This is a genomic window from Tahibacter soli (assembly GCF_025717065.2).
Lineage (GTDB): Bacteria > Pseudomonadota > Gammaproteobacteria > Xanthomonadales > Rhodanobacteraceae > Tahibacter > Tahibacter soli.
Window position 1 is genome coordinate 1 of record NZ_JAOVZO020000015.1, and the last position, 115,343, is coordinate 115,343.

Annotated in this window: 104 protein-coding genes; 65 read left to right on the plus strand and 39 right to left on the minus strand. The window is 66.9% G+C overall.

Annotated features, from left to right (window positions below; all coding sequences use genetic code 11):
* Positions 1-26 precede the first annotated feature (26 nt).
* Positions 27-242, plus strand: a complete 216-nt coding sequence (locus OD750_RS10195; protein ID WP_272841919.1) for a hypothetical protein — start codon at positions 27-29, stop codon at positions 240-242.
* Positions 239-655 carry a Mor transcription activator family protein gene (locus OD750_RS10200; protein WP_272841920.1) on the plus strand — a complete coding sequence of 139 codons (417 nt, stop codon included), beginning with the start codon at positions 239-241 and terminating at the stop codon, positions 653-655. Before OD750_RS10195 ends, OD750_RS10200 begins: the two co-directional genes overlap by 4 nt.
* 26 nt (positions 656-681) lie before the next feature.
* On the opposite strand, the gene OD750_RS10205 is transcribed toward OD750_RS10200, so the two are convergent.
* Together OD750_RS10205 and OD750_RS10210 are read right to left on the minus strand one after the other, a co-directional pair.
* Positions 682-1,332 (minus strand): HNH endonuclease family protein, encoded by a 651-nt coding sequence (locus OD750_RS10205; RefSeq protein WP_272841922.1) that lies wholly within the window; start codon positions 1,330-1,332, stop codon positions 682-684.
* Entirely contained in the window at positions 1,325-2,209 is an 885-nt protein-coding gene (locus OD750_RS10210) for an AAA family ATPase (protein WP_272841923.1), read from the minus strand. The genes OD750_RS10205 and OD750_RS10210 overlap by 8 nt, the downstream gene beginning before the upstream one ends.
* 838 nt (positions 2,210-3,047) lie before the next feature.
* Here OD750_RS10210 and OD750_RS10215 point away from each other — a divergent pair.
* From OD750_RS10215 to OD750_RS10360, 30 genes are all read left to right on the plus strand, one after another.
* On the plus strand, positions 3,048-3,320 hold the full coding sequence (locus OD750_RS10215; protein ID WP_263544609.1) for a putative holin: 273 nt from the start codon (positions 3,048-3,050) through the stop codon (positions 3,318-3,320).
* Positions 3,317-3,931, plus strand: coding sequence for a transglycosylase SLT domain-containing protein (locus tag OD750_RS10220; RefSeq protein WP_263544610.1), 615 nt, complete (start codon positions 3,317-3,319; stop codon positions 3,929-3,931). Before OD750_RS10215 ends, OD750_RS10220 begins: the two co-directional genes overlap by 4 nt.
* Entirely contained in the window at positions 3,928-4,368 is a 441-nt protein-coding gene (locus tag OD750_RS10225) for a hypothetical protein (RefSeq protein ID WP_263544611.1), read from the plus strand. The genes OD750_RS10220 and OD750_RS10225 overlap by 4 nt, the downstream gene beginning before the upstream one ends.
* Positions 4,343-4,483, plus strand: coding sequence for a hypothetical protein (locus OD750_RS10230; RefSeq protein WP_263544612.1), 141 nt, complete (start codon positions 4,343-4,345; stop codon positions 4,481-4,483). The genes OD750_RS10225 and OD750_RS10230 overlap by 26 nt, the downstream gene beginning before the upstream one ends.
* Entirely contained in the window at positions 4,480-4,671 is a 192-nt protein-coding gene (locus tag OD750_RS10235) for a hypothetical protein (RefSeq protein WP_263544613.1), read from the plus strand. Before OD750_RS10230 ends, OD750_RS10235 begins: the two co-directional genes overlap by 4 nt.
* Positions 4,658-4,891 carry a TraR/DksA C4-type zinc finger protein gene (locus OD750_RS10240; RefSeq protein WP_263544614.1) on the plus strand — a complete coding sequence of 78 codons (234 nt, stop codon included), beginning with the start codon at positions 4,658-4,660 and terminating at the stop codon, positions 4,889-4,891. Before OD750_RS10235 ends, OD750_RS10240 begins: the two co-directional genes overlap by 14 nt.
* Complete coding sequence (locus tag OD750_RS10245) at positions 4,879-5,280, plus strand: DUF2730 domain-containing protein (RefSeq protein WP_263544615.1); 402 nt, start codon at positions 4,879-4,881, stop codon at positions 5,278-5,280. The genes OD750_RS10240 and OD750_RS10245 overlap by 13 nt, the downstream gene beginning before the upstream one ends.
* A complete protein-coding gene (locus OD750_RS10250; protein ID WP_263544616.1) occupies positions 5,277-5,576 on the plus strand; it encodes a VpaChn25_0724 family phage protein in 300 nt (99 codons plus the stop codon). Before OD750_RS10245 ends, OD750_RS10250 begins: the two co-directional genes overlap by 4 nt.
* A 1-nt stretch (position 5,577) precedes the next feature.
* The gene (locus OD750_RS10255; protein WP_263544617.1) at positions 5,578-6,123 is read left to right on the plus strand and encodes a DUF3486 family protein; all 546 of its coding nucleotides are present in this window, start codon (positions 5,578-5,580) and stop codon (positions 6,121-6,123) included.
* Entirely contained in the window at positions 6,123-7,778 is a 1,656-nt protein-coding gene (locus tag OD750_RS10260) for a hypothetical protein (RefSeq protein ID WP_263544618.1), read from the plus strand. The genes OD750_RS10255 and OD750_RS10260 overlap by 1 nt, the downstream gene beginning before the upstream one ends.
* A complete protein-coding gene (locus OD750_RS10265) occupies positions 7,772-9,346 on the plus strand; it encodes a DUF935 domain-containing protein (protein ID WP_263544619.1) in 1,575 nt (524 codons plus the stop codon). The genes OD750_RS10260 and OD750_RS10265 overlap by 7 nt, the downstream gene beginning before the upstream one ends.
* A 161-nt stretch (positions 9,347-9,507) precedes the next feature.
* Positions 9,508-10,644, plus strand: coding sequence for a PBECR2 nuclease fold domain-containing protein (locus OD750_RS10270; RefSeq protein WP_263544620.1), 1,137 nt, complete (start codon positions 9,508-9,510; stop codon positions 10,642-10,644).
* Complete coding sequence (locus OD750_RS10275; protein ID WP_263544621.1) at positions 10,641-11,096, plus strand: phage virion morphogenesis protein; 456 nt, start codon at positions 10,641-10,643, stop codon at positions 11,094-11,096. Before OD750_RS10270 ends, OD750_RS10275 begins: the two co-directional genes overlap by 4 nt.
* Before the next feature lie 19 nt (positions 11,097-11,115).
* On the plus strand, positions 11,116-11,688 hold the full coding sequence (locus OD750_RS10280; protein WP_263544622.1) for a hypothetical protein: 573 nt from the start codon (positions 11,116-11,118) through the stop codon (positions 11,686-11,688).
* 24 nt (positions 11,689-11,712) lie between these two features.
* Positions 11,713-12,147, plus strand: coding sequence for a hypothetical protein (locus tag OD750_RS10285; protein WP_263544623.1), 435 nt, complete (start codon positions 11,713-11,715; stop codon positions 12,145-12,147).
* A gap of 37 nt (positions 12,148-12,184) precedes the next feature.
* Complete coding sequence (locus OD750_RS10290; RefSeq protein ID WP_263544624.1) at positions 12,185-12,805, plus strand: hypothetical protein; 621 nt, start codon at positions 12,185-12,187, stop codon at positions 12,803-12,805.
* A 250-nt stretch (positions 12,806-13,055) separates the two neighbouring features.
* A complete protein-coding gene (locus OD750_RS10295; protein ID WP_263544625.1) occupies positions 13,056-14,138 on the plus strand; it encodes a phage protease in 1,083 nt (360 codons plus the stop codon).
* A gap of 25 nt (positions 14,139-14,163) precedes the next feature.
* Entirely contained in the window at positions 14,164-14,574 is a 411-nt protein-coding gene (locus OD750_RS10300; protein ID WP_263544626.1) for a hypothetical protein, read from the plus strand.
* 34 nt (positions 14,575-14,608) lie between these two features.
* Positions 14,609-15,502: a Mu-like prophage major head subunit gpT family protein gene (locus tag OD750_RS10305; protein ID WP_263544627.1), complete on the plus strand. Its 894-nt coding sequence runs from the start codon at positions 14,609-14,611 to the stop codon at positions 15,500-15,502.
* A gap of 56 nt (positions 15,503-15,558) precedes the next feature.
* Positions 15,559-15,780, plus strand: coding sequence for an HI1506-related protein (locus tag OD750_RS10310; RefSeq protein WP_263544628.1), 222 nt, complete (start codon positions 15,559-15,561; stop codon positions 15,778-15,780).
* A gap of 3 nt (positions 15,781-15,783) precedes the next feature.
* Positions 15,784-16,299 carry a gp436 family protein gene (locus OD750_RS10315; RefSeq protein ID WP_263544629.1) on the plus strand — a complete coding sequence of 172 codons (516 nt, stop codon included), beginning with the start codon at positions 15,784-15,786 and terminating at the stop codon, positions 16,297-16,299.
* The gene (locus tag OD750_RS10320; RefSeq protein ID WP_263544630.1) at positions 16,296-16,748 is read left to right on the plus strand and encodes a phage tail terminator protein; all 453 of its coding nucleotides are present in this window, start codon (positions 16,296-16,298) and stop codon (positions 16,746-16,748) included. Before OD750_RS10315 ends, OD750_RS10320 begins: the two co-directional genes overlap by 4 nt.
* Positions 16,745-16,981, plus strand: a complete 237-nt coding sequence (locus tag OD750_RS10325; protein ID WP_263544631.1) for a hypothetical protein — start codon at positions 16,745-16,747, stop codon at positions 16,979-16,981. Before OD750_RS10320 ends, OD750_RS10325 begins: the two co-directional genes overlap by 4 nt.
* A gap of 10 nt (positions 16,982-16,991) precedes the next feature.
* Entirely contained in the window at positions 16,992-17,951 is a 960-nt protein-coding gene (locus OD750_RS10330) for a hypothetical protein (protein WP_263544632.1), read from the plus strand.
* 38 nt (positions 17,952-17,989) lie between these two features.
* Entirely contained in the window at positions 17,990-18,352 is a 363-nt protein-coding gene (locus tag OD750_RS10335; RefSeq protein WP_263544633.1) for a hypothetical protein, read from the plus strand.
* Between the two features lie 68 nt (positions 18,353-18,420).
* Complete coding sequence (locus OD750_RS10340; RefSeq protein WP_263544634.1) at positions 18,421-18,696, plus strand: hypothetical protein; 276 nt, start codon at positions 18,421-18,423, stop codon at positions 18,694-18,696.
* The gene (locus tag OD750_RS10345) at positions 18,693-24,701 is read left to right on the plus strand and encodes a tape measure protein (protein WP_263544635.1); all 6,009 of its coding nucleotides are present in this window, start codon (positions 18,693-18,695) and stop codon (positions 24,699-24,701) included. Before OD750_RS10340 ends, OD750_RS10345 begins: the two co-directional genes overlap by 4 nt.
* Positions 24,701-27,127 (plus strand): SPRY domain-containing protein, encoded by a 2,427-nt coding sequence (locus tag OD750_RS10350; protein WP_263544636.1) that lies wholly within the window; start codon positions 24,701-24,703, stop codon positions 27,125-27,127. The genes OD750_RS10345 and OD750_RS10350 overlap by 1 nt, the downstream gene beginning before the upstream one ends.
* A 3-nt stretch (positions 27,128-27,130) precedes the next feature.
* On the plus strand, positions 27,131-28,030 hold the full coding sequence (locus OD750_RS10355) for a hypothetical protein (RefSeq protein ID WP_263544637.1): 900 nt from the start codon (positions 27,131-27,133) through the stop codon (positions 28,028-28,030).
* Between the two features lie 110 nt (positions 28,031-28,140).
* Positions 28,141-28,980 (plus strand): HEPN domain-containing protein, encoded by an 840-nt coding sequence (locus OD750_RS10360; protein ID WP_263544638.1) that lies wholly within the window; start codon positions 28,141-28,143, stop codon positions 28,978-28,980.
* Positions 28,981-29,480: 500 nt separating this feature from the next.
* On the opposite strand, the gene OD750_RS10365 is transcribed toward OD750_RS10360, so the two are convergent.
* Complete coding sequence (locus OD750_RS10365) at positions 29,481-31,880, minus strand: M14 family zinc carboxypeptidase (protein WP_263544639.1); 2,400 nt, start codon at positions 31,878-31,880, stop codon at positions 29,481-29,483.
* A gap of 568 nt (positions 31,881-32,448) precedes the next feature.
* Between OD750_RS10365 and OD750_RS10370 the strand changes: the two genes are divergently transcribed.
* From OD750_RS10370 to OD750_RS10380, 3 genes are all read left to right on the plus strand, one after another.
* The gene (locus OD750_RS10370) at positions 32,449-33,039 is read left to right on the plus strand and encodes a hypothetical protein (protein ID WP_263544640.1); all 591 of its coding nucleotides are present in this window, start codon (positions 32,449-32,451) and stop codon (positions 33,037-33,039) included.
* A gap of 158 nt (positions 33,040-33,197) precedes the next feature.
* Complete coding sequence (locus OD750_RS10375) at positions 33,198-34,061, plus strand: cupredoxin domain-containing protein (protein WP_263544641.1); 864 nt, start codon at positions 33,198-33,200, stop codon at positions 34,059-34,061.
* Positions 34,062-34,195: 134 nt separating this feature from the next.
* Positions 34,196-34,720: a hypothetical protein gene (locus OD750_RS10380; protein WP_263544642.1), complete on the plus strand. Its 525-nt coding sequence runs from the start codon at positions 34,196-34,198 to the stop codon at positions 34,718-34,720.
* A 212-nt stretch (positions 34,721-34,932) separates the two neighbouring features.
* Here the strand turns inward: OD750_RS10380 and OD750_RS10385 are convergent, their stop codons facing one another.
* Both OD750_RS10385 and OD750_RS10390 read right to left on the minus strand, forming a co-directional pair.
* Complete coding sequence (locus OD750_RS10385) at positions 34,933-36,363, minus strand: glycosyltransferase family 9 protein (protein ID WP_263544643.1); 1,431 nt, start codon at positions 36,361-36,363, stop codon at positions 34,933-34,935.
* Positions 36,364-36,623: 260 nt separating this feature from the next.
* Positions 36,624-37,256, minus strand: a complete 633-nt coding sequence (locus tag OD750_RS10390; RefSeq protein ID WP_263544644.1) for a hypothetical protein — start codon at positions 37,254-37,256, stop codon at positions 36,624-36,626.
* 836 nt (positions 37,257-38,092) lie between these two features.
* Between OD750_RS10390 and OD750_RS10395 the strand changes: the two genes are divergently transcribed.
* The 11 genes from OD750_RS10395 to OD750_RS10445 all read left to right on the plus strand — a co-directional run bounded on the left by OD750_RS10395 (position 38,093) and on the right by OD750_RS10445 (position 47,959).
* Positions 38,093-38,515 carry a YerC/YecD family TrpR-related protein gene (locus tag OD750_RS10395; RefSeq protein WP_425508225.1) on the plus strand — a complete coding sequence of 141 codons (423 nt, stop codon included), beginning with the start codon at positions 38,093-38,095 and terminating at the stop codon, positions 38,513-38,515.
* On the plus strand, positions 38,512-39,411 hold the full coding sequence (gene hisG / locus OD750_RS10400) for an ATP phosphoribosyltransferase (RefSeq protein ID WP_263544645.1): 900 nt from the start codon (positions 38,512-38,514) through the stop codon (positions 39,409-39,411). The genes OD750_RS10395 and hisG overlap by 4 nt, the downstream gene beginning before the upstream one ends.
* On the plus strand, positions 39,408-40,718 hold the full coding sequence (hisD, locus tag OD750_RS10405) for a histidinol dehydrogenase (RefSeq protein ID WP_263544646.1): 1,311 nt from the start codon (positions 39,408-39,410) through the stop codon (positions 40,716-40,718). Before hisG ends, hisD begins: the two co-directional genes overlap by 4 nt.
* Complete coding sequence (hisC, locus tag OD750_RS10410) at positions 40,715-41,776, plus strand: histidinol-phosphate transaminase (protein WP_263544647.1); 1,062 nt, start codon at positions 40,715-40,717, stop codon at positions 41,774-41,776. Before hisD ends, hisC begins: the two co-directional genes overlap by 4 nt.
* A complete protein-coding gene (hisB, locus tag OD750_RS10415; protein ID WP_263544648.1) occupies positions 41,773-42,879 on the plus strand; it encodes a bifunctional histidinol-phosphatase/imidazoleglycerol-phosphate dehydratase HisB in 1,107 nt (368 codons plus the stop codon). The genes hisC and hisB overlap by 4 nt, the downstream gene beginning before the upstream one ends.
* Positions 42,876-43,466 carry an imidazole glycerol phosphate synthase subunit HisH gene (gene hisH, locus OD750_RS10420; protein ID WP_263544649.1) on the plus strand — a complete coding sequence of 197 codons (591 nt, stop codon included), beginning with the start codon at positions 42,876-42,878 and terminating at the stop codon, positions 43,464-43,466. Before hisB ends, hisH begins: the two co-directional genes overlap by 4 nt.
* Positions 43,463-44,191: a 1-(5-phosphoribosyl)-5-[(5-phosphoribosylamino)methylideneamino]imidazole-4-carboxamide isomerase gene (hisA, locus tag OD750_RS10425; RefSeq protein ID WP_263544650.1), complete on the plus strand. Its 729-nt coding sequence runs from the start codon at positions 43,463-43,465 to the stop codon at positions 44,189-44,191. The genes hisH and hisA overlap by 4 nt, the downstream gene beginning before the upstream one ends.
* Positions 44,185-44,955, plus strand: a complete 771-nt coding sequence (hisF, locus tag OD750_RS10430; RefSeq protein WP_263544651.1) for an imidazole glycerol phosphate synthase subunit HisF — start codon at positions 44,185-44,187, stop codon at positions 44,953-44,955. The genes hisA and hisF overlap by 7 nt, the downstream gene beginning before the upstream one ends.
* A complete protein-coding gene (gene hisIE / locus OD750_RS10435; RefSeq protein ID WP_263544652.1) occupies positions 44,952-45,557 on the plus strand; it encodes a bifunctional phosphoribosyl-AMP cyclohydrolase/phosphoribosyl-ATP diphosphatase HisIE in 606 nt (201 codons plus the stop codon). Before hisF ends, hisIE begins: the two co-directional genes overlap by 4 nt.
* Before the next feature lie 112 nt (positions 45,558-45,669).
* A complete protein-coding gene (locus OD750_RS10440) occupies positions 45,670-47,283 on the plus strand; it encodes a sensor domain-containing diguanylate cyclase (protein WP_263544653.1) in 1,614 nt (537 codons plus the stop codon).
* A 25-nt stretch (positions 47,284-47,308) separates the two neighbouring features.
* Positions 47,309-47,959, plus strand: a complete 651-nt coding sequence (locus tag OD750_RS10445; protein WP_263544654.1) for a Dph6-related ATP pyrophosphatase — start codon at positions 47,309-47,311, stop codon at positions 47,957-47,959.
* Here OD750_RS10445 and OD750_RS10450 read toward each other — a convergent pair.
* The 4 genes from OD750_RS10450 to OD750_RS10465 form a co-directional block, all read right to left on the minus strand.
* Positions 47,929-48,987: a C13 family peptidase gene (locus tag OD750_RS10450; RefSeq protein WP_263544655.1), complete on the minus strand. Its 1,059-nt coding sequence runs from the start codon at positions 48,985-48,987 to the stop codon at positions 47,929-47,931. The two genes, OD750_RS10445 and OD750_RS10450, sit on opposite strands and share 31 nt — an antisense overlap.
* 4 nt (positions 48,988-48,991) lie before the next feature.
* Positions 48,992-49,672, minus strand: coding sequence for an acireductone synthase (gene mtnC, locus OD750_RS10455; protein ID WP_263544656.1), 681 nt, complete (start codon positions 49,670-49,672; stop codon positions 48,992-48,994).
* Between the two features lie 162 nt (positions 49,673-49,834).
* A complete protein-coding gene (locus OD750_RS10460) occupies positions 49,835-50,380 on the minus strand; it encodes a 1,2-dihydroxy-3-keto-5-methylthiopentene dioxygenase (RefSeq protein ID WP_263544657.1) in 546 nt (181 codons plus the stop codon).
* On the minus strand, positions 50,377-51,018 hold the full coding sequence (locus OD750_RS10465; protein ID WP_263544658.1) for a methylthioribulose 1-phosphate dehydratase: 642 nt from the start codon (positions 51,016-51,018) through the stop codon (positions 50,377-50,379). The genes OD750_RS10460 and OD750_RS10465 overlap by 4 nt, the downstream gene beginning before the upstream one ends.
* A 163-nt stretch (positions 51,019-51,181) precedes the next feature.
* Between OD750_RS10465 and OD750_RS10470 the strand changes: the two genes are divergently transcribed.
* The gene (locus OD750_RS10470) at positions 51,182-51,523 is read left to right on the plus strand and encodes a high-potential iron-sulfur protein (protein ID WP_263544659.1); all 342 of its coding nucleotides are present in this window, start codon (positions 51,182-51,184) and stop codon (positions 51,521-51,523) included.
* 495 nt (positions 51,524-52,018) lie between these two features.
* Here OD750_RS10470 and OD750_RS10475 read toward each other — a convergent pair whose 3' ends face one another.
* Complete coding sequence (locus OD750_RS10475; RefSeq protein ID WP_263544660.1) at positions 52,019-53,533, minus strand: amino acid permease; 1,515 nt, start codon at positions 53,531-53,533, stop codon at positions 52,019-52,021.
* Between the two features lie 193 nt (positions 53,534-53,726).
* On the opposite strand from OD750_RS10475, the gene OD750_RS10480 reads away from it, so the two are divergent.
* Positions 53,727-54,299, plus strand: coding sequence for an NUDIX hydrolase (locus tag OD750_RS10480; RefSeq protein WP_263544661.1), 573 nt, complete (start codon positions 53,727-53,729; stop codon positions 54,297-54,299).
* Positions 54,300-54,302: 3 nt separating this feature from the next.
* Here OD750_RS10480 and efpL read toward each other — a convergent pair whose 3' ends face one another.
* The 10 genes from efpL to OD750_RS10530 all read right to left on the minus strand — a co-directional run bounded on the left by efpL (position 54,303) and on the right by OD750_RS10530 (position 64,841).
* Positions 54,303-54,866, minus strand: a complete 564-nt coding sequence (gene efpL / locus OD750_RS10485) for an elongation factor P-like protein EfpL (RefSeq protein WP_263544662.1) — start codon at positions 54,864-54,866, stop codon at positions 54,303-54,305.
* 111 nt (positions 54,867-54,977) lie between these two features.
* On the minus strand, positions 54,978-55,745 hold the full coding sequence (locus OD750_RS10490; RefSeq protein WP_263544663.1) for an SDR family NAD(P)-dependent oxidoreductase: 768 nt from the start codon (positions 55,743-55,745) through the stop codon (positions 54,978-54,980).
* Positions 55,746-55,872: 127 nt separating this feature from the next.
* On the minus strand, positions 55,873-56,355 hold the full coding sequence (locus OD750_RS10495) for a GNAT family N-acetyltransferase (protein WP_263544807.1): 483 nt from the start codon (positions 56,353-56,355) through the stop codon (positions 55,873-55,875).
* A 5-nt stretch (positions 56,356-56,360) separates the two neighbouring features.
* Entirely contained in the window at positions 56,361-57,170 is an 810-nt protein-coding gene (locus tag OD750_RS10500) for a cyanophycinase (protein ID WP_263544664.1), read from the minus strand.
* Between the two features lie 58 nt (positions 57,171-57,228).
* Complete coding sequence (locus OD750_RS10505; protein WP_263544665.1) at positions 57,229-59,847, minus strand: sensor domain-containing protein; 2,619 nt, start codon at positions 59,845-59,847, stop codon at positions 57,229-57,231.
* Positions 59,848-59,987: 140 nt separating this feature from the next.
* Positions 59,988-60,884 carry a hydroxymethylglutaryl-CoA lyase gene (locus tag OD750_RS10510; protein ID WP_263544666.1) on the minus strand — a complete coding sequence of 299 codons (897 nt, stop codon included), beginning with the start codon at positions 60,882-60,884 and terminating at the stop codon, positions 59,988-59,990.
* Positions 60,881-61,549, minus strand: a complete 669-nt coding sequence (locus OD750_RS10515; RefSeq protein WP_263544667.1) for a hypothetical protein — start codon at positions 61,547-61,549, stop codon at positions 60,881-60,883. The genes OD750_RS10510 and OD750_RS10515 overlap by 4 nt, the downstream gene beginning before the upstream one ends.
* Complete coding sequence (locus tag OD750_RS10520) at positions 61,549-63,555, minus strand: acetyl-CoA carboxylase biotin carboxylase subunit (RefSeq protein ID WP_263544668.1); 2,007 nt, start codon at positions 63,553-63,555, stop codon at positions 61,549-61,551. The genes OD750_RS10515 and OD750_RS10520 overlap by 1 nt, the downstream gene beginning before the upstream one ends.
* A 97-nt stretch (positions 63,556-63,652) precedes the next feature.
* Positions 63,653-64,045, minus strand: a complete 393-nt coding sequence (locus OD750_RS10525; protein WP_263544669.1) for a VOC family protein — start codon at positions 64,043-64,045, stop codon at positions 63,653-63,655.
* Between the two features lies 1 nt (position 64,046).
* Positions 64,047-64,841, minus strand: coding sequence for an enoyl-CoA hydratase-related protein (locus tag OD750_RS10530; RefSeq protein ID WP_263544670.1), 795 nt, complete (start codon positions 64,839-64,841; stop codon positions 64,047-64,049).
* Positions 64,842-65,425: 584 nt separating this feature from the next.
* On the opposite strand from OD750_RS10530, the gene OD750_RS10535 reads away from it, so the two are divergent.
* Genes OD750_RS10535 through OD750_RS10545 form a run of 3 tightly spaced genes read left to right on the plus strand, consistent with a single transcriptional unit; the run spans position 65,426 to position 67,723 of the window.
* Positions 65,426-65,671, plus strand: coding sequence for a FeoA family protein (locus OD750_RS10535; protein WP_263544808.1), 246 nt, complete (start codon positions 65,426-65,428; stop codon positions 65,669-65,671).
* 7 nt (positions 65,672-65,678) lie between these two features.
* The gene (gene feoB, locus OD750_RS10540; RefSeq protein WP_263544671.1) at positions 65,679-67,508 is read left to right on the plus strand and encodes a ferrous iron transport protein B; all 1,830 of its coding nucleotides are present in this window, start codon (positions 65,679-65,681) and stop codon (positions 67,506-67,508) included.
* Positions 67,505-67,723, plus strand: coding sequence for a DUF6587 family protein (locus tag OD750_RS10545; RefSeq protein WP_263544672.1), 219 nt, complete (start codon positions 67,505-67,507; stop codon positions 67,721-67,723). The genes feoB and OD750_RS10545 overlap by 4 nt, the downstream gene beginning before the upstream one ends.
* A gap of 53 nt (positions 67,724-67,776) precedes the next feature.
* Here OD750_RS10545 and OD750_RS10550 read toward each other — a convergent pair whose 3' ends face one another.
* Complete coding sequence (locus OD750_RS10550; RefSeq protein ID WP_263544673.1) at positions 67,777-69,255, minus strand: DUF1501 domain-containing protein; 1,479 nt, start codon at positions 69,253-69,255, stop codon at positions 67,777-67,779.
* A 9-nt stretch (positions 69,256-69,264) separates the two neighbouring features.
* Positions 69,265-70,926, minus strand: coding sequence for a DUF1800 domain-containing protein (locus OD750_RS10555; RefSeq protein ID WP_263544674.1), 1,662 nt, complete (start codon positions 70,924-70,926; stop codon positions 69,265-69,267).
* 234 nt (positions 70,927-71,160) lie between these two features.
* Here OD750_RS10555 and OD750_RS10560 point away from each other — a divergent pair, with 234 nt between their 5' ends.
* The gene (locus OD750_RS10560) at positions 71,161-71,994 is read left to right on the plus strand and encodes a GIY-YIG nuclease family protein (protein ID WP_263544675.1); all 834 of its coding nucleotides are present in this window, start codon (positions 71,161-71,163) and stop codon (positions 71,992-71,994) included.
* A 346-nt stretch (positions 71,995-72,340) separates the two neighbouring features.
* Here the strand turns inward: OD750_RS10560 and OD750_RS10565 are convergent, their stop codons facing one another.
* From OD750_RS10565 to OD750_RS10595, 7 genes are all read right to left on the minus strand, one after another.
* Entirely contained in the window at positions 72,341-73,948 is a 1,608-nt protein-coding gene (locus OD750_RS10565) for a carboxyl transferase domain-containing protein (protein WP_263544676.1), read from the minus strand.
* A 106-nt stretch (positions 73,949-74,054) separates the two neighbouring features.
* Complete coding sequence (locus OD750_RS10570; RefSeq protein WP_263544677.1) at positions 74,055-75,725, minus strand: hypothetical protein; 1,671 nt, start codon at positions 75,723-75,725, stop codon at positions 74,055-74,057.
* 3 nt (positions 75,726-75,728) lie between these two features.
* The gene (locus OD750_RS10575; RefSeq protein WP_263544678.1) at positions 75,729-77,423 is read right to left on the minus strand and encodes a molecular chaperone HscC; all 1,695 of its coding nucleotides are present in this window, start codon (positions 77,421-77,423) and stop codon (positions 75,729-75,731) included.
* A 613-nt stretch (positions 77,424-78,036) separates the two neighbouring features.
* Positions 78,037-78,306: an alpha/beta fold hydrolase gene (locus OD750_RS10580; protein ID WP_263544679.1), complete on the minus strand. Its 270-nt coding sequence runs from the start codon at positions 78,304-78,306 to the stop codon at positions 78,037-78,039.
* Between the two features lie 201 nt (positions 78,307-78,507).
* Positions 78,508-79,392 (minus strand): alpha/beta fold hydrolase, encoded by an 885-nt coding sequence (locus OD750_RS10585; protein WP_263544680.1) that lies wholly within the window; start codon positions 79,390-79,392, stop codon positions 78,508-78,510.
* 70 nt (positions 79,393-79,462) lie between these two features.
* On the minus strand, positions 79,463-79,918 hold the full coding sequence (locus OD750_RS10590) for a hypothetical protein (protein ID WP_263544681.1): 456 nt from the start codon (positions 79,916-79,918) through the stop codon (positions 79,463-79,465).
* A gap of 87 nt (positions 79,919-80,005) precedes the next feature.
* Positions 80,006-81,184, minus strand: coding sequence for a thiolase family protein (locus OD750_RS10595; protein ID WP_263544682.1), 1,179 nt, complete (start codon positions 81,182-81,184; stop codon positions 80,006-80,008).
* A gap of 149 nt (positions 81,185-81,333) precedes the next feature.
* On the opposite strand from OD750_RS10595, the gene OD750_RS10600 reads away from it, so the two are divergent.
* The 4 genes from OD750_RS10600 (at position 81,334) to OD750_RS10615 (ending at position 91,767) form a co-directional block, all read left to right on the plus strand.
* The gene (locus tag OD750_RS10600) at positions 81,334-85,131 is read left to right on the plus strand and encodes a two-component regulator propeller domain-containing protein (RefSeq protein WP_263544683.1); all 3,798 of its coding nucleotides are present in this window, start codon (positions 81,334-81,336) and stop codon (positions 85,129-85,131) included.
* Entirely contained in the window at positions 85,128-88,472 is a 3,345-nt protein-coding gene (locus tag OD750_RS10605) for a sensor histidine kinase (RefSeq protein WP_263544684.1), read from the plus strand. The genes OD750_RS10600 and OD750_RS10605 overlap by 4 nt, the downstream gene beginning before the upstream one ends.
* 123 nt (positions 88,473-88,595) lie before the next feature.
* Positions 88,596-90,323: a DUF1800 domain-containing protein gene (locus tag OD750_RS10610; protein ID WP_263544685.1), complete on the plus strand. Its 1,728-nt coding sequence runs from the start codon at positions 88,596-88,598 to the stop codon at positions 90,321-90,323.
* A gap of 10 nt (positions 90,324-90,333) precedes the next feature.
* Complete coding sequence (locus OD750_RS10615; RefSeq protein WP_263544686.1) at positions 90,334-91,767, plus strand: DUF1501 domain-containing protein; 1,434 nt, start codon at positions 90,334-90,336, stop codon at positions 91,765-91,767.
* Here OD750_RS10615 and OD750_RS10620 read toward each other — a convergent pair.
* The gene (locus OD750_RS10620) at positions 91,754-92,704 is read right to left on the minus strand and encodes a LytR/AlgR family response regulator transcription factor (protein WP_263544687.1); all 951 of its coding nucleotides are present in this window, start codon (positions 92,702-92,704) and stop codon (positions 91,754-91,756) included. The two genes, OD750_RS10615 and OD750_RS10620, sit on opposite strands and share 14 nt — an antisense overlap.
* Before the next feature lie 117 nt (positions 92,705-92,821).
* On the opposite strand from OD750_RS10620, the gene OD750_RS10625 reads away from it, so the two are divergent.
* From OD750_RS10625 to OD750_RS10640, 4 genes are all read left to right on the plus strand, one after another.
* Positions 92,822-93,253, plus strand: a complete 432-nt coding sequence (locus tag OD750_RS10625) for a hypothetical protein (RefSeq protein WP_263544688.1) — start codon at positions 92,822-92,824, stop codon at positions 93,251-93,253.
* Positions 93,254-93,386: 133 nt separating this feature from the next.
* Entirely contained in the window at positions 93,387-94,499 is a 1,113-nt protein-coding gene (locus OD750_RS10630; RefSeq protein ID WP_263544689.1) for a transposase, read from the plus strand.
* Between the two features lie 447 nt (positions 94,500-94,946).
* The gene (locus OD750_RS10635) at positions 94,947-95,396 is read left to right on the plus strand and encodes a right-handed parallel beta-helix repeat-containing protein (RefSeq protein ID WP_263544690.1); all 450 of its coding nucleotides are present in this window, start codon (positions 94,947-94,949) and stop codon (positions 95,394-95,396) included.
* 152 nt (positions 95,397-95,548) lie between these two features.
* On the plus strand, positions 95,549-96,118 hold the full coding sequence (locus tag OD750_RS10640) for a hypothetical protein (RefSeq protein WP_263544691.1): 570 nt from the start codon (positions 95,549-95,551) through the stop codon (positions 96,116-96,118).
* A 472-nt stretch (positions 96,119-96,590) separates the two neighbouring features.
* On the opposite strand, the gene OD750_RS10645 is transcribed toward OD750_RS10640, so the two are convergent.
* The 5 genes from OD750_RS10645 to OD750_RS10665 all read right to left on the minus strand — a co-directional run bounded on the left by OD750_RS10645 (position 96,591) and on the right by OD750_RS10665 (position 103,399).
* Entirely contained in the window at positions 96,591-98,123 is a 1,533-nt protein-coding gene (locus OD750_RS10645) for a response regulator (protein WP_263544692.1), read from the minus strand.
* A 460-nt stretch (positions 98,124-98,583) separates the two neighbouring features.
* Positions 98,584-99,741, minus strand: coding sequence for an isovaleryl-CoA dehydrogenase (locus OD750_RS10650; protein WP_272841927.1), 1,158 nt, complete (start codon positions 99,739-99,741; stop codon positions 98,584-98,586).
* A 747-nt stretch (positions 99,742-100,488) separates the two neighbouring features.
* Entirely contained in the window at positions 100,489-101,205 is a 717-nt protein-coding gene (locus tag OD750_RS10655; RefSeq protein WP_263544693.1) for a carbonic anhydrase, read from the minus strand.
* Positions 101,206-101,323: 118 nt separating this feature from the next.
* Entirely contained in the window at positions 101,324-102,427 is a 1,104-nt protein-coding gene (locus tag OD750_RS10660; RefSeq protein WP_263544694.1) for a Glu/Leu/Phe/Val dehydrogenase dimerization domain-containing protein, read from the minus strand.
* A gap of 240 nt (positions 102,428-102,667) precedes the next feature.
* Entirely contained in the window at positions 102,668-103,399 is a 732-nt protein-coding gene (locus OD750_RS10665; RefSeq protein WP_263544695.1) for a hypothetical protein, read from the minus strand.
* A 159-nt stretch (positions 103,400-103,558) separates the two neighbouring features.
* Between OD750_RS10665 and OD750_RS10670 the strand changes: the two genes are divergently transcribed.
* Positions 103,559-107,029, plus strand: a complete 3,471-nt coding sequence (locus tag OD750_RS10670) for a methylmalonyl-CoA mutase family protein (protein ID WP_263544696.1) — start codon at positions 103,559-103,561, stop codon at positions 107,027-107,029.
* A 419-nt stretch (positions 107,030-107,448) separates the two neighbouring features.
* Positions 107,449-109,224 (plus strand): CocE/NonD family hydrolase, encoded by a 1,776-nt coding sequence (locus tag OD750_RS10675; protein WP_263544697.1) that lies wholly within the window; start codon positions 107,449-107,451, stop codon positions 109,222-109,224.
* A gap of 9 nt (positions 109,225-109,233) precedes the next feature.
* Here the strand turns inward: OD750_RS10675 and trxC are convergent, their stop codons facing one another.
* The gene (trxC, locus tag OD750_RS10680) at positions 109,234-109,680 is read right to left on the minus strand and encodes a thioredoxin TrxC (RefSeq protein WP_263544698.1); all 447 of its coding nucleotides are present in this window, start codon (positions 109,678-109,680) and stop codon (positions 109,234-109,236) included.
* Positions 109,681-109,805: 125 nt separating this feature from the next.
* Between trxC and OD750_RS10685 the strand changes: the two genes are divergently transcribed.
* Complete coding sequence (locus OD750_RS10685; protein WP_263544699.1) at positions 109,806-111,362, plus strand: hypothetical protein; 1,557 nt, start codon at positions 109,806-109,808, stop codon at positions 111,360-111,362.
* Positions 111,363-111,386: 24 nt separating this feature from the next.
* On the opposite strand, the gene OD750_RS10690 is transcribed toward OD750_RS10685, so the two are convergent.
* A complete protein-coding gene (locus tag OD750_RS10690) occupies positions 111,387-112,199 on the minus strand; it encodes an MmyB family transcriptional regulator (RefSeq protein WP_263544700.1) in 813 nt (270 codons plus the stop codon).
* A 108-nt stretch (positions 112,200-112,307) separates the two neighbouring features.
* Here OD750_RS10690 and OD750_RS10695 point away from each other — a divergent pair, with 108 nt between their 5' ends.
* The gene (locus OD750_RS10695; RefSeq protein WP_263544701.1) at positions 112,308-112,715 is read left to right on the plus strand and encodes a hypothetical protein; all 408 of its coding nucleotides are present in this window, start codon (positions 112,308-112,310) and stop codon (positions 112,713-112,715) included.
* On the opposite strand, the gene OD750_RS10700 is transcribed toward OD750_RS10695, so the two are convergent.
* Complete coding sequence (locus OD750_RS10700) at positions 112,706-113,239, minus strand: DUF4166 domain-containing protein (protein ID WP_263544702.1); 534 nt, start codon at positions 113,237-113,239, stop codon at positions 112,706-112,708. The genes OD750_RS10695 and OD750_RS10700 overlap by 10 nt on opposite strands.
* Entirely contained in the window at positions 113,236-114,423 is a 1,188-nt protein-coding gene (locus OD750_RS10705) for an MFS transporter (RefSeq protein ID WP_263544703.1), read from the minus strand. The genes OD750_RS10700 and OD750_RS10705 overlap by 4 nt, the downstream gene beginning before the upstream one ends.
* Before the next feature lie 156 nt (positions 114,424-114,579).
* On the opposite strand from OD750_RS10705, the gene OD750_RS10710 reads away from it, so the two are divergent.
* Positions 114,580-115,206, plus strand: coding sequence for a TetR/AcrR family transcriptional regulator (locus tag OD750_RS10710; RefSeq protein WP_263544704.1), 627 nt, complete (start codon positions 114,580-114,582; stop codon positions 115,204-115,206).
* The last annotated feature ends 137 nt before the right edge of the window (positions 115,207-115,343 follow it).

Sequence of the window (115,343 nt, forward strand, 5' to 3'; positions counted from 1 at the left end):
ACTGTTGCAACATTGTCGTGTTCGGGTTGGCCGAAAAGATCGATGCGAAGGCCGAACAGGTGCGCGAGACGGTCGCGCGTTCACGCGCGGCAGTCGGTCCGAGTCCGGCGCGGCTGGCCGAAAGCCCGACAGAGGCGCACCTGCGTTGGCTGCGGCAGTTGTTCGAACACGGGCGTTTGAGCGACGACGAGTATCAGAACGCCGTCGCCGAAGCGAAATCCAAGACGGGACAAAACGTATGAGCGGACAAGGCGAGATGTTCGACGCGTTGACGTGTGACCCTCTCGATTTGATCGAGCGTGGCGGCGAGGTGATCGCCGATAAGTCCCGCTGGCCGCAACGGCTAGTCGACTTGTACGACGTTTTGTTCGCGTACGCACGGAAAACTGGCGCCGACGCAGAAACCGCAGCACGCGACGCGAGCGCGCGTGCCGTGCTCATCGCGGACTATCTTGGCGGGGCCGTCGTCTACTTGCCGCGCGGCGATGCGATGCGCAAGGCTGTTCGCGATAGCGAAGCATACAGAAGGCATGATGGTCGGAACACCAACGTGCTAGCGCGCGAGTATGGAATGACGACAACAAAGTTCTATGAGCTGCTCGCCAGGGAACGGAAAAGACGTCTTCGGAAGATGCAGGGGCGGCTCTTCCAGTAGCAACGCAGTCATCGGGCTGCAATTACCTACAGCACGGCCAATTTCTTTCGAATTGCTCGCAAGGCTTTAGACCTGTCGTTTGGAGTTTTGGCGTCCATATACTCTGCGCACTCCGCAGCGATATCGGCATCATATGCCGCATCCCATCCAAACATACGCATTTTCCTGTTCAGCTTGCAGGCGCCAATGGTGAAGTGTCCTTTGTCAGATTTGTCAACGTAGAATTGGCCAAATATTTCAATATGATCGTCATAGGTGTCAAAATGCGGATGCACGATTAGAAATGCGCTTCCTGCCCGAGGGTATCTCTTGCGTTCTTTCTGGCCCGAGATCGTGTCGGGCTCTTGCTGATGCACTTCTTGTTCTCGTTTAATTGAATTGCAGTCAGCGCAAATAACACAAAGATTCTTTGGCTCAAACATAAACATCCGATATTTCGACTTCGGCGCGATATGCTCAACATGGCAGTTTGCTGCCGAGTGCAATGAAACATTGCACTTGCAATACGCGCACACCCCAAGTTGCACTGAGCGATAGTGGCATCGTATATAGTGTCGCAAACCCTCCAGCTCGTCCCCGCTCCAGTCGCGATAGCAAAAAGCAACGTCAACGAGTTTGGTTGCGATAAGCTGCTGCATTTCGGTCGAATACTTGACCGCGCTTTTGATATCAGCCATACGCTATTACCATCTCTTCGAGAGCGGCAATTAAATCACGGAGTGGATCAAGTCGATCCAAATTGGAGAGGGATTTTCTAAGCGCATTGATCTCCTGGCGGCTCTGATCGTCGAATCGCTTCGCTTTTGAAACCTTCGCAAATACATTCAAAGCAATTCTATTTAGGTACTCGTTCCTATAACCCGGAGCTTCAAACACTTCTGCCAGTTGAAAGTCAATAGATCGACGAGAATAGTCATGCGCATGCTTCGCAATCCCGTCCTCCATAGACATAACGTAGCAATTGCCGTCCGGAATCTGCGCAACGATTTGTGGCGAGTGCGTAGCGATCAAAAAGTGACAGCCGCGGCGCATGCTAAATGCATGAAAGAGAAGATCAATGTATCGCTCTTGCCAAGCAGGATGCAGGCATACCTCGGGCTCGTCAATGCAAACGAGTGCGTTCTCTGTTATCTGACTACTAATTCCAAGTAGGCCCAGAATAACTGCTTGCTCACCCGAACTAGTTTCACTGAGCTTCACCGGCACGAGATCCTTGTAGAGCAGCACATGCCTCAACCTCATCAGTCCGGAACAAGCAAGCAAAACTATATCCTTTTGTGCATCCAATGCACCGGACACGCCGGTAATCCCACCGGGGCCAATAGAAATCTCAGTGGGGCCGCGAGGCAAACGCAAGCGCATTCGATACAAAGCCTCGGTTACTTCTTCAAGCTTGTGCCTATCGGTGTCGAGCTGGCGAAGGCCGAAGAGATGGTCAGCGAAGAACATCATGGGTCTTGGCCGAATTAGGTAATCGGCGAGGAATCGATCCGGATGCGGCGACATCAAGCCGTGAAGAATTTCTTCGTTTGGAGCCGAGAATATGACACTCATGGAGCCATCGTACTGTAAAAATTGCAGTGTCCGTATTACGGCCTCCGCTTGTTCGGGGCTTTTGTCTATGGTTGCCAGTAGTGTCGAAACGATTCGCGACATATATGCGATGCCCAAATTTGCGCTGGGCAGTCCGCGCAAGCCTAGGTAGCTATAGTGCTCTAGGAAGGAATCTCGACGCAGGAGCGGAAATCGATCGAATGGGCTAGTTGAAACGCAAATAATGCGAGTAGGTGCGCGCTCGACATCCAAATACTCTTGGGAATCAGGCTTCAAGTGCGCACGATCTTCGCGCACGAACCATCCATCGTCTGTGATGTTGTGCAAAAGGCACGTGACCACGGATCGCAGCAGCCGACTTTTGCCTGTGCCATTTCGGCCGACAATTATCGTATATGTGTTAGCGCCTATTTGGCGCGCGTCGCCTGAATGCACGAATTCATAGGTCCGCAATCGAGAATTGTATGCTCGCAGCATTTTCGATCCTTTCATGCACAGACTAGGTAAAGGAGAATAAGCCCTCGAACAGCTAATACGCTCTACTGAGCGAATCCGAGCCGGTGGTGTACGAGGCTTATAATCGAATCCCGCTAAAATTTCGACTATCAAGCTTCATTTCCGCCTGTCCGGCCGCCGCATTCTTTTGATGGGCGAATAAGGGGCGCGCCATCATGATGGCACGACAGTGAAACTCCTCCCATAGTCCACACCGCGCACTCTAGCACTGCCGGGTAGCTCCCCCGTCCCGGCGTCGCGCGGGCGGCGGCCCTCCTCAAGACTCCTACGCCGCCCGCGCCTTTTTGGAGGCGCGATGAATCCCAAGACCCGGTTACCGGCGATGCTGCGCGACAAGCTGCGCGCAAGCCCGCTGCTCGTTCTGTTTGTCGTGACGTTCGCGATCACGGCGTTTCTCAACCCCGCGAAGGTCGGCCTGACTGTCTGGGGCATCGCCAAGCTCGGCATGGGCGGCTACGTCGGTTACTGGATTGACCGGCTGATCTTTCCTTACGCCCGTCCGCACGATCTGATTGGCGTGGAAGCCGGCACGTCGTGGAAGCGCCGCGCCGCGATCGTGTCGGCGACGATCCTCGCTGCGGCGTTCACGCCGTGAAGCGCCTGCTCGTCGCTATCACGCTCGTCGCAGCGAGCGCCCTTGCTGCCGCCGCGTCGCCGGTGCGCATCCCCGAAGCATCGGCACGCTACCGGTTCGCACTCGAACGCGAAGCCGTGGCGCGATTCGGCCTCGACGCCCCGATCGCGCGCATCGCCGCGCAGATTCACGCCGAAAGCACCTGGGAGCCGACCGCCGAAAGTGCCTACGCACAGGGCCTGTCGCAGTTCACGCCGCCCACGGCCGCATGGCTGCCGACGGTATGCCCCGAAGTCGGCCCGCCCGATCCGTGGGATGCCGGCTGGTCGCTGCGCGCGATCACCTGTTACGACGCATGGCTGTTGCAGCGCGTCGACGGCGCGACCGTCTGTGACGAATGGGCGTTCGCATTGTCCGGCTACAACGGCGGTTTGACGTGGGTTTATCGTGATCGTGCACGAGCATCGGCTAAGGGAGCCGACCCGGCTCGCTGGTTCGATCACGTCGAGAAGCAATCCGGGCGCGGCGCCGCGCACATGGTCGAGAACCGCTCCTACGTCGCTCGCATTCTGAGGCGGTTCGAACCGGCCTACATCGCCGCCGGCTGGCCCGGCGAGGCGGCGTGTCCATGAAGCTCCCGACGCTTTCACAACCTCTCGTTTCCTACGCGCTGGCGGCGGCGGTCGTCGCCGCCGGCTTCGCGGGCGGTTGGACCGCGCGCGGCTGGCGCGAAGCCAAGGCCGACTTGAAGGCCGTCCGCGCCGACGCCGCCGCGATCGAGAAGGAAACCGCTCGCCGCCAAATCATCGGAGCCCGCTATGAGCAAGAGCGCGAAGCCGTCGACCAGTTCTACCGCGCGCTGCCCTATTGGTGGCCTCGCGTCGTGGCTGATCGTCCTGACCTTGAGCACGTCGATATCGGCCCTGTCGGGTTGTGCGTCTGGAACCGCTGGAACGCGGGACCGGGCAGCGTTCACACCTGCGCTGCTGGTGAAGGCACCGACGACGTTGCCGGCGGCCAAGAGCGCGGCGCTGCCGGCCCTGATGGCGAACCACGCGGAGACCGCTGAGCAATACCACAAGGTCGCGCGGCGCCTGAACGCGCTGATCGACGAAGTCACCACGCCGGAAGAACCGGCCGCGCGCTGGTGGCAGGTTTGGCGCCGCGCGTGGTGGCGGCGATGAAGGCACACAAGCCCGCCGACCTGATCGACAAATGGAACAACGACGCGCGCGACCTCGAACGCGACGCGGGCCGTGCAACAACAACCCCTGATCAAAAACGCCTGCTCAACATGCACGCGCGCGTGAAGCGTGCCTGCGCCATCGAGCTGCGCGCACTGCTGGAAAGAGGAAAAGATGGACGAAGCTGACCGCGCGCAGGCGGCCGAAGAACGCGACCGCGCAATCGCATTGCAGATGACGCTCGCGCGCATGCCGCCGAAGTCGCCGCGCACCGCCGACGACGCCTGCACCGAATGCGGCGAGCCGATCGAAGCGGAGCGTTTGCGCGTGCTCGGCGCGACGGATTATTGCGCGAGCTGCGCACACGAGAGCGCACGGCGTACGCGAGGCTTCGCATGGTCTCGCTAGATTCGCTCGACAACGTATTGCGATCGGTGCAGATCGCGGTGTTGCTCGGCAGCGTCGGCGTGAACGTCTGGCTGTGGGTGCGCGGTCGCAACGACAAAGCGCTGGACGCGCTCAAGGCCAAGGACGCGGAGCTGAGTCGCCAGCTCGGCGACACGGCCAATACGACGACCACGCAGCTTGTCGCGCTGACGGCCAACGTCGCCGCGCTCGGCACTCGCGTCGCCGTGCTCGAAACGACCGTGCGCCACATGCCGACGCACAACGACCTGCAAGCAATCCAGCGCGAGCTGCGCGACATCAACGGCACAGTGTCGGCGGTATCCGAGCGCAGCGAAGCGACCTTGGAAATGGTGCGCACGATCCAAGCGCATCTGTTGGAGTCCAAATGAGCACAAAGACTTTCGAAGAACGTCTGACCGAAGATCGCCGGCTCGTGATCCTGCGCGTCCTGAACGAACAGATCGAGTACCGCGCGAACAGCAGCGTCATCACGGTCGCGTTGAATCACTTCGGTCATAGCATCAGCCGCGATCAGGTGAAGACAGAACTGCACTGGCTCGCCGAACAACGCCTGCTCACGATCGACGATATCGGCCCGGTGATCGTTGCGACGCTCGGCGAGCGCGGCCAGGACGTCGCGCGCGGCCGTGCAATCGTGCCGGGCGTATCGCGGCCGGGCAGCTGACGTGCCGCGCAAGTCCGCGATTTCGCGTCTCCCGGCCGAGGCACGCACCTACATCGAAAAGCTGCTCCGCAACGACCAACTGACGCTCGATGAAATGCTCGCGGACATCCGCGCGCGGTTCCCGGCGGCGGAGCCGAGTCGTAGCAGCCTGCACCGCTACCAAGTCAGCTTGAAAGAGCTGACCGGCCGCATGCGCGATATCGACACCGTCGCGCGCGCCGTCGTCGGCGAACTCGGCGAGAGTCCCGACGAGAAGGCCGGCGCGCTGTTGTGCCAGGCCATCACGACGTTGGCGACGCACGCCGCGCTGTCGGCGAGCGAGCGCGACGACGTATCGATCGACGAAGTGCGCAAGCTCGCGCGCGCCGCCAAGGACACGATCGCGGCGCGCACGCTGAGCCTCAAAGAACGACAGGCGATCGAACAGGCCGCGCGCGAGAAGTTGCAGCGCGAGCAAGCCGAGCGCCTGGACGAAACCGCACGCGCCCAAGGCATGGACGACGCGCAGGTGCGCTTCTGGCGCGAGAAGGTCTTGGGGATTCAGTGATGGTCGACGTAACCAAGCCCCTTGCCAGTACGGTACGCGTCGTCGAGTGGGACGAACTGCCGCCGCGTGCGCGCGAGATTCCGAACGGCTTCGATCCGCTCGCGGACGGCATTCTGATGCGGCATCAGGTGCAGTGCTTGGCGATCCGCGCCTCGATCCTCGTTGTCCCCAAGGGGCGACGCACCGGCATGACGTTCGCGTTTGCCTTGAACAAGACGATCACCGCCGCGTCGCGCAAGTCGGCCGGCGGCGATAACGTCTATTACATCGGCGACACCAAGGAGAAGGGTCTAGAGTTCGTCGGCTACTGCGCCAAGTTCGCGCGCGTGATCGCGCAGGCGCAGGGACAAGGCAATTCGCGGATCGAAGAATTCCTGTTCGAAGATCAGGACGACGACGGCCGCACCAAGTACATCACGGCCTATCGCATCCGCTTTGCGTCGGGTTTCCAGATCACCGCGTTGTCGTCGCGGCCGGCGAACATTCGCGGTCTGCAAGGTCACGTCATCATCGACGAAGCGGCGTTCCATCCGGACGTGCAAGGCGTGCTCGACGCTGCTACGGCGCTCCTGATCTGGGGCGGCGAAATCGTCATCATCAGTTCGCACAACGGCATTCGGAACCCGTTCAATCTGTTGATCAAGGACATCGAGAACGGATGCTACGGGGATGACGCCGTCGTCTTTCGGGTGACCTTCGACGATGCCGTCGGCAATGGTCTGTACGAGCGCGTTTGCCTCATCAAAGGCTGGACGCCGAGCGTCGACGGCAAGCGCGCGTGGTACGAGAGAAACCGCAACGGCTATGGCGCGCGCAAAGCGGCGATGCGCGAAGAGCTGGACGCGATTCCGCGCGATGGTGGTGGCCGGTGCATTCCGGGCATCTGGATCGAGAATGCGATGCCGGAGGTTCGCCCGGTGCTGCGCCTCGCGCTCGACAGCCCGTTCCAAGCCAAGCCGAATCACGAGCGTGAATCGCTGATCGGCGAATGGATCGAACGCGAGTTGAAGCCGCTGTTTCGGCTGTTCGATCCACGCTTCAAGACCGTGTTTGGCGAAGACTTCGCGCGGCATCGCGACTTCTCGGCGATCGTGCCGATGCAGATCACGCACACGCTGTCGCGCAATGTGCCGTTCGTGGTCGAGCTGCACAACGTGCCGACGCGGCAGCAGGAACAGATTCTGTGGGCGATCGTCGACGCGCTGCCGAATCGCTGCGGCGGCGCGATGGACGCGACCGGCGCCGGCCAGACCTTGGCCGAATACACGGGTGACAAGTTTGGCCGACCGCATATCGCGGAAGTCGTGCTGTCGCGCGCGTGGTACGGCGCCTGGATGCCCAAGCTCGTGCAGGCGTTCGAAGACGGCGTGATTTTTATGCCACGCGACGACGGCGTCGCCGACGACTTGCGCGCGATCGAAGACGTCGACGGCATTCCGATGGTGTCGGCGATCCGTCGCGAGGACATCAAAGACCCCGACCTCATGCGGCACGGCGATGTCGCCATCGCAACGGCGCTCGCGTACTTCGCGAGCCTGAATTTGTCGGCGCAAATCGCCTTCATTCCGGTGCCGGCGCGTTCGCGCGGCTTCGACAACGTCATCGGCAACGACGTCGACGACGACTTCTACATCGCGGAACCTTCCACATGGTAGCTATCGTCGACCGCTACGGCCGGCCGTTCGAACAACGCACGCTCGACGAACCGCAGACCGCGAGCATGGTGCATCTGCAACGCGAGTTCGCCGGACACCCGACGCGCGGCCTGACGCCGTCGAAGCTCGCGCGCATCCTTGACGACGCCGAGCAAGGCGACATCCGCGCGCAGTACGAAGCATTCGAAGACATGGAGGAGAAAGACGGCCACGTCGCCTCCGAGATGGGGAAGCGCCGCCGAGCCGTCGCGGGCCTTGAATGGTCGATCGAACCTCCGTTGAACCCGACGGCCGCCGAATCCACCGCCGCCGCGCGCGTGGCCGAACTGGTCGCCGGCATCGCCGGGTGGCAGACGATGCTGTTCGATGCGACCGACGCGATCGGCAAGGGTTTCGCCTGCCTGGAAATCGAGTGGCGCCGTACCGGCCGCAGCTGGCTGCCGCTCGCGATCGATCATCGGCCGCAGACCTGGTTCCAGCTCCACCGCGGCAGTCGGCAAGAGATACGCCTGCGCGACCACAGCGCGGACGGCGCGCCGTTGAACCCGTTCGGGTGGATCACGCACGTACATCGCGCCAAGTCCGGCTACATCGAGCGCGCGGCGCTGATGCGCGTGCTGATCTGGCCGTTCGTGTTCAAGAACTACTCGGTCGGCGATCTGGCGGAATTCCTCGAGATTTACGGTATCCCGATGCGCCTGGGTAAGTACCCGTCGGGGGCGACCGAGGCGGACAAGCGCACCTTGATGCGCGCGCTCGTGCACATCGGCCACAACGCCGCCGGCATCATCCCGGCCGGCATGGAAGTCGACTTCCACGACATCGCCAACGGCGACGCCAAGGCGTTCGAAGTCATGCTGGACTGGTGCGAGCGCACGCAGAGCAAGGCAATTCTGGGTGGCACGCTGACCAGTCAGGCCGACCGGGGATCGAACACCAACGCGCTCGGCAACGTACACAACGACGTGCGTATCGATCTGCGCGATTCCGACGCGTTGCAGGTGGCCGCGACGGTGACGCGTGATTTGATCTATCCGGTCGCGGTGCTGAACGGGCTCGCGCCCGACAGTCCCGAACGTTCGCCGCGCCTCGTCTTCAATACGCGGCAGCCGGAAGACTTGAAGCTGTATGCCGATGCGCTGCCGAAGCTCGTACAGATGGGAATGGACGTGCCTGTCGATTGGGCGCGGCAGCAGCTGCGCGTGCCGAAGCCCAAGGACGGCGAAGCCGTCCTGACGTTCGCAAAGGCGGCACCGGCGACGGCAACCGCAGCGGCGACGGCGCAGGTTCGCTTCACCGCGCAGCCGGAGCGCGCCGACGCGATCACCGACACGTTGTCCGAGCTGCTGCAGGACGCGGCCGATCCGATCGTTGCCGAATGGGTCGATCAGATCCGGGGCATGCTCGCGTCGGCATCGTCGCTGGAAGAATTTCGCGATGCGCTGCTCGCGCAGTTTGAAGAGCTGCCGACCGACCAGTTGCAGACGCTCATGCGTCAGGCGCTCATGGGTGCCGATCTGGCGGGTCGATCGGTCGTGAAGTCGCAATCGTCCGGCCGGGGTGTCTGATGGGGTCGCCGAGCCGACCCGGAACGACGTTTAAAACCGCTTCAAAACGACCGCTGCTGCGTTCGAACCCTCAAGGGGGTATCCGAGTCGCAGCCAGGGGGTTCCAGGCGGTTCTGGCGGGCGATTCGCCGACCCCGAAAATTCGGGGCAACTTCCGCACGATGCCCGAAGCCGTTCGATACTTCGGCGAGAAGGCGAACGTACCGTCGGCGACGTGGCGCGACCTGTGGCAAGGCCAGCATGCGCGCGCCTTTACGGTTGCCGGCGCGATGAAGGCCGATCTGCTGGCCGATCTGCGGCAGGCGGTCGACGGTGCGATCCGCGACGGCGAAAGTCTTGGCAAGTTCCGCCAGCGCTTCGACGACATTGTCGCGCGGCACGGCTGGGCGCACACCGGCTCGCGTAACTGGCGCACGAAGGTCATCTACGACACGAACGTCCGCACGTCGTTCATGGCCGGCAAATACGCGCAGCTCACCGACCCGGACATGCTCGCGCGACATCCGTATTGGGAGTATCGCCACTTCACGCGCGACAACCCGCGTCTGGAACACAAGGCTTGGAGCGGCCTGATCCTGCGACACGATGATCCGTGGTGGCAGGTGCATTTCCCGCCGAACGGCTGGGGGTGCCATTGCGACGTGCTGCCGGCGACGGCGCGACGTCTGCGCGAACTCGGCAAGGACGGGCCGGATACCGCGCCGGCCGGCGTGGGAGATGTTCGGCCCGAATGGCAGTACAACGTCGGCGAGGCGGCGTGGGGCCGTCCGATTGCGGATACCGCGCTGCGCGACTTGACCGATGGCGGCTGGTCGCCCCCCGGCACAGCCCCAGCTGGAGGCAATGCGTTGCCGGCGCTACCGGTCGACACCGCTGTCGCCTCGCCGCTGCCCGCGACTTCCGACCCGACATCTATAAGGAACGTTTGGCGCGACCTCTACGGCGAACAATCCGTACTGGCCGACGCCAACGGCGGCCGAGTCGTATTGAGCGATCGTGTGGTCGAGCATTGGCTAGACGCACCGGCCGAACGGCTCGGCGGGCGCGAACGGTTCCTGCCGCTGCTGCGCGAGCTGATCGAGCAGCCGGCGGAAATCTGGACGAACTGGATCGTCAACGCACGCGGCCGGTACGAGCTGCGGCGGCGCTTCGTGAAGGCGGTGACGCTCGACGACAACCAGCCGGTCGAGCTAGTCGCCGAGTCGACAGCCGGTGGCGTCTGGCTGCGCCTAGCCTTTGATGCCGACACCGTCGCGTTGGCGCGGCAAGGTCTGCTCGTATGGAAGCGCAGCGAATGAGCGGCGGTTTCGTCATGGAGTGGGAGGATGCCGCCGCTCGCGTCAGGTTGACCGAGTTGATCAAGCGTGGGACGAACACGCGACCGCTGATGCTGGAAATCGGCTACGAGCTTGTGCGGTCGACGTTGCAACGGTTTGACGATGAAGTCGATCCGGACGGCAACCCCTGGGTGGAGCTGAAGCCGGCGACGCTGGCGCGGAAGAAAGGCAGCAAGAAGCTCATAGAGGATGGGTTCTTGCGTGGCGGGATCGCAGTGCTTGAGGCGACTGATGGCTTTGTGGAAATCGGCGCAGACCGCGAGTACGCTGCAATTCATCAGTTTGGCGGAAGCTCGAATATGGCGCCAGGTGCCGCCGCAATTTTGCCTAGACCGTACTTGGGGATAAGCAGCGAGGACGCACGTCGGGTCAGCAGAATCATCGTTGAGAACCTTGTGCAAGCTTCACTTTAGTTTTGCTGGGAGCGAGAGCATGCAGCCTATCGAGCAATACAAGCGCAAAGTGGACGCGTCGGACCGAGTTGTGAACAGAATGCTGGTTCCGATGACCACGAGTCTTAGCAGGGCGGCGCTTGATTTCGCTGGCTGGCTCGTGGCAGGCGCTGGGGCGGCGATCGGCGTTATCGTGGCAAACATCGACAAGCTGGAAAAGTACGTTCTCGTGAGCGGGATAAAGACATCTGCATATATCTACCTCGGTGCCCTTGCACTTCACGGAATTCAACGATATCTGTCGATGTTTACTACGGTCGTCGCAGCGTTAGATGTCGACAAAGCGCTAGCCGAATCCGAAGTCGAGGGGGACGGCAGCCCATCGGATCTGTCGATGAGCTATCAGGCGCGTGTGATGCAGCGACTCGACAGCGCCTTGTTCTGGCCGGCTCGATGGTACTCGCGGAGGAAGCTTCGCAACCCTAATGCACAAAACGGGAATGCGCTAGCCGACAAGAGCTTTCGTCGGGCCCAGATAGAAGCTGCCTTGATGACAGCGCAAGTTCCTATTGTTCTACTTGCGCTCTTCTGGCTCGTTCAAGCGATAAAGTGAAAGGCGCATTTCTGAGGTAAGCACATGGCTAGAGTCGAACTGAGACGCAAATTGCTGGAGAGGATTGCTGCCGGTGAAAAGTTCTTCCAGCTGGATGGCCAGACCGAGGAAGAGCAGCAGCGGTTTGACGAAGAGGTCGAGTGCTTGAGCTATCTGAGTCGCAAGGGATATGTGAGTGGATTCAAGGCGCAAGGGCAGACTACCCGTGCGACTGGGGTCTACGAGCATGCTGTTGTGCGAGGACTGACCGAGGAAGGTCGTCAGGCCCTTAGCAATCCCCCGAACAGGTTTTCGACGGGAAAAATTGCGACACTTCTACTTTTGTTGGTAACGGCGGGCGTGGGCATTGTTTGGGGGGTTACCGGCGACGGCCGATGGGAACCCCTCTATGCGCTTCTCGGACTTGTACCTTTGCTGGGGGCGGCGATCTATGCTCTTCGTGACAGAAGGGACATCTAAATGAACGCTCCCTTCCAAACAATTGGGGGAACCTTTTGTGAAGATGACAAAGAGAATGTATTCGCGGTTCACATGGCGACAATCTGGCGACCGCATCGCTTTTCTGGTCGGATGGGGGCTCGCATTGCTTGTGGGCGGAGGGGCTGTCTTGTATGCGATGGTCACCCTTTCTGACAACATTGTGAAGCTAGCCGTGGCTGTACTCGCGGCTGCCGCGGGTATAGCTACAGCAATCGTTGCGCACTCGTTAAACCGAGTCCGCGAAATTGAGGCGGAACAACGTAGGCGCAAGGAAGAAAACTACAAGTCCATCCTTGCCCTTGTCGGTCAATATGTGCGCAACCCCAAAGGTCACCGCGATGCAATGGCCTCGGCAAACTTGGGTTCTTGGATCGTTGGATCGAAAGAGGTTGTCAGGCTGACGATCGAGTTTCTGGACCCATATTCGCAAATTTACTTCGTCTTCCGTGATGAGTTCCACCAATTTCCGCCCGAGCCCGTGTCACTGCGTGATCCAGCAGAAATCTTGCACGATCTTCTATTGCAAATGAGGCTAGAACTTGGCCTTGAGTGGTTCAGATCTGATGACCGGGCTGTTCGTGCGCTGTTTCCACCGCCGGAACCAGACTCCGCCGGTTCTTTTAAACCTCGCAATTGAATCACCGCTTTTCCACAAGTTGCTCGCCTGCACAAGCGCCACACTTGAACGTGGATTTCCTTGGTCATCCGGTTTGTACTGCGAGCGCCTCGGGTGCCGATTTCACAGCAGTGAAACTCTCTCCCTAATTCCAAAGTAGCACTCTACGCCGGCAATGACCGGCGCAGACCTCACTCCCCACGCAATCGAACGACCGACCCGCAGGATGGGGGTCGCGTCTTCCCTCCCGAGCATCGCCGTACTCACGGCCGTGACACCGGGTATCGCGATCGCCGCCTGTGCGTTCGCATTGCCCACGCTCGGCGATTCCCCGCTCGTCGCAATCCAGCTCACCCCCGCCGGATCGTTCCGGCCGCGCGACGGCCGCGAGATGTCCGTCGACGCGTGGCATATCGATGCCGCCAAGGCTGCGCGGGTCATTGCGGCTTTCCAGCAACTGGCGACACCGCCGGTACTCGACTACGAACACCAGACCTTGCTGGCCGAAGAAAACGGCCAGCCGGCGCCGGCCGCCGGCTGGTTTCGCAATCTCGTCTGGCGCGAAGGCGAAGGCTTGTTCGGTGACGTCGAGCTGACGGCGCGCGCTCGCCAGTACATCGCCGACGGCGAATACCGCTACTTCTCTCCCGTCATCCGCTACGACCCGAAGACGGGCGACGTGCTCGCGTTCGTGATGGGCGCGCTGACGAACAACCCGGCGATTGACGGCATGCAGGCCGTCGCGTTGCGCGCCGCCGCGAGCTTTCGCCTCCAACCCCCGAAGGAAACCCCCATGGATAAACTGCTCGCGGCGGTCATCGCCGCGCTGTCGCTGCACGCCAACGCGACGGAAGACGAAGCTGCGACGGCGCTCAAGGCCAAGCATGTGCCGGCCGACCGCGTGCGTACCGCGCTGGGCCTCGGCGCCGACGCCGACGGCGAAGCCGTCGTCGCCGCATGCACGTCGCTGCGCCAGAAGGCCAATGCGACCAAGCCCGACCCGGCCGAGTACGTGCCGCGCGCGGCCGTCGACGAGCTGCGCACGGAAATCGCCTCCCTCAAGTCCGAGAACACCGAACGCGATGTCGACGCGCTCGTCAAAGACGCGCTGACCGACGGCCGCCTGCTGCCCGCGCTCGAATCGTGGGCGCGCGACCTCGGCAAGTCCGACGTTGCGCAGCTTCGCGCCTACCTCAAGACGGCCCAGCCGATCGCGGCGCTTTCCGGCACGCAGACGCGCGGCATTGCGCCGAACGCCGATCCCAACGCGCACGGCCTCAACGCCGACGAGCTGGCGATCTGCCGCGCCGCCGGCATCGCGCCGGCCGACTTCGCCAAGAACCGCCGGGCCTGATCGGCCGCCACACGGAGAGTTACGCATGTCTGCCGCCACACAGGAACGCAACACCATTCGCCGCGCCGGCAATACCGAGTTCGTTTTCGGGGTCGGCGCGGGCAAGAAGATTTATGCCGGCACGATCGCCGTGCTCGCCGCGACCGGCTACGCCGAAGCCGGTACGACCGCCACCGGCAAACGTACGGTCGGCGTCGCTCAGGAAACCGTCGACAACACCGGCGGCGCAGCCGGCGACGTTTCGGTGCGCATCAAACGCGGCATTTTCCCGTTTTCCAACTCCGCCGCCGCCGACGCGATCACGAACGGCGACTACGGCACGAACTGCTACGTGGCCGACGACCAGACCGTCGCCAAGACTGACGCGGGCGGTACGCGCTCCATTGCTGGCGTCGTGCGCGGCGTCGACGCGGTCGGCGTCTGGGTCGAGTTCTGAGCCCAGTCCGCCTACCCAACACGAGGAACACGCATTGATCATCACCCGTCAAAATCTCGCCACGCTCAACACCGCCTATCGCACCGCGTATCAGATCGGTTTCGATGGCGCGCCGAGCGAGTGGGAGGAAATCGCGACTGAAGTGCCGTCGACGACCGGCTCGGAGGAATACGGCTGGCTCGGCCAGATTCCGGGCATGCGCGAGTGGATCGGCGAACGCCAGATCAACAATCTGCAGCAGCACGGCTACACGATCCGCAACAAGTCGTGGGAAGACACGGTCGCCGTGCCGGTGCCCGTGATCGAAGACGACCAGTACGGCACGTATACGCCGCTGATGACCGAACTCGGCCGCGCCGCGAAGACGCATCCGAACCAGCTCGTTTTCGGGCTGCTCAAGAACGGCTTCGCTACGCGCTGTTACGACCAGCAATACTTCTTCGACACCGATCACCCGGTCGTCGGCGAAGACGGCAGCGTGCAATCGGTGAGCAACTTCGGCGGCGGTTCGGGCCAGCCGTGGTTCGTGCTCGACACGACGCGCGCGCTGAAGCCGCTGATTCTGCAGATGCGCAAGCGCCCGGCGTTCGTCGCGAAGAATCAGCCCAACGACGATAACGTGTTCGAGAAGAACGAAGCCGTGTTCGGCGTCGATGGTCGCTGGAATGTGGGCCTCGGCTTCTGGCAGATGGCGTATGCGTCGAAACAGACACTCGACGAAGCCGCGCTGTCGGCGGCGATCGCCACGATCAAGAGCCAGAAAGGCGACGGCGGCCGACCGCTCGGCATCACGCCGAACATCCTCGTCGTGCCGCCGGTGCTCGAAACCGCCGCCGAAAAACTCGTCACCGCGATCTATGCGGCGAACGGCGCGTCGAACGTGATGGCCGGCAAGCTCAAGGTGCGCGCACCGGCCTGGATGGCCTGATCTCACCACCGCCGCTGATGCGCTCGCGGCGTCCGCCGCGAGCGCTGGAGACCCCCATGTATAAATTGCGCATCGCATCCAAGTGCGATCAGTTCCGCCGTGCCGGTTTCGTGTTCACGCGCGAAGGTCGCGACTTCCATGTCGGCGAGCTGACCGAGCCGCAGCTGCGTGCCATCGCCGAAGAATCGATGCTGGCGGTGACCGTGCTGTCGGCCGACGAGCCGGAGAACGATCCCGGCGCCGCGTCGAGCGACAAACCGGCGAAGAAGGTCCGCTAAGCGATGTCGTACGTCACGCCGCTGCAACTGGCGGAGAAGCCCGGCGCGCGCGAACTTGCACAGGTCGCCAGCACGGAGCATCGCGCCGTGGTCGACGCCGAGCTGATGGATCGCACGCTGCGCGGCGGCGATCGGTCGAGCTACGACGCCGATGACATGGCGAGCGCGGATGCGGCCCTCGCGCGTATCACGCAAGTGATCGTCGAGACCGACGAACTGATGGACGGCTACCTCGCCGCGCGCTTGTCGCTGCCGCTCGCCTCGGTGCCGCTGACGTTGACGCGCGTTGCGCGTGCGGTCGTGCGCTACGAGCTGCACAAGGACCGTGTGACGGACGCCAAGACCGATCCGATCGCGCGCGACTACTACGACGCGCTGCGGCTGCTCGACGCGATCCGCGACGGCAAGGTGACGCTGGGCGTTTCCGATCCGTCGAGCGCGGATTCGCCGGCCTTGGACGTGCGTATCGAAAGCGGTCGCAAGACGTTCGGCGGCGACGAGCTACGGGGGTTCCGGTGAGCTTCGTCGGCCCGTATCCGGTCGCCGATGCGATTGCCCGTTTGCGCGCCGTCGCGATGCTGCGCTTCGTCGGCAATTGCGCCGATCTGGAAACCGCGTTGAAGCAATCGCCGCGTGTTCTGCCAGCCGCCTACGTCGTCGCCCGCGAACAAGGCAGCGAGCCGAAAGGCGCGAGCGGCGGCGTGTTGATCCAGCAAGTCACCGTGTCGTTGTGCGTCGTCCTCTACGTCAACAACTACGCCGCGCAGGACACGGGCGCCGCCGCGCGCGACGAGATGGACGCGCTGATTCGCGCCGTGCGCGGCGCGCTGCTCAATCGGCGTCCCGCGAGCGCGCCGGCCGTTCACCCCCTGAGCTTCCACGCGAACCGCGACGAGATGTATTCGGGCGGCAGCTTGGTCACGCAGGAAATCTATCGCTCGTCCTACCGCATTGAGGTCCGCCCATGAGCAACACCCGACCGCGCTATCCGTCATCCGGCGGCAGCTACATCGACGACGGCAAGACGCTGACGCGCGTTACCGAGCCGACCGTCGCCGATCCCGGCAAGACCGCGCGCACCGCCGCATCGCCGCCGCCGGCCAAGGAACGCGCCGCGCGCACGAAGGCGCCGAAGGCTGCGCCGTCCACGCCGACCGTCGACGAAAACACCCACGGCCCGGCCGCGCCGGCCGACGCGTAAGGAGCCCGATTTGTCCCTGGAATCTTTCGAAAACCGAGCGATGCTGCTCAAGCTCGAAACGGTCGAGAACACCGATGCGGCGCCGACCGCTACGGCGAACGCGTTTCAGCTGATGAACGGTCGTTCGGGCCTGCAAGCCGATTCGATCAAACGCCAGCTCGACCGGCCGTTCTTCGGCGGCGATCCGTCCACGCCGGTGAACATTCGCGGCTTCATCGAAGGCGAAGTCGAGATGGTCGGCGCGCTGACGCCCGGCCAACCTTCGCCGCTGTCGCCGCTGTTGCAGGTCTGCGGCATGGCCGAAACGCTGGTCACGTCGCCGGCTCCGGCGCTCGCGCGCTACAACGTCATCTCGCGCGGCATCCCCTCGGCGTCGAGCTACTTCTTTCACGCCGGCACGCTCAAGAAGCTCCTGGGCGCACGCGGCAACCTGTCGGGCCTCGCCTACGAAATCGGCAAGACGTATACGGCGAAGCTGCGCCTGGAAGGCAACTGCATCGACGTCGAAGAAGACGACTTGCCGTCGGACCTCGACTATGACGCATTCGTCGAGCCGATGCCGTACACGACCGAGTACGGCGAATTGAAGGTCAACGGCTTCAACGTCGACGGCATTTCGCTGTCGGTCGACTTCGGCAACGAACTTGCCGTGAAGCAGCACACCGAGGCGCGCATCGCGCGCATCAGCGACCGCAAGCCGACCTTCACCGTGCGTTTCTACCGGCCCGCGCACGCGAACCTCAACGCGTGGGCGTTGTGGAAAAGTCGCACGATCCTGCCGATCGTCGCTTCGGTCGGCATCGGTGCCGGTGCCGGTCGCGGCGTTCGCACCTTGCTGCGCGCGCAGATCGTCGAGCCGCCGCAGGAAGTCGAGCACGAAAAGGACACGGCCGTCGAAATCAAAGGCGAGCTGGTCCCCAGCTCCAGCGGCAACGACGAACTGGTCTTCGAATTTCTCACGCTGCCGTAAGCGCGGCGCCCCCTCCGACCCCAGCAACAGGAAGCTGCATGAAACTCAAGAAATCGAACAACTTTACCGTTGACGTCAAGTACAGCGAGCCGGGCTCGGCGCCGGGCACGTGGCGGAACGTCGAGTTCAAGGCCGAGTTCAAGACCGTTCCCGGTGACGAACAGGACGCGCTGAAGCGCGACCAGGAAGAGCGCGGCGTCATCGTCGGCCTTCTCGATCGCGTGCTCGTCGACGTGTTCGGTGTCGAGACCGACGAGAGGAAGGACGACGGCACGCCGTACACGCCGGTCGAAATCGTGAAGGTCAATCAGCTCGCCTCGCAGGCCTGCGTCCTGACGTTCTGGGACAACGTCAATCGCGACGTCGAAGCAAAAAACTCGAAGCGGTCGCGCAAGCCCTGACGATCGGCAAACGATCGCGCGGTGTCGCTCGTGAGCACATCAACACGAGCGGCACCGCGGCAGAGTTCTTGCGCAGTTTCGAGCGGCAAGGAGCCGGACCGCTCGGCGACTCGACCGAAATTGACGTGCTCGAAAGCAACTGGAACACGGTGATCGTGTATCGCGATTGCCAATGGTCAACGGCGAGCGGCGTCAACGGGCTCGTCTTCCTCGGCATCTCTGCCGCCGAAATCCACACCGCCGCCGTGATGCATCGCGTGCCCGCCGACGAGTGGCCGCGCGTGCTGTTCGGCATCCAGCAAATCATGGTCCCGACGGCGCGCGCACTGCTCAACCGGAAATGACAGATCCCGTCGTCAAGCTTCGCCTCACTCTCGATTCGGGCCAGTTCGTCGGCGACGTGCGCGTGAGTCAACGCGCGCTCGCCGACCTTAGCGGATCGGCCGGTCAGACGGGCAACACGCTCCGCAGCAGCACGAACGATCTCGAACGTTTCGGCTCGGCGGCCGAGCGTGTTTCGCGTCAGAACATCAGCGGCTTGAACGCCGGTCTGACGACCGGCGCCGGCTTGGCGCGGCAGATGGGCGGCGCGCTTGCCGGCATCGGCGTGGCCGCCTTCGCCAACGAGCTGGCCTCGACCGCCGACGAATACACGAACCTGTCGAGCAAGGTTCGGCTGGTCACGAACAGCGAACAGAACCTGATCGACGTTCGTCGCAAGCTGTACGGCATCGCGCAGGACACGCGTGCGGATTTGTCCGCGACCTCCGATCTGTACACGCGCCTGACCCGCGCGACGACCACGCTGTTTATCGCCGAGCAAGACCGTTTGCGGATTTCCGAGACGGTCAATAAATCGTTCGCGGTGAGCGGCGCGAGCGCGACCGAAGCCGGCGCCGCGATCACGCAGTTCAGTCAGGGCTTGCAGTCCGGTGCGCTGCGCGGCGACGAGTTCAACTCGGTCGCCGAACAAGCGCCCATTCTGATGGAGCTGTTCGCCAAGAGCCTGGGCAAGACACGCGGCGAATTGCGCGCGATGGCCGAAGCCGGACAACTCACGGCCGGCATTTTGACGCGCGCCTTGCTCGACGGCAGCCGCGATATCGACAAGCAATTCGCGCAGATGTCGCTGACGATCGGCGGCGCGTCGACGCAACTGGCGAATGCGTGGACACGCTGGATCGGCGAATCGAACGAAGGCGTCGGCGCCTCGCGCCTGGCTGCGTCGGCCATCTCGCTGCTCGCGGACAATCTCGGCACCGTCGCCACACTCGTTTTGGGTATCGCAACGGTCTGGGGCGTGCGCTACGTCGCCGGTATCACCGCCGCCGCACTCGCGACGCGCGCACAGGCGGCCGCAGTTGCCGCTGCCGCTGCGACGAATACCACCGCGCAGCTCGCGGAGGCCCGCGCCGCTGAAACCGCTGCTGTGGCGCATCTGGCGCGCATGCGTGCGCTCGAAGCCGGTATCAGTTCGACCGGCCGCGCCATTGCCGCCGAACAAGCATTGGCAGTCGCACAAGCCCGCACGATCGCCGCGACCGAAGCGGCGACCGCTGCGGCCATAACGAAGGTCGGCGCACTGAGTCGTCTGGGCTCCGGCTTGTCGGCATTGGTCGGCGGTCCGTTGGGCGCTGCGGTCATCGCGCTCGGTGCGCTCTATCTCGCTTACGAGTCCGTCAACAAGGCGGCAAAGGATTGGGAAGACGGCATTGCAGCCAGTAGCGCGCAGCTCGACAGCGCGGCGGCGAAAACCGTCAGTCTCGACAACGCGATGAAGCAATTGTCGAAGGCGCCGATTCCGCCGATCGCCGATGTCGCGAAGCAGTACATCGACAACGTCGATCTGATTCTCGTCAAGCACACGGAACTGCGCGACCGCACCGCGGCATTGAACGACGCGATCGGCGGCGACTGGCGTGCGCTATTCGCGTCCGGCAACTACACGGCGCCGCCCGAAGTACAGGCGGTTATCGATCAGGTCGTGAAGCTGGAAAACGATCTGCACCGTCTGGAAGCGGCGCAGGCGTCTTTGGGTGCAAGTCTGCGCGGCACGGTCGGCCCGGCGCTCGACGATGCCAGCGCGGCATTCGCGCGCTTTAGGGCGAACGCGGATGTCGGATCGATATTGCTCGGCATCGGCGAAGGATTTACCGCGATCGTCAGCGGCACGCGCACGCTCGCGGCGAATGCGAGTGCCACGGCGTTTTTTGGTGACCTGTCGAAGAAGGCCGCCGACGCCAACGAGAAACTGAAAACCGCCGGCAAGTCGTCGACGGAAATCGCGCGCGCGTATGTCGAACAGGGTTTGGCGGCGGCGCGGCTTGCCGGCCTTTCGGCCGAATTGATCGCGCAGAAGGAGCGCGAAGGCAACGCGTATATCGCGACCGTCGCCGCACTCGATCGCGCGAAGGCGTCGCACACGTCGACGGCATCGGCCGAGCGTTTGCACGACCAGCAGGCGCGCCAGCTCGAAAAGACGATTGAAGCGCAGGCCCAAGCCACCGACGATTTGACGGACATTCAAACCGACCTTGCGGCTGGTTTGAACGGACCTGTCGCGCGTGCGATGAACGAGCATCAGCGTTTGCTTGATCGCATCGCGAAGGCCGCGAAAGTCTGGCTCGACCAGGGACCGCCGACGGCCGCCGTGCAAGCCGAACTCGCGCGCGTGCTCGCCGATGCGAACGCGCAATACGACGTGCGTTTGCGGCAGGCCGAAGACGAAGCCGACGTGGTCGCGCGCACGCTCGAACAGCTCGATCAGGAAATCAGCCTGCGCGGCTTGAGCAACGAAGCGCGCACGGCCGAAGAAGTCGTGATCCAAGCGGTTAATCGCGCGAAGGAACAAGGCAAGCCGCTTTCTGAGGAAGAAATCCGCCAGTTGCGCGCGGGCGTTGTTGCACGTCAGGAAATGCTTCGCAGCATCGACGGCGCACGCGAGGCGTACGAGAACAACCAGCGTGCCTACGGCAACATGGTCAACAGCATGGCCGACCTGGGCGCGGACGTGCTGACGCGCCAGATTCGGACGTGGAGCGATTTTCGCGATGCGCTCGTCGGCATCGTCGTCGACATGGTGCGCCAGATCATCGCGAACTGGCTGCGCGTGCAAATGCTCGGCAATGGTGGCGGCGGCGGATTCATGAATTCCGTCGTGCAGATGTTCAGCGGCGCGGGCGGCGGCGGTGCGAGCGGCGGCGGCTTCAACGCCGGCAATAACTCGCTGACGAGTCGCGCCGGTCAGGCCGTCGCGCCGTGGCTGGCGAACAATCCCGGCTTCGTCGGCAACGTCGGCGCATGGGGCGGCGCAATTGCCGGCGCGAACTACGGTTGGAACAACCGCGGTTCGGGTAACGGCAGCGGTGGTTCTATCGCAGGCGCCGCGACGTATGGCGTTGCCGGTTGGGCGGCGGGCACGGTCGCGGCCGGCGCCGTGCTCGGCGGTTCGGCTGCCGTTGCTGCCGGCGGCACGGCCGTGGCCGGCGCCGCGACCGGCGCGATGGGCGCCATGGCGGCGATCCCGGTGATCGGCTGGATCGCGCTTGCCATTGCGCTGATCGACAAGTTCACCGGTGGAAAAATCTTCGGCTCGCGCTTCAAGCCCGATTGGGCGACGGTCGCACTCAACGTCGGCGAATCCGGCGGCGACGCGACGACGACGATTCGCGAAGTGCGCAACCGCTCGTTGTTCCGTGGCCGCGAGTGGCAGAACCGCGAGGTGGAATCCACCGAAGACGCCGAGCGCGCCGCCGACGAGTTGTTCGAATCGATCGGCCGCGTCATGAAGGACGATGCGCGCCGGCTCGGCATCGAAGTGCCGCCGATCCTCGCCGCGTCGTTGCAGACGATTCAAGACCTCGACGAAAAGGGCCGCATCAAGTCGACCAAGTACGTCGTCGAAATGCTCGGCCGTACCTGGGAGGAAGCGACCGGCGAACTCGCGGCGCTGCGTATCACCGCCGAAGAACGCATTGCCGTTGCCGCTGCCGCGTCGGGCGGCGAAGCCAGCCGCATTGCCGAGCAATGGCGCGACAGCGCCGAGAAGCTGGCCGAAGGCGCGGAATTTCTCATCAACGCGCAGACCGACATCGGTCAAGGGCGCGGCTTGCTCGGCGCGAACTCGACGCTGACGGAAGTCACCGAACTCGTGCAGGACTTGGCGAACGCCGGTGAAACGCTGTCGCAGACGTATGCGCGTCTGACCGTGTCGGCCGAGTCGTGGCGGCGTGCTATCGACATTCTCGGCGTCGACATGCGCACGAGCGGCGATGCGTTCGTGCGCTTCTCGGCCGACATCGTGGAAGCTGCCGGCGGCATCGATCGCGCCAACGCGTTGTGGTCGTCGTTCTTCGAGAACTTCGGCGGCAGCGACCTGATGCAATACCAGCTCGATTCCGTCGTCAACGCGGCCGAGCGCGAGTTGAACGATATCGGCATCGACGGCCTGATCTCGCTCGACGAGTTCAAACAGCGCTTCAAGACCGCGTTGCCGACGCTGACGCCCGAGCAGGTCGTGCAATGGCTCGAAGCCGGCAACGCGTTGGCGGAAGCGACGCGCGCGCAGGAGTCGTACGCGAACGCGCTCAAGGCGTACGACGATTTTGTGTCGGGCCTGCGCGCATCGTTGGAGCCGTTCGCCGAAACGCCGTTCGAAACGGAAATGCGCGCGATCGATCAGTGGCGGCTCGACACGATCGACAGCATGCATCAGCTCGCGCGTGCCGCCGGTCTCGCGGCTGCGAAAGAAGAAGACTTGGCGCTGGTCGAAATGCGCGCTGCGCAGTTGCGTGCACAGGCGATTCGCCAGCTCGAAATCAGCACGCGTGATCTGGTGAGCCGGCTGTATGGCGGCGCGCCGGGCAGCCTCGACGAAGTCACGCGCCGTATCCAGGAATTGGAAGCCGCGCAGTCCGGTGCGATGGCCGGCGTGGGCGACGTCGCCGACGCGAGCGCGCAGCGCTACGAAGACGAGCTGGCAGCGATCGAGCGCATCCGAGGTTTCGTCAATTCGCTGTTGCTCAATCAACAGTTGACGACGCTCACGCCCGAACAGCAACTGGCCGAGGCGCAGCGGCAGTACGACCTCGTCTTGGCGCGTGCGCGCGCCGGTGACGCGCAAGCGATGCAGCAGCTGCCGGACTTGGCGCAACAGCTGCTCGACCGCGCGCGCGGCTACTACAGCTCGGGCGATCAGTACCAAGCCATCTTCGATGCGGTGCGTTCGCAACTGCTCGGCATTTCGCCGTCGTCGCAACCAGGCGGCGGATACGGCACCGGTGGCGCGGTGACGTTTACGGCAAGTGCGGAGCTGCAAGCGCTGTACGAGCGGCGCGATGAACTCCTCGCCGAACAGGAACGCGAAACGCGCCTTGCGATGGCGCAGCAGCTCGCGGTGCAGTTGCGCGAGCTGGGCGAGTCGAGCGGCCGGCCGATTCTGGAACTGGCGGCCTCGCTCGGCGTGAAGCTCGACCAGTTCGTGCGCGATCTGGGTATCGACGTCGCGGACGTGACGGCGCAAACGGTGCTGCAGCTGGCCGACCTTGCTAGCACGCTCGGTATCAGCCTGGGCGAGCTGGCCGGCGCGGTCGGCGCCTCGCTCGGCGAACTGGCCGACGCGAACAGCGCGATCAATGACGCGTTGGAGCAGCGCATCAACGCGCTGCCGGCGGCCGAACGGGCGTTGCTCGAACCGTTGTTCCGCGCGGTCGAAGCCGCCACGAACGCGGCCGATGCGAACGCCGCCATCGCGAGCTTGCAGACAGCGACCAACGCGCTGCCGGCGCAATACCGCGATCTGCTCGCGCCGCTCCTGGGTATGCCGCAGTCGACGCAAACGGCGATCGGCAATACGGCGTCGATGACGGCCGACGTCGCCAGCAACACCGCGAAGTTTGCCGAGGCTGCGTACCACGGCGGCATGTCGCTGGCTTTCCAAGGTGACGTGAGCAATGCATCGCTCGTCGAGATGCATAGCCGCCTCGCCGAGATTCGTGACGCGCTCACCAACGGCGCCGGCATCAACAGCGGCAGCTACGCCGATGCGATCCCGGCATCGAAGACGAGCGGCATCGTCCCGATACGCAACGCGGCGAACGAAGCGACCTTCGGCGCGAGCTGGAACGCATCGAACGCACTGGCCGCGTTCACCCAGACGAACCGCGAGACGCAGCGCGCCATCGCCGACGAACTCAAGCGGCTGCGCGAAGAAGTCGCCGCGCTGCGCGCCGAGCGGCGCGAAGGCGATCGAAGCGTCGTTCGCGCCGTCGAGCGCGTGGAACTGGCGACGAGCGAAAGCGCGCAGACACAGGCGCGTGAATTCCGGCGCGCAAAGGAGAGAGGCGCATAGTGGACAAGGAAAGAGTGCTGCTCGTCGACATCGGCGAGGAAATCGCCTTCGATTCGGCATGGCGGCAGAACGGCGTGCAGGTGACCAATGTCGGCCGCACGCTGCGCCGCACGAGCGGCGCGAGCCTGAACTTCGGTATGACGCGCGTGCTACGGCCGCGCGATAGCGGAAAGCTGTACGCGCGTTTCCGCATCGATTTTCTGCCGGTGAGCGGCGGCCTGCTGGTCGGCTTGGCGACGCCCGCGCTGTTGCCGAATGCCGGTTTCAATATCGGCTCCGAGGCGAACGGCTGGAGCTACGCGGCCGACGGCTTCGTCTGGAACAGCGGCACGCCGACCGGCTTTGTTGCGTCGGTCGTCGGCGACATCATCGACATGGCCGTCGACCTCGACAACGGCAAGCTTTGGTTCGGCCGCAACGGCGTGTGGTTCGGCAGCGGCAATCCAGTGACCGGTGCGGCACCGCAGTTTTCCAATCTGTCGGGGCCGCTGTATCTGGCCATGTCGTGCTACAGCCTCGGCGCCGGTGCCACGGTGTTGCCCGACGACGCCGAGCTACGCGCGACGTGTCCGGCGGGCTTCACGCCGTTCGGCAATCTCGCGCGCATCGCGAGCCGGGGCTTTGCGACAAGTCCGAGCGACACGCCAGCGAGCGTGTACTACGAAGGATGCATCGCGGCCGACGGCGATCCCGTCTACGACCGGCGCGTGTCGTGCGTGATCTGGGATCGCGGTCAGCGCAGCAGCACGACGCTCGGCGATCTGGAACTGATCAACGTCGAAGGCACGTTGGACTACCTCATCGACTACGACTGCCACGACGTGCCGGTGCGCATTCGTCGCGGCTATCTGGGCGATGCGGTATCCGCGTTTATCGATCGCGCGGCGGCGCGCATCGAGCGCATCGACATCTCGACCGAGGAACGCTCGCGCGTCGTGTTCGCCGATCCGGGCGCCGCGCTGCAACGGCCAGTACCGCGCGCGACCTTCGCCGCGACCGTTCCGAATACCGCCGTTGCGAACACGCCGCAGCCGCTCGCACTCGGCAATGTGCGATGGGCGCCGCTGACGATCGTCGATGCGCCGAACCTCGAATACGCATTGGCCGACAGCGCGCCGTTCGGCGGCATCGTCGAAGTGCGCGACCAGGGCGTCGTGCTGACGCCGATGATCGGCTACGGCCCGTCGTCACGCGCCGACACGCTCGGCCTGCGGCGGCTCACGAATCCGGCCGGTCGCCAGTGCGCGAGCCTGCGCGGTGCGTGCAAGGTCGTCGCGACGATCGTCAACGACGATTTTGCGTTGTGGACCGGCGACAACCCGAACGGCTGGACATTGCTCAACGGCCCTGAAACAGCGGCCGTCAGCGTGTCTCAGGTTGGCAGCTTGGCGCGCTTGCGTAGCGACGGCAGCAAGTTCATCGGCATTCAAATCGGCGCGCTCACAGCCGGCAAGCTCTACGCGTATGAGCTGGTGATCAATTCGCGTATCGCGGGCAAAGTCAGGGTCACGATGCCCGGCTTCGGCGACTGCGCGCGTGCCGACCGCATCGGTACGCATCGCGGCGCGTTCGTTGCCGCCGGATCGGGACCGATCGCGCTGGCGACGGATGCCGAGGCGACGGATATTTACGTCGATCGCTTCGTGCTGCAGGAAGTCCAAGTCATCGAGCGCCTCCCGGACTGGATGACGGAGCTTTGCATCACGCGTGCCGGCATCCCGGCCGACAAGGTCGATATTGCCGGCACCATCACGGCGTTGGACACGGCCGCGCCGGTGCCGCTCGCGGTGTTCAGCGACAAGGCGCTGCAACTGGCCGATTTGCTGAAGCAGACGCTCGACAGCTTCGCCGGCTGGTACTGGTGGGATCGCTTCGGCGTCCTGCGCGTCGGCCGTCTGTCGCTGCTCAACAAGGTGAACTCGGTCGCGACGTTTACCGACATCGAGCTGCACGGCCCGATCGGCGTCGAACTGGATACCGCGCCGGGTTTGTCCGACACGGTCGCTGCGCTGCGCAACTACTCGCCGCACGAGACGAGCGAAATTGCCGGCAGCGTGCAGGCGACGGCGGACGCGGGTCTGCTCGCGGCCGAATACCTCATCCGCAAGACCACGACCAATCGCCTTGCGGCGGCGTATGCGCGTGCGAGAGGCGCCGAACCGATCGTGTCGCTGCTCACCACGGAAACAGCCGCACAGACGCTCGTGAACTACCTCGCGACGTTCTACGCCGTGCCGCGCCAATTCTTCACGTTCAGCGCCTTCGTCGACGACGCCGACATCGCCGCGACCGAGCCGGGCCAGATCGTCACGATCAAGACCGACCGCACGCGCCGCTACGGCCTCAAGGACGGCCGGCAGGTGCAAATCCTCGGCGTGAATTCGCGCCTGCTCTCCAATCTCTGCAACTTCGTGGCAATCGGATAACCCATGGCCGGCGCATATTTCCTCTACAACGACATCTTGGCTGCCGCAAACGCGGTGCCGACCTTGAGCCACGTCAACGTCGGCAGCAGCGTATCGGTGCCGACGCTGCCGCTCGCGAATCTCTTGGATCGCCGTGTCGCGAAGGTCGCGCGCGTGCAACGGCCGAATGCGGCGGTCGACTCGACGTCGGTCTTTTCCTTTCCGCTCGCGACCTTTGGCGGCGACAAGCGCATATCGGCTATCGCGATCGTCGGGTTCAAGCTGACGGCCAGCAACGGCCAGGACATCACGACCCGCGCACGTTTCACCGTCGACGTATACGGCACGCCGTCGCTGATCGTTCACAGCAGTCCGCAGTTCGGCATCATTGGCACGGCCGGTGCGGTGCCGGCTGGCGCGCCGTCCATCGTCGTCTACGTGTTCCCGACGCCGGTCACGGCGACGGACAAGATCGTGCTGTCGGTGACGCAGCCGTTCCCGACGTCGACGGGGACGGAGATTCTGGACATCGGCCGCGTGTATGCGGCTGACGGCGTCGCCTTCAGCGAAGGCGTCGATGCCGACTGGAATATGACGATGGCCGACTCGGCGCGCGTGATGCGCAGTCGCGGTCAGCAAATTTACGCCGAAGCCGTACCGCGCTACCGCGTCGGTCAGTTCCGGCTACCGAGCGTCCCGGAAGCGCTGGCGATCGGCACAGTCAGTCAGCCGAACCGGCCGAACCTGCAATTGATGGGGCTTCAAGTGGGCGTTAGCGGCGAAGTGCTGGTGGTGCCGCGCAGCGATGACGCGCTCGCGCTGGGGCGCCTCGCGATCTATGGGCGCTTTACGCGGCCTGTACAGGTGCGGCATCTGTCGGGCGAGCTATTTTCGTGCGATCTTGAAGTAGAGGAAGGTCTGTAGCAACGCGCTAGTGTCTATGGGCTGGAGTGGCAATCTCCAGTTCCTTGTTAGCCTTCGCTACACCGGTCTTCCGGAAATGAATGCCAAGCCCCCAAGTGTAGGAACGCCGCATGTCATCTTCCGACTACATAGGGTACGCACCGCTGTACCATTTTTCGTGTGATTGCGAGAGCTTTGCCATCACGCCAGACGTTTACATACAGCGCCTCGTTGGAAACGATGACGTTGAACTCAACGAGTTGACAACGCATGAGCGAAGCAAGCTCTCCTACGACGTACAGTACTGGTTGGTGGTCAAAGACGCCGCAAGTAAACACTCGCTTCAAGTACGCGTAAATGATTGGATGCTCGCGCTATGGGTTGTGCGGCCGACGCGGCTAGAGCTGCGCTTTCTCTTTAAGAATTTCCCTGACGGACGGAAGGGCTTCTCTAGGCTGTGTCCGATCGATTGGAACAGAGAAGACGTCGAGCACGGCCCGTTCACCTCAACCGAGTTGCACCAGGCACAGAAAGTGTTTGCAGTGTTTGAGTCGATCACGCCCGAATCGCGCTTGGGGATGGCGCTTTCGCTTACGTACGAAGCAATTTCGCAGCATCGCTGGCACGCAGGCATCGTCCTGTATAGCGCCGCTGTAGAAACATTGCTCACCAACGATCGCAAGGAAAGGGTGACGCTTCAGCTTGCAAAGGCCTATTCAGCCTTAGTTGCTCCGGGTGCGGCTGATCGCAGCAAGGCTGAGAAGGCGCTTCGAGCAGCCTATGTTGTGCGCTCGGATATCGTGCACGGCCGGAACCAGCTAGAAGAAAAAAACAACGAGCGACTGCGTGCATTGGCGTTGTGGGCTGCCATCACGCGCGACATCTGGCAGGTCGTAGTCGTCGAGCCGGCGGCACTGCAAGCATTGCAGGACACTGACCCCGTGCGAAAGGCGTTCTTGGACAAGCGATGACCGAAGAACCCCGGGCGCATGCCCGACGCAACTCTCGGGTTGTAGTAGCTCGCGGGTTGTAGTAGCTCGGTCGAAATCCTTTGAGTAACTAGATCACACCAGTTGTCGCCGACGATCAACCAACTTGTCGCGCTACAATCAGGCCCGCAGGGGACGCACACGGATGTGCGTCGTCCGCCGTGGTCCATGGATGGACCATCGGCGGACCCCGCCGGGCGCTTGCGGTCCCCGTAGGGCAGGATGCCCGGAGGGGCGCGGCAGCTGGGGTGGTTTTCTTTGCTTACTTTCTTTGTCCACCACAAAGAAAGTAAGACGCACGCCGGCAGGCGGGCGGAACGCTTTGTTCAACGCCAAACGAATACTACGAAGTGGAAACGAAACCTGTTGTCGAAAGTCGAACGAAAACTACAAAGCGACCGTCAAAAACAACAACGACGCCAAAAGCTGCGCCCCAGCTCGCACCGAGTTGAAGAGAAAAGGAAAGAAGAAGCGAGTGTGGGTTACGACCCGAACCCATCCTCGAAAATCCGATCGACCACCGCCGACCGACAAGCCGCGCCACCGGCCTCGATGCGAACGTTGTCGATCGACCAACCCTCGTCCGTCACGCCCGTGTCGCTCGTCAGGCGAAAACGCACCTTGACGTTCGCCTGGTTCGCCGCCTGCGGCAGCGGCACGCTCGCGTTCTGCCACGCCGTCTGGCCGTCGCAGCGCATCACTTCCGTCCAGGCACCGCCGTTCGCCGAAATCTCGACGCGGCCGTAATCGTAGCCCGCCTCGGTGCGGCACTTGTGGTCGAAGCGCAGCACCGCTTCGTCGTAGCCGGTGAAGTCGATCGCAGGCGACGTCAGGCTGACGTCGATATTGTTGCCGTAGCTGCCGGCCGGGCTGTCGGTCCATACCTTCGTCGCGTTGCCGGACACGTTGTTCGCAACGGCCCAGGGCGACTGCGCGACCCAGCCGGGGTTCGCACCTTCCACGTTGTCGGCGAACCGCGCGCACTTGGGCAGCAGCGCGAAATCGCGCGTCACGTCGCTGCCGCCGGCCAACACCAGGCCGCTCACGCGCTCGGTCATGTAGCCCGGCGCGCTCGCTTCAACGTCGAGCGTACCGGCGCGCAACGCCCGCGTGTACCCGCCGTTCGCGGCGGTCGCGAACGTGGCGGTGCCGATCTTCATCTGCGCGACGAGCGGCGCTTGCGTCGATCCGTCGGTCACGTTGCCGTGCACCGTCGCGATCTCGTTCGCCTGCGCGACTTCCACGAACACGGCCTGCGGCGCACCTTTGGCGCCGCCGCTGTCGACGCCCTGCACGTAGACGAGATGCTTGCCGCTCGCCATGCCGGTCGTGTCGAGCGTCGCCTGCACGGCTTCGCTGCCGCTGTTGAACGTGCCGTCCGTCGCCGTCATCGGCCGGTCGACGGCGCCGATCTCCCACGGCAGGGCGTCGATCGTATAGCTCGCCGACGCGATGTTCTGCGTCGTCGGCACCGGCGGGGCGCCGGCTTGCGGCTGCGGTGTGGTGTTGATGCGCGTATCGTCGACGCGCGCGGTCAGCGCGACCGGCTGGCCTGCGACCACGAGTTCGGGCGTCGCCGCGATCGTCGTCGTATCGGGACCGAACGGCAGCTTGTACGGTGCGTACGTCGTGCGCGCGGCGTAGCGCAGCGCGTCGAAGTTGATAGGAAATGTGGAACTTTCAAAACTGGAGCAGCTCTCGAAGAAATCGACGCCGAGTTCGATCGTGTAGCCGGGAACGCCGAGCTTGCCGTACGCGGTGTCGTCGGTCGTGCCGGTGGTGGGATAAAGGCCGATCGACTGCTGCGGGTCGTAATTGTTGAACCAGCCGATGCGCCGGCCCAGGATCTCCAGCGCGGCGCCGTTCGGCGCGACCGTCGTCGTATCGCCCCACGGCCACAGTACGAGTCTTGAGAAGCTGTGGATGTCGAAGAACAGGCCCTGCGTCGTGTCCGGCGCGGGCGTCGCGGTGTCGTCGGGCCGCAGATCGGGAAAGATGCTCTCGATGTAGCTCACGACCGACTGCGTTTCCGGTTCAGACGCGCCGCCCGGACCGCGGTACGTGGGATCGCATTGCGAACTGCTCGCGCCCGCGCCGCCCCAATGGAACGGAAAGTTGCGGTTGAGGTCGACGCCGGGACCCGGCTGGTTCGGGTTCGAGCCGCAGTACGTGGTGTTCGCGTTCTTGCGCCACGACAGGCCCGTTTCCGCCTTCTTGCGGCCGTCGGGATTGGACTGCAGCAGCAGGTGGAATTCGGTGTGGTCGAGCAGCCACGTCGCCTCGGCGTTCGTGCCGTAACCGTTGACGAGCCATTCGGCGAAGCGCGTATTGAGTTCGGCCGTCGTGTATTCGCGCGCATGGATCGCGGTCATCGCGAAGAACTTCGGCTTCGGTTGCGTGTTCGCGGTGTTGGTGAGCTTGAGCACGACGAGGTCGTAGCCGGGATTGCCGCCGGCCGTGACCTTGTCCCAGGTGTCGCCAATGTCGATCTTGCTGGCGAGTTCGGGGTGCGCGGCGATCAGCGCGTCGACCGACGCCTGCGTTTCTTCGACCGTGCGATAGCACGCGAAGCCGGGAATGCTCTTGAGCGAAACGCCCGGTTTCTGCAGCGCCAGCGACGCGGTCGCCGGCTTGTCGGTTTCCACGCGCACGCGCTGCTGCGCAAGCCATTGCCGCTGCGCGGCGTCGGCCTCGACCGTGACGACGCCTTTCTTGCGGTCGACGCGCATGTGCCCGAACTGCTCGCTCATGCGCGCGATCAGCGCGGGGTCGAGCGAATAGACCTGCACGATCTCGGGCGACTCGGGTTGCGCGGCCGAGGCGACGCCGACGGCGAGCGCGCCGGAAACGGCGGCAGCGAGTAACCAACCTGGATGGCGCATGCGTGACCCCGGATGCCGATACAGCATGCGATCTTAAGCGCCGGCACTGCTGCGGTGTTGTTACCGCAGTGCAGCATTTCGCAAATTTTGATGCGTCCCGCGCCTTGCGGCGGAGGGCGGTTCGTCCGTTTCGTCCGATGTTTCGGTCGCCAGTCGGGCAGCGTGCTAGCCGGCTTGCGCGGTTCCGGGGAAGTCGCCGGCGCTTGCGCACTGCCTTCGGCGTGCGGACGCTCGACCGGCGATACGGCGGGCGCGAGCGCGGGAGTGCGCGGCATGTAAGTCGCGGTGAGCCGGTCGGTGCAGCAGAACAACGCTGCGACGGCGGCGGCAACAATCCACTTGTTTGCCATGATGTGTTCCGGTTTCTTCGGGTGCGACGATTGTCGGCGCGAGCGCGAGCAAAAAGACGTAGCGCCCGTAAGCGATGCGGCGTGACACGCGTCATGTGCGGGCGACTGTTCGGATGCGCGCGTGCGCGGCGTTCGGTTTTCGGTTCGCATCCTTCGCTGCGAAGGTCGACGGGAGTGCCGCGATGGGCTTGTGGGTGTGCGTCGGGTTGCTGTCCCGGATGATCGAAAACGAATCGGAGTTCGTCGACGCGATTCGCGCGGAATTCGCCGTGATCGACGCCATGCTGCGTGCGCGCGGACTGCCGGGATTCGTCGAGCCCGAGCGCGTGTCGCCGCCGCCGTCGCGTGCGGGTCTCGATACGGTCTCGTATTCGTCGCTGCACTATCTGCGCCGTGCATACGCGCACATCGTCGCGTACGGCGAACTGCCGTCGCTGCCCGACGGGGCCGAGGCGGCGAGCCGGGATCCGGTGGTGGATATGATCTCGTTGCCCGAACATCACCTGCTTTGGCATTCCGACGCCGACGGCTACTACGTGCCGGTCGATTTCGAGGAGGCGATCGACGATCAAGGCATGCCGGGCTGGGCGCTCGGATCGAGCGTGCGTCTGCGCGACGAGCTGGCCGGCATCGCGCCTTTTCTCGGCATACGGCTCGAAGACGGTCGCCTGAGCGATGCCGAGGCCGCGAGAATCAACGATCTCGTCGACGCGAACGCGCCCTGGTTCGTCGAGCTGATGGTGTGGCTGGCACTGTTCGAAGCGGCACGCCTGAGCATCGAGCATCGTACGGCGATCGTTTTCTGTTGAGGCTTCGATCGGGGCGACGTCCGGCCCCGATGCGCGTGCGACGACAACCCTGCGGCACGCGGTGCGCACTCAGTCGGTGCGGGCGCCGCGCGTTCGCGGCGTGCGCGCAACGCATCCGGGCGTCGCGGCAACGCGGCGCCGTCCGGTACGGCGGCACGATGAAACTCCAGGCTTTGGTACGACTGGCCGCGCTCGCGTGCGTGCCGGCGGCGTCCGCGTTCGCGGCGGACCACGAGGTATCGGTCGGCGGCGGCGCGATGCGTTTCGCGCCGTCGGATCTGACGATACGCGTCGGCGACACGGTGACGTTCGTCAACGCCGGCGGCACGCACAACGTCGTCGCCGACGACGGCTCGTTCCGCTGCGCCGCGGGGTGTTCGACCGACGGCCCGAACCGCGCGGCCGTGGGCTGGTACACGACGCTCAAGGCCGAGGGGGCGGACCCCGACGGCTACTGCGGCCCGTATGGCGGTTACGGTTGCGACGACGCGCCGGGCGACCCGAGTTCGGCCGCGTGGCGCACGACGCTGACGTTCGGCGCGCCGGGCACGGTCGGCTATCACTGCGAAGCGCACGGCGGGCCCGGTTCGGGCATGTTCGGCCGCATCGTCGTCGAGGCGTCGGGCGGGGGCGGTTTCCGCATCGGCCCGTCGATCACCGGCAACTGGTACGACCCGTCGCAGAACGGCCATGGCGTCCAGCTCGAGATGATCGGCGAAACCCTCGTCACGGCGATCTGGTTCACGTTCGACGCCGCCGGCGCGCCGGCGTGGATCGTCGGTTCGGGAACGGTCGACGGCAATCGCATCGCGATGCAGGCCGGCCGCTCGAGCGGCGGACGCTTTCCCCCGAACTTCGATCCGGCGGCGATCGTCGCGCGACCGTGGGGAACCCTGACGTTCACGTTCGACGGATGCGCGAGCGGCAAGGTCGACTGGACCTCAACCGACCCCTCGTTCACCGCCGCGGGCACCTTGCCGCTGGTGCGTCTGACGCAGGTGCAGGGCATGGCTTGTCCTTAGCGCCAAGGCGCGCTCGAACTGCGACATTTGTTCGTACGAAACTTTTCGTTGACTGCGCAAAAGTCGCGACATAGCATGCGGTCACGCGATGACGGCCGACACCGCGTCGGCCGCGCGAACCCGAGGGGGTGTCTATGTATCGCTGGATAGTGCATGTGGTGCTGGCGGCGGGTTTGGCGGCGGCCGCGACGGCCGGCGCCGCGAACGACAAGACCGAGCGCGTGCTGACCGCCGAAACCAGGAGTGCGTTCGAGGATCAGGTCGCGGCCATCCGCACCCAGCTCGGCAGCGGAGGGCACTATGAATTCGCGACGCCTGCCGATCGCCAGGTGATCGACCGGCGCTTCGACGAAATCGCGGCGATCCTCGCCCGCTACGAGATCGGCGCGCCGCTCGCGAACGACGACAAGGTTGCGCTGTTCGTCGCACAAGAAGACGTCAACGCGATCCTGACCAAGCGCGACGGACGCCGGTTGATCTGCGAGTCCGTGACGATTTCGGGCTCTCACCGCAAGCAGAAAGAATGCGTGACGCTCGCCGAGCGCGAACGCGCACGCCGCGACGGCCAGCAGTATCTGCACGAATCGAATCGCAAGACGGTGTGCCTCAAGTGCGGCGAAACCGAAGTGTGGGGCGGCGGAACGCCCTTCGGGCGCTGAGCGCGACGTTTCGTCCGCGCGGCGGGTTTTCGCGCGGATCGGGACAGACGAGAAAAGGATCTCGAATCGCGCGGATCGGGACAGACGAGAAAAGGATCTCGAATCGGGACAGACAGAAAATCGTTGGTCGAGCTTGTCCGCCGGACGGGCGCGAACCCTCGGATCGTGTCTGTCCCGATTCGTCGCGCGTGCGGACAAGCGCGGGTTGCCCGCTAGGCGACCCTGGCCGCGTCGGCAGGCTCGCCGACGACGTCGATGCTGGCGGTCGCGATCAGCGCTTGCGCGGCTTGTTCGGCTGACAATCCGGCCGCGTCGACCACGGTCGCGCCTTCGCCGTACGGCCCCCATTCGGCGATATCGGTCTGCGTGAAGATCGCCGCCGTGCGCGTGCCGCTGGCGCGGGCAAGGTGCATCACGCCGCAGTCCAGGCAGATCAGCAGCGATAGTTGGGACAGCACCGACGCAAGCTTGCGCACGTGACTGGAGTAGTACGCCGGATAGCGCGAATCGAGCATCGATACGGCGTTCATCGGCACGATCTCGACGATCGCGAATTCGCTGAAATGCGCGTCGATCGCGGGCATGAACTCGCGCCACCAGGCAGGGCTCAACAGCTTGGCGCCGGTGGCGTTGGCGAACACGCCGATGACGCCGCGACGACCGCACCCGGGCGCCGCCTGCGCCGCCAGCCGGGCGAGCACCTGCGCACCCGACTCGCGCTCGGACGGGTTCAACCGCAGATCCAGCGGCGGGTAGGGCATCGCTGCGCGCCGCAGTGCCGAGCGCAAGAGGTACACCGGATATTGCCCGTTGTGTCGCGGCGCCTCGTCGGGAGAAACGGCGCAACTGATTTCACCGCTTTTTCGTTCCCCGGCAAAACCGAGCTTGTAGTGCGCGCGGCTGCGCAACAGCAGCGCGCGACCGGTTTGCGAGCGCGGATCGGTGTCGATGGCCAGGTCGTATTCGGCGCGCTGCAGCCGGCGCAGACAGCGCAGCAATGCCAGGGGATGACGCAATCCCCGCCGCGGCAGGCAGATCACGTCGCGTACGCAGGCGTAGCCGCGAAAAATCTCCGGCGCGATCGGATTGCGCGAGACGATGTCGACCTCGGCGCCCGGCCAGATGGCTTCGATCTCCTGCAGCAACGGCGTGATCAGCAAGGTATTGCCGAGACTGTGGCTGATGCGGCAGATAAGAATGCGGAACACGCCGCGCGGCAGCAGAACCCCGGCGTCGGCGGTGTCGCCCGGACCAGCGAGGAGACGCATGCCGCGAGCGGCGAGGCGGCTACGCAAAGCGTGAATGTCCATCATCGCGGCGACCGCCGAGGGTGGGTGCACGAGTACGCCGCCGGCGTCGCCGCGGCCGGAACGGCGCGCGTGCTTGCAGCCGTTCGACAGAAGGACATTCTCGCGGTGCGACGGGTGTCTAAAGGCGAAAATGCCGAGGAAGGTTCTAGCAGCGGCAACATGAACAAAGCCGGATCGGCGGGGGAGGGAGCGCTCGGATCGTATCTGCCAGATTGTTCGATACGATACGGTACGCATGGATGAAAGCGATGGTGTGACCGCAAGATTGGTACATTCCGGGTCTTCCGTGCAGGCGTACTGTGAGGTGCGGGCCGGATGTTTATTGTTGTCCATATCCATTTGTTAAAAATTGGATATGAACTGCGGGCGCGGCTGCAAAGACGTGCCGGCAGGCGGGACCGTCGCATGAACGGGGAAGGCGTTGAAGTCGCGATCGCGGGCTTGAGGTTTCCGTGCGTTGGCGTGTGCGGTTCGGGACAGTCACGAGTCGGGACAGCCACGAATCAGGACAGCCACGAATTCCGGGCGCACGAATCTTGACTGTCCCTATTCCAATTGGACTGTCCCTATTCCAGTTGCATCCGTATAGATGCTCAGCGATGCGCGCCGGATGACGCGGCGTCGGAACCGCCGCTGCCGCGCACGCGTCGCACGATGCGTTGCAGTAGGGCGTAGGGCGGATAGTCGCGGCATCGCCAGTATCGGCGCTGACGGTAGTAATGGCCCCAATAGCTCGCGGCCCGCGATTGCGTCGTCGCGACGAACGCGGGGTTGTCGCGAGCCAGCGCATCGAGCAGCGCCGGATTCACGGCTTCCAGCGCAGCTGCGGCGCGTTCTGCGATGTCGTTGACGTAGTCGCCAAGCAGCGCGACGACGAACGGCACCACCCAGGGGTATTCGACGCCGGTGAGTTTGCCCAGGCAGTCTTCACGAACGTAGCCGTCGTAGTCTCGCGTGCCGAGGCACAACGCGAGCAGCCGTACGTCGCCGGCTGCCGTCGAGAGGGTGGCCCGCAGCCTTTCCGGGTCGAGGCGGATGCGATAGGGCACCGACAGCTTTTCGCCGGCGACGGAGACGGCGAAACCGGCGTCCAAGGGGCCCGACGGGCGGACGAGAGCGCCGAACAGCGCGGTAGCGATCGGTTCGATAGCGGCGGGAAACGAAGGAACGTATTGCACAGCAACCTCATGCCGGTGTTCGTCATTCGCCGACGTTTGCGCCTGCACCGGTTTCGTTGCCGCAGGGGCCGGATGCTACGCCCGAACGCGCGCTTTGCAAGTTCCGGCGCCGGTCATGCTCGAATCGCGGAATCCCGGGCCTGAATCCGGGACAGCCTGAATCCGGGACAGCCTGAATCCGGGACAGCCTGAATCCGGGACAGCCTGAATCCGGGACAGCCTGAATCCGGGACAGCCTGAATCCGGGACAGCCTGAATCCGGGACAGCCTGAATCCGGGACAGCCTGAATCCGGGACAGCCTGAATCCGGGACAGCCTGAATCCGGGACAGCCTGAATCCGGGACAGCCTGAATCCGGGACAGCCTGAATCCGGGACAGCCTGAATCCGGGACAGCCTGAATCCGGGACAGCCTGAAACCGGGACAGCCTGAAACCGGGACAGCCTGAAACCGGGACAGCCTGAAACCGGGACAGCCTGAAACCGGGACAGCCTGAAACCGGGACAGCCTGAAACCGGGACAGCCTGAAACCGGGACAGCCTGAAACCGGGACAGCCTGAAACCGGGACAGCCTGAAACCGGGACAGCCTGAATCCGGGACAGCCTGAATCCGGGACAGCCTGAATCCGGGACAGCCTGAATCCGGGACCGCCAGGATCCGTCGCAGGCCGGATCGAACGAAAGCCATTCTTCGTGGCAAAAGCCGTACGTCCCGCGCCACGCCTGTCGCCGCGCGATACCCGCCGAACTCGCCGACCGTCGAAATCTGGCATCCTGCCGGGTTTACTCCGCCGTCCGTCGTGAGCTACTATCGTCCAATGTACTAATGCGCTATTACATTGAATGATCCGCCCCCGCGCTGTCGCCCGATCGCAGGCATCACCATGAAAAGACGTTTCCTCGAGCCTGAAAACCTGTCGATTCCGGCCGACGAAAGCCTGTGCCGCGCGCTGCTGTCGCTCGATACGCCGCAGGAGATGCTCGCGTTCCTGCGCGACCTGTGCACGCCGGCCGAGCTCGAAGCGCTGGTCGATCGCTGGCGCGTCGTGCCGTATCTGCTGCAAGGCTACGCGTACCGCGAAATCCACGATCGCACGTCGGTCAGCGTCACCACGATCGGCCGCGTCGCGCGCTTCCTGCAGCAGGGCAACGGCGGCTATCTCGCGGTCGTCGCGCACCACGCGCTGCCCGCGCTGCCGAAACCGATCCGCCGCCGCGCGGGAGCACCGATCGTTCCGCCCGCGGCGCCGGCCGCAAAAGCCGCTTCCGCGCCGGCCGCGCGCTCGCGCACCGGAGGCAAGTCATGAAGCCGCGCGACCGCCTGCGCATCGCCGTGCAGAAATCGGGCCGCCTCGGCGATCCGTCGCAGGACTTGCTCGCGCGCTGCGGCCTCAAATTCCGTCAGAGCCGCGACAAGCTGTTCTGCTTCGGCGAAAGCCTCGCGATCGACCTGCTGCTCGTACGCGACGACGACATCCCCGGCCTCATCGCCGACGGCGTGTGCGATCTCGGCATCGTCGGCCGCAACGTGCTCGCCGAACAGCAGGCCGCGGTCGCGGCACGCGGCGAAACGCCCGCCGTCGACGAACTGCGTCCGCTCGGCTTCGGCCGCTGCCGATTGTCGATCGCGGTGCCGCAGGAGCTCGACTACGCCGGTCCGTCGTCGCTGGCCGGACTGCGCGTGGCCACGACATACCCCGCGCTGACGGCGGCGTGGTTCGCGGCGAACGGCGTCGACGCAAAGGTCGTGCTGCTCAAGGGCTCGGTCGAGATCGCACCGAAGCTCGGCACGGCCGACGCGATCTGCGATCTCGTGTCGACCGGCTCGACGCTCGTGGCGAACCAGCTGCGCGAGGCGGCGGCCATTCTCGACAGCGAAGCCGTGCTCGCCGGCGCCGGCGTCGCGCCGAACGACGAACGCGGCGAACTTCTGGAATTGTTGCTGCGGCGCATCGACGGCGTGATCCAGGTGCGCGAATCGAAACTCGTGATGCTGCACGCGCCACGCGCGTCGATCGCCGGCATCGCGCGCCTGCTGCCGCCCGGGCAGCGTCCGACGATCACGCCGATCGAAGGCAGTCCGGACGAGGTCGCGCTGCAGGCCGTGTGCCACGGCGCGATCACCTGGCAGCACCTGGAAGACATGAAGCGCGCGGGTGCCAGCGGCATGCTGGTGCTGCCGGTGGAGAAAATGCTCGCATGAACATTGTGGAATGGTCGGCATTGGACGCGACGGCGCGCGCCGCGATGCTCGAACGCGCGCCGGAGGCGCAGAGCGTCGAACTGCGCGACGGCGTCGCGCGCCTGATCGCGCAGGTGCGCGCCGACGGCGATTCGACGCTGCGTGCACTGACGCGTCGCTACGACGGCTGCGAACTCGGCGCGCTGGCGGTGTCGGCCGGCGAGTTCGACGCCGCCGACGCGCTGGTGGCGCCCGAACTCAAGCGGGCGATCGGCGAGGCGCGCGAACGCATCGAACGCTTTCATCGCGCGACGGCACCGGCCGACGTCGCGCTCGACACGGCGCCCGGCGTGCGCTGCGAGCGCGTGCTGCGCCCGCTGCGCCGCGTGGGCCTGTACGTGCCGTCGGGCAGCGCGCCGTTGCCGTCGACCGTCCTGATGCTCGCCGTGCCGGCCGCGATCGCCGGCTGCCACGACGTCGTCATGTGCACGCCGGCGAACGCGCAGGGCGACTGCGATCCGCTCGTGCTGCATGCGGCGCGCGCGTGCGGCGTCAAGCGCGTGTTCAAGCTCGGCGGCGCGCAGGCGATCGCCGCGATGGCGTACGGCACCGAGTCGGTGCCGCGTTGCGACAAGCTGTTCGGCCCCGGCAACGCGTGGGTGACCGAAGCGAAGCGACAGGTGGCGCTCGATCCGCAAGGCGCCGCGATCGACCTGCCGGCCGGTCCGTCCGAGGTGCTCGTGATCGCCGACGCATCGGCCGATCCCGGCTTCGTCGCGGCCGATCTGTTGTCGCAGGCCGAACACGGTCCCGATTCGCAGGCCATCCTGCTGTCGCCGTCGAGCGCGCTGATCATGGCCGTGGAAGCGGCGATCGAAGCGCAGCTCGCCGACCTGCCGCGCGCCGATCTCGCGCGCCGGGCGCTCGCGCACAGTCGCCTGATCCACGTGCCGGATCTCGCGACCGCGGTGCGCGTCAGCAACGACTACGCGCCGGAACACCTCATTCTCAATGTGGAAAACGCACGTTCGTGGCTCGCGCAGGTCGACAATGCCGGGTCGATCTTTCTCGGTCCGTGGTCGCCCGAGGCGGTCGGCGACTACTGCAGCGGCACCAACCACGTGCTGCCGACGTACGGCCATGCGCGCGCGTGGAGCGGCGTGTCGGTCGCGAGTTTCGTCAAGCTCGTGACGGTGCAGGAGCTGAGCGCGGACGGCCTGCGCGCGATCGGGCCGTGCGCGGCGACGCTCGCGCGCGCCGAAGGGCTCGACGCGCACGAACGCGCCGTGACGCGCCGCCTGCGCCGCCTGGCGGAGAACGCGGTATGAGCATCGTCGATCTCGCGCGGACGGAAATCCGCGCGCTCGCGCCGTATTCGTCCGCACGCATGGAGGCGAGCGGCGGCACCGTTCTGCTCAACGCGAACGAATCGCCCTGGGCGCCGATGGACGGCGACGGCCTCAATCGCTACCCCGATCCGCAGCCGCGCGCGCTCGTCGAAGGTCTCGCCGCGCTGTACGGCGTCGACGCGGCGAACGTGCTCGTCGGCCGCGGCAGCGACGAGGCGATCGATCTGCTCGTGCGCGCGTTCTGCCGCGCGGGATACGACGCGGTCGTCGTTTCGCCGCCGACGTTCGGCATGTACGCGGTCGCGGCGAACATCCAGGGCGCGACGGTGATTGAAGCGCCGCTGGCGGACGATTTCTCGCTCGACGCGGATGCGCTGCTCGGGCGCGTCACGCCGGCGGTGAAGCTCGTCTTCGTCTGCACGCCGAACAACCCGACCGGAAACGTCGTGGAACTTTCCACGATTGAACGTATCGCCGACGCGCTCGCCGGCCGCGCGCTCGTCGTCGTCGACGAGGCATACGCGGAATTCGCGGGTTCGCCGAGCGCCGCGACGCTGCTCGATCGCCACGACAACGTCGCCGTGCTGCGCACGCTGTCGAAGGCGTACGCGCTCGCCGGCGCGCGCGTCGGTACGCTCGTGGCACGCGCCGACGTCGTCGCGCTGCTGCGCAAGATCATCGCGCCGTACCCGTTGCCGCAGGCGAGCGTCGACGCGGCGCTGCGCGCGATCGATGCCGACGGCCTCGCGCTGACGCGCCGCCGCATCGCAACGCTCGTCGCCGAACGCGAGCGCCTGCGCACGCTGCTGCCGACGCTGCCGGGCGTGCGCGGCGTGCTGCCGTCGTCGGCCAATTTCCTGACCGTGCGATTCGACGATCCGCGCGGCACGTATGCGGCATTGCTCGCGGCGGGCATCGTCGTGCGCGACGTCGGACGGTATCGCGGCCTCGGCGACTGCCTGCGCATCAGCATCGGTACGCCCGACGAGAACGCGCGCGTCGTCGGCGTGCTCGCGGCACGACGGGAGGCCGCATGAGCCGCCGCAAGATCCTGTTCGTCGACCGCGACGGCACGTTGATCGTCGAGCCCCCGGACTTCCAGATCGACGCGTACGAGAAGCTCGCGCTGCTGCCGGGCGTGATCGGCGCGCTGCGCCGCTGCGTCGACGCCGGCTACGAACTCGTCATGGTCACGAACCAGGACGGCCTCGGCACGCCGGGCTTTCCGCAGGACGCGTTCGACGGCCCGCACCGGCTGATGCTGCAGCTGTTTCAATCGCAGGGCGTGCGCTTCGCCGACGTGCTGATCGATCGCAGCTTCGCGCACGAAGGTCTCGATACGCGCAAGCCCGGCACCGGCCTGATGCGCGCGTATCTCGCCGACGACGGCTGGAGCCGCGCCGACTCGGCGATGGTCGGCGATCGCGACACCGATATCGCGTTCGCGGCGAACCTCGGCGTGCGCGGCTTCAAGCTCGACGACGACGTCGACTGGAACGAGATCGCGCACGTGCTGTGCGCCGCGCCGCGCCGCGCGAGCGTCGAGCGCGTCACGCGCGAGACCCGCGTGCGCGTGCGCGTCGATCTCGATCGCCGTGCCGACCCGGTCGTCGCCACCGGCAACGGCTTCTTCGACCACATGCTCGAGCAGCTCGGCAAGCACGGCGGCTTCGCGCTCGATCTCACCTGCGCCGGCGATACGCACATCGACGAACACCACACCGTCGAAGACAGCGCGCTCGCGCTCGGCCAGGCGCTGCGCCAGGCGCTCGGCGACAAGCGCGGCATCGCGCGCTACGGCGATGCCGCGCTCGATGCGAACGACGCCCCCGCGACGACGACGATCGTGCTGCCGATGGACGAGACGCTCGCGCGCGCTGCGCTCGATCTTTCGGGCCGGCCGTGGTTCGTGTTCGACGGTGCGTATCCGCGCGAACGCGTCGGCGATCTCGCGACGGAAATGGTGCCGCATTTTTTCCGCTCGCTGTGCGAAACGCTCGGCGCCAATCTGCATCTGGCGGTGCGCGGCGAGAACGCGCACCACATGGTCGAGGCGTGCTTCAAGGCCGTCGCGCGCGCGCTGCGCGCCGCGATCGCGCGCGACGGCACCGATCTGCCGAGCACGAAGGGGGCGCTGTGAGCGTCGTTCTCGTCGACGGCGGCGGCACGAACCTCGGTTCGGTGCGCTACGCGCTGCAGCGCCTGGGCGTCGATGCGAGCCTCGTCGCCGACGCGGCGAGCGTGCGCGCCGCGGACCATGTGATCCTGCCCGGCGTCGGCGCCGCCGCGCCCGGCATGGCGCGTTTGCAGGAACTCGGTCTCGTGGAAACGTTGCGTTCGCTGACGCAGCCGGTGCTCGGCGTGTGCCTCGGCATGCAGCTCTTGTTCGACGCATCGGACGAGAGCGACACCGCGTGCCTCGGCGTGATTGCCGCGCGCGTCGCGCGCATGGCCGGCGCGCCCGGCGCGCGCGTGCCGCACATGGGCTGGAACGCGCTCGTGCGCGAACGCGACGGCGCGCTCGCCGACGCGCTGCGGCCCGGCGATCACGCGTACTTCGTGCATGGCTACGCCGCGCCGCTCGGCCCCTGGACCGTCGCCAGCGCCGATCACGCCGGACGTTTTTCGGCGATCGTGCAGCAGGGCAACTTTCACGGCATGCAGTTTCACCCCGAGCGCTCGGCGGCCGTCGGCGCGCGCCTGCTCAAGAGGTTTCTCGAACTGTGACCTTCACCGTCATTCCCGCCATCGACCTGCGATCCGGCAACGTCGTGCGCCTGCGCCAGGGCGACTACGCGCAGCAGACCAGCTATCGCGTCGACCCGCTGACGCTCGCGCACGACTACGCCGCGGCCGGCGCGACGTGGCTGCACGTCGTCGATCTCGACGGCGCCCGTGCCGGCAATCTCGCCAACCTGCGCACGATCGAAGCGCTCGCGGCCGGCCGCCTCGCGGTGCAGGCCGGCGGCGGCGTGCGCAGCGAGGACGACGTCGAACGCCTGCTCGACGCGGGCGTGTCGCGCGTCGTCGTCGGCAGCATCGCGATACGCGATCCCGATCGCGTCATCGAGTGGATCGCGCGCCACGGGGCCGAGCGCATCTGCGTCGCGCTCGATACGCGCAACGAAGCCGGGCGCTGGCGTCTGCCGAGTGCGGGCTGGACCGAAAACGAGCACGCGACGCTCGACGATCTGGCGCCGCGCTACGCCGCGGCGGGCGCGATGCACCTGTTGTGCACCGACATCTCGCGCGACGGCATGCTCGCCGGACCCAATGTGGACTTGTACCGCCACGTGCGCGCGCTGGCGCCGTCGCTCGCGCTGCAGGCGTCGGGCGGCGTGCGCGACCTCGCCGACATCCGTGCCGTGCGCGACGCGGGTTGCGCCGGCGTCGTGCTCGGGCGCAGCCTGCTCGAAGGTCATCTGACGCTCGCGGACGCCCTGGCATGCTGACCCGGCGACTGATTCCCTGCCTCGACGTGAAGGACGGCAAGGTCGTCAAGGGCGTGCGCTTTCGCGACCACGTCGTGATGGGCGACATCGAGGAACTCGCGCTCGCGTACCGCGAGCAGGGCGCCGACGAGCTCGTGTTCTACGACATCACGGCGAGCCCCGAGGGACGCCGCGTCGACCGCGCGTGGGTCGACCGCGTCGCGCGCGCGATCGACATTCCGTTCTGCGTCGCCGGCGGCATACGCAGCGTCGACGACGCGCGCGACGTGCTGCATGCCGGTGCCGACAAGGTGTCGATCAATTCGCCGGCGCTCGAACGGCCGACGCTCGTGGACGAACTCGCCGCGGCGTTCGGCGTGCAGTGCGTCGTCGTAGGCATCGACAGCCTGCGCGACGACGACGGCCAGTGGCGCGTGCGGCAATACACCGGCGATCCGTCGCGCACGCGCGCGCTCGCGCGGCGCACGCTCGACTGGGTGCGCGAGGCGCAGTCGCGCGGCGCCGGCGAAATCGTGCTCAACTGCATGGGGTCGGACGGCGTGCGCGAGGGCTACGACATCGAACAGCTCGCCGCGGTGCGCGACGTCTGCGACGTGCCGCTGGTCGCGTCCGGCGGGGCCGGCGCGCCGCAGCATTTCGCGGACGCGTTCGCGCGCGCGGACGTCGACGGCGCGCTCGCCGCGACCGTATTCCATTCCGGCGCGATCGCGATACCGGACCTGAAAGCATTCCTGCGCGCGCAGGGCGTGGCGGTGAGGCCATGAACGCCGATCTCGCGCTCGACTGGGACAAGGGCGCCGGGCTGCTGCCGGCGATCGTGCAGCATTGGCGCAGCGGCGTCGTGCTGATGCAGGGCTGGATGAACGCCGAGGCGCTGGCTGCGACGCGCGCTTCGGAAAAAGTCACTTTCTACAGTCGTAGCAAGCGCCGGTTGTGGACGAAGGGCGAGACGTCGGGGCATTGGCTCGTCGCGAAGGACATCCGCGCCGACTGCGACGGCGACGCGATTCTCGTGCTGGCCGAACCGCAGGGGCCGACCTGCCACACCGGCACGGCGAGCTGCTTCGGCGACGAAGCCAGGCCGGCGTTCGCGTTTCTCGCCGAACTCGACGCGCTCGTCGAGACGCGCGAGCGCGAGCGGCCCGAAGGCAGCTATACCACGCGGCTGTTCGAGGGCGGCGTGCGGCGCATCGCGCAGAAGGTGGGCGAGGAGGGCGTCGAGACGGCGCTCGCGGCGGTGGCGCAGACGCCCGACGACCTCGCCGGCGAAGCGGCCGACCTGTTGTTCCACCTGACGGTGCTCTTGCGCGCGCGGGGCTTGTCGCTCGCCGACGCCGTCGCGGTTCTTGCGCGGCGCCATCGCTGATCGTGCGCGCGCGGCTCAGGCACGAAACGGCGCTGCGGCGGCGTGACGGTTTCGTTGCGGGGCGGTTGCGCCGAACACTAGACTGACGCCGTTTCTACGACAGCGGGACGACATGCCACGCGCCGGACCCACGCTTTCCGCCCGGGATCGCGAAGCACGCCAGCTTGCGCTGATTCACCGCGTCGCGCGCATCGCGACCGGCGCCCTGCCGCTGCGCGACAAGCTGCAGCGCGTCGTGCTGGCGCTCAAGCAGCATCTGCGCTGCGAGTTCGTCGCCTGCGTCGCGATCGACGGCGCGGCGGGGCGTTTTCGCTGCGAGGCGCTGTCGACCGACGTGCCGACGATGATCCACGTCGGCTACGGCCGCGAGATCGGCAGCGGCGTGGTCGGCGAAGTCGCCGCGACCGGCCGCACGCTGTACGTGCCGGACGTCGGCAAACATCCCAACTACATCGAGACGATGCCGGGCGCGCGCTCCGAGCTGTGCGTGCCGGTGTGCCACAACCGCGAGGTGATCGGCGCGCTGAACGCCGAATGCCGCCGCGAGGACGCGTTCGCCGACAGCGTCGACCTCGTCGCGACCGTGGCCGAACAGGTCGCCGGCATCTTCGCGTCGGAGGCGCTCGACGAAGAACAGCGCCGCCGCACGGCGCTGCTCGGCATGGTCGGCGAGCTGATGCGTGCGGCACTGGAAGCCGACGGCCTCGACCAGACTCTGCAGCGCATCGTGGATTTTTTCCTTTCGCGCTTTCGTCTCGAAAACTGCTGCGTGGCGCTGGTCGACGACGCCGGCGAGCAGTTGCGCCTGTCGGCGCACGCGGGCGAGTCGGTGTTCCACGCCGGCGGCGGGCGCGAATGGCCGCCGGCCCTCGGGGTGATCGGTCGCGCGTTCCGCACGGGCGACGCGCAGTACGTCGCCGACGTCGGCACCGATCCCGACTATGTGACGGGCAGCGGCGCCGTCGTCGCCGAGTTCGCGCTGCCGGTGCGGTTTCGCGACCGCGTGATCGGCGTGCTGAATCTTGAAAGCGCGCACGCCGAAACGTTCGACGCGTCGAACCGGCAGATGCTGTCCGTGCTGGCCGAACAGATCGCCGGGGCGATCCACGTCGCCGGCATCAACGAACGCCTGAGCCAGACGAACCGGCTGGTCGAGGAGAAGTCGGCCGCACTGATGCAGGCGAACGCACGGCTGCGCGAAGTCAACGCGCGGCTCGAGCGGCTGTCGCATATGGACGGCCTGACCGGCATCGCGAACCGCCGCCGCTTCGACGAGGCGCTGACGAGCGAATGGCGCCGCGCGGCTCGCCACGGCCATGCGCTCGGTCTGCTCCTCGTCGACATCGACGAGTTCAAGCAGTACAACGACGGCTACGGGCATCTCGCGGGCGACGATGCGCTGCGGCGCGTCGCCGCGGCGCTGTCGGGCGCGGCGACGCGCAGCGAAGATCTCGTCGCGCGCTACGGCGGCGAGGAATTCGCGGTGCTGCTGCCCGAAACCGGCCCCGACGAGGCGCTGCGCGTGGCGGGGCACCTGCGCGACGCGGTGCGCCGGCTGCGTCTGACGCACGCGCACACGACGCGCGGCGTACTCACGGTCAGCATCGGCGTGGCGAGCGTATGGCCAGGTGAGTCGCTGTCGCCGGCCGAGTTCGTCGCCCGCGCCGACCGGGCGCTGTACCGCGCGAAGGCGGAAGGGCGCGACCGCATCGGCGCCGGCGAATAGGCGCGACAAGTACAAGGTTATATCGATGAACTATGCGGTTTCGTGGAGCGGCGGCAAGGACTGCGCCTTGTCGATGTGGCGCGTATGGCGCGAGCACGGACCGCCGGCCGCGCTCGTGACGACGTACGAGGAGGACGGCTCGCGCAGCCGCGCGCACGGCCTCGCGCCCGCGCTGCTCGCGGCGCAGGCCGCCGCGCTCGGCGTGCCGCTCGTCGACGTGCCGACCAGCCTGCCGGGCTACGCGGCGAACTTCGGCGCCGCGCTCGCGCGCCTGCGCGACGAGGCCCGCGTGACCGCGGCCGTGTTCGGCGACATCGAACTCGAGGCGCACCGGTCGTGGTTCCGCAAGCTGTGCGGGGACATCGGCATCGACTGCCTGCATCCGATCTGGGCAGTGCCGCGCGAGGCGCTGCTGCGCGAGTTTCTCGACGCGGGCTTCGTCACGCGCCTCGTCGCCGTACAGGACGGCAGGCTCGCTCCGGCGCTGCTCGGCCGCACGCTCGACGAAGCGCTCATCGACGAATTTCGTGCCGCCGGCATCGATCTGGCCGGCGAGAACGGCGAATACCACAGCATCGTCGTCGACGGACCGTGCTTTGCGCGGCCCGTCGCGCTCGCCGAACGCGCGCGCGAACGCCGCGACGGCTACTGGTTTCTCGACCTGGCTCTGGACTGAGCCTCGCCGTCGGGTTTTGCCGCCGGCGCGAACGGCACCGGCGCGCCGAGCTTGAGATCCTTGCGCCAGCTCGCGAGCTTCGCCTCGATCAGCGGCGTCGACGCGATCTGCGGTTCGGACGCCTTGGCGTCGTCGTGTTCGGCTTCCCATTCGGCGACGAGCCGCGTGGCGACGTCGAACGCGCCGCGGAAGCTGTCGGTTTCGTTCAGGCCGTGCGCGAAAAACGCCTTGCCGAAGTAGGTGATGTCCGAGTCGGCGCCGCAGCCGAACGACGTGCGGTCCGCGCGCGCCGCGGTGACGACCATCGTCGTCGCGTTTTTCAGCGGCGCGACGAAGCCGCCGGAATAGCAGGCCGAAACGATCACGACCTTCCAGCGCACGGGATGCGCGGCGAGGATGTCGGCGAGGTCTTCGGCGTTGATCGGGTCGAGCGGCAGCGTGCCCATGCCGACGTAGAGGTCGTGTTCTTCGCTGCCGTGGCTCGTCATGAACAGGACGAGGATGTCTTCCTCGGGGTCCATCACGCGCGTGGTCAGGCGTTCGAGCGCGTCTTCTAGATTCGTCCAGGTCGCCAGCGGCCGCGTGCCGACGGTGGCCGGATTGTTTTCGAGCACGAGCGTGCGGCCTTTCGCGCCGAAGCGCTGCGAAAACAACGTTTCCGCGTATTCCACTTCGTTGCGGAACACGTCCTCGTCGCCGTCGCCGCCGAACGCGACGAGATACAGGTCGGTCTTGCCCGGCGTATGGCGCACAAGGTGCGCGAACGCCTCGTCCATCAGGCGCGGCTGGTCGTACATCACGACCTCGGGGCTGTAGTCGGGCGGCTCGTCGGCGCGGCGCGGCTCGTTGCCGGGGAGCAGGTCTGCGAGAAACTGCCGGAATTGCGCGAGGTCTGCGCCGGTCGGCGCCGCGTCGGGCGCAGGCGTTGCGACGACGCGCGGGGCGGGCGCCGTCGTCGACAGCGTCCAGCCGATGGCGACGCCGGCGGCGAGAGCCAGCAGCAGCCGGGCGGCCTCGCGCGCGTGCATGGGCTTACGGCGTGATCGCGTCGAAGTCGGCGACGCACGGGTGGCGCGCGTCGGCGGGGCAGGCGAGCGGCGGGCGGCACAGCCACGTCGTGGCGAGACCGGCGGCGCGCGCGGCGTCGAGTTCTTCGACGATGTCGGACAGGAACAGGATGTCGGCCGGCGCGATGCCGATGTCGGCCGCGATGCGCGCGTACGACGCCGCGTCGCGCTTGCCGCCGATTTCCGTGTCGTAGTAGCCGCGGAACAGCGGCGTCAGATCGCCCGCTTCGCTGTAGCCGAAGAACAGCTTCTGCGCGGCGACCGAGCCCGACGAATACACGTACAGCGGCAGGCCCCGCGCATGCCATGCGGCGAGCCGCGCCGGCACTTCGGGATAGACGTGCGCGCGGTACGCGCCGTTCGCGTAGCCGTCGGCCCAGATGAGGCCTTGCAGCGCCTTGAGCGGCGTCGCCTTGCGGTCTTCGTCGATCCAGCGCTGCAGCGTCGCGACGATCGCCGCTTCGTCGTCGCGCGCGATGCCGGCGTCGCCGGCCGCCGCATCGAGCCAGCGGCGCACTTCCGGATCGTCGCGATGCGCGGCGACGTAGGCGGGCAGGTGCTCGCGCGCATACGGGAACAGCACGTCCTTGACGAAGCTGATCGAACTCGTGGTGCCTTCGATGTCGGTGAGGATGGCGCGGGTCATTGAGGCGCGGTGACTTTCTTGAGCCCTCTCCCCCAAGCGTGCTTGGGGGAGAGGGTTGGGTGAGGGGGCGGGCGTTTGTGCTGCGGCAACGTCAACGAAGTGCGGAGCGTCGCCCCCTCACCCCGACCCTCTCCCCGACGGCCGTCGGGGGAGAGGGAGCGATCAGGCGACGAGCCGCGGAAACCGCTGCGCGATATCGTCGCCGGTGAAGTTCGCGACCCAGCCGGCGGCATTCGTGAACAGGCGGATCGCGACGAAATGCGGCGACTCGCTCATGTCGAACCAGTGGCGCGTGTTGTCCGGCACGCCGATGAGGTCGCCCTGTTCGCACAGCACTTCGTACACTTTTTCGCCGATGTGCAGCGTGAACAGGCCGCGTCCGGCGACGAAGAACCGCACCTCGTCTTCCGAATGCGTGTGCTCGTTCAGAAACTTCGCGCGCAGCGCGGCCTTGTCCGGATGTTCCGGGTTCAGGCTGATGACGTCGACGGCCTGGTAGCCCTCGTCGCGCATCAGGCGGTCGATGTCGTCGCGGTACGCGGCGATGACGGTTTCGGGCGCGTCGCCCGGCTTGATCGGCTGCGCGGCCCGCCACTGCTCGAAGCGCACGCCGACGGCGCCGAGCTCGCGCGAAATCGCGGCGTGGTCGTGCGAATCGAACTGCACGGCGGCGCCGTCGTTTTCCGAAAAGATGCGCAAGCGGCTCATGCGGTGAGTCTCCTCAAATCGAGTTCGCAGGCGAGCAGGAATTCGAACGCTTCGAGATGCCGCTTCGCCTCGGCCATGGTACGACCCCATGTGTAGATGCCGTGGCCGTCGATCAAGTAGCCGTGCAGCGGCTTGCCGGCATCGAGCCACGCATCGACGCGGTCGACGAGTTCGCCCATTTCCTGCGTGTTCGGAAACACCGGCAGGTCGAGTTCGCTTTCGTGCGTCGTATAGCCGGTGATCGCCTTCTGCAGTTCGTAGCCCGCGAAGCGCACGACGCCCGCCTGCGCGTACAGGCGCGAGGCGACGGTCTGGTTGTGCGAATGCGTGTGCAGCACCGCGCCGATCTGCGGGTCGCGCCGGTACATCTGCACGTGCAGCGCGGTCTCGGCGGACGGTTTGGACGCCGTGCCGACCGGCTTGCCGGCGAGGTCGACCACCATGACGTCGTCGACGCCGAGGCGGCCCTTGTCGCGGCCGGAGATCGTCACGACCGCATGCTGCGAGTCGTAGCGCATCGAGAAGTTGCTGCTGGTCGCCGGAGTCCAGCCGCGGGCGCCGAGCTCGCGGCCGGCGTCGGCGATGTCGCGCGCGCAGGAGGCCAGGCGCGCATGATCGAGACGAGGGGTGTCGGGCATGGGACGAAAACTGCTGAGCCAACGGGAGGCAACTATAACCGATAGGTTGCGACGGGCTAACGACGGCGCGGCATGTCGAAACGCTGCGGCGTCGCGCCGCACGCACGATGCGCGTCGCGCGCGGTACGATTCGGGCTCCCCCAGCCAGGACCGGAGCTTTCCGATGTCTCAGCCAACCACGTCCCGACCCAAAACGGTCTGCGGCACGCGCCGCGAATTTCTTGCCGCCGTCGCCGGTGTCGCCGCGATCGCGGCGCTGCCTCTCGCTGCGCGCGCCGACGATCTGCCGGCGCTGTCCGAATCCGACCCGACCGGCAGCGCGCTCGGCTACAAGGAAGACGCGAGCAAGGTCGAGGCCGCGAAGTTTCCGACGCACAAGCCGACCCAGACCTGCGCCGGCTGCAGTTTCTACCAGGGCACGGGCCCCCGCGGCGCCTGCACGCTGTTTCCGGGCAAGTCGGTCGCCGGCAAGGGCTGGTGCTCGGCGTTCGCGCAGAAGACCTGACCGGACGCGTCGCTCGGAAACGAAAAACGCCGGGCTGGTCCCGGCGTTTTTCGTTTCCGATTCAGAGACTTGCGGCAATCGCCGCAGGCCGATAGCGCTGCCCGGGTGCGCCCAGACCGAGGAGCTAACCCGTCTGGACGCACCCGAGCCGCATTCCGAGGGGCCCACTGCCAAGTGAAAAATCCCGCGGAACCCGATCATAACCGTTCGGGTCGTCAGGGGCTAACCAGGGGCTGTTGATAAGCCGTGGATTGCTTGTGGGTCTACGGCCGAAAATCTTGAATTTTCAGCGCCTTGTCGCGACGGCTCGGGGATTCGTGAAAGTGTGGACTGTTTGAGCCGTCCTGAGCCGCTACTGCGAAAGACCCCGCTAAGTCATTGAAGAACAACGGGGTCGTTTCAACGCGCACGAACCGCAACCGCGCGGTTGCGCGGTTGCGGTTCAAGTGCTTGATCGGCAAGGCAAAGCCCGGTTCGACGAACCGGGCAGGTGCGTCAGGCGGAGCCGCCGGCCTTGGCCGCGGCGGCGGCGGCCAGATTGCTCTTGGCGAGCTGGCTGCGGCCGAAGCCGTACAGCGAGTAGACCACGCCGCCGATCGCCGCCCAGACGAAGAACACGGTCAGCGCCTTCTGCGACAGGTTGACGAACAGCAGCAGGCAGCCGGCGACGGCGAGCGGGCAGACCACCCACACGAGCGGCGTGCGGAACGGACGGGCGCGGCCCGGCTGCGTGCGGCGCAGGATCATCACGCCGATGGCGACCATGATGAACGCGAACAGCGTGCCCGAGTTCGAGATGTCGGCAAGGATGCCGACCGGGAACAGCGCCGCGAACAGCGACACGCCGATGCCGGTGATGATCGTGATGACGTGCGGCGTATGGAAGGTCGGATGCACCTTCGAGAACGCTTCCGGCAGCAGGCCGTCGCGCGACATCACGAAGAAGATGCGGGTCTGGCCGTAGATCATCATCAGGATCACCGACGGCAGGGCAAGGCTGGCCGCCGCGCCGACGAAGTAGGCAACCTTCGGAGAACCGAGCGAGTGCAGCACGTGCGCGAGCGGTTCCTTGCTGCAGACGAGCTGGGTCGAGTTGACGCAGGCCGCGGCGAGGTCGGGCGAACCGGCTTCGATCAGCTTGCCGGCGGCGTCGTAGATCGGCTGCGCGCCGGCGGCGCCGACGGCGCCGTAGCCCACCAGCATGTAGAAGACGGTGCAGACCGCGAGCGAGGCGATCAGGCCGATCGGGATGTTGCGGTTCGGGTTGCGCGTTTCTTCCGAGGCCGTCGACACTGCGTCGAAGCCGACGTAGGCGAAGAAGATCGACGCCGCGGCGCCGAGGACGCCGATGCCGCCCATCGGGGTGCCCCAGCCGGTCGGCGTGAACGGCTGGAAGTTGTCCAGGTTCGCGGCCGGCACGGCGATGATGCAGAAGAGGATCAGCGCGGCGATCTTGATCGCGACGAGGAACGCGTTGACCCACGCGCTCTTGGAGGTGCCGATGACGAGGAGGGCCGTGATCACCAGCGAGATGATGCACGCCATCAGATTGAAGCCGCCGCCGTCGTACGGGCCGGTGCGCAGGAATGCGGGCAGGCCGAATCCGGCGTTCGCCATCAGCCCGTTGATATAGCCCGACCAGCCCACGGCGACCGCGCCGGCCGCCACCGCGTACTCGAGCACGAGCGCCCAGCCGACGGTCCAGGCGAGCGCTTCGCCGAGCACCGCATAGGTATACGTGTACGCGGAGCCGGAAACCGGCACCATTGCCGCGAGTTCGGCGTAGGCGAGGGCGGCGAGCGCGCAGACGACCGCGGCGATCACGAACGCGACCATCATCGCCGGACCCGCCTTCTGCGCCGCTTCGGCGGTCAGCACGAAAATACCGGTGCCGATGATCGCGCCGATGCCGAGCAGCGTCAGCTGCACGGGGCCGAGCTGACGTTTCAGACTTTTCCGTTCCGCGTTTTCGAGAATCTGATCGAGCGGCTTTACGCGCCAGAAAATCATTACACCCCTCCCGGAGGCTGTGTGGTGGAACCCGGCGACGTAAGTTGCTCACGCGACATAGCGAGGCCTGGCGATAGTCGTACGGCATCTTGCGAACCGTTCATGGACGGCCCGCTCGTTGTCCCCCTGCCGGGGTGCGGTGAAGCGCGGCTAAAATACGCGACCCTCACTGGTGCAGCAAGCGGGCGCGGTCATGAATACCACGAACGGACTCGAACCCTGGCAAATCGCCTGGCTGGCGCAGATAGAAGCGTATGCGCTGCAACATGCCGGCGAGGCTGCGAGCATCGACGAATTCCGCGATTTCGTCACGCGGCACGCCGACGCCGCGCGGCGCGAGCTCGACTACGGGCACCTGACGGGCGGGGTGTGGCTCGTCAGCGCCGACGGGCGGCGCGTGCTGCTGACGCACCATCGCAAGCTCGAACGCTGGCTGCAGCTCGGCGGGCACGCCGACGGCGATACCGATCTTGCGCGCGTCGCGCTGCGCGAAGCCGAGGAAGAATCGGGCCTGAGCGATCTTGCGGTCGAGCCGGCGATCTTCGACCTCGACCGCCACTGGATTCCCGAGCGGCGCGAAGTGCCGGGACACTGGCACTACGATGTGCGATTCGTCGTGCGCTGTCGCGGCAGCGAGGCGTTCACGGTCAGCGAGGAATCGCTCGATCTCGCCTGGCGCGACATCCGCGCGATGCTCGACGATCCCGCATGCGACGAATCGATGCGGCGCATGGCGGGCAAGTGGCTCGCCCGCCACGCCGCCTAGCGACTACTCGCGACCGGCGTATTCGCCGGTCACCGTGCTCACGAGAATGCGCGAGCCGTTGACGATGTATTCCGGCACGAGGATTTCGATGCCGGTGTCGAGCTTGGCGGGCTTGGGGCGTTTCGTCGCAGTGGCGCCCTTCATTTCCGGCGCGGTGTCGACGACGGTCAGCGTGACGGTCGCCGGCAGCTGCAGCGCGACCGGCGCGTCGTCGATCAACTGCACGTAGCACGCTTCCATGCCGTCGATGATGTAGCCGGCCGAATCGCCGAGCGTCGTCGCGTCGAGGATGTACTGCGTGTAGTCTTCCACATCCATAAAGATGAACGTGTCGCCTTCGCGATACGAAAACGTCGCCTGGCGGCGCACGAGTTCGGTTTCTTTCAGCTCGTCGTCGGCGCGCAGCGACAGGTCGAGCTTCTGGCCGCCCGGCACGGAGTACATCTGGAAGCGGTAGGTGACGTTGCCGCCGCGACCCTGCGGCGAGCTGCGCTCGATGTCGCGCACCTGATAGACCTTGCCGTCGTGCTCGACGACGTTGCCTTTCTTGATTTCGAAAGCTTTCATGGGTTGTCGGGGTGTCGGAGTGAGGTGCGTAATGCCGCAGTTTACTTGTCAAGAGCTGGATCCCGTATCGCCGGCCATCCATGGCCTGTACGGGATGACTTCATCCTGAAGTCATTTCGGCTGCAGACGAATCGCGCCGTCGACGCGGATCGTCTCGCCGTTGAGATAGCGGTTCTGCGCGATGAACGCGACGGTCGCGGCGAATTCCTCGGGCTTGCCCAGGCGCGACGGATACGGCACCTGCGCGCACAGCGACTGGTATACGTTTTCCGGCATGCCGTCGACCATCGGGGTGTGGAAGACGCCCGGCGCGACGGTCATCACGCGCACGCCGATGCGGGCGAATTCGCGTGCCATCGGCAGCGTCATGCCGATCACGCCGCCCTTCGACGCGGAATACGCGGCTTGGCCGATCTGGCCTTCGTACGCGGCGACCGACGCGGTGTTGACGATGAAACCGCGCTCGCCGTCTTCGCCCGGCGCGTTGTGCTGCATGAGGTCGGCGGCGGCCTTGGCGACGTTGAACGAGCCGATCAGGTTGACCATGACCGTGGTCTGGAACGTCTTGAGCGGCATCGGGCCTTCTTTGCCGAGCACGCGGCCGGCGCCGAGGATGCCGGCGCAGTTGATCGCGGCGTTGAGCCCGCCCATCGCCTCGTGCGCGGCCTTGAGCGTCGCGGCGACGCCGTCCTCGTTCGTGACGTCGACCTTCAGGAAGCGCGCCGCGGCGCCGAGTTCGGCCGCGGCGGCGGCGCCTTTCTCGTCGTTGACGTCGAGCAGCGTGACTTGCGCGCCGTTCGCGACGAAGTGCCTGGCGACGGCATAGCCGAGGCCGGACGCGCCGCCGGTGACGACGGCCTTGATCTGGTTGAGTTCCATGGGGTTACCTGGCGGTGGCGAAACGCCAATTGTAAACGGTTTGGCGCGGACGGTATGGCGGGCTTGCTGCCGGCTTTGCGCGCCGACGGCTTTCCGCGTCCCGCGCTTATCCTCGGCACCGTCGGCGCTACAAGTCCCGGAGATAGTACCGATCGCAACTGAAATGCCCGGTTCCGCCCATCGGCGCGGCGATCCGTTGAAATCCCGCGCTTTCGTACAGGCGCTGCGCGCCATCCATGCCGGCCAGCGTTTCGAGATAGCAGCGGTGGTAGCCGAACGCGCGCGCGGCGTTGAGGCAGTTGAGGATCAGCGCGCGTCCCGCGCCGAGGCCGCGCAGCGACGGCAAGAAATACATTTTGCGTAGTTCGCACACGTCGGGTTCGCCGCCGGCGAGCGCCGCGACACCGCCGCCGCCTTCGATCAGGCCGTTGCGCACGACGACGTAGTACGCCGCGCCGGGGATCGCATAGGCGCGCGACATGTGGTCGACCTCGGCGTCGTGGATCGCGAAGCCGGGGCCGTCGGCGCCGAATTCCGGCATGACCGTGCGGATGATCGCGGCGACCGCGGCGTCGTCGTCGGGGCGGATCGGTCGCAGCGAGAATGACATCGTCGTCACAGCGGCCTCCGGAAATCGAGGTCGTAGCGCGTGCCGTGCACCAGCACGTGCAGATGCAGGTTGGTGATCGAGATCGGCGCGCGCGGCCCGGCTTCGGCGATGTTCGACGCGCCGACGTCGCTCGGGTCGACCAGCGTCACGCCGCCGTGGCCGACGACTTCGAGCACGTTGTCCGGGCCGATGAACGCGCCGGTGTCGGCGTCGACGCCCAGGCCCAGCGCGAACGGGTTGAGCGCGAGCGCGCCGAGCAGTCGGCCGAGCCGGTCGCTCGCGGCGCCGCCCTGGTCGATGACGATGCGATTCGTGAGGCCCAGGCCCGGCGCGAGCGTGACCGCGCCCATGCGCGGCGTGATGCCGGTTTCGCCGGCCGCGAGCATGTGCTCGGCGAGTACCGCGGCGCCCGCGCCGAGGCCCGCGATCGCGACGCCGTCGGCGTTGCGCCGGCGCAGGAGCCGCGCGAGCGTCGTGCCGCCGATCGTCGTCGACAGCTGCAACGGCTGCGCGGCCGTCAGCAGCAACAGGTCGGCGCGTTCGATCGCGCCGAGGTTGTCGCTGCGTTCGGCGTCGGTGCGGCCCGCGAGCGCGATGCGCTGCACGCCGCCGGCGCCGTGCGCGATCAGCGCGGTTTCGAGGTCGTCGAGCGCCGCGGCGTCGGGATCGCCGGCCGTGACGAACACGACGTGCGCACGTTGTGAACAAAGCGACAAAAGGCGGCGCGCGAGACGCTGCTCGGTGTCGAGGCCGGCGTAACTGCCGATCGCGACGAGCACGCCGCGCGATTGGTCGGGAGCGAGTCTGGCGGGCACGCGATCACCTCGAACTGGACGAATCGGCACATGGTAGCAGGACGCGCCGCGCGCGCCGTCAGTGCCGCCGTCGGTTCCAGGCGTCGAAGAACTCGGCGAAGCGCGCCGGCGCGAGCGGCCGGCTGAACAGGAATCCCTGCGCGAGCGGCGTGCCCTGGCCGACGAGAAACTGGCGCTGCGCCTCGGTTTCGACGCCTTCGCCGGTGACGTTGAGGCCGAGGCTGCGCGCCATGCGCACGATGGCCTCGCAGATCGCCGAGTCGGCGCGGTTGCCCGGGATGCCCTGCATGAACGTGTGGCTGATCTTGATGCCGTCGATCGGCAGCCGGCGCAGATAGTTGAGCGCGGAATAGCCTTCGCCGAAGTCGTCGATGGTCAGCGCGACGCCGGTCTGGCGCAGCGCCGCGAACGTTTCGAACGTGTCGGGCACGTCGTCGATCAGCACGCGTTCGGTCATTTCGAGTTCGAGCGCGGCGCCGTCGAGCGCCGATTCGCGCAGCGCCGCGCGCACGGTGTCGACGAGGCTTTCATTGAGAAACTGACGGTACGAAACGTTCACCGCGATGCGCGCGAGATCGATGCCGCGCGCGCGCCACTCGCGCAGCTGCCGGCACGCCTCGCGGATCACCCACGCGCCGATGCGCACGATGTCGCCGGAGTTCTCGGCGTGGCTGACGAACTGCGCGGGCCCGAGTTCGCCGAGCTGGCGGTTGTTCCAGCGCAGCAGCGCTTCGGCCGCGACGGCGCGGCCGGTCGCAAGGTCGATCGTCGGCTGGTATTCGAGGCGGAATTCGCCGTTGTCGAGCGCGCGGCGCAGCTGCGACTCGATCATCAGGCGGTCGGACAGGCCGCGCGCGAGCTGCGGATTGAATCCCTGCCACGTATTGCGACCGCGGCGCTTGGCCTCGTTCACGGCCGCGTCGGCGTGGTTGACGAGCTGCTGCGCGTTCGTGCCGTCGTCGGGCCAGCGTGCGATGCCGACCGATGCCGTGACCTGCAGTTCCTCGCCGGCGTAGTCGAACGGCTCGCCGAACGCGGCCGTGATGCGTTCGGCCAGGCGCTGCGGCGCTGCGGGGTCGGCGACGGCGGGGAGCAGCAGCAGGAACGCATCGCCGGCGAAGCGCGACACGTCGGCTTCGCCGGCGCAGTGGCGCAGGCGTTCGGCGGCGGCGGCAAGCAGGCGGTCGCCGGCGGCGTGACCGAGCATGTCGTTGACGATCTTGAAGCGGTCGAGGTCGACGAACAGCAGCGCCGGGCCGGCGCCGCCTTGCGCGCGTTCGATCGCGCGTTCGAGATCGGCGAGCGCCGTGTCGCGGCTGGCGAGGCCGGTCAGTACGTCGGTTTGCGCGAGGCGGCGCAGCTCGTCTTCGTGCAGCTTGCGTTCGGTGACGTCCTGCAGCGTGCCGCTGACGCCGTGGATGTTGCCGTGGCGGCGCAGGGGCTGGCCCTGCACGCACACCCAGCGGCGCCGTCCGATCGCGCTGACGAGCCGCAGCTCGAGTTCGAAGCTCTGCCCGCGCTGAGCGGCGGCCAGCGACGCCTCCAGGCGCGCGCGGTCGGCGTCGAGCACGAAGCCGAGCGCGCGTTCGATCGTGACCGGACTCGCCGCGGGCAGGTCGTGGATCCGGTACATTTCTTCCGTCCAGAACAATTGCCCGCTTTGCGCATCGTATTCCCAGCCGCCGATGCTCGCGAGCGTCTGCGTCTTGGCGAAGAGTTCGCTCGCGCGCTTGAGCGCTGTGACGTCGCTGAACGTCGAGATCACCTGGAACGGCCGCGTCCTGCCGCCGTGGTATTGCGGCACGGTGCTGATGCTGAACCAGCGGTAGATGCGCAGGTGCGGCAGCCATACGCCGACGAGCGTGCTTTCGATCGGCGCGGCGACGCGCAGCGAGCGCATGCCGGGCAATTCGTCGAACGGCAGCGGCTTGCCGTATTCGTCCTCGAAGCGCCACTCCTGCATCGTCTGCCGGTTCGCGCCCGTCAGTTCGACCTCGGTCAGGCCCAGGAGGCGGCAGCCGGCCGGATTGACCGACGCGATGCGGCCGTGCGCGTCCTGCACGAGCACGCCTTTGTCCATCGCGCGCAACAGGCCGCGATAGCGCGCTTCGGACGCGCGCAGTTCGCGGTCGGCGGCATGCCGGTTGGTGATGTCGCGCACGATCGCCACGATGCGGCGCGCGTTGCCGTCGATGTACACGTTCGAGCGCACCTCGACCGGAAACGTCGTGCCGTCGGCACGGCGGTTCGTCGTCTCGACCGTATCGCTGTGGCCCGGCCGCACGCTGACCAGCACTTCGTTCAGGCGCGACGGCGCGAGGTCGGGATTGAGGTCGAATACGGTCAGTTGCTTCAAGCGCTCGAGCGAATAGCCGTATACGGCGCAGGCCGCGTCGTTCGCTTCGAGGATGCGGCCGGTTTCGTCGTGCAGCGTGACGGCGTCGGGCACGGCATCGATCAGGCTGCGATAGCGCGCGGCGACGGCCTCGGCGTCGCGCTCGACGCGATCGAGCGCATCGCGCGCGGCGGCAACCGCGTCGGCGACGAGCGGATCGTCGCCGCGTTCGCGCGCGAGCTCGGCCAGCGCGCCGAGCGCGGTGGCGCTCAGACTCGATTCCGGCGCGACGCGCGCGACGACGCGCGGCTTGGCCTCGCTAGGCTCGTGCTCCCAGTGCATTCGACCCCCCGCCGGCGCGGCCGGCGACGCGCACGAGCATAGCATCGCGGTCGGGTCGGGCAAGCGCCGCGTGCGGATTCGCCACCGCACGTCGTTCGCGCGCGGCACAGGCGTTGCGGAAAGTGCAAAAAGCGCGCTTGTTACGCGGCGGCGCGGCCGACCTTGCTGCTCGTTTCGCGGCCGAGCCGCGCGCTGAGCCAGTTGCCGGTCTCGACCAGGCGCGGCAGGTCCACGCCGGTCGCGACGCCCATGCCTTCGAGCATGTAGACGACGTCCTCGCTCGCGACGTTGCCGGTCGCGCCGTTCGCGTACGGGCAGCCGCCCGCGCCCGACACCGCGGCGTCGACGACCGCGACGCCGAGTTCGAGGCACGCGAGGATGTTCGCGAGCGCCTGGCCGCGCGTGTCGTGGAAGTGGATCGCGAGCGCGCTCATCGGCACGGCCTCGCCGACGGCCGCGAGCATCGCACGCGCCTTCGTCGGCGTGCCGATGCCGATGGTGTCGCCGAGCGAGATCTCGTAGCAGCCGGCGTCGTGCAGGCGCCGCGCGACGCGCACCACGTCGGCGAGCGGCACGTCGCCCTGATACGGGCAGCCGAGCACGGTCGAGACGTAGCCGCGCACCTTGACGCCGTCGGCCCGCGCGCGTTCGAGCACCGGCGCGAAACGGTCGAGCGATTCGTCGATCGTCGCGTTGATGTTCTTGCGGCTGAACGCTTCGGACGCCGCCGCGAACACGGCGACTTCGCGCACGCCGACCGCGATCGCACGCTCGTAGCCCTGCAGGTTCGGCACGAGCACGGGATAGGCGATGCCGGGTTGCCTGTCGATGCCGGCGTAGACCTCGGCCGCGTCGGCGAGCTGCGGCACCCACCTGGGGCTGACGAAACTCGTCGCTTCGATGGTCTGCAGACCCGTGCGCGACAGGCGGTCGATCAGTTCGATCTTCGTCGCGGCCGGAACGATCGTCTTCTCGTTCTGCAGGCCGTCGCGCGGACCGACCTCGACGATGCGCACCGATGCGGGATACGCGCTCATCGCGCACCCGCGCGCTGGCGCTCGAGCAGCGCCTTCTCGTACGCCTCGACCGACAGGTCGCTGCGCACGAGCGTCACCGGCTTGTCGGCGAAGATCGCGTGGCGGCGCACCATGTCGAGCATCGCCTGGCGGTTGCCGCGCACGTAGACGTGCAGCTCGGTCGCGGTCTTGTCGATCGTGCCGTCGAGTTTCGCGTCGAGGATGAGCTTGGCGACGCGCTCGGCGTCGACGTCGTACAGGTCGATGCGGCTGCCGTGCGTGCGATAGCGCGCGTAGAAGAACGACTTCTCGGGCACCGGCGCGACGGCGTGCGGCGGATCGAGCTTCACGAGGCCCTTCAGCTGCGCGTCGGAAACCACGAGATAGTGGTTGCCGCCGTCGTGCACGAAGTTCAGCGGCACGTGGATCTGCTTGAGCGGCGCGCCGCGCTCGGGCTGGTCGAGCACGCTGAAGCGGCATTCGTGGTCGACGAAGAACGCGTTCGCGTGCTCGGCGCCGGGGCCTTCGCCGGGCTTTTCGTCGGCCGGCGTCCACAGTCCTTTCCACTGCACGTCGCAGGTTTCGATGTTGTCGCCGAGCGGCGCCTCGAAGCGCGTCTCGTTGCAGCCGGCGAGCGCGAACGCGCAAGCGAGCGCGCAGGCGAGGGTACGCAAGGTTCGGATCATCATTTGGGCTCCAGGCGGATCAGCACCGCATCGGCTTCGACGAATTCGCCGGCCTGCACCTGCACCGCGGCGATCGTGCCGTCGCGCGGCGCGCGCAGCGTGATCTCCATTTTCATCGCTTCCATGATCGCCAGCTCCTGGCCTTCGGTTACCGCGTCGCCGGCGGCGCATTTGACGAGCACGATGCGACCCGGCATCGGCGCGCCGACGCGATCGCCGCCGCCGGTGCTCGTGGCCGCGTACGCGAACGCCTGCGCGCGCTCGAACGCGTGGCGCGCGTCGCCGTCATGCACGAGTACGTGGCGCACGTCGACGTTCGCGGCGTAGCGGCGCGACACGCCGTCGATTTCGGCGGCGAGCCGGCCGTGCGACAGTTTGGCATTGTTCACTTCGATGCGCCGGCCGTCGACATCGACGGCGTAGCGGCCGTCGGCGCCGTGCGCGGCGATTTCGACGCGCGTGCCCGCGTGCACGAGCGCGACCACGCGCTTGCCGGGATGGCCCAGGCGCCAGCCGTCGGCGCGGCTCCACGGCGAATGCGGATCGGTGCCGGTCGCGGCCAGCGCCGGCGCGGCGCTTTCCTCGTCGATCATCACGGCGACGGCCGCCGCGGCGAGCAGTGCCGGATCGGCGGCGGCAGCCTGCGGCAGGAATTCGTCGAGATGGCGATCGAGATAGCCGGTGTCGATCGTGCCGCCGGTGACGGCCGGATGGCGCACGAGACGCTCGAGGAATTCGACGTTCGATTTCGGGCCGGCAATTTCGGTGGCCGCGAGCGCTTCGCGCATGCGCTGCAGCGCGTCGGCGCGCGTGCGGTCCCAGACGATGATCTTGGCGATCATCGGGTCGTAGAAGATCGTCACCGCGTCGCCTTCGATCACGCCGCCGTCGATGCGCACGTGGCGCGACGGCTCGGGCAGGCGCAGCGTCGCGAGCTTGCCGGAACCCGGCAGGAAGTTCTGCGACGGATCCTCGGCGTACAGGCGCAGCTCGATCGCGTGGCCGTCCGCCGGCACCGACTTGTTGCGCACGATCGAGCCGGGCAGCGGCTCGCCGGCGGCGACGCGCAGCTGCAGTTCGACGAGATCGAGATTCAGCGTCATCTCGGTGACCGGATGCTCGACCTGCAGGCGCGTATTGATTTCCATGAAGTAGAAATCGCCGCCTTGTCCCACGATGAACTCGACCGTGCCGGCGTTCGCGTAGTCGATCGCGCGGCCCGCGGCGACGGCCGCCTCGCCCATGCGCGCGCGCAGCTCGGGCGTGACGAACGGCGAGGGCGATTCTTCGAGCACCTTCTGGTAGCGGCGCTGCGCCGAGCACTCGCGCTCGTTCAGATGCACGATGTTGCCGTGCCGGTCGCCGAAGATCTGGAACTCGATGTGGCGCGGCTTTTCGACGTAGCGCTCGAGCAGCACGCGGTCGCGGCCGAACGCGTTCTTCGCCTCGCGCTGGCACGATTCGAGGTTCGCCGCGAACTCGCCCGCGGCGCGCACGATGCGCATGCCCTTGCCGCCGCCGCCGTATGCGGCCTTGATCATCAGCGGAAAGCCGATGCGCTCGGCCTCGCGCGCGAGCAGCGCGGGATCCTGGTCTTCGCCGGTATAGCCCGGCACGACCGGCACGCCGTGCGCGTGCATCAGGTTTTTCGCGCCGGCCTTCGAACCCATCTTGCGCATCGACGCGGCCGACGGGCCGATGAACGCGATGCCGGCGGCTTCGACGGCGTCGGCGAAGTCGGCGTTCTCCGACAGAAACCCGTAGCCGGGGTGGATCGCCTGCGCGCCGCTGCGTTTCGCCGCTTCGAGAATCGCGTCGCCGCGCAGGTAGGAGTCGGCCGGACGCGGTCCGCCGATCGGATACGCCTCGTCGGCGAGACGCACGTGCTGCGCGGTGGCGTCGGCCTCGGAGTACACCGCGACCGTGCGGATGCCGAGGCGCCGGCACGTGCGGATCACGCGGCACGCGATCTCGCCGCGGTTGGCAATCAGGACCTTCGTGAACATTCCCTGCATCGGTCGCGTTCCTGTCGTGGGCATGGTGGCTTGCGATGGTAGCGGCTGGCGGCCGGCGTTCGCTGCGGTACGTCGTTTGCGCCGACGCCTACTCGGGGCGGTGCGACACGGCTTCGAGATTGTGGCCGTCCGGATCGATCACGAACGCGCCGTAGTAGGTCGGGTGGTAGTGCTCGCGCAGGCCCGGCGCGCCGTTGTCCTTGCCGCCGGCTGCGAGCGCGGCCTGGTGGAACGCATCGACCGAGGCGCGGTTCGGCGCGACGATCGCCACGTGCAGGCCGTGCCTGGTCGCCGGGCCGCCGGTGCCGATCCAGAAGTCCGGCTTGCCGCCGACGCCGTAGCCGAGGTGCGTGGAGCCGTCGCCCGTCATTTCGGGCGTCACTTCCATGACGAGGCCGTAGCCGAGCGGCGCGAGCGCGGCGTCGTAGAACGCGCGGCTGACCGCGATATCGGAAACCTTGAAACCGACGTGATCCAACATCTCAGGACTCCTTCGCCCAGTCGGGCGCCCGCTTGTCGAGAAAAGCCGAAAGGCCGTGCTGGCCTTCGGCCGATACGCGCAGCCGCGCGATCAGCGCCGCGTTGTCGGCGTCGACCGCGGCCTGCGATTCGGACGTCATGCCGGCCATGCGCAGCGCCAGTCGCTTGGCTTCGCCCTGCGCGACCGGTCCGCCCTTGCCGAGCCAGTGCAGGCAGCGGTCGACCGCTTCGTCGAGCGCGGCCGGTGCGACGGCTTCATGCAGGAGGCCGATGCGGCGCGCCTCGGTTGCGTCGAACACCTCGCCGGTGATGAACAGGCGTCGCGCCGCGCGCGCGCCGATCGCGGCGATCACATACGGTGAAATCACGGCCGGCACGAGCCCGAGCTTCACCTCCGACAGCGAGAACTTCGCCGACTCGACGCCGATGGCGACGTCGCAGCATGCGATGAGGCCGACGCCGCCGCCGTACGCCGCGCCGTTGACGCGCGCGATGGTCGGCTTGCCGAGAAAATTGAGGACACTCATCAACTGCGCGAGCTTGAGCGAATCGGCGCGATTGTCGGCCTCGCTCGCGGCGGCCATCGAACGCATCCAGTTGAGGTCGGCGCCGGCCGAGAACGATGCGCCGGCGCCGGTCAGCACGACGGCGCGTACGGCGGGGTCTGCGTCGGCTGCGCGCAACGCGCCGGTCAGCTCGGCGATCAGATGCTCGTCGAACGCGTTGTGCACCGAGGCGCGGTTCAGAAGGATTTCGCAGACGGAACCGCGACGGCTGACGGCGACGGCTTCGGACATGGACGGCTCTCGCATTCAGGGGACTGCCGATGATAGCGGGGAAGGGCGTGTCTTCGGTGGACATGTCGCGGCGAACGGGCGTTCCGGGATTCGGGACAGCCAGGATTTCGGGACAGCCAGGATTTCGGGGCAGCCAGGATTTCGGGACAGCCAGGATTTCGGGACAGCCAGGATTTCGGGACAGCCAGGATTTCGGGACAGCCAGGATTTCGGGACAGCCAGGATTTCGGGACAGCCAGGATTTCGGGACAGCCAGGATTTCGGGACAGCCAGGATTTCGGGACAGCCAGGATTTCGGGACAGCCCAGGATTTCGGGACAGCCCAGGATTTCGGGACAGCCCAGGATTCCAGGACACCCAGGATTCCAGGACACCCAGGATTCCAGGACACCCAGGATTCACCCGGCGTTTTCCAGACACACCCGCAGGTCCGAAGTCCCGCATTCGCCGCACCGCACGGTGTTGTAGCGACGTCGTCACGCCGTTCGCCGCGGCAACTTGCCGCATAGGCAACTCGTCATGGCCCCGGACGCGCGCGTTTGCGGGTACAATCGAGAACCATTCCTATTTAGGCCATGTCGAACGTGCGGTTGTCCGAACTGTCGCCGGGAGCCAACGCCATCGTCGCGCATGTCGAAGCCACGAATCCGTCCGATCCGATCGCGCGTCGGCTGAGCGATCTCGGCTTCGTCGCGGGCGAGCCGGTCAAGCTCGTCGCGAGCGGGCCGATCGGCGCCGATCCGCTGCTGGTCCAGATCGGTTTTACGCGTTTCGCGCTGCGCCGCAGCGAGGCGGCGCGCGTGCACGTCGATGTTTCCGAAGCCTGTTGAGAATTCCATGTCGTCCCTGCGCATCGCCCTCGTCGGCAATCCCAACTGCGGCAAGACCGCTCTGTTCAACCTCCTGACCGGCAGCCGGCAGAAGGTCGCGAACTACGCGGGCGTCACGGTCGAGCGCAAGGAAGGCCGCTACACAGCGCCATCGGGCCGCATCGTCGACATCGCCGACCTGCCGGGCGCCTACAGTCTCGACGCCACCAGCCCCGACGAGGCGATCACGCGCGACATCTGTCTGGGCCGCTATCCCGGGGAGGTGCCGCCCGATCTGCTCGTATGCGTCGCCGACGCGACGAACCTGCGCCTGCACCTGCGCTTCGTGCTCGAAGTGCGCAAGCTCGGCCGGCCAATGGTGATGGCGCTCAACATGATGGACGCGGCCGCGCGCCGCGGCATTCGCGTCGACGTGGCCGCGCTCGAACGCGAGCTCGGCATTCCGGTCGTCGAAACGGTCGCGGTCAAACGCGGCGGCGGCGCGGCGCTGGTCGAACGCGTCGATCGCGAGGTTGCCGCGCCGCCGCCGGAATTGCGCGACATCGACGATCTGCATGCCGAAGTGCGGCGCTTGCTGGCCGCCACGATCTCGATGCCGGCGCGCACCGCGGCGATCGACGACGCGCTCGACCGCGTCGTGCTGCATCCGGTGTGGGGCCTCGCCATCCTCGCCGTACTGATGTTCTTCATCTTCCAGAGCGTGTTCTCGTGGGCCGAGCCGCTGATGGAAATGATCGAAACCGGCATCGCGTCGCTCGGCGCGTGGGTCACCGGCGCGCTGCCCGACGGGCCGATCAAGAGCCTGCTCGCCGACGGCATCTTCGCGGGCCTGGGCTCGGTGCTCGTGTTCCTGCCGCAGATTCTCATTCTGTTCTTGTTTATTCTGGTACTCGAAGAATCGGGCTACCTGCCGCGCGCGGCGTTCCTGCTCGACCGCTTGATGTTCAAGGTGGGCCTGACCGGCCGCGCGTTCATTCCGCTGCTGTCGAGCTTCGCGTGCGCGATTCCCGGCATCATGGCCACGCGCAGCATTCCCGATCCGCGCGACCGCCTGACGACGATCTTCGTCGCGCCGCTGATGACGTGCTCGGCGCGCCTGCCGGTGTATACGCTGCTCATCGCCGCGTTCATTCCGCAGCGCACGGTGCTGGGCGTGTTCAACCTGCAGGGCATCGTGCTGTTCGCGCTGTACGTCGCGGGCATCGCGAGCGCGCTGGCCGTGGCGTTCGTGATGAAGCGCTTTCGCCGCGACAAGAGCGAGCATGCGCTGCTGATGGAACTGCCGTCGTACCGCGTGCCGAACGCGCGCGACGTCGCGCTCGGCCTGTGGGAGCGCGCCAAGACGTTCCTGAAGCGCGTGGGCGGCATCATTCTAGCGCTCACGGTGCTCTTGTGGTTCCTGTCGAGCTTCCCGGCGCCGCCCGAAGGCGCGACCGGCCCGGCGATCGACTACAGCTTCGCCGGACGCATCGGCCGCTGGCTGGAAGTGTTCTTCGCGCCGATCGGCTTCAACTGGCAGATCTGCATCGCGCTGATTCCCGGTCTCGCCGCGCGAGAAGTGGCGGTGGCGGCGCTCGGCACCGTGTATGCGATGTCCGGCAGCGACGACACCGTCGCCGCGCAGCTCGGTCCGCTGATCGCCAACGAGTGGACGCTGGCGACCGCGCTGTCGCTGCTCGTGTGGTACATCTTCGCGCCGCAGTGCCTGTCGACGCTCGCGGTCATCCGGCGCGAAACGAATTCGTGGCGCAACGTCGGCATCGCGACGGGCTACCTCTTCGCGCTCGCGTATCTCGCGTCGTTCGTGACGTATCAGGTGGCGAGGGCGCTGACATGAGCGCGAATCTTGCGATCCAGTACGTCGTCATCGGCCTCGCGGTGGCCGCGAGCGCCTGGTATACGGTGCGCAAATACTGGCCGCGCTCGGGCGCGAAGGCGGGCGCCTGCGGCAGTTCCGACGGCGGCTGCTCGACCTGCGGCGCATGCGCGGCGCCTGTCGAACCGCGGCCCGAAGCCATCGCGCTCGCGCCGCCCAAGCCGATCCGGCGCTGATCCTTCGCATAGAAAAGCGCGGCCGTTTCGCAACGGCCGCGCGATTCCCCGCGTCAGGCCTGCATGAAGCCGAGATTGTCCGTCGGGAAGTTGATCAGGTTCGGGAAGATCGCGGCGAGCTCGTTCGTGTTCGTCACGCCCATCCAGCGCGCGAGCGTGGCGCCCATCTGCTCGACGCTCGTCGACGGAATCGTCTGGCCGCGGCTGAAGCTGATCGGGTTGTCCAGCGCCTGATTCGGAAACGCGCCGTACAGGCGACCGCCGTTGACCGCGCCGCCCATGACGAACTGCACGCCGCCCCAGGCGTGGTCCGAGCCGTTGCCGTTCGAACTCAACGTGCGCGCGAACTCGCTCATCGAGAACGTCGTCACTTCGTTCTGCGCGCCGAACTCGCCGAGCGACGTATAGAACGCGCCGAGCGCCTGCGACACGCGATTGAGCAGCGCCGCGTGACCGTTCTGGTTCGTCGCCATGAGGCCGTCGTGCAGATCGAAGCCGCCGATGCGCACGTAGAACACCTGGCGCTTGTGCTGGATCGGCAGCGCCGTGTCGCGCGAGATCTTGATCATGCGCGCGACCATTTTCAGCTGGTCGGCGAGCGAATTGCCGGTCGGAAACACGGTCGTGACGTTGCCGGTCGGGCCGGTCAGCGCGCTGTTGACGGTGTCGTACAGGTCGCGCGCGCGCTTGAACGTGCGGCCGTATTCGTTCGCGAACGGCGAGTTGCCGGTATCGGCGAGCAGGAGGTCGAGCGCGCCGCCGCGCTGCGCGCCGTACGTGCCGCCGGTCGAGTTCGGGCTGTTGTATACATTGCTCAGCGCCGACAGGCCGCCCGACGACATCTGGTACGGGAACGTGCTCTGGCCGACTTCGAAGCGGTTGGAGCCCGCGATCGAGATGCACGGCGACAGCGTGTCGAACGCGTTCTGGTTGCGTACGCGATCGGCGACGAGGCCGCCCCAGCCGGTCGCGACGTTGCCGGTCTGCGCGAGATGCCAGAGGTTTTCCTGATCGTTGTGCGAATACAGCTGCGGCGGGCGCTGCGCGGGCTGGCTGTTGTACGTGGCCTTGTCGATCGGCCGGCGCAGCGTGCCGACGTTCGCGATGAACGCGACCTTGCCCTGGTTGTACAGGTTGCGCAGGTCGGTCATGCCGGTGGGGTAGTTCGCGTTGCCCGGATTGAGCGCGTATTCGGCGCTCGTGGCCGAGTCGACGATGCGCATCGGCTGCAGAGCGGTGCGGTCGATCGCGAGGCCGCCGGCGTTCGTCGTCGCGTTGTATACGCCGCTGCGGGCCGTGGCGTACACGGCGTGGCGCGTCGCGTCGTACGGCATCAGCATGTTCCACGAATCGTTGCCGCCGGAAAAATACACGCAGACGAGCGCGCGGTAGCCAGTGACGTCGCCGGTCGGGGCGGCGAGCGCCGAGCCGATCAGCTTGAGCTGCGGCACGAGCGCCGAGGCGCCGCCGGCGGCGAGCGTCGTGCAGAGATTGGCGAGAAAACGGCGGCGCGAGTGATTGTCGTTGTTCATGGCGGCTCCTCAGCGCTGCGTCGCGAATTCGGGCGAGATGGCGGTGATGTGGATCAGCGAGCGCGCCTTCTCGCTCGCGGTCGCGCCGTTCATGAAATTGAGCATGTTGATCAGCGTCGTGCGCATATTGGTCGACATGCTGCCGTACATCATGCGCGTGTTGACGAGATCGACCATCGCCGTCGCGTTGGGCTGCGCGGACACTTCGTCGACGATCAGCAGCGGCCGGTCGGTAGGCGGATTGGTCATGCCGACGAAGTAGCGGAACGACACGTCGTACAGCGCGTTGGAAATGGTGTACGTCGAGCTTTCGTTGATGATCTGGAACTCGGGCGAGTACAGGCCGGCGTCCTCGATCGGGCCGGGCTGCTGGTAGTCCGGCTCGTAGAAGTTGAACACCGTGTTCGCGCCGAGCGGACGCTGGCCGTACGTCGTCATGAGGTTCGGCAGGCCCATCTTCATCTCGCCGTAAACCGACGGCGCCGGCATCTGGAACGTCCAGGCGCGCCACAGGGCGGTCAGGCGCAGAAGCGGTTCGCGCAGCTTGCCGAAACTCGCCGGCGGCGCGTTGTTGCGCGCTTCGGCGTCGGTGAGGATGGCCTTGATCACGGCGCCGAGGTCGCCGCGTTCGCCGTCGCCGTTGTTCTGGAACTTCTGCGCGACGCGCTGGATGTACGCCGGCGACGGATTGCTCGTGGTGAAGCGTTGTATCAATTGCCGCGAAATGAACGGCGCGACGTTCGGGTGCGCGGCGATGATGTTGAGACCCTGCTGCACGTCGACCGCGCAGGTCTGGCCGGCCGCCACGGTCATGCCGTCGAGCACGGTCTTGAGCGTCTGGTCGTGCTCGTTGTCGAAGCATCGCATCGGCAGGTAGTTGTTCGTGCCGTTGTTGATGTTCGTCGCGTTGTTGTAGGCGAAGCCGGTGAAGATCTTCGCGTAGTTCGTGATGACGTTCTGGTCGTAGGTCGGCAGCGGCTGGTTCTGTCCGTCCAGCAGCGGCGAGAAGTCGAGATTGCGTTCGACGAGGCCGATCGAGAACAGCTGCATCACTTCGCGCGCGTAGTTCTCGTCCGGCTCGCGGCCGGTCGCCGCCTTGCGGTTGCGGAAGTGCGACAGGAACTTGCCCATCGACGGGTTGTAGGTCACCTCGTCGAGCAGCGTGCGGTAGTTGCCGAACGCGTTGCGCGCGAGGAGATCCCAGTATTCGGTCACCTGGATCGGCTCGCCGGACAGCGATCCGTTCTGGTCCGAGATCACGAAGATCTGCGACAGGGCGTAGGCGGCGCGCTGGCGCAGCTGATCGGGCGCGACCATCGCGGTATGAAACCAGCGGTCGATGCGCTGGCCGTGGCCGATGTTCTGGCCGGCAGCCGTCATCGCGGCGCTGACGGTTTCCATGAACGGCCGCGCGGCGGTCGAAGGCGTGCTCAGTTGCTGGTCGATCCACTGGCCGATGCCGAGCGAGCGGACACGCGCGATATCGGCCTTGGTCGGGCCGAACGTCGCCTGGGTCAGAAAGCGCGCGGCTTCGGCGTCGGTCGCCGGCGCATCGGCGAAATTCTGGAAACCGGCGCGGAACAGATGATCGTAGACGCGCGCCTGAGCGCCGGCGGCAAACATCGCGGCAGCGGCGAGCGGCAACACGCGCGCGGCAGTGCGGAGTGACATGGCTGGATTCCCCTAGTGGCTGCGCAGACTGTACTTTTCTGTACGTTCCAAATCGTGACGGCGAGCACAGCGTTGACAGACGACCGCCAAGCGGTAGAGGCCGAGCCCGCGAACGGTCGAGGGGCGCGCTCGCGAGTGTCCGAATCGGACGGAGGTGGTCAGAAATCGGCAATGGGGACCGGCAATGAGGACAGTCAGGAACCTGCGACCAGGGGAGGTACACGGCGACCTGGCGTGACGAATGCGGACACCCGCAATCGGTGGACGCAATCTGCGCCGCCGACCGAATGTGGACAGACAACAATCGAGATATGCCGCTGGAATGTGGACAGACAGGAATCCGCCGTAATCCGGATAGACGACAATCGGCAATGGGGACCGGCGATGGGGACAGCCAGAAGCAAGAACCCGGACAGAAAGGAACCGAGACTCGCCATGTCCCCGAACGACGACCAAACCTTCGAAGACGTACGCCCTAGAGACCCCGGCGTCGGTCCCAGCCGCGGACGTGCGTTTGTCTACGTCATGCCGTGCCGATACGAGGACATTCTGAAAGTCGGCTTCTCGCGCGATCCGCTCGATCGTTTCCGGGCGCTGCACGCGCGCTGGTTCGAATTCTTCGATCTCGACACGGGGTTGCTCATCGAGACCGATAGCGTCGCGGACGCGCGACGGCTCGAAACGCTGCTCGGCGAATCCGTCGCCGCGCACAGCGCGCCGGCGCCGCTCGTCGTGCCGCGCCTTGCCGCCGGCCACACCGAGTGGTATCGCGGTGCCTATGCGCCGCTGGCAGCGTCGATCGAGTCGCTACATGTACAGCACGGCTATCCGATACATCGCCCGGCCTCCGTCTGGCTCGCGCATGCGCTCGAGCAGCGTGCCGCCGTGCTGTACGCATGGAGCGCGACCCAGCTCGATGCGATTCGCGCGTTCGAGCACGGGCCGTCTCACGACGCGGTCGCGCCGCTCGCACGAACGCTGCGCGACACGCTCGATGCGTACGACGCGCTCGGATTGCCGCCCGAGCGCTGGATCGGCGAGGACGTTCGTCGCTGGTACCGGGACTGAACCGCGCGGTTCGGGGACGAGGCAGCGACAAGGCCCCGCTGAAGCTCGGTTCACTGCGTAGAGCGCCGCGCTGCGCGCGCAGTATTTGTCTTGGATCCCGACCTGCGTCGGGATGACGAACCGGCAAAGCCGCGCTGAAGCGCGGGCCGGTTCGTACAGCGCCGCGCTGCGCGCGCAGTATTTGTCTTGGATCCCGACCTGCGTCGGGATGATGAACCGGCAAAGCCGCGCTGGAGCGCAAGCCGGTTCGTAGAGCGCCGCGCTGCGCGCGCAGTATTTGTCTTGGATCCCGACCTGCGTCGGGATGACGAACCGGCAAAGCCGCGCTGAAGCGCGGGCCGGTTCGTCACATTCTGAAGACGCCGTAGCGTTGCGGTTCGATCGGTGCGTTCAGGCTCGCGGAAATCGCCAGGCCCAGTACGCGTCGCGTGTCCCTCGGGTCGATCACGCCGTCGTCCCACAGCCGCGCACTCGCGTAGTACGGATGGCCCTGCTTTTCGTACTGCGCGCGAATCGGCGCCTTGAACGCCTCTTCCTCGTCGCGGCTCCAGGCGGTGCCGGCCGCTTCGAAACCGTCGCGGCGCACGGTCGCGAGCACCGATGCCGCCTGCTCGCCACCCATCACGCTGATGCGCGCGTTCGGCCACATCCACAGGAACCGCGGCTGGTAGCCGCGTCCGCACATCGCGTAGTTGCCGGCGCCGAAGCTGCCGCCGGTGATCACGGTGAACTTCGGCACGTGCGAGCACGCGACCGCCGTCACCATCTTCGCGCCGTCTTTCGCGATGCCCGCGTTCTCGTATTTCTTGCCCACCATGAAACCGGTGATGTTCTGCAGAAACACGAGCGGAATATTGCGCTGGTTGCACAGCTCGATGAAATGCGCGCCCTTGAGTGCCGACTCGGCGAACAGGATGCCGTTGTTCGCCACGATGCCGACGGGATAACCGTAGATGTGTGCGAATCCACAAACCAGCGTTTTACCGTAGCGCGCCTTGAATTCCTGGAACTGCGAACCGTCGACGATGCGCGCGATGATCTCGCGGATGTCGAACGGCCGGCGCGTGTCGGCCGGCACGATGCCGTAGAGATCGTCGGCCGGATACGCAGGCTCCTCGGGCGTCGCCAAGGCGACCGGCAGCGTCTTCTTGCGGTTGAGGTGCTTGACGATGTCGCGCGCGATCGCGAGCGCATGCGCGTCGTTCTCGGCGAAGTGGTCGGCCACGCCGGAAACCGACGTGTGCACATCGGCGCCGCCGAGCGATTCGGCGTCGACCACTTCGCCGGTCGCCGCCTTCACCAGCGGCGGGCCGCCGAGGAAGATCGTGCCCTGTTCCTTGACGATCACCGTTTCGTCGCACATCGCCGGCACGTAGGCGCCGCCGGCGGTGCACGAGCCCATGACGACCGCGATCTGCGGAATGCCCAGGCCCGACAGGCGAGCCTGGTTGTAGAAAATGCGGCCGAAGTGCTCCTTGTCCGGAAACACTTCGTCCTGCAGCGGCAGGAACGCGCCGCCCGAGTCGACGAGGTAGACGCACGGCAGACGATTCTCGAGCGCGACCTCTTGAGCGCGCAGGTGTTTTTTCACCGTCATCGGGAAGTACGTGCCGCCCTTGACCGTCGCGTCGTTCGCGACGACGACGATCTCCTGTCCGTGGACGCGGCCGATGCCCGCGATCACGCCGGCGCACGGCGCCTGGTCGTCGTACATGCCGTGCGCGGCGAGCGGCGAAAGCTCGAGAAACGGCGAGCCGGGATCGAGCAGCGCGCGGATACGCTCGCGCGGCAGCAGCTTGCCGCGCTCGGTGTGCTTGGCGCGGGCCTTTTCGCCGCCGCCGAGCGCGATCTTCGCCATCTGCGCCTGCAGGTCGTCGACCGCGGCGCGCAACTGCGCCGCATTGGCCTGGAATTCGGGACTGCGGGTGTCGATCTTGGTTTCGATCATGCTCATGCGCGCGCACCGGCCTTGGCGAAGTCGCGCATGTTACGCACTGCGGGCGCCGTTTGGGAACGACATGACGCTGTGCGGGCCGGTACGCGACCGTGGGCCGACACCGTCACGTGCCCAGGGCGTGCGGCCCCCAGATCAGCGACGCGACCAGCATGGCGAAGGTGGTGCCGACGAGCAGCCAGAACGTGCGCCGTTCGCGAGCGCCGTTCGCGGCGTTCGGCCATCCGGTCGTGCGCACGGCGATGCGGTCGCACAGCCACGCGAATCCCGGCAGCAGCGCGGCGCCTGCGGCGAAGTAGAACGTCCCGTCGCCGAACGTGTTCTCGATCGCGTAGCGGCCGAACACGAGCGCGATGGCGCTGCTGACCGCCGCAGGCCCGCCGAGTACGAATCCGATGACGGCAAGGGCGGCGAGCGCGAGCCTGCCCGGTCCGAAATACGGGTTGTCGCCGAGCGCGAAGGCGACGCCGGCGACGGTGCCGACCGACAGCACCGGTATCGCGATGGCAGGCTCCAGATACGATTCGACGCCGCGTTTGAACGTCTCGCGCCATTGCGCGTAGCGCGGCACGCCGACGAAGCGCAGCCAGCGCCAGGCGGTTGCGCCGGCAACGGCGACGAGGGCGCTCGCGAACACGCCGAGCCACAGGTTGCGCAGCGCTTCGCCGAGATGCGGATCGTCCGGGCTCATGATGATGCCCGTGGCGAACAGGCCGAACGCGGCGAAGCCCAGCAGCCAGCGCAGCGCCGACAGGCCGATTTGCGTCAGGTTCGGCGGCGTGCCGGGATGCGCGCGATTCCAGAACCGCACCGCGTCGGCGCCGAACAGGCGATCGACCGCCGCCGCGCCGCAGCGCGCGGTGTAGGCGTAGAACAGCTGATTGACCACGTTGACGACGCTCGGCCGCAGCGCGCGCAGCAGGCGCCATCGCGGACTCGCGCGCTCCGCGTGCAGGCGCCTGAGCTCGGCGCGCTCGCCGTCGGCATCGCCGAGCACGGCGTGCCAGCGTTCCGGCGTGCGGTTGAACAGGGCGTCCCGCTCGGCGAGATGGCGGGCGAACTGCGCGTCGATCAGGCAATGATCGAGCGCGGCGACGACGCGCTGAACGAGCGCCGGCGACATGCCGCCGGCGAGCAGCCGTCGCTCGAAGCCGATCTGGCTCCAGCCGTAGCTGTGGTCCAAGGCGGAAAATGCCTCGTAGCTCAGCTGCGTGTCGCTCGCGGCGAGCCGGCCGAGCAGTTCGCGCTCGATCGCTTCGCGCGCGGCGAAGTTCGACAGCTCCGGGCAGCGCGCGAACCACGCGCCGAACGCTTCGCCGTCGACGCGCGCCGGGTCGGCCGCGGCGAGCAGTTCGTCGACGACCGCGACGGGGCTGCGCAGCGCCTCGAGCCGGTCGAGCCCGAGCCATTCGTGCGCGGAGACCGACGCCGCGACAGGCGGAGGCATGCTGCTCGGACGCGTGCCGGTGTCGCTTGGCGGCGTGTCGTCGGTCGGCGGTTCGATCGCGCCGGCGGGCTGCGGTGGCGATTGGACCGCCACGACGGATGCGACCGCGGTTTCGGCCGCGAACGCCGGTTGTCGCGCATCGTCGGGCGTCGAGTCGGACGCCGGCCCGGCATGCGCGAGGCAGATTTCGTAGGCCCAGCGCAGCATTTGAAAACCGCCGGGATTTTCATCGGGGCGATTGAGCTTGAGCAACTGCGCGTAGCGGCGCTTCACGTCGCGCGCGGGCGCGCCGCGCGGCAACGCCATCAGCTCCCACGGATCGGCGTTCACGGGTCAGAACGCCGACTGGCTTTCGACATGGTCGAGAAACTCGGCGAAGCGCTTGCGCGCGCGTTCGATGCGTTGCGGTTCCTGCGTGGCGAGTTCCGCGTTGAACGCATGAATGTGCTCGGTCAACGCCTGGCGCAGCGGGCCGACGTTCTCTTCGTACAGCCGTTCGGCGCGCGCGAGCACCGCGAGATTGGCCTGATGTTCGCGCGGATGCACCTTGAGCTCGGCGAGCGCGGCGAGTCGCGCGCGGATCTCGTCGGGCGTCATGAGGCCGGGGTTCTGTTCGATCACGAGCTGGTGCATGGCGCCGGTGGCGACGACGTGCGCCTCGACGTCGAGCAGGCCGTTGACGTCGTAGGTAAAGCGCACGTCGACCGGATTTTCCGCCGACGTGCGGCGCGGCAGCGGCACTTCGAGTTCGCCGAGAAACACGTTGTTCGCCACGCGCGGCGATTCGCCCTGGAACACGCGCAGCTTGAGCACGGGCTGGAAATCGCGCAGCGGGTTGTAGCGCGACACGCGGCTGGCCGGAATCACGGTGTTGCGTTCGATCAACGGCGAGAAAAGGCCGTCGTGCTGACGCTGGTTCTCGTCGACGCGCGAGGTTTCCACGCCGAGCGTGTACGGACACACGTCGGTCATCACGACTTCGCTGAACGCCTCGTGGCGGGCTTTCATGCCGGCCATGACGCAGGCGCCGAGCGCGACCGTCTGATCCGGATTGATATGCCGCAGCGGCAGCCGGCCGAACATGCGCGCGACCATGCGGCCGATCATCGGCATGCGCGACGCGCCGCCGACCAGCACGATCTGCAGCAGCTCGTCGGGCCGCGTGCGCGAATCGCGCAGCGCGCGCTCGACGGGTGCGCGCATGCGCGCGAGCAGCGGTGCCGCGAGCGATTCGAAGCGCGCTTCTGTAATGTTCCACTCGTATTCTTTTCCGGAGATCGTCAGCGGCACGGCAAGCGACGCCTGATTCGTCAGCTGGCATTTGACGCGCTCGATGCGCGCGCGCAGCGCGGCCGCGTCGGCCGGTGCCGGCGGCGGTGCGACGTGAAGGTCGTCGAGCGCGGTCTTGACCAGCAGATCGACGAAATCTTCGCCGCCGAGGAAGTTGTCGCCGGCGCTCGCGTGCACTTCCATGACGCCGGCGAAGGTTTCGAGTATCGACACGTCGAACGTGCCGCCGCCGAGATCGAAGACGAGGAACTTCGATTCCGCGTTCTGCGCCTGCAGGCCGTAGGCGAGCGCCGCGGCGGTCGGTTCGTTGATCAGACGTTCGACGCGGATCCCCGCGATTTCTCCGGCGTTGCGCGTGGCCTTGCGCTGCGCGTCGCTGAAATAGGCGGGCACGCTGATGACGGCTTCCGTCGCTTTCTCGCCGGTGTGCGCCTCGGCGTCGGCGACGAGCGCGCGCAGCACGAGCGCCGAGAGTTCCTCGGGCCTGAAGGCGCGATCGCCGAGTCGCGTTTCGCGCGCGCTGCCCATGTAGCGTTTGAACGTCGAGGCCGTGCGGGCGGGTTGGGCGGCGAGACGTTCGAACGCCGCGCGACCGACGAGGAGGTTGCCGTCGACGCCGACGCCGACGACGGACGGCGTCAGCACCTCGCCGAGCGCGTTCGGCACGAGCCGCGCACCGTCGGCGGTCCAGACGCCGATCAGCGAATGCGTGGTGCCGAGATCAATGCCGACAATCATGTACGGGCCCCTGAGCCGGACGGTCGAAGCCGTCGATCTTAATGTTCCGGCTGATCCTTGGCGACGGAGGTGTCGGTGGTTGGGCGGGGGCGGTCGAGATTCCGGACAGTCACGTTTCTCGGAGATCACCGGCGAGATTCGGGACAGTCACGTTTCTCGAAGGTCACTGGCGCAATCCGGGACAGTCACGATTCTCGAAGATCACTGGCGCAATCCGGGACAGTCACGATTCTCGAAGATCACTGGCGCAATGGAAGACGGTCATGTTTCTCGACTTTCGAGATAGCTCAGGACCTCCGCTCTGTCGGGCAGTCGGGGCCGCCGCAAGCCGTCGCGCATGTCGCGCGCTCCAGCTGGGTGCGAATGGATCGAAGAATTACACCCCGGAAGTTCCTGTGTGTCCCGGAAGCGCTGGAAATACGGGCGGCAAATCCTGGCTGTTTCGAAGCCGTGAGCAGAAGAATCGTGACTGTCCCGAAGTCGACTGTCCCGAAGTCGCGGCCAGAACGCACACTCGAACATACGTGCCGGTTTGGAAGAGGGGTTGCCTGGGGAGGGCTTGACGTTTTCTGGCTGTCCCCAAATTCGCAGGCTGTCCCGAAACCTGGCCTCGCTAGCCGCCGACGCGATCGCGAAACCGCAGGTACGCCCGTTCGACGTCGATCGGCGCTTCGACCTGCGGGTAGTGGCCGATGCCCTCCAGCAGCGTGACGTCCGCGGCCGGTACGAGTTCGTGATAGCGCTGTGCCATGTGCGCGCCGGAAATGGGGTCGCTCGCGCCGCAGATCAGCTTCAGCGGCGTGCGCGTGTCGCGCAGCGCGCCGACCCAGCGCTCGCGATGCGTTCTGCGTTCTTCGACGTAGCGGATGAGCCGCGGCAGCACGGCGCGACCGCCGTCGTGATCGATGAGTGTCCAGAAACCGTCCGAAGTCGACTATCCCGAAGTCGCGGCCAGAACGCACACGCGAACATACGTTCCGGTTTGGAAGAGAGGTTGCCTGGGGAGGGCTTGACGTTTTCTGGCTGTCCCCAAATTCGCAGGCTGTCCCGAAACCTGCGCAGGCTGTCCCGAAACGTGGCCTCGCTAGCCGCCGACGCGATCGCGAAACCGCAGGTACGCCCGTTCGACGTCGATCGGTGCTTCGACCTGCGGGTAGTGGCCGATGCCCTCCAGCAGCGTGACGTCCGCGGCCGGTACGAGTTCGTGATAGCGCTGTGCCATGTGCGCGCCGGAAATGGGGTCGCTCGCGCCGCAGATCAGCTTCAGCGGCGTGCGCGTGTTGCGCAGCGCACCGACCCAACGCTCGCGATGCGTTCTGCGTTCTTCGACGTAGCGGATGAGCCGCGGCAGCACGGCGCGACCGCCGTCGTGATCGATGAGTGTCCAGAAACCGTCGAGATGCTCGGCGTCCGGCGGCGTGCCGGGTCCGAAGATGCGCCGCAGGTTGCGCGCCAGCGCGCGCCGCCCGGTCAGACGCGCGACCAGCCCGCCGGCCGGAGACGCCAGCAGCTTCTGCACGAACGCGGCGCGGTGCGTTTCCGGAAACAGTCCGCCGTTGAGGAAGCAGGCGCTGCGGATCGCGGGACGCGCATCGCGCGCCTCGACACGGCGCGCGAGCAGTTCCTGCGCCACGGTGTCGCCGTAGTCGTGCGCCAGAACGTCGCACGCGTCGATGTCGAGTCTGCGCAGCAGCGCTTCCTGCAGGTCCGCCTGATCGGCGATGCGATAGTCGTGGTCGCGTGGTTTCGCCGACCAGCCGAAGCCGAGCATGTCGAGACCGATCGTGCGGAAGCGCGACGCGAGTGCCGCCCACAAGACTGCCCAGTCCCACGAAGCCGTCGGAAATCCGTGAATCAGCAGCAGCGCCGGCGCGTCGCGCGGGCCGTCGTCGCGGAAGAAAATCGTGCGGCCTTCGTGCGAGAAATAATGGCCGCCGGCACGCCAGTCGGGCAGGGAGATCGTGTTCATGCGGCGATCATAGCCGCGTGCCGCGCGCTCGCGGCCGACAGCGCCGGCCGCGAGCGCGCGACGGGCGACTTCAGTGCTTGTCGCCGTCCTTCTTCACCGCGTCCTTCGCGGCGTCTTTCGCCTCGACCGCGGTTTCCTTGATTTCGTGGCCGACCTCTTTCGCGCCTTCCTTGACTTCGCGGCCCGCGGCCTTCGCCGCTTCCCACGCGTCCTTGGCGCCTTCCTTCACGTCGTGCGCGCCGTCCTTGATCGCGGTACCGGCCTCGTTCGTCGCGTTGCGAATGTGGTCGCCCGCGGTCAGCGACTTTTCCCCGATCGTGTCGACCGCGGCGTTGACCGTCTCGCCGGTCTTCTTCGCGGCATCCTGCACGGCCTCGCCGGTCTTCTGCGCGGCGTCGGCGACGGCCTTCTTCGCTTCCTCGGCCTTCTGCGCGGTCGCCTTCGCGGCTTCGTCGATCTTCTGCTGCGCGTTCTGCTGACCCTGCTCACTGCACGCGGCCAGGGCCGCGACCAACGCAATGCTCATGACGATACGGCTAGCTTGCATGGCTTCGCTCCTTCGTTGAAGACAACGCCGAGTATTGAACGGTCCGCTTCGACCGGCAAGCGCGCGTTACAGAAGTTCGATCGCGATCGCGGTGGCTTCGCCGCCGCCGATGCACAGCGACGCGACGCCGCGCTTGCCGCCGCGATTCTTCAGCGCGTGGATCAGCGTCACGACGAGCCGCGCGCCGCTCGCGCCGATCGGGTGGCCCAGCGCGCAGGCGCCGCCGTTGACGTTGAGCTTCTCGTGCGGGATGCCCAGTTCCTTGATCGGCGCCATCGCGACCACGGCGAACGCTTCGTTCACCTCGAACAGGTCGACGTCGCCGACGCTCCAGCCGGCCTTCGCGAGCACCTTTTCGATCGCGCCGACCGGCGCGGTCGTGAACCATTGCGGCTCCTGCGAATGCGTGGCGTGCGCGGCGATGCGCGCGAGCGGCGCGAGGCCGCGCTTGGCCGCTTCGTCGGCGCTCATCAGCACGGTCGCCGCCGCGCCGTCGGAAATGCTCGACGAGCTCGCCGCCGTGATCGTGCCGTTGTCCTTCTTGAACGCGGGCTTCAACGTCGGAATCTTGCCGATGTCGCATTTGCCCGGTTGTTCATCCGTGGCGTATTCCACTTCGCCCTTGCGCGTGGCGACCTTCACCGGAACGATTTCGCTGCCGAACGCGCCGGAGGCCTGCGCGGCCAGCGCGCGGCGCACCGACTCGGACGCATAGGCGTCCTGGTCTTCGCGCGTGAACGCATACTTGTCGGCGCACTGCTCGCCGAACACGCCCATCGCCTTGCCGTCGTACGGATTGGTCAGGCCGTCCCACGCCATGTGGTCGACCGCCTCGAAACCGCCGTAGCGATTGCCCGTGCGCGAATTCGGAATCATGTGCGGCGCGTTCGTCATCGACTCCATGCCGCCGGCCACGACGATGCTCGCCGAACCGGCCTTGATCGCGTCGTGCGCCTGCATGATGGCCTTCATGCCCGAACCGCACACCTTGTTGATCGTGGTGCAGCCCGCCGCCGGCGGCAGGCCGGCGCCGAGCGCCGCCTGGCGGGCCGGCGCCTGGCCGAGATTGCCGGGCAGCACGCAGCCCATGATCACTTCGCCGACGTCGGTCGCGGCGACGCCCGCGTGTTCCAGCGCGGCCTTGATCGCGGCGGCGCCGAGCGTCGGCGTGGGCACGCCGGTGAACTGGCCGAGGAAGGAACCGATCGCTGTGCGCTTGGCGCCGACGATGACGATATCGGACATGGATTTCTCCGCGTGTTTGGATGGCTGAAAGGATGCGCCGCACGCGGCGCAAAGCCTCCGGATTATGCGCGGCTTGTTGCGCTGCGGCAAATGCGGTCCGCCACGATTCGTTGCTGTACGGAAGGCCGTGCGCGCGCTAGCCTCGACGCATGCGCAACAGGGGGCGGTTCGCGTGGCTGATCGCGACCGTCGTGCTCGCGACCGCGGTCGCGCACGACGCCGTCGCCGCGCCCGCGTGGGCGGCGGATGCCGGCGTCGAACGCCTGCGTTTCAAGCGTCTGGGCGTGCGCGACGGGCTGTCGCAGACGATCGCCACGACGCTTGCGCAGGATGCTCGCGGCTTCGTCTGGGTCGGCACGCAGGATGGCCTGAACCGCTACGACGGCTACGGCTTTCGCGTGTACCGGCACGACCGCGACGATCCCGCGTCGCTGCCCGACAACAACGTGCGCCGTCTGCTGGCGGATTCGAAAGGCCGGCTGTGGATCGGCTTTGCGACCGGCCTTGCGCGCTACGACGCCGCGCTCGATCGCTTCGATACGTGGCGCCCCGCGCCCGGCGTGCGCAACGCGCTTGCGGCGCGCTCGGTCGGCGCGCTGCTCGAAGATCGCGACGGCCGCATCTGGGTGGCGACGTCCGGCGGCGCGCTGCAGTTCGTCGACGAACGCGGCGGCTTTGCGCCGGGTCCCTGCGACGGCGAGCCGACGGCGCGAATCAACGCGCTCGCCCAGGCGCACGACGGTGCGCTGCTGCTCGGCACCGATCGCGGGCTGTGGCGCTGCGACGTCGCGAGCGGCGCGCTGTCGGAAATCCGCTACGGCGACGCGCGCATCGTGTCCGGCTCGCAGACGCTGCGCGTCGGCGCGCACGGCGAAATATGGGTCGCGGCGTCGGGCCAGGGCGTGTTCCGCTTCGACGCCGACGGCACGCCGAGCCTGCGTCTGGATAGCGACGCCGTGCCGCCGCTCGCCGACCGCACGGTCCACGGCCTTGCGATCGATCGCGACGGCGCGGTGTGGTTCGGCAGCGACGTGCGCGGCGTGTCGCGTTTCGATCCGGCGACGCGTGCGCTCGAGAGCTACGGTCATGCGGTGGGGCGCGAATACTCGCTCGCGTCGAACCGCGCGTTCTCGCTGCTGGAAGACCGCGATGGCGTGATCTGGGTCGGCTCGTGGGGCAGCGGCGTGTCGCTGCTCGATCCGCGCACGGCCGCGTTCGTGCAGCTCGTGCCGGGCGCCGCGCCGCATGCGCTGCCCGGCGCGTCGGCCACCGCGGTGCTCGCCGACGCCGACGGCGCGTTCTGGATCGGCACGCTGGAAAACGGCGGGCTGTCGCGGTTCGATCCCGCGCGCGGCGTCGTCGAACGCCACGTGCACGATCCGGCCCGCGCCGACAGCCTTGCGACGAACTTCGTCACGGGCCTCGCGCGCGGTCCCGACGGTTCGCTCTGGGTCGGCACGAACGACTCGGGGCTCGACCGGCTCGCGCCCGGCGCGAAAGGCTTCGCGCACTACCGGCACGATCCGGCGCGTGCCGACACGCTGCCCGACGACGACGTGCAAGGCCTGTACGTCGATAAAAGTGGAACCTTGTGGGTTTCCACCGCGAACGGCCTTGCCGCGCTGTGCGCCGGGTGCGATGCCTTCCGGCGCTACGTCAACGATCCGAACGATCCGGCGAGCCTCGGCGGCGGCAGCGTGCAGACCGTGCTCGAAACGCGCGCCGGCGAGCTGTGGGTCGGCTTGCGGCGCAACGGGCTCGACCGGCTCGATCGCGCGACCGGCCGCTTCGAACACTTCCGCGCCGACCTCGACGACGCGCGTTCGCTCGCCAACGACGTCGTCACGTCGCTGCACGAAGACGCGCGCGGCGACCTGTGGATCGGCACGCAGGGCGGCGGCCTCAATCGCCTGCGCCGCGACGCCGCCGGCCGCGTCGCGTTCGACGCCGTCACGACGCGCGAGGGCCTCGCGGCGGACGCGATCGGCGGCATCGCCGAAGACGCGCAGGGCCGTCTGTGGCTGTCCACGACCGCGGGCATCAGCCGCTACGATCCGCCGACGCGCAGCGTGCTCAATCTTTCCGGCGCGCGCGGCGGCTCCGACGCGGGCTATTTCATCGGTGCGGCGAGCCAGCATGCCGACGGCCGCGTGCTGTTCGGCGGACCGGCCGGCGTCACGGTGTTCGATCCGGCCGATGTCGCGACCGCACCGCCGCCGCAGCCGCTGTTCACCGACTTTCGCCTGTTCAACGCGCCGGTCGCGCCGCGCGCGCGCGACGCGGCGTCGCCGCTCGCCGCGACGCCGTGGACCGGCGGCGGGATCGAACTCGACTACCGACAGTCGATGTTCTCGCTCGACTTCGCCGCGCCGAACGCAGCCGATCCCGACGCCGTGCGCTACGCCTATCGCCTGGACCCGCACGACGCGGAGTGGATCGAAACCGACGCGTCGCGCCGCACCGCGACGTACACCGCGCTGCCGCCCGGCGACTACCGGCTGCGACTGCGCGCGCGCTACGCAGGCCAAGCGTGGAGCGGTGCCGAAGCCGCGCTCGCGGTGCGCGTGAAGCCCGCGCCTTGGTTCGCGCCGCCGGCGCTGGCCGCGTATGTGGCGCTGGCAGCGCTCCTCGGCGCCGCGGGGTGGTGGCGCCGGCGCGAACGGCTGCGCCGGCGCGCCGCGGCGCAGGAGGATCTGCGCCGCAGCGAGGAACGCCTGAAGCACGCCTTGTGGGGCAGCGGCGGCGAGCTGTGGGACATCGATCTTGCGAGCGGCCGGCTGCATCGCGAGAACCGTCTGGAACATCTCGCCGCGAGTCACGACGCGACCGCCGAGACCGTCGCGTCGTACATGCCGTTCCTGCATCCCGACGATACGGGTTCGATGCGCGAGGCGATGATCGTGCACCTCAAGGGCGCGTCCGACGATTTCGCGATCAGCTTTCGTACGCGCGACCGCAGCGGCGAATGGACGTGGCTGCTCACGCGCGGGCGCGTCGTCGAACGCGATGCGCAGGGCCGCGCGCGCCGCATGACCGGCACGACGCACGACATCAACGCGTTGAAGCGCGCCGAAGAAGCGCTGCGCAGCCTGAACGAGGAACTGGAGCTGCGCGTGGAGCGGCGCACCGCGGCGCTGCGCACCGCGAACGTCGAACTGCAGCAGACGCTCGACCGCCTGACGCTGACGCAGCGCCAGCTCGTCGACGCGGAAAAACTCGCGTCGCTCGGCGGCCTCGTCGCCGGTATCGCGCACGAGATCAACACGCCGCTCGGCGTCGGCGTGACCGCGGCGTCGCATCTGGCCGAAGAAGCGCGGCGTCTCGGCCGCGCGCTCGAAGGCGGCGCGCTCGCGCGTTCGGATCTGACGCGGTTCCAGGAAATGGCGCGCGAAAGCTCCGAGCTGATCCTGCGCAACCTGCAGCGCGCCGACGGCCTCGTGCGCAGCTTCAAGCAGGTGGCGGTCGACCAGTCGAACGAGGACCGCCGCGTGGTCGAACTCGGCGCGTGTCTGCGCGAAATCCTGACGACGCTCGGTCCGGCGCTGCGCAAGACGCCGCACGCGGTGACGCTTGCGTGCCCGGTGCCGGTACCGTGCCTCACCGCGCCGGGCGCGCTGTACCAGATATTGACGAATCTCGTGATGAACTCGCTGACGCACGGCTACGCGCCGGGCGTCGCCGGCGCGCTGTCGATCGCCGTCGCGCGCGACGGCGACGAGGCGGTCGTCGACTACCGCGACGACGGCGCCGGCATGGACGAGGCGACGCGTTCGCGCATCTTCGATCCGTTCTTCACGACGCGGCGCGGCCAGGGCGGATCGGGGCTCGGCATGCACATCGTCTACAACCTCGTGACGCAGGCGCTCGGCGGCACGATCGCGTGCCGCAGCGCGCCCGGCCGCGGCGTCGAATTCCGCATCCGCTTTCCGCACGGCACGGGCCGTTGAACGCGCGACGGCGCTGCGCGTTCGCCGCGTTCGCCGTATTCGCGCAAACGGCCGTCGCCGCCGTGCCGTCGGTCGACGCCGTGCGCTTTCGCAACTACGGCGTCGACGACGGGCTGTCGCACAACCGCGTGCGCGCGTTCGCGCAGGATGGACAAGGCTATTTGTGGATCGCGACGCGCGACGGCCTGAACCGCTTCGACGGCGCGCGCTTTCGCGTCTACCGCCACGACCGCGACGATCCGCACAGCCTGCCCGACAACGTCGTGATGACGCTGGCGACGACGCGCGACGGCACGCTGTGGATCGGCACGGCCGGCGGCGGCCTCGCGCGCTACGACGCCGCGCGCGACCGCTTCGAACGCTACCGCGCCGGCGACGCGACCGGACTGGCCGGCGACCAGATCCGCGCGCTGCACGTCGACGCCGCGGGCGCCCTGTGGGTCGGCAGCTTCGGCATCGGCGTGCAGCGCTTCGATCCTGCGACCGGCCGCGCGAGCGACCTGCCGTTCGGCCGTCCCGAAGCGCTCGCCGGCGTGCACGGCTATGTCGACCTGCCGGGCGGCGGCATGCTGTTCGCCGCCGGTTCGAACGTCTGGCGCTGGAATGGCGGCGACACGATCGCGCCGCTGCTCGACACGGCGGGCGTGCGGCATCCGGCCGAGCGCTCGACGCGCGGTCGCGACGGCGATCTGTGGGTGGCGCTCGTCGCCGGAGGCCTCCTGCGCTTCGACGCCGACGGCCGCGAGCGCCGCCGCTACGGCGCGGCGGACGGCCTCGGCAGCGACGTCGTCACGAGCCTGCTGCAAAGTCGCGAAGGCGATTTGTGGATCGGCACACAGCTCGGCGTCGCGCGCTACGATCGCGACGCCGACCGCTTCGTCGCGATCCGTCACGACGCCGGCGACCGCACGACGCCGCCGCCGGAATCGCACGCGCTGTTCGAGGACGCCGACGGTCTCGTCTGGACCGGCAGCGGTACGAGCGGCATCGGCGTGCACGATCCCGACGGCGAAGCCGTGAGCGTCTACCGCCGCCGCGCCGACGGCCTGCCGTCGAGCCGCGTGCAGGCCGTGACGGTCGAGCCGGACGGCGCGTTCTGGCTCGGTTTCGGCGACGCCGGCGTCGTGCGCTATGCGCCGGAACGCGGCGTGGTCGAACGGCTCGACCGGAAATCGGGTCTGGCCAGCGACGCCGTCGCCGCACTCGCGCGCGGTCGCGACGGCGCGCTGTGGATCGGCCACGTCGCGAACGGCCTCGACCGCCTCGACGCGAACGGCGCCATCCGCCACTACGCGAGCGTCGAAGGCGATCCGGGATCGCTGCCGGCGAATCTCGTCAACGCGCTCGCCGTCGACGCCGCCGGCACGCTGTGGGTTGCGAGCGACGGCGGGGGGCTGGCGAGCCTGTGCGACGGCTGCGATGCGTTCGTGCGCTATGCCGACGCGGGCGACGACCGCTTCGATTTCGCGCGCGCGACGACGACGTCGCTGGCCATCGCACGCGACGGCGCGGTCTGGTTCGGCCTGTTCGGCGGCGGCGTCGCGCGGCTCGATCCGGCGACGCGCAGGATACGGCGCTACGCCGCCGCGGCCGGCGGCGCCGGGCCGTCGAACGACGTGGTGCGCAGCCTGCTCGCCGACGCGAACGGCGACCTGTGGATCGGCTCGGCGGGCGGCCTCGATCGCCTCGACGTCGCGGCCACGGGCGAGGCGCGTTTCGTCGCGCAGCGCGGCGAGGGCTGGCGCGGGCGCGAACACGTCGTGTGCCTCGCCGCCGCCGCGCACGACGAGTTGTGGGTCGGCACGACGACCGGACTCGTGCGCTATCGGCCGTCCGACGGCGCGTTCGCGCTGCCGGCCGCGCTCGGCCGCATCGATCGCGCGGGCTTCGCCGCGGGGGCCTGCGACGCGCGCGACGGCAAAGTATACTTCGGCGGCGTCGAGGGGCTCATCGCGTTCGCGCCGGCCGACTTGCCGCCGCCGCGCGCGCCGGGTCCGGTCGTGCTGACCGATTTCCTGCTGTTCAACCGCCCGGTCGACGTGCGGCCCGACGCGGCCGATGCGCCGCTGACACGCGCCATCGCGCAGACGCCGCTGCTGCGGCTCGATCATCGCCAGAACGTCTTCGGCTTCGGTTTCGCCGCGCTCGACTATCGCGATCCGGCCGGCGTCGCCTATCGCTACCGGCTCGACGGTCTCAACGACGACTGGATACCGGTGCTGCCGGGGCGGCGCGACGCGGTGTTCTCCGGGGTGCCGGCCGGCCGCTACCGGCTGCGCGTGCAGGCCGAGCGCGCGGGCGCCGCACCGAGTGAAACGACGCTTGAAATTTCAATATCGCCGCCGCCGTGGCGCTCGCCGTGGGCTTACGCCGCCTACGCGTCGCTCGCCGCGCTCGCGCTCGGCGCGCTGTGGCGGCGCTACGAACGGCGCCTGGCGTACGAGCGATCCGTCGCCGCGCAGATCCGCCGCAGCGAAGAAGAATTGCGGCGCATGAACGAGGAACTCGAGTCGCGCGTCGCATCGCGCACGTCCGACCTCGTCGCCGCGAACGAAACGCTCAGCGGCACGCTCGAGCGCCTGCGCGAGACGCAGCGCCAGCTCGTCGAGGCCGAGAAGCTCGCGTCGCTCGGCGGGCTCGTCGCGGGCGTCGCGCACGAGATCAACACGCCGCTCGGCGTATGTCTGACCGCCGCCTCGCATCTCGCCGAAGAATCGCGGGTGACGCGAGAGCGTCTCGCGCGCAGCGAACTGACGCGCTCGCAGCTCGACGCGTACCAGAACGGCGCGAGCGAGGCGGCCGAGATCATCGTGCGCAACCTGCAGCGCGCCGACCGTCTCGTGCGCGGCTTCAAGCAGACCGCCGTCGACCAGGCGGTCGACGAGATCGGCGACATCGATCTCGAACAGGCGGTCGCAAACGCGCTGGCGCTGATCGGACCGCTGCTGCGCGGTACGCCGCACCGCATCGTCGTCGACTGCGCCGAAACCGTCGTCGTGCGCGCGCCGCCCGGTGCGCTGTACCAGATCGTCAGCAATCTCGTGTTGAACGCGGTGCAGCATGCGTTCGCGCAGGGCGAGACGGGCACGATCGCGATCGCCGTCGCGCGAGACGGCGACGGCGTATCGCTGTCGGTTCGCGACGACGGCCGCGGCATGGACGAGGCAGAGCGTTCGCGCGTGTTCGAGCCGTTCTTCACGACCCGGCGCGGGCAGGGCGGCACGGGGCTAGGCCTGCACGTCGTCTACACGCTCGCCACTCAGGTGCTCAAGGGCCGCATCGACTGCGACAGCACGCGCGGGCGCGGCACCTGCTTTCGCGTGCGCTGGCAGGCGGACTGACGCGCGCGTCCGATGGCGGCGCTCTCGTTGCGAATTGGACGAACCGGCATTGCGCATCGGGCGCCGGAGTGACGGCTTCGTCGGGCCGCGTCCGTCCTCGGGGACATCCACCTGGGGAGTTTCATGCGCGCATTCCTCCGTCGCGTCGGCGTTTTCGCCGCTGTCTGGCTGGCCGTGCCGGCCGCGCTCGCGCAGTCGAGCTACGATCTCGTGTTTCGCCAGGGCTTCGAACGATCGGACGATCGACCGTCGACGCGCGGCGAAGCGTCGCGTTTTCTCGCGCAGGCGACGTTCGGCGGTTCGGACGCCGATATCGACGCACTCGCCGCGAGCGGCTACGACGCGTGGCTGTCGGCGCAGATCGCGCTGCCGCCGACGTCGATGCTGCCGTACATGCGCGCGCAGGCCGGCACGGCGGATCCGCTCGAGCCCATTCCGTTTCACCTGTTCAAGCAGGCGTGGTTCGTGCGAACGCTCGGCGCGCAAGACCAGCTGCGACAGCGCGTCGCGTTCGCGCTGAGCGAAATCCTCGTGGTTTCGGAGCGCGGCAACGGCCTGGAAAACGACGGTCTCGCGCTCGGCGCGTACTACGACATTCTGCTGCGCAACGCGCTCGGCAACTATCGCCAGCTGCTCGAAGACGTGACGCTGAGTCCCGCGATGGGCCGGTATCTGTCCATGTACCGCAATCGCAAGCCCGACCTCGCGAACAACATCCAGTCGGACGAGAACTACGCGCGCGAAGTGATGCAGCTGTTCTCGATCGGCCTCGTCAAACTCCATCGCGACGGCTCGCCGGTGATCGTCGGCGGCCGCACGGTGCCGACGTACGACGTCGGCACCGTGCGCGGCTTCGCGCGCGTGTTCACGGGCTGGGCGTGCCACTGCGGGCCGGGCCAGCCGTGCCCGGCCGATCCGTTCCCGGTGGAGCCGTTCACGTGCAGCACCGAGCACGAGATGGTGCCGTACGAGGCGTATCACGACCGCGACGCGAAGACGGTGCTCGACGGCGTCGTGCTGCCGGCCGGCCGCGACGCGCGGCCGGAACTCGAGGCGGCGCTCGACGTGCTGTTCAACCATCCGAACGTCGCGCCGTTCATCGCGCGGCAATTGATACAAAAGCTCGTCACGAGCAATCCGTCGCCGGGCTACGTCGACGCCGTCGCCGCCGCGTTCGAAAACAACGGGCAGGGCGTGCGCGGCGATCTCGCCGCGACCGTGCGCGCGATGCTCACGCATCCCGAGGCGCGCGACGGCCATCGCACGATGCCGCAGACATTCGGCAAGGTGCGCGAGCCGATCGTCCGCCTGGCGCAGCTGTGGCGCGCGTTCGACGTGATGTGGGAGAACGACGCGCTGTTTCCCGACGATCGCGAAATCCACGAAAGCCACAACCAGTCGCCGCTGCTGTCGCCGTCGGTGTTCAATTTCTTCTCGCCGGGCTATACGCCGGGCGGCGCGCTCGCGACGGCCGGACTCGTGGCGCCGGAGATGCAGATCGTCACCGCGAACTTCGCGATCCGCCTCGCCAACGACGTCAACGGCCGCGTCTACTGGAGCTATCGCGGCGGCCCGATGGACGAGTTCGACGACCGCGTGCGGCTGATCCGGCTCGAACGCTGGGAGGCGTCGATACGCCCGGCGCCCGGCGCGAACGAAGCGCCGGCCGGCGCGGTCGACCGGCTGATCGATCGCTGCGCCGAACTTCTCGTCGGCGGGCAGATCACGCCCGCGCTGCGCAGTCGCATTCGCGCGCGCGTGCTGTCGATCGACGCCGACGATCCGCTGCGCCGCGTGCAGAACGCGATCTATCTGATCGCGACGTCTCCCGAATTCGCCGTGCAGCGCTGAGGACCTGTCGATGACCCGCAACCACAACGACGCGTCGCGCCGTCGATTCTTGAAGCGCAGCCTCGCGGCGCTCGCCGGCGGCGCCGGTTTCTTCGCCGCGCCGCAGAGCCTCTCGCTGCTCAACGCGGCATGGGCGCAAGGCCCGCAGTGCGGCGGCGACTACAAGGCGCTCGTCTGCGTGTTCCTGCTCGGCGGCAACGACGGCCACAATCTCGTCGTGCCGACCGGCGCCGAATACGCCGCGTACGCCAACCGTCGCCGCGGTCTTGCGATCGCGCAGCAGCGCCTGCAGCCGGTCGCGCCGCTCTCCGGTGCGAACTACGCGATCGGGCTGCATCCGGACCTGCCGGAGCTGAAGCAATTGTTCGATAGTGGAAAAATGGCGATCCTCGGCAGCGTCGGCGCGCTGATGGAGCCGGTGACGAAGGCGCAGTACGACGCGCGCACCGCGCGGCTGCCGCCGCAGCTGTTTTCGCACAACGACCAGCAGGCGTTCTGGCAATCGCTGCAGGAGCGTTCGCCGGTCGACACGACGCCCGCGAGCGGTTGGGCCGGGCGACTCGCCGACGTCGCGCACCCGACGTACAACCCGTGCGCGACGCTCGCGATGAACCTGTCGCTGGCCGGCGCCAATCCGTTCCAAGTGGGGCTCGGCGGCGAAGCGCTGACGGTGGACACCGGAGACATCCGCGCGATCGAGGCCGACCGCGATCCGACCGTCGTCGCCGAACTCGAAGCGGTGTACGCGCAGACGCACTCGAACCTCCTGGTCGAGCAATATCGCCGCTCGACGCGCGCGGCGATCGACGACTACGCCGTGCTGCGCACCGCGCTCGCCGCCGCGCAGCCGCTGCCGACCGCGTTTCCGCCGCCGCCGAACGAAGGCGACCGGCCTGCCGTGCGCTTCGCATACGCGCTCGGCAGCCAGTTGCGGCGGGCCGCGCAGCTGATCTCGGTGCGCCAGGCGCTCGGGCATCGCCGGCAGATTTTTTTCTGCGCGCTCGGCGGTTTCGACACGCACGATGCGCAGACCGCCGATCAGCCGGAGCTGCTGCTCGGCACGTCGCGCGCGCTTGCGGCGTTTCATCGGGCGACGATCGACCTCGGCGTCGAGGCGCAGGTGACGACGTTCGCGGCGTCGGAGTTCGGCCGTTCGATGACGAGCAACGGCGACGGTTCGGACCACAGCTGGGGCAATCATCTGTTCGTGCTGGGCGGCGCCGTGCGCGGGCAGCGCGTGTTCGGCGCGCTGCCGAATCTCGCGGACGGCAGCGACGATTTCGCCGGCGACGGAAATCTGATTCCGAAGATTTCGGTGGATCAGTACGGTGCGACGCTCGCGCGCTGGTTCGGCGTTGCCGACGAGTCGATGCTCGATACGTGTTTTCCGAACCTGCGCCATTTTCCGCCGGCGCTGCGGGATCTCGGTTTCATGGCGGCGTAGGCGCGTCGTCGGAGGCGGGCGGCTCGGAAGGTGTCGTCGCCGACGCCTCCGCGACTGTCCGTTCGATCAGACCGAGCACCGTCTGCGCGCGCGAACGCGACACCGGTACGGTTTCGGCGAGATCGCGCAGCGCGAGACGAAAGCCCTGTGCGTTGCCGCGCACGCCGGCGATCGCCGCGAGCGCGACGAGATACGAGCGATGGCAGCGCACGACGCTGCCGTCGTTGAACTGGCGCTCGACGCCCGATAGCGCGACGCGCAGCAGGCGATGGCTGCGTTCGCCGTCGCGCACGAAGACGACGTCGACGTAGTTTTCCTCGGCGCGCACATAGCGCAACTCGTCGGGCGCGAGTTCGACGGCGCCGTCGCGAGCGCGGACGAGTCGCGCCGGCGGCGCCTCGACCGGCACGTCGATTTGCGGCGGTGCCTGCGCATCGACGAACTGCGCGGCCCGCACTTCGTTGCGTCGGCGCAGCCAGCGCTCGATCAGCAGCGTGCGCACGACGACCGGCGCGACCGCGCACAGTCCGGTGATCGCGACGAACGCGCGTGCGCGTGTCGCGTTGATCTCGATATGGCCGTTCCAGGCGAGCACGGCCATGAGCGCACCGGCCACGACGACGACTTCGACGACTTCCCAGACGACCTGCCGGCCGACGGTCCAGCGCGATTCGTCCCAGCGGCGCGCGAGCAACGCCGGTACCGCGACGCGCAGCACGAGCGATACCGCGAGACATGTGCCGCCGAGCTCGCCGATCAGCAAAGCGGCGGCGGGATCGGGTACCGATGCGAGGCCGAACGGGCGCGCGACGTAGACGATGGCCGTGACGAGCGCCGTCGCGGCGACGGCGAAGCGCGTCTCCGGCCAGGGGCCGCGCCACAGCGGGTAGGGACGCGCGAGCCATGCGCGCAGGCGGTCGCCGATTCCGTTCGCCATCAGTGATCCATCATCCGTCGATCGTTGCCGTTCGTCACACGCGTTTGTCATTCGTCACCCGCCGCTGGCGCGCCGGGGGCGCGGCGCGCAGGGTGAACGCCTCCAGCGGAGCGGATCATGAACGAACTACGTTGCGCACGCACGGCGTTGACAGTTGGCGGCGCGTTGTCGATCGGCATGGGCGGCTTGCATTTATGGCTGCCGCGGATTTTCGACTGGCACTCCTCGATGGCCTCGGTACCGGCAAGTCTGCGGTGGGCGCTGGTGTCGTTGAACGCGTTCTGGAGCCTCCTCGCAATCGGGACAGGCACGATCGCGTTGCGGCTGGCCCGGTACGACGAATGGCGCGAAGCGTCCGGGCGCTTCGTCGCTGCCACGTTCGCGGCGTATTGGGGAGCGCATGCTGCGTACCTCGCGGCATGGCCGTTTCCGTTGCCGCCCCGGCTGGCGTGGCTCGGCTGGGCGTTTCTGGGCTTCGCGATGGCGCAGTGTGTGTTGCACGGGGCGGCGGCGGGAATGCGTGGAATGCGGACACCCAGAAATTCGTGACGAACGTGTGGAACGCGGACACTCAGAAATTCATGACGAGGGCCGGCGAGCAGACGAGTGGAATGTGGACACCCGGAAATTTGCGACGATAGCCGGCGAGCGAGTGACTACGAACGAGAACGAACGAGCACGAATGAGGGCAGTCGAAAAATTGCCGCAAAGCCTGGAATGCGGAAAGCCGGTAGCGCGAATACTCACGATTGCGTTATGCGCCGAAATCGGAATTCTCCGAGATTTTCGACGGAAGACGCCGGATGCGATAGACGTTCGCCGTTCGCATACTGACTGCATGACACTCGCCCGCCTGCACACTGTCGATCCGCATTCGTCCGGCGCCTACCACGTCGTATCGCGATGTGTTCGCCAAGCATGGCTGTTCGCCCGCGACACCGAAACGGGGCGTGACTTGTCGCATCGGAAACGCTGGGTCGAAGAACGAATCCATCATCTGGCCGCACATTTCGCGATCGCCGTCTACGCTTACGCGATCATGGACAATCACGTCCATATCGTCGTCCAGACCGACCCGGACAGACCTCTTTCCTGGTCCGCAGAAACCGTTCTGCGTCGCTGGCTGGCGGTTTGTCCGCGGCGATTCGAATCCGGCGCCGATTTGGAGCAGTACATTGAACGGCAATCAGAAAATTCATCGAGAGTCGCCGAGCTTCGTGCGAGGCTCGGCAGTTTGAGCTGGTTCATGCGCCTGCTGAACGAGCCGATTGCACGGCGCGCCAATGCCGAAGACAGTCGCAAAGGACGATTCTGGGAAGGAAGATTTCGGTGCCAGGCGTTGCTCGACGAGGCGGCGGTCCTTAGCGCTATGGCATACGTCGACCTGAACCCCGTTCGTGCAGGGATTGTCACCGCACCTGAGGCGGCGAAGCACGTTTCGATCCGATGGCGCTGCCGCAACAGCAGGCGTTGCCGCAAGAGGGCTGACGCACTGCGGCCGGTCGCTGGTTGCGGTCCGGAGCGCCTCGTCACGGAACGCGAGTACCTTAAGCTCGTCGATACGACCGGGCGTCTCGCAGGCAAAAAGAAAAACGACGACATCGCACGGACGATGCTGCCGATTGTTCGACGTTTCGGGCTCTCGGAGTCGGCTTGGATTGCGCAGGTTCGTGGCACCGAGTCTTGCTATTGGCGCGTCATCGGCCGGTTCGAATCGTTCCTCGACAAAGCCGCCGAACTCGGCCAGCGCTGGCTGAAGGGGTGTCGATTCGCCGGTCGCCTGGAAGCGGACTGACGCTCGGCGCTGTCTCGCCGACCTCATCGAGTCTGTCCCGTCGAATAGCTTTCGCATCGTGCGGCCACCGTGGACTGCGTTCGGACAAATGTCCGAACAAACGTTGCGCGAAATAGCGACGGGCGTACCTCCTCCTTGTCGATCGAATCGACGCGTCTTGAGGCGTCGCTGTCGCGTGGTCGAATTGTCACGAGCGTCCCTGTCTCGCTCGTGTCGCGATTCGCGGAAATTCGCCGAATGCTCGCCTACGCTGCTTTCCTCGGCCCGGGCTCGCCGTTCGCCTTCGTGGGTGCGCGCTCGTGATTGATTTCCAGACTGTCCAGATTCGATCTCCTCGCCCGACTTCCAGACTGTCCAGATTCGCTCGCCCGGCTTCCGGACTGTCCACATTCGATCCCCAGATTCGACGATTCACACAATCCTCCCGACCATCGACCGGAAATCGTCATGCTGAAACACGCGCTCGCGCTAACAATCGCAATGGCCATTCCGTCGCTTGCAGCGGCGCAAACGCTGAGCGTCGGGCCTGGCCAGCCCTACGCGACGCCATGTGCCGCGATTGCCGCGGCGTCGGCGGGCAGCACGATTCTGATCGACGCGGCCGGCAACTATGACGGCAATGTCTGTGGCTGGTCGACGAACGGATTGACCTTGCGCGGTGTCAACGGTCGGCCGCGCATCGATGCGGCCGGCAACAACGCGCAGGGGAAGGCCATCTGGGTGATTGCCGGCAACGACACGACGATCGAAAACGTCGAACTGTCGGGCTGTCGCGTCCCCGACGGGAATGGCGCCGGCATTCGTCAGGAGGGTAAGAACCTGACCGTGCGCCGCGTTTTTTTCACGACAACGAGAACGGCATTCTCGCCGGCGACAAGATCGGCAGCACGATACTGATCGAACATAGCGAGTTCTCGCACAACGGCGCCGGCGACGGACTTACGCACAACCTGTACATCAATCACGTCGATACATTGATATTCAGGTACAACTGGTCGCATGGCGCGAGTGTCGGCCACTTGCTGAAGTCGCGAGCGCGACAAAACTTCGTGCTGTACAACCGTCTCACCGGCGAGGCCGGCGGCACCGAGAGCTACGAAATCAATTTGCCGAGCGGCGGCACCTCGTTTGTCATCGGCAACCTCATCCAGCAACCCTCGACATCGCAGAACGGTGCGATGCTCGACTATCTGAGCGAGCCGGGGAATACCAATCCCGACGATCATTTGTTTGTCGTCAACAACACGTTCGTCAACAACCGCAGCGCCGGCACCTTCGTTCAGATCGGTGCCGCCGCGATGTCGCCTGCGCTCATACGCAACAACATCCTGTTCGGCAACGGCACTGTGAGTACGCAGGCTTCGGCCGTCGTCGACCACAATCTGACCGGTAGCGCGCCCATGTTCGTCGACGCGGCGAACTTCGACTACCGGTTGCTGCCCGGCGTCGCGGCGATCGACGCCGGCGTCGATCCCGGTAGCGGCATGGGCCAGTCGCTGATGCCGACGCAGCAGTATCGACATCCGACTGAGGCTTCGTCGCGCTCGACGGCGGGAGCGATCGACATCGGTGCCTACGAATGGCTGCCGGATCTGATTTTTCGCGCCAGCTTCGAATAGGGCTCTCGAGGTTCGAAATTGCGGCCGACAACGGCAAGTTCGGCATGCGCGAACGGCGCGCGAGTGTCTTGACGACAAGTGCCGCCAATTCCGGGACTATCGGCCGATTCCAGGACGGTCACCCTGCGATTCAAGGACAGTCACCATGAATCGTGGCGCAGCCCGTTTGCGGACAGTCACGATTCGCAGACCGGTTGCGGACAGTCACGATTCGCAAGTCGACGACTTGCGCGTCGGCCGTGGGCGCGCCGCGCGTGCTCAATACGAGCGCCGGGCCGATCAGGAATCGCATGATCGAGCTCCCCGTCGGCCGACCGGCCGTCGCGAATAGGATGCGGTCGCGTGCGATGGGGTTTGGATTGCGCCAAACACACGCCGACGGAGGCGGACGGGCGGTCGCGTAGTGCGCCAACTTCCGCGGTTGTATCTGTTTAGACTTTTGATGGGCTGCGCGTCGAAGCCGTGCCGTTCGTCAGGCGTCAGGCAATTCGCGTCGCAGGTGGAAGATCCGATCCCAATGCGCAAACAGCAGGTCGGTCAATTCGGGATCGAATTTCCTGCCGCGCTGCTCGGCGATGAAAAGACGGATTTCGTCTTCCGGCCATGCGTCCTTGTAGCAGCGCCGACTGCCCAGCGCATCGAACACGTCGGCCAGTGCGGTAATCCTGCCCTCGATCGGAATCTGCGTCGCTGCCAGACCCGCCGGGTAGCCGCTGCCGTCCCAGTTTTCGTGATGGCTGACGGCAATTTGTGCTGCGAGCTTGAACATCGGGCGCCTCGATCCGCCGAGCAGCTTCGCGCCGATTTCCGCGTGCGTGCGCATCACGGCGGTTTCTTCCGGGGTATGCGGCCCCGGCTTGTTCAAGATCGCGTCGGGTATGCCGATCTTGCCGATGTCGTGCAGCGGCGCGGCGTAGTTGAGGAGTTCGCAGGTTTCGTCGGGGAGGCCGTGCAATTGACCGAGCATCCTCGCGATGATCCCGACACGCCGGACATGATTCGCCGTTTCCTGTGACCGTGTTTCGGCAGCGCCGGCGAGGAGATAGACCATCTCGAGCTGGCTGTCGAAGAGTTCCCGGTTCAGATGCAGGTTCTCGAATGCGATCGCGACGTTGCTGCAGAAGACTTCCATCAGCCGCAGCCCCAGATCGTCGAGCGTGTGCGATTCGCCGACGTAAAGCAGCGCTTCGGTTTCCTGACTGTCCGCAAAATGCAGCACGTAGTGATCGTCGGCGAAAACGTGCCTTTTGTTGAGGTACGCGCCGCGCAGCGACTGCGCGATGTGGCCCGGCAGTTTTTCGTCGGCGTTGCGCGCGAGCAGGTTCGCGTAGTCGCCGGTCGCCGCGGCAACCTCGAAATGCTCCGGCAGCGCGCCGTTGGGATGCGCGACGCGACAGCACAACGCGCCGCGTTGGACGCCGACCAGATCGGCCAGCTGGCCGAGCACGATCGATGCGAACTGCTGCGGCTGCTGCTGTTGAGAGAACACGCGCGACGACGCCCGGATGACGTGTTCCAGACCGAGACGGCTGGCCTCGATCGTGCGCATGTCGCGGTACGCGCGCAGGGCGGCGTACAGGGTCGTCGCGAGTTTCTGCGCGGTCAGTTCGGTTTTTTCCTTGTAGTCGTTGATGTCGTACGCGGCAATGACTTCGTGTTCCGGCGCCTGTCCCGGTTGCCCGGTGCGCAGCACGATGCGCACGAAATGATTGCCGAGCGCGCCGCGGATCGTGCGCACGAGATCGAGTCCCGCCTGCTCGGTTTCCATGACGACATCGAGCAGAACGACGGCGGTATCTTCGTGTTCGGCGAGCAGGATCGCGGCTTCCTTGCTCGAATATGCGCTCAGCAGTTCGAGCGGACGTTCGGCGAAGCGGAAGCTCGAGAGAACGAGGCGGGTGACGTTGTGGATCTCGGGCTCGTCGTCGACGATGAGCACTTTCCACGGAGGGCGCTTGTCGCTTGGCTCGGCGGCGAATTCGAAGCGGTCGTCGAGTACACCCATGCTGTAGCCCCCCGGTACCAGCACAGGCAGTCTACTCCAGAACCTTCGATTCGGAAGCCCGGGAGTCGGTACGACATGACGTTCGTAATTTACGCATTCTTCGCGCGACGACGGCGCTTTCGCGTCGCGTCTTGAACGCGTCGCGGTTCTGATTCAGACCTGAGTTCGTACGTACGAGTTTGTCTCGATCATGCGATGGTCGGCGCACCAACGCGTTTCGTGGCTGTCCAGATTTCCCGCAGGTTTCGCGTGCTCGTAACGTTTTGTGTCTGTCCCGGTCTTGCGGACGTTTGATCGCGCCGGGCCGGGTCGGGAGCGTACCCGGAACGTGCCTGTCCGAAACTTGCCCGACCGGGTTCACGACCGTGTGCTTTGTTGCCGGCCCTGCGTTCTGCGGGGCGGCGCTCTTCGAGCGCGGGCGAGGCGGAGGCATGTGGTGCCTCCGCCGTCGATCCGTAGATCAGCTCTTGCCGTGAAACAGCTCGCGTCCGATCAGCATGCGGCGGATCTCGTTCGTGCCGGCGCCGATTTCGTACAGCTTGGCGTCGCGCAGCAGGCGCCCGGTCGGAAACTCGTTGATGTAGCCGTTGCCGCCCAGCGCCTGGATGGCTTCCAGCGTCACTTTGACGGCGTTCTGCGACGCGTTCATAAGGCACGATGCCGGATCGATGCGCGATTTCACGCCGCGGTCGAAGTCGAGCGCGACCATGTAGGCGTAGGCGCGCGAAGACTGCAACGCTGTGTACATGTCGGCGACCTTTGCCTGCATGATGCCGAACGTGCCGATCGGCGCGTTGAACTGTTTGCGTTCGCGCACGTAGGGCAGGGTGATGTCGAGTGCGGCCTGCATCAGGCCGATCGGGCCTCCCGAAAGCACGAGACGTTCGGTGTCGAGGCCGCCCATCAATACGCGCACGCCTTCGTTCACCTGGCCGACGATGTTTTCGGCCGGAATCTCGCAGTCTTCGAACACGAGCTCGCTCGTGTTCGAACCGCGCATGCCGAGCTTGTCGAGCTTCTGCGCCGTGGAGAAACCCTTCATGCCTTTCTCGACGATGAAGGCGGTCATACAGCGACTGCCGGCGGGTCGCGGCGCGGTGCGCATATAGACGAGCAGCACGTCGGCGTCGGGGCCGTTGGTGATCCACATCTTCGAACCGTTGGCGATCCAGCGATCGCCTTTGAGTTCTGCACGGCAGGTCATCGAGCCGACCACGTCGGAGCCGGCGCCCGGTTCGCTCATCGCCAGGGCGCCGACGTATTCGCCGCTGCACAGTTTCGGAATGTATTTCTGGCGTTGTTCTTCCGTTCCGTTCGTATACAGATTCTGTACGCACAGGTTGGAATGCGCGCCGTACGAAAGGCCGATCGAGCCGGAGGCGCGGGAAATTTCTTCCATCGCGACGAGATGGGCGAGATAGCCGAGGCTCGACCCGCCGTAAGCGTCCGAAACGGTAATGCCGAGCAGTCCCATGTCACCGAGCTTTTTCCACAAATCGCTCGGAAACACGTTCTCGCGATCGATGAGGTCGGCGCGCGGAGCGATCTCCTTCTCCGCGAACTGGCGCACCGTTTCGCGCAGGAGGTCGAGTTCTTCACCGAGGGGAAACGGTCGCATTCGAATCGTCCGGGCAGTGGTCGCAGCCGACGATTCTAGCTTTTCGCCCACGACCGCGGCCAATGATGCGTCGCGCTAAGGCCGTACTTCTGGGTATAGCGGTGCGAATGCGCGTCCGTACGAGTTCGACGGGGTTTGCGGGAGGGATTGCCCAGCCAGGCGTACTGGCGGTTTTGTGTCTGTCCAGGTTCGATTCTGGGGATTCGCGGCTGTCCCGATTCCCGCACGTGGCTGACCCGATACGGAGACTCTCCCGACCGGAGCGAATGCGTGACTGCCTTGATTCGCTCGCGATTCATGACGGTCCCGGTTCCGCATGCGCGCCTGCACAACTATGCGCCGTCTGATCGATTCCAGGTCGGAGTCCGGCAAACGATGACTGTCCCGGTTCGGTCTCCCGGTCCGGTCGCGAATGGTGCTGCTCGGGATTCTTGACTGTCCTGATTCGCTCCTCGGGATTCTTGACTGTCCTGATTCGCTCGATCGCGATTCTCGACTGTCCCGGATCTGCTCGACTGTCCCGGATCTGGTCCTCGACTGTCCCGGTTCGGTCGGGAACGATGGGGCCACGCAATTCGTGGATGTCCCGATACGTTTGATGTCCTGATACGCTTCGCTCGCGGACCCGATACGCTTCACGACGGCTCCGATTCGCCGGCGATTCGTGCCTGTCCCATTCCGCCGCCTGCATTTCGCCGCCTGCAACGCGCCGCCGCTCACCGTCGCGCGGCGGCGCGCAGGCGACGCTCAGTTGCCGTAGCGAATGACCGGCCTGCCGTTCAACGGCTGGAGCTTGCGATTGTTGCGCGGGTAGCGCGCGAGGAAGGCGTCGAGCTGCGCCTTGGACATCGTCACCGGCGCCGGCAGCACGTACCACTCGACGTTTTCGGTCAGCGGCGGCGTCGTCAGCGAGCCGAGATAGTGGTAGTAGCCGCGCTGCTTGGGCAGCAGCTGACCGATGTCGATCGTCTTCTGCGCGACGTCGGCGCCGGGCTTGAGGTCGTCGATGACGGTCTGCGCGGCGGCGTTCGCTTCGCCTTCGGCGAACATCACGCCGATCACGGCGAGCCGGCCGTCCTGCGCCTTGAACACGAAGTGGCCTTCGAGCGGATAGTGCTTGCCGTCGATCGTGTGCTCGCTCGCGGCATGGAAATGGAACTGCGCGAGGGTGAAGTGGCGGCCGCGGATCATCGCTTCGGTCGAATGCGTGTCGACCTGCACGGCATGGCCGTTGTCCTCCACCTTGTCGATCGGCGACACCGACCGCCAGATCTGCAGGCCCTGCGGTTCGTTGTCGTCGGCCGCAACGGCGGCGGCGGTCACGATGTCGATCGGCGATTGCGCGCGATCGAGTGCGGACGGCCATTTTTCCTGATGCGCGTAGTCGAGCTTGCCTTCGTTGGCACCGGCGGCGCCGGCGACGAGGCAGGTGACGAGGGCGGTAGCGGCGAGAAGATGGCGCATACGGCAGACTCCGGTTGGTGGAGCGCCATGATGCACGAATGCGCGAGACGCGCGTGTGACCGGGCACGCGAGCATCGACTCTCCCGGGCGCCCGGGAGAGTCGTGCGGAACGAGCGTGTTACTGGCCGCGCATGCGACCGAGGAAGCGCGTCTGCTGGTTGCCCATGTGCGGCAGCTTGATCTTGCCGATGGCGTTGATGCGTTCTTCGGCCATGCGGTCGGCGGCCTTGTAGGTCGGGATGCCGTCGCGCTTGGCGATCATGAAGATCTTGCCGAGGTTGTAGTAGATCGTGCGCATCATGCGCATCGCGCGTTCGCGGTTGTAGCCGTCGATTTCGAGCGACACGTTCATCAGGCCGCCGGCGTTGACCGCGTAGTCCGGCGCGTACAGCATGCCGCGCTTTTCCACCTCGTCGCCGATCGCGTCGGTGGCGAGCTGGTTGTTGGCGGCGCCGCAGATGATCTTGCACTTCAGGCGCGGCAGCGTCTTTTCGTTGACCGTGCCGCCGAGCGCGCACGGCGAATAGACGTCGGCCGGCACGTCGTAGATCTCGTCGAGCGCGACGGCTTCGCAGCCGAACTCGTCGACGCAGCGGCGCACGGCTTCCTGGTTGATGTCGGTGACCCACACCTTGGCGCCCTGTTCGCGCAGGAGCTTGACGAACTCGAAGCCGACGTGGCCGACGCCCTGCACGGCGTAGCTGTACTTGCCGACGTCCTCGTTGCCGAACTTGACGTTCAGCGCGGCCATGAGGCCCTGCAGCGTGCCGAACGCGGTGAACGGCGACGGGTCGCCCGAACCGCCGTGCACTTGGTGCACGCCGGTCACGAATTCGGTTTCCTTGAGCACGTATTCCATGTCGTTGACGTCGATGCCGACGTCTTCGGCCGTGATGTAGCGGCCGTTGAGCGAGTTGATGAAGCGGCCGAACGCGCGGAACAGCGCTTCGCTCTTGTCCTTGGACGGATCGCCGATGATCACGGCCTTGCCGCCGCCGAGGTTGATGCCCGACACGGCCGCCTTGTAGGTCATGCCGCGCGACAGTCGCAGCACGTCGTTGAGCGCTTCCTGCTCGGTCTTGTAGGCCCACATGCGCGTACCGCCGAGGGCGGGACCGAGCACGGTGTTGTGGATCGCGATGATGGCCTTGAGGCCCGCGTCCTTGTTGTGGCAGAACACCACCTGCTCGTGGCCGGTCTGAGCGAGGGTTTCAAAGATCATCGACGTAAAGCTCCGAGTCGAAGCGTCTGGAACTGCGCGGGCGCGGGCCGCGGTCGGATGCGGCAACCCGCGAAGAACGGACGCTAACTAGCTGAATGGAAATGCGGATGTGCGAACGCCCGCAAGAGGGGGCGGGCGTTGGCGGCGCGTAGTGTAGCCCCGTGCGCCGGCAGGTGGAATGCTTCGGCGCAAGTTGGTGGCGGATCGAACGTTCGTTTGTCGCAAGCGGGAGATCGAAGTTTACTTTTTCGCTTCTGCCGCGGCGGCGTCCTTCGCCGCTTCCTTCGCCTTGCGGTCGGCTTTCCTGTCGGGCTTCTTCTCGGCCTTCTTGCCGGCATCGCCCGGCGCGGCTTCCGGTGCCGGCGGCTTGCCGTCCGTCTCGGTCTTTTCCGGCACCTTCGTCTTGGCGCCTTCTTCGTCGGGGGCGCCCGGTTCGACGACCTTGAGCGTCGCCTCGTCGGCCCAGATGGTGCCGCCGTCGATCAGGAGGAAGCCGACTTCGATGTCGCGCGTGCCCGACGACACCTTCGCCCGCACGCTCAGTCGCGTCCATTCGTCGTTGGTGCCGGTCGTGCGCGGCTTGGAGCGGAACTGCTCGCGCACGCCGCCGGTGCGGTCGATGACGTTGACGCAAAGTACAAAACCGCGCTTGCCGACGTCGCGCGTGCGCACCAGCGCCGAGAATTCCACTTCCTTGCCGACCAGCGTGCTGGCCGGAACGATCTGGTCGAGCGCGCCGTAGTCCTGCTCCAGCAGGCGCTTCATGCGGAACGAAGCCTTGCCCTTCGCCACGACCTCGCTGTCGAGCGCGAATTCGTACGACGGTTCGCCCGCGTGCTGATGGCCGCGCCAGCCCGGTATCGTTTCGCCGGCCGCCGGTTTCTGTTCGAAGCCCGGATTGACGAGATTGATCGACTGCGCGGCGGCGAACGGCGGCAGCAGGGCGAGCAGAATGGCGGCGGCGATTTTCACGCGGTGTACCTCGGGCAAAGCGACGGATCGCCGATGATAGTCGATGATCGCGTCCGAGCCGACCGGACGACCCCTCGCTTGTCCGGACATCATTCGGCGAGCGCGGGTTTGGGGACGGGTACAATGGCGGTCCCAACGCCGCACCGCACGGGCCTTTCGATGAGCACTCCCGCCAAGATCACCGCCGACCTGTCCGCCGCCGATCTGTCGGCAGAGCCCGGTCCGCTGCGCTTCGTCACGGCCGCGAGCCTGTTCGACGGCCACGACGCCGCGATCAACATCATGCGCCGTCTGATCCAGGCGCAGGGCGCCGAAGTCATCCATCTCGGGCACAACCGCTCGGTCGAGGACGTCGTGCGCGCCGCGCTGCAGGAAGACGCCGACGCCATCGCGCTGTCGTCGTACCAGGGCGGCCACGTCGAGTACTTCAAGTACATGGTCGACATGTTGAAGGAGCGCGGCGCGCCGCACATCCGCGTGTTCGGCGGCGGCGGCGGCACGATCACGCCCGAGGAAATCGCCGAACTGCAGGCCTACGGCGTCGAGCGCATCTATCACCCGAACGACGGCATGCACATGGGCCTCGTCGCGATGATCGAGGACGTGATCCGCCGCGCACGCGCCGCCGCCGCCGCGCGCGCGGCCGGCAACGCCGCGAACATCGACGACGACATCTCGGTCGGCCGTTTCCTCACCGCGATCGAAGAGGGCATGCTCGACGAGAGCGACCTTGCGCGTCTGCGCAAGGAATGGCAGCTCGCCGGCGCGAAGATTCCCGTCGTCGGCGTCACCGGCACCGGCGGCGCCGGCAAGTCGTCGGTCGTCGACGAACTGCTGTTGCGGTTTTTACAGTCTTTTCCCGACATGCGCATCGCGGTGCTCGCGGTCGATCCGACGCGCCGCCGCTCCGGCGGCGCGCTGCTCGGCGATCGCATCCGCATGAATTCGCTGCGCAGCCCGCGCGTCTACATGCGCTCGATGGCCACGCGCCGCCAGCACGTCGCCACTAACGTCGTGCTCAAGGACTGCATCGCGTTCCTGAAATCGCTCGGCTACGACCTCGTCATCGTCGAAACGGCCGGCATCGGCCAGAGCGATTCGGAAATCGTCGATCTCGTCGATTTTCCGATGTACGTGATGACGAGCGACTACGGCGCGGCGAGCCAGCTCGAAAAGATCGACATGCTCGATTTCGCCGAGCTCATCGTGCTCAACAAGTTCGACAAGCGCGGCGCCGAAGACGCGCTGCGCGACGTCAAGAAGCAGTGGAAGCGCAATCGCGTCGCGTTCCAGCTGAAAGACGACGAGGTGCCCGCATATCCGACGATCGCGAGCCAGTTCAACGACCCGGGCGTGTCGTGGATGTTCGCGAACCTGTGCCGCCTTCTGCGCGACAAGCTCAAGCTGCCGGCCGAGCGCTGGACGCCGACGATCGACACCTCGCTCAAGGAGCCGCGCGCGACGGTGCTGATTCCGGGCCCGCGCGTGCGCTATCTCGCCGAGATCGCCGAAGGCGGCCGCGGCGTCAATACGCAGATCGACGTCGAAGCTGACGCCGCGTCGAAAGCGCAGAGTTATTTTCAGGCACTGACGGAGCTCGACGATCCGTCGCTGCCGCGCGAGCTCGACCTGTACGCGCCGGCCGACGTCGGCGCGTCGGCGAACGGCGACCGTTCGCTCATCGTGCTGCGCCAGCGCTACAACGCGGCGGTGAAGGAACTGTCGGCCGAGGCGATAACTCTGCTGCGCGAGTGGCCGGCGCGCTACAAGTCGGTCACCGACGAGGTCAACGAATACGAAGTGCGCGGCAAGAAGATCCGCGTCGAGAACTACGTCGAATCGCTGTCGCACCAGAAGATTCCAAAGGTGTCGCCGCCGCAGCTGCGCGACTGGGGCGACCTGCTGAAATTCCTGATGAAGGAAAATCTGCCCGGCGACTATCCGTACACCGGCGGCGTGTATCCGTATCGCCGCACCGGCGAGGATCCGATCCGCATGTTCGCCGGCGAAGGCACGCCGGAACGCACGAACCGCCGCTTCCACTATCTGTCGGTCGGGCAGAAGGCCGCGCGTCTGTCGACGGCGTTCGACTCGGTCACGCTGTACGGCGAAGACCCGGCCGTGCGCCCGGACATCTACGGCAAGATCGGCAACTCCGGCGTGTCGATCGCGACGCTCGACGACATGAAGAAGCTGTATTCGGGCTTCGACCTGTGCGCGCCGTCGACGTCGGTGTCGATGACGATCAACGGTCCCGCGCCGATCATCCTTGCGATGTTCATGAACACCGCGATCGATCAGCAGGTGGAAAAGTACCTGCGCGCCGACGGCGCGCGCTGGGACGCCGCGCACGAGAAGATTCTCGATCTCTTCAAGGACCGTCGCCGCCCGAGCTATTCGGGCATGATGCCGGAAGGCAACGACGGCCTCGGCCTGGGTCTGCTCGGCCTCACCGGCGATCAGGTGGTCGACGCGGAAACCTACGCGAAGATCAAGGCCGAAACGCTCGCGACGGTGCGCGGCACGGTGCAGGCCGACATTCTGAAAGAAGACCAGGCGCAGAACACCTGCATCTTCTCGACCGAATTCGCGCTGCGCATGATGGGCGACATCCAGCAGTATTTCGTCGACCAGAAGGTGCGCAATTTCTACTCGGTGTCGATCTCGGGCTATCACATCGCCGAGGCCGGCGCGAACCCGATTTCGCAGCTCGCGTTCACGCTGTCGAACGGCTTCACGATCGTCGAGTACTACCTCGCGCGCGGCATGCACATCGACGACTTCGCGCCGAACCTGTCGTTCTTCTTCTCTAACGGCATGGATCCGGAGTACAGCGTGATCGGCCGCGTCGCGCGGCGCATCTGGGCGCGCGCGATGCGCGAGCGCTACGACGCGAGCCCGCGCAGCCAGATGATGAAGTACCACATCCAGACGTCGGGCCGTTCGCTGCACGCGCAGGAAATCCAGTTCAACGACATCCGCACGACGCTGCAGGCGCTGTACGCGCTGTTCGACAACTGCAACTCGCTGCACACGAACGCGTACGACGAGGCCATCACGACGCCGACCGAGGAGTCGGTGCGCCGCGCGGTCGCGATCCAGCTCATCATCAACCGCGAGCTCGGCCTCAACTTCAACGAGAACCCGTGGCAGGGCAGCTTCGTGCTCGACAAGCTGACCGACATCGTCGAAGAGGCGGTGTACAAGGAGTTCGAGGCGATCAGCGAACGCGGCGGCGTGCTCGGCGCGATGGACACGATGTACCAGCGCTCGAAGATCCAGGAAGAAAGCCTGTACTACGAACACAAGAAGCACGACGGCAGCCTGCCGCTGATCGGCGTCAACACGTTCCTGCCGAAGGACCACGGCGGCGAGATCGCGACGACGATCGAGCTGATCCGCTCGACCGAAGAAGAAAAGAACCAGCAGATCGCGAACGTGCAGGCGTACCAGGACAACCGCAACGGCTATGCCGGCGACGGCGCGGGCGCGCTCGCCAACCTGCAGGCGACCGCGCGCGAACGCCGCAACATCTTCGCGAGCCTGATCGAGGCGGTGAAGTACAACTCGCTCGGGCAGATCAGCCACGCGCTGTACGACGTGGGCGGGGAGTATCGGCGGAATATGTAAAACATCGACGCGAGTTTCCAATCGAGTTCGGCATGTCGATCTGGATTCGAAGATGTGGCGTCGCCTTCGCGGCAACGAAGGTTTCGGCGCCGCCCCCTCACCTGACGTACATGGATGTACTAATGCCGCGGGCGCAGGATGCGCACGAGCGGCCGACCCTCTCCCCCAAGCAAGCTTGGAGGAGAGGGCTCAAGCGGCGTAGCGCCTGAATCCTCGGCTCCTTCTCCCCCAACCACGTTGGGGGAGAAGGTTGGGAAGAGGGGGCGGCGCGCACGATGGCATCGAGTTTCGGTTTTCGCCGCGTCCCATCCCGCCCGACCGAACGTCCGGGCCGACTGGCGCGGACGCCTCCGCACACGCTTCGCGCAACCCTCGACCGCACCGGCATCGCCGCGATGCCGCGATCGAAGGGGAAGCGAATGATCCGTTCCGCGTTACCGCTGCTCGCCGCCGTCTGTGCCGGCGCCGCCGTCGCCGCGCCGATGCAAAGCGCCACCGCCGGCTGGCAATGGGGCGTGAAGATCCCGCTGCGCGACGGCGTGAAACTTAACGCCACGCTGTACCGGCCCGCGCCGGACACGAAGATCGCCGCGTGCGTGTTCACGCTGACGCCGTACGTCTCGCAGACGTATCACGACCGCGGTCAGTATTTCTCGAAGAACGGCTACACGTTCCTGACGATCGACGTGCGCGGCCGCGGCAATTCCGAGGGCCGGTTCACGCCGCTCGCGCAGGAAGTCGACGACGTGCGCGACGTCGTCGAATGGCTCGGTCGCCAACCTTACTGCGGCGGCAAGGTCAGCATGTGGGGCGGCTCGTACGCCGGCTACAACCAGTGGCTCGCGGCGAAATGGCGGCTGCCGGCGCTGCGCGGCATCGTTCCGGCCGCGGCGCCGTGGCCCGGCTACGACTTTCCGTCCAACAGCGGCATCTTTCTCACGTACAACCCGAAGTGGCTGACGCTCACGAGCGGCAAGACCGCGCAGGACGACGTGTTCGGCGACCTTGCCTACTGGGACGCGAAGATGACCGAGTGGGTCGCGCAGAACCGGCCGTACGACGGCCTCGACGCCGATCTCGGCAATCCGAACCCGATCTTCAAGGATTGGGTGAAGCACCCGATGCGCGACGCCTACTGGGACAAGCACGGGCCGGCGCCGCGCGACTTCGCCGCAATGGACCTGCCGATCCTGTCGATCGTCGGCCAGTACGACATCCTCACGCCCGGCGCGCTCGAGTTCTATCGCATGCACATGCTGCACGCGTCGGAAGCGGCGAAGGCGAAGCACTATCTCGTGCTCGGACCGTGGGACCACGCCGGCACGCGCACGCCGCGGGCGAAGATCGGCAATCTCGCGATCGGCGCGGCCGGCCTTCTCGATCTCAACGCGCTGAACAAGGCGTGGTACGACTACACGCTCAAGGGCGGTCCAAAACCGGAATTCCTGAAGAAGCGCGTCGCGTACTACGTGCTCGGCGCCGGCGCGGAAGAGTGGCGCTACGCCGACACGCTCGAAGCCGTCACCGCCGAAGAGCGTCCGTACTATCTCGCGTCGGATCGCGGCGAGGCGAACGACATTTTCCGCTCGGGACGGCTCGAGCGCGATCGGCCCCCTACGCCGCAGACGCCCGACGCCTACGTCTACGATCCGCTCGCGACGCCGCCGGAAGATCCGATGTACGACTTCCAGTTCGTCACGCAGCACGGGCTGCCGATGCAGGCGTACGGCAAACAGATGCTGATCTATCACGGCGCGCCGCTGACCGAGGCGACCGAGATCGCCGGCAGACCTCGCCTCAAGGTTTGGCTCTCGCTCGACCAGCCCGACACCGATCTGATGGCATGGCTGTACGAGGTGCGGCCGGACGGCTCGAACGTGATGCTCGGTTTCGACCTGATGCGCGCGCGCTATCGCGAGAGCCTGCGTGTCGCACGGCCCGTCGTGCCCGGCGCGATCGAGCCGTACGATTTCGACGAGTTCATGTTCGTCGCGCGGCGCCTGGAAAAAGGCAGCCGGCTGCGTCTCGTGATAGGACCGACGCCGCGCAAGCTGTTCGAGCACAACTACAACAGCGGCGGCGTGGTATCGGCCGAGTCGGGCAAGGACGCGCGAACCGTGACCGTGACGCTGCACCACGACGCCGAACGGCCGAGCGCGCTGTATCTGCCGATGGCCCGGCCCGTGCCGCGTTGAGCCCCGCTGTCAGCGCAGGCCGCTCGTCGCCTGCGCGATCCAGCGCTGCAGGCTGCCGGCGTCGAGCGCGCCGGACTGCCGCGCGATTTCGCGACCGCGGTGGATCAGCGCCAGCGTCGGAATGCTGCGGATGTTGAACTGCCGCGACGTCTGCGGGTTGGCGTCGGTATCGAGCTTGGCGAGCCGCAGCTGCGGCTCGTAGCGTCGCGCGGCGTCGGCGTACACCGGCGCGAACGCGAGGCACGGGCCGCACCACGGCGCCCAGAAGTCGACGAGCACCGGCACGTCGCCGCGCTGCGCGAGGGCGGCGAACGTCGCGTCGGTCAGCTCGACCGGATGCGCCTCGAACAGCGCCTTGTGGCAGCGGCCGCACGACGGTGCGTCGGCGAGGCGTTCGCGCGGCAGGCGGTTGAGCGTCGTGCAGTGCGGGCAGGGGATATCGATTGTCGTGCTCATCGTCGCTGCGGGTGTGATAGGAATCGTTGCCAGATTGGGGCGCGCGCGGCGGGCGCAAGTTGGGGGTTTCGCCGCGCGCGCTCGTCCATGAGCGCAAGTCTGGGCGCGCAACGATGGAAGCTGCCATGAACCTTTTTGGAAAAGTCGCGTTCGCCGCGCTGGCGCTCGCGCCGATCGGCGCGACCAACGCCGCGATGTCGCTCAATCCGCGCGGCCTCGGGCAGGTGCTGCTGTATCCGTTCTATTCGGCCTACAACTCCGGCAGCCTCTCGACGCTCGTCACGCTCGTCAACACTTCCGACCGCGCGAAGGTCGTGCAACTGACGTTTCGCGAAGGCGCCGAAGGTGCCGAAACGCTGACGCTGCGGCTGTTTCTCGGACCGCGCGACGCCTGGAACGGCACCGCGTTCGGGCTTCCGGTGTTCCCGGTCGACGGGCCGAACCTGATCGCAAACGATCGCGGCTGCGCGGTGCCGGTCACGGTTGCCGACGTACGTGTGCTGCCGGACGGCCGGCGCTACTGGGTGTTCTCGCGCGTCAACGCGGTCGATCCGCCCGGTTGGGATCAGGGACGCGTCGGCACCGGCGCGATCGAAGCGATCGAGCTCGGCGAGATCAAGGCCGGCTCGGCGCTCGAGACGGCAGTGACGTCGCAGGGCGCCGGCGTGCCGTCGTGCGCGGGCGTCGACACGGCCGATCTCGCGGCGTCGCTCGACGCGCCGGGCGGAAAGCTCTACGGCAGCTTCGCGCTCGTCAACGCGGCGACGGGCCGCGTGACCTCGGGCGCCGCGACGGCGATCGACGGTTTCTCGGTCGTGCCGCTCGGCGATCGGCCGCTCGCCGACCTCTCGCACGGGCGCACGAGCGCGAACGCGAACGATCCGGTCGAGGCGAGCGTCGATGCGAACGGCCGGCGCTTCAGCGTGAAATATCCGCGCGATCGCGCGATCGACGCGGTGTCGGCCGTGCTGATGACCGACGCGGTCCACGGCGATTTCGTCGTCGACCCCTCGGCCGGCGCGAAGACCGACTGGGTACTCGCGATGCCGACGCGGCGCTTCTACGTCGCGGGCGCGAACAACGACAACGGCGTCGCGCGCGAACCGTTCGCGGCGCGCGCGCATTCGGCGATGTGGCGCCGTCAGCCATGCTCGTACTACGACGCCGACGTGCGCGACCGCGACCAGCACGCGATCGCGCCGCGCACGACGTATCTCGTCCGGCCCTCGCTGCCGCCGCGGCCCGAGGCCGTCGATCCGAACATCCTGTTCGAGCCGTATCCGGCGCGCGGCACGCGCGCACTGTGCAACGCGGTCGAGGTCGTCGCGTTCTCGCGCTATCACGACGTGCCGGACACCTACCGAGGTTCCGCGGTGATTCCGTACAAATGGGTGTTCGAGCTGATCGACGAGCGCGAGACCGCGACCGGCGGCACGACGCGGCTGCGCCTGGGACTGCCGGACCCGACGCCGTCGGGCACGAGCGGCACGACCCCGGCGGTGCTGCCGGCGGGCGTCGAAGGGCCGGCGTTGCGCGGCCTGCCGATGATCGGCTTCGCCGCGACGCTGTACGTCAACACGAACGGGCCGAACGGCGCGACGTTCGAATACACGTCGACCGAGCCGCTGCGCACCGAGGTCGCCTGCGCGACGAACGCCGGCGCGACGATCGCGTGCCCTTGAACGATCGCGCGATTCTTCAGCGAATCATCCGATTCCGTGCTGCGCGGCGAGCCCGCGCAGCCGCTGTGCCGTGTCCGCGTCGGCCGGAAAGAACGATTCGATCGCAAGCTCGGCGAGCGTGACGTCCATCGGCGTGCCGAACACGGTCGTCGTGCCGATCAGCGACAGCTCGCCGGCGGCGCTCGCAAGGCGCAGCGGCACGACGACGCTTGCCGTCTGCGGCAGCGACGCGGCGTCCGCCGGCTGCGCGCCGGCCGGCGCGGGATAAGCCGCCAGTTCGCGATACAGGTCGTCGAGTGCCGTGTCGGCCGTCGCGTCGGCCTGATGGCGCAGGCGATGCAGGATGTGCGCGCGCCACTCGTGATAGTTGACGATGCGGTCGGCGACGCCGTCGGGATGCAGACTCACGCGCAGCACGTTGACCGGTGGTGTCAGCAGCGCCTGCGACGCGTGCGCGAGCATCGGCGCCATCATGCGATTGGCCGCGACGAGGTGCCAATGGCGGTCGACCGCGAGCGCCGGATACGGTTCGTGGCCGGTCAGCACGAGATCGATCGCGGCGCGCGCCTGCGCCATCGCCGGATCGTCGAGGCTGCGCTCCGCGTACGACGGCGCGAGGCCGGCGGCGATCAGGAGCGCGTTGCGTTCGCGCAGCGGCACGTCGAGCCGGTCGGCGAGATTGATCAGCATCGCGCGGCTCGGCCGCGAGCGTCCCGTTTCGAGAAAGCTCACGTGGCGCGACGACGTGTCGGCGAGGCAGGCGAGATCGAGCTGGCTCAGGCGGCGGCGCTGGCGCCATTGCCGCAGCAGGGTTCCGACGTGGGGCTTCGTGTTCATGGGGCGACGATAGCGCAGCGCGCGGCGCCGTCCCATTACCTCACGGGTAATTGAGGCGCGGCCGGCGCGGGCGGACGATGGCGTCGAATCTCAACGACGGAGTCGACCATGAACCTCGCCAACCTCTTCAATCATCCGCAGTTCCTGCGCCGCGTGCTGCTCGTCGACGCGGTGTCGTGCGCCGGCATGGGCGCGCTGCTTCTCGCCGCCGCGGCGCCGCTATCGGGCGTGCTCGGATTGCCGGTCGCGCTGCTGCAGGGTGCCGCGGCGATCCTGCTGCCGTTCGCGGCATTCGTTGCCTGGCTCGCACGCCGCGCCGCGATGCCGCGTGCCGCGGTGTGGGCGGTCGTCGCGATCAACGCGCTGTGGGTGGTCGAAAGCGTCGCGGTGCTGTTCGTCGGCTGGACGCATCCGACCACGCTCGGCGTCGCCTTCGTGCTGATGCAGGCCGCGTTCGTCGCGGTGCTCGCCGAACTCGAAGCGATCGGCCTGCGCCGTCTGCCGGTTCAGGCGTGAGCGTCGAGCAGGCCGCCGTAGCGCAGCAGGTCTCCGAACGGCCGCTGCGCGATCGCGACCTCGAAGCGGTAGCGGCCGTCCTCGATCCGCTTGAACGCGCGCGTTTGCGGCATCAGCCACAAAGGGACGACGATACCGAACGCGCGCGCGCCGACGCAGCGCCAGTGCCAGCCGCCGTCGACGACGTCGACGGCGAGGCGCAGCGCGAACGGGCCGGCGGTTTCGGTCCAGTACCCGTCGGGCCAGCGGCCGTGCGGCACGAAGACGGAACGCATCGTCTGCCCGGTGTCGAAACGGCGGGTCCAGACGAGTGCGTCGCGCTCGTGCCGGATGTCGACCGCGAAGTCGCAGCGCGTGCGGTCGACGGGCAGGCCCAGTCGCCGCGCGAGCCGGCGGCCCGCGGGGCGTACGTCGAGATCGATCGCGCCCTGCAGCACGCCGCCGTCGCGATGCAGCTGCTGCAGTAGCGGGTGCAGGCCTTCGAAGCCTGCGCCGAACCAGCGCGTGACGGACGTTTCATTCATGCGGCAAGTATCGCCGGTTTCCGCAGCAGACTCGCGGCGACGAACGCGGAAGCCGCCGCCGCCGCCGCGCCGACGAGAAACGCCGACGCATAGCCCCAGCGCGCCGCGGCGAGGCCGGCGAGCGGACTGCCGGCGATCAGCGCGATGTCGAAGAACGCGACGTACGCGCCCATCGCCGACGCGCGGCTCGCCGGCGGCACGCGTCGCATCGCCTCAACGCCGAACGCCGGAAACACGAGCGAGAAGCCGGCGCCGGTCAGCACCGCGCCGATGTGCGCGAAGGTCGCGTCGGGCGCCGACCAGACGAGCAGCTGGCCGAGCGCTTCGACGCCGAGGCAGACGAGCGCGACGCGCGCGCCGCCGTAGCGGTCGGGCCAGGCCGAGCCGACGAGGCGCAGGCCGACGTAGCCCGCGCCGAACAGCGTCAGCGACCAGCCCGCATGCTGCCAGCCGCGCGCGGCGAACAGCAGCGTGACGAACGTCGCCGTCGCCGCGAACGCGACGCTCGCGAGCGCAAGGCCGGTGCCGCAGCGCGCGACGAGCCCGACGACCCGCGAGAACGGCAGCCGTTCGCCGCCGGCCGGCGCCACGGTCGCGAGCGTCGCCGCGACCGCGAGCGCGGCGAGCGGCAGCGCGACCGACGCTGCTGCGACGGCGGCGAATCCGTGGCCGAGCAGCCACGCGCCGAGCGGCGCGCCGGCCGCGAACGCCGCGTACATCGCGACGCCGCACCAGACCATCACGCGGCCCGCGCGCGCCGGCCCGAAGCGGCGCATGCCCCAGCCGAGGCCGCCGGTCATGACGTAGCTTTCGCCGACGCCGAGCACGAGGCGCGCGATCACGAGCACGGCGAGCCTGCCGGCCGCCGACGCCGGCAGCGTCGCGGCGAGCAGCACGAGACCCGCCGCGGCGCAGATCGAAAGGCCGACCAGCATCGTGCGGCGGCCGCCGCGCGTATCGGCGGCGCGGCCGGCGGCGCGGCGCGTGGCGAGCGTCGCGAGCGACTGCGCGGCGATCGCGAGCGCGACGACGACGTCGCCGTAGCCGAGCGTGTCGTGCACGTAGCGCGGCAGCGCGCCGAGCGCGACGCCGATGGCGGAGAAACCCAGGAATACGGCGATGCACAGCGGAACGAGCGCGGCGAGACCGGCGTCCCGTTCGGGAGAAAGCGGAGTGGCGTTCATGATGGCCTTGTCGTGGGCAAGCCGCGTCCGCGCGAACGGCGCGGCCGGTCGCGAAAGCGGGACTTGCGAAGTCGTGGAAGGGAAGCGAGCATTCGCTCGCATATCGCCAGTTTATGAGCGAAAGCTCGCATTCACCACTCGCATTCCGGAGCCGCCGTGGACAAGCGCGTCGATGCAAGAAAACAGCCGCGCCAGGCGCGCTCGCAGGCCACCGTCGAGGCGATACTCGTCGCCGCGGCTCGCGTTCTGGAGCGCGAAGGGTCGCGCGCGTTCACGACGAACCGCGTCGCCGAGGTGGCCGGCGTCAGCGTCGGCTCGCTGTACCAGTACTTTCCGAACAAGGAGGCGCTGATCGTCGCGCTGCACGACCGCCACGGCCGCGCGATGCACCGCGTGATCGGCGATGCGCTCGCCGACGGCGCGCATGCGACGCTGCGCGAGGCCGTGGCCGCGGTCGTGCGCGGCATGCTCGCGGCACACGCGGACGAGCCGGAGCTGCACCGCGTGCTCGAGCACGAGTACGCGTCGTTCGACGAGCGCACGTCGGCGCCCGACACGGGATTCGACATCTATCGCGAAGTGCGGCGCCTGCTGCGGCGGCATGCGGGCGAAGTGCGCGTCGCCGATCGCGAACTCGCGGCATGGGCCGTCGCGCACACGGTGCACGCGCTCGTGCATGCGGCGGTGCTCGAACCGCCGCGGCGACGCCGGCGCGGCGCGCTCGAAGGCGCGATCGTCGACGTCGTGCTCGCGTACCTGGCGGTGCCGTCGACGTCGCGTTGAATCGTTCCAACCGCGTGCGGCATTCGTCGCATTGTCGGCTTGTTGAAAGTTTGCGCTACACTTCGCGGCGCTGGGTCCAACGTCGTACCGCAACACCCGCGCCGAGAGGGGCGCAACCATGGAGCGTTATTCACGGA

What these genes read in the sequence shown, in the direction of transcription:
- OD750_RS10200 (WP_272841920.1), top strand. Translation starts at nt 239, where the DNA reads ATGAGCGGACAAGGCGAGATGTTCGACGCGTTGACGTGTGACCCTCTC.
- OD750_RS10205 (WP_272841922.1), bottom strand. Translation starts at nt 1,332, where the DNA reads ATGGCTGATATCAAAAGCGCGGTCAAGTATTCGACCGAAATGCAGCAG.
- OD750_RS10210 (WP_272841923.1), bottom strand. Translation starts at nt 2,209, where the DNA reads ATGAGTGTCATATTCTCGGCTCCAAACGAAGAAATTCTTCACGGCTTG.
- OD750_RS10215 (WP_263544609.1), top strand. Translation starts at nt 3,048, where the DNA reads ATGCTGCGCGACAAGCTGCGCGCAAGCCCGCTGCTCGTTCTGTTTGTC.
- OD750_RS10225 (WP_263544611.1), top strand. Translation starts at nt 3,928, where the DNA reads ATGAAGCTCCCGACGCTTTCACAACCTCTCGTTTCCTACGCGCTGGCG.
- OD750_RS10230 (WP_263544612.1), top strand. Translation starts at nt 4,343, where the DNA reads ATGGCGAACCACGCGGAGACCGCTGAGCAATACCACAAGGTCGCGCGG.
- OD750_RS10235 (WP_263544613.1), top strand. Translation starts at nt 4,480, where the DNA reads ATGAAGGCACACAAGCCCGCCGACCTGATCGACAAATGGAACAACGAC.
- OD750_RS10240 (WP_263544614.1), top strand. Translation starts at nt 4,658, where the DNA reads ATGGACGAAGCTGACCGCGCGCAGGCGGCCGAAGAACGCGACCGCGCA.
- OD750_RS10245 (WP_263544615.1), top strand. Translation starts at nt 4,879, where the DNA reads ATGGTCTCGCTAGATTCGCTCGACAACGTATTGCGATCGGTGCAGATC.
- OD750_RS10250 (WP_263544616.1), top strand. Translation starts at nt 5,277, where the DNA reads ATGAGCACAAAGACTTTCGAAGAACGTCTGACCGAAGATCGCCGGCTC.
- OD750_RS10260 (WP_263544618.1), top strand. Translation starts at nt 6,123, where the DNA reads ATGGTCGACGTAACCAAGCCCCTTGCCAGTACGGTACGCGTCGTCGAG.
- OD750_RS10265 (WP_263544619.1), top strand. Translation starts at nt 7,772, where the DNA reads ATGGTAGCTATCGTCGACCGCTACGGCCGGCCGTTCGAACAACGCACG.
- OD750_RS10270 (WP_263544620.1), top strand. Translation starts at nt 9,508, where the DNA reads ATGCCCGAAGCCGTTCGATACTTCGGCGAGAAGGCGAACGTACCGTCG.
- OD750_RS10275 (WP_263544621.1), top strand. Translation starts at nt 10,641, where the DNA reads ATGAGCGGCGGTTTCGTCATGGAGTGGGAGGATGCCGCCGCTCGCGTC.
- OD750_RS10280 (WP_263544622.1), top strand. Translation starts at nt 11,116, where the DNA reads ATGCAGCCTATCGAGCAATACAAGCGCAAAGTGGACGCGTCGGACCGA.
- OD750_RS10285 (WP_263544623.1), top strand. Translation starts at nt 11,713, where the DNA reads ATGGCTAGAGTCGAACTGAGACGCAAATTGCTGGAGAGGATTGCTGCC.
- OD750_RS10300 (WP_263544626.1), top strand. Translation starts at nt 14,164, where the DNA reads ATGTCTGCCGCCACACAGGAACGCAACACCATTCGCCGCGCCGGCAAT.
- OD750_RS10310 (WP_263544628.1), top strand. Translation starts at nt 15,559, where the DNA reads ATGTATAAATTGCGCATCGCATCCAAGTGCGATCAGTTCCGCCGTGCC.
- OD750_RS10315 (WP_263544629.1), top strand. Translation starts at nt 15,784, where the DNA reads ATGTCGTACGTCACGCCGCTGCAACTGGCGGAGAAGCCCGGCGCGCGC.
- OD750_RS10325 (WP_263544631.1), top strand. Translation starts at nt 16,745, where the DNA reads ATGAGCAACACCCGACCGCGCTATCCGTCATCCGGCGGCAGCTACATC.
- OD750_RS10335 (WP_263544633.1), top strand. Translation starts at nt 17,990, where the DNA reads ATGAAACTCAAGAAATCGAACAACTTTACCGTTGACGTCAAGTACAGC.
- OD750_RS10345 (WP_263544635.1), top strand. Translation starts at nt 18,693, where the DNA reads ATGACAGATCCCGTCGTCAAGCTTCGCCTCACTCTCGATTCGGGCCAG.
- OD750_RS10355 (WP_263544637.1), top strand. Translation starts at nt 27,131, where the DNA reads ATGGCCGGCGCATATTTCCTCTACAACGACATCTTGGCTGCCGCAAAC.
- OD750_RS10360 (WP_263544638.1), top strand. Translation starts at nt 28,141, where the DNA reads ATGTCATCTTCCGACTACATAGGGTACGCACCGCTGTACCATTTTTCG.
- OD750_RS10365 (WP_263544639.1), bottom strand. Translation starts at nt 31,880, where the DNA reads ATGCGCCATCCAGGTTGGTTACTCGCTGCCGCCGTTTCCGGCGCGCTC.
- OD750_RS10370 (WP_263544640.1), top strand. Translation starts at nt 32,449, where the DNA reads ATGATCGAAAACGAATCGGAGTTCGTCGACGCGATTCGCGCGGAATTC.
- OD750_RS10375 (WP_263544641.1), top strand. Translation starts at nt 33,198, where the DNA reads ATGAAACTCCAGGCTTTGGTACGACTGGCCGCGCTCGCGTGCGTGCCG.
- OD750_RS10380 (WP_263544642.1), top strand. Translation starts at nt 34,196, where the DNA reads ATGTATCGCTGGATAGTGCATGTGGTGCTGGCGGCGGGTTTGGCGGCG.
- OD750_RS10385 (WP_263544643.1), bottom strand. Translation starts at nt 36,363, where the DNA reads ATGGACAACAATAAACATCCGGCCCGCACCTCACAGTACGCCTGCACG.
- OD750_RS10395 (WP_425508225.1), top strand. Translation starts at nt 38,093, where the DNA reads ATGAAAAGACGTTTCCTCGAGCCTGAAAACCTGTCGATTCCGGCCGAC.
- hisG (WP_263544645.1), top strand. Translation starts at nt 38,512, where the DNA reads ATGAAGCCGCGCGACCGCCTGCGCATCGCCGTGCAGAAATCGGGCCGC.
- hisD (WP_263544646.1), top strand. Translation starts at nt 39,408, where the DNA reads ATGAACATTGTGGAATGGTCGGCATTGGACGCGACGGCGCGCGCCGCG.
- hisC (WP_263544647.1), top strand. Translation starts at nt 40,715, where the DNA reads ATGAGCATCGTCGATCTCGCGCGGACGGAAATCCGCGCGCTCGCGCCG.
- hisB (WP_263544648.1), top strand. Translation starts at nt 41,773, where the DNA reads ATGAGCCGCCGCAAGATCCTGTTCGTCGACCGCGACGGCACGTTGATC.
- hisF (WP_263544651.1), top strand. Translation starts at nt 44,185, where the DNA reads ATGCTGACCCGGCGACTGATTCCCTGCCTCGACGTGAAGGACGGCAAG.
- hisIE (WP_263544652.1), top strand. Translation starts at nt 44,952, where the DNA reads ATGAACGCCGATCTCGCGCTCGACTGGGACAAGGGCGCCGGGCTGCTG.
- OD750_RS10440 (WP_263544653.1), top strand. Translation starts at nt 45,670, where the DNA reads ATGCCACGCGCCGGACCCACGCTTTCCGCCCGGGATCGCGAAGCACGC.
- OD750_RS10445 (WP_263544654.1), top strand. Translation starts at nt 47,309, where the DNA reads ATGAACTATGCGGTTTCGTGGAGCGGCGGCAAGGACTGCGCCTTGTCG.
- OD750_RS10450 (WP_263544655.1), bottom strand. Translation starts at nt 48,987, where the DNA reads ATGCACGCGCGCGAGGCCGCCCGGCTGCTGCTGGCTCTCGCCGCCGGC.
- mtnC (WP_263544656.1), bottom strand. Translation starts at nt 49,672, where the DNA reads ATGACCCGCGCCATCCTCACCGACATCGAAGGCACCACGAGTTCGATC.
- OD750_RS10460 (WP_263544657.1), bottom strand. Translation starts at nt 50,380, where the DNA reads ATGAGCCGCTTGCGCATCTTTTCGGAAAACGACGGCGCCGCCGTGCAG.
- OD750_RS10465 (WP_263544658.1), bottom strand. Translation starts at nt 51,018, where the DNA reads ATGCCCGACACCCCTCGTCTCGATCATGCGCGCCTGGCCTCCTGCGCG.
- OD750_RS10470 (WP_263544659.1), top strand. Translation starts at nt 51,182, where the DNA reads ATGTCTCAGCCAACCACGTCCCGACCCAAAACGGTCTGCGGCACGCGC.
- OD750_RS10475 (WP_263544660.1), bottom strand. Translation starts at nt 53,533, where the DNA reads ATGATTTTCTGGCGCGTAAAGCCGCTCGATCAGATTCTCGAAAACGCG.
- OD750_RS10480 (WP_263544661.1), top strand. Translation starts at nt 53,727, where the DNA reads ATGAATACCACGAACGGACTCGAACCCTGGCAAATCGCCTGGCTGGCG.
- efpL (WP_263544662.1), bottom strand. Translation starts at nt 54,866, where the DNA reads ATGAAAGCTTTCGAAATCAAGAAAGGCAACGTCGTCGAGCACGACGGC.
- OD750_RS10490 (WP_263544663.1), bottom strand. Translation starts at nt 55,745, where the DNA reads ATGGAACTCAACCAGATCAAGGCCGTCGTCACCGGCGGCGCGTCCGGC.
- OD750_RS10495 (WP_263544807.1), bottom strand. Translation starts at nt 56,355, where the DNA reads ATGTCATTCTCGCTGCGACCGATCCGCCCCGACGACGACGCCGCGGTC.
- OD750_RS10505 (WP_263544665.1), bottom strand. Translation starts at nt 59,847, where the DNA reads ATGCACTGGGAGCACGAGCCTAGCGAGGCCAAGCCGCGCGTCGTCGCG.
- OD750_RS10510 (WP_263544666.1), bottom strand. Translation starts at nt 60,884, where the DNA reads ATGAGCGCGTATCCCGCATCGGTGCGCATCGTCGAGGTCGGTCCGCGC.
- OD750_RS10515 (WP_263544667.1), bottom strand. Translation starts at nt 61,549, where the DNA reads ATGATCCGAACCTTGCGTACCCTCGCCTGCGCGCTCGCTTGCGCGTTC.
- OD750_RS10520 (WP_263544668.1), bottom strand. Translation starts at nt 63,555, where the DNA reads ATGTTCACGAAGGTCCTGATTGCCAACCGCGGCGAGATCGCGTGCCGC.
- OD750_RS10525 (WP_263544669.1), bottom strand. Translation starts at nt 64,045, where the DNA reads ATGTTGGATCACGTCGGTTTCAAGGTTTCCGATATCGCGGTCAGCCGC.
- OD750_RS10530 (WP_263544670.1), bottom strand. Translation starts at nt 64,841, where the DNA reads ATGTCCGAAGCCGTCGCCGTCAGCCGTCGCGGTTCCGTCTGCGAAATC.
- feoB (WP_263544671.1), top strand. Translation starts at nt 65,679, where the DNA reads ATGTCGTCCCTGCGCATCGCCCTCGTCGGCAATCCCAACTGCGGCAAG.
- OD750_RS10545 (WP_263544672.1), top strand. Translation starts at nt 67,505, where the DNA reads ATGAGCGCGAATCTTGCGATCCAGTACGTCGTCATCGGCCTCGCGGTG.
- OD750_RS10550 (WP_263544673.1), bottom strand. Translation starts at nt 69,255, where the DNA reads ATGAACAACGACAATCACTCGCGCCGCCGTTTTCTCGCCAATCTCTGC.
- OD750_RS10555 (WP_263544674.1), bottom strand. Translation starts at nt 70,926, where the DNA reads ATGTCACTCCGCACTGCCGCGCGCGTGTTGCCGCTCGCCGCTGCCGCG.
- OD750_RS10565 (WP_263544676.1), bottom strand. Translation starts at nt 73,948, where the DNA reads ATGAGCATGATCGAAACCAAGATCGACACCCGCAGTCCCGAATTCCAG.
- OD750_RS10575 (WP_263544678.1), bottom strand. Translation starts at nt 77,423, where the DNA reads ATGATTGTCGGCATTGATCTCGGCACCACGCATTCGCTGATCGGCGTC.
- OD750_RS10585 (WP_263544680.1), bottom strand. Translation starts at nt 79,392, where the DNA reads ATGAACACGATCTCCCTGCCCGACTGGCGTGCCGGCGGCCATTATTTC.
- OD750_RS10590 (WP_263544681.1), bottom strand. Translation starts at nt 79,918, where the DNA reads ATGAGCATTGCGTTGGTCGCGGCCCTGGCCGCGTGCAGTGAGCAGGGT.
- OD750_RS10595 (WP_263544682.1), bottom strand. Translation starts at nt 81,184, where the DNA reads ATGTCCGATATCGTCATCGTCGGCGCCAAGCGCACAGCGATCGGTTCC.
- OD750_RS10600 (WP_263544683.1), top strand. Translation starts at nt 81,334, where the DNA reads ATGCGCAACAGGGGGCGGTTCGCGTGGCTGATCGCGACCGTCGTGCTC.
- OD750_RS10610 (WP_263544685.1), top strand. Translation starts at nt 88,596, where the DNA reads ATGCGCGCATTCCTCCGTCGCGTCGGCGTTTTCGCCGCTGTCTGGCTG.
- OD750_RS10615 (WP_263544686.1), top strand. Translation starts at nt 90,334, where the DNA reads ATGACCCGCAACCACAACGACGCGTCGCGCCGTCGATTCTTGAAGCGC.
- OD750_RS10620 (WP_263544687.1), bottom strand. Translation starts at nt 92,704, where the DNA reads ATGGCGAACGGAATCGGCGACCGCCTGCGCGCATGGCTCGCGCGTCCC.
- OD750_RS10625 (WP_263544688.1), top strand. Translation starts at nt 92,822, where the DNA reads ATGAACGAACTACGTTGCGCACGCACGGCGTTGACAGTTGGCGGCGCG.
- OD750_RS10630 (WP_263544689.1), top strand. Translation starts at nt 93,387, where the DNA reads ATGAGGGCAGTCGAAAAATTGCCGCAAAGCCTGGAATGCGGAAAGCCG.
- OD750_RS10635 (WP_263544690.1), top strand. Translation starts at nt 94,947, where the DNA reads ATGCTGAAACACGCGCTCGCGCTAACAATCGCAATGGCCATTCCGTCG.
- OD750_RS10645 (WP_263544692.1), bottom strand. Translation starts at nt 98,123, where the DNA reads ATGGGTGTACTCGACGACCGCTTCGAATTCGCCGCCGAGCCAAGCGAC.
- OD750_RS10650 (WP_272841927.1), bottom strand. Translation starts at nt 99,741, where the DNA reads ATGCGACCGTTTCCCCTCGGTGAAGAACTCGACCTCCTGCGCGAAACG.
- OD750_RS10655 (WP_263544693.1), bottom strand. Translation starts at nt 101,205, where the DNA reads ATGCGCCATCTTCTCGCCGCTACCGCCCTCGTCACCTGCCTCGTCGCC.
- OD750_RS10660 (WP_263544694.1), bottom strand. Translation starts at nt 102,427, where the DNA reads ATGATCTTTGAAACCCTCGCTCAGACCGGCCACGAGCAGGTGGTGTTC.
- OD750_RS10670 (WP_263544696.1), top strand. Translation starts at nt 103,559, where the DNA reads ATGAGCACTCCCGCCAAGATCACCGCCGACCTGTCCGCCGCCGATCTG.
- OD750_RS10675 (WP_263544697.1), top strand. Translation starts at nt 107,449, where the DNA reads ATGATCCGTTCCGCGTTACCGCTGCTCGCCGCCGTCTGTGCCGGCGCC.
- trxC (WP_263544698.1), bottom strand. Translation starts at nt 109,680, where the DNA reads ATGAGCACGACAATCGATATCCCCTGCCCGCACTGCACGACGCTCAAC.
- OD750_RS10685 (WP_263544699.1), top strand. Translation starts at nt 109,806, where the DNA reads ATGAACCTTTTTGGAAAAGTCGCGTTCGCCGCGCTGGCGCTCGCGCCG.
- OD750_RS10690 (WP_263544700.1), bottom strand. Translation starts at nt 112,199, where the DNA reads ATGAACACGAAGCCCCACGTCGGAACCCTGCTGCGGCAATGGCGCCAG.
- OD750_RS10695 (WP_263544701.1), top strand. Translation starts at nt 112,308, where the DNA reads ATGAACCTCGCCAACCTCTTCAATCATCCGCAGTTCCTGCGCCGCGTG.
- OD750_RS10700 (WP_263544702.1), bottom strand. Translation starts at nt 113,239, where the DNA reads ATGAATGAAACGTCCGTCACGCGCTGGTTCGGCGCAGGCTTCGAAGGC.
- OD750_RS10705 (WP_263544703.1), bottom strand. Translation starts at nt 114,423, where the DNA reads ATGAACGCCACTCCGCTTTCTCCCGAACGGGACGCCGGTCTCGCCGCG.